Genomic DNA, 109,797 nt, shown 5'->3' with positions numbered 1-109,797 from the left:
GTCGTGGAAGTCGCCTTCGACGAAGCCCGCCGTGCTGTCGGGCAGGTCCTTGGCGCGCTCGCGGGCTTGGGCGAGCAGGGAGGGGGCGGCGTCCAGGCCGATGACGCGCTGCGACCTTAGCTGCTCGGCGATGACGAGGCTGCTCGTGCCGCGACCGCAGCCGATGTCGAGCACGACGCGGACCCGATCCGGCTGCCCGTGGTGGGTCTGCACCAGGCGGACGATCGTCTCGGGCACGGGGCGACCAGCGATCTTGGCACGCATCAGGGCGCTGGTCCGCCCGGCCAGCCGCGAGGCATGGCCGTACAGCTCTCGCTGCCGGGCGGGATCCAGGAACGGGTTGGGCTCGTTCATGCCGCACCCCCTGACCAGGGGCGCTGGCCGTTCAGGACTGCTCGGCGGCCACCTTCTTCAACCAGCGCCGCGTCTGGCGCCGGTTGGCCAGCAGCACCACATCGGCGCGGGAGCCGAACTCCTCGATCTTCGCCATCACGCGCGGCCGCATCTTGCGCCGGTACGTGGCGACGTACTTGATCACGCCCCAGTGGATGCGGTTGTGCACCCCGTTGCCCTTGTGCCCGGCACCATGCCGGATCTGCCGGGAGAAGATCCCGTACAGCGCCGCCACGGTCGACACGTCCATCAGGACCACCGTGTCGCAAGCTTCGAGCCGTACCTGCAGCGTCGAGTTGTAGTTGCCGTCGATCACCCACCGCGGCTGCGCGACCAGCTCGCGCTGCACGTCGGTGAACTTGTCCATGGGCAACGCGTTCCACTCGTCGTCGTAGAACGCGGCGTCCAGGTGCGTCACCGGGGCGTCGAGGATCGTGCCCAGCTCGCGGGCCACGTGGGATTTGCCGCTGCCTCCGCAGCCGACGATGGCGACCTTCTTCATGGTGCTCCAGCGTAGAGAGGTTCGGGTGTCCGGCGGGCCCATCCGCCGGGGTACGACCGGATGATCCGGGCGCCTTGGTCGATCGAGCGGTCTGCATCAGGCAGCTCCCCGCTCGGTCGCGTTGGTTCCGATGAGTCCGTGCAGGACGGACTCCACGGTATTGACCTGCTTGTTCAGGCCGAACAGGCTGAGGCGATCCACACACGCGGCGATCAGGGCGGCATGCTGCTCGGTGCCGGCGATCTCGCGGAGGTAGGAGAGGCGTTCGATCACGTCGCTGCCGGAACGCACGACCAGCTGCCTCGGGACGAACCGGCCGACGAAGCGGGTGTCCGCCGGGACCAGCGGCAGGCACCCGGCGAGCACGGCCTCGAAGATGCGCTGGGTCATCTGCCCGACGACGGCGTACCGCTCGGGCAGCATGAGCACCGTGGCCAGGGACCGGCCATAGACGCCGACGGCGGCCTCGAACGGGATCCGGCCCACGAAGCGGACGTGTGGCCAGCGGCCGGTCTTCGTCCACTTCCCGGCGACCAGGTGCTCGACGCGGGCGGCGGCCGGGGCGAAGAAGCGGTCGAAGGGCTCGTCCCGGTCGTACTGGTTACCCACGTATCCGAGCGCCAGATCCCGAGGCCGTGCCGCGAGAGTGAGGGGATCGGCCTGGGAAAGGATGTCCTCGGCGACGGGGAAGAGCAGCGAGTGCGCGCCGGGGGTCGGCGCGAGCGCGGCCTCGCAGACGCGGGTGTGGGCCGTGCGGCGCCACACACTCTCGGCCCGCAGGGTGCGGTCCTTGTCCCAGATCACGGTGGGCACCTGGTGCCGAACCGTGTAGTGGTTGATGAGCTGGGCCTGCCGATGGAGGTCGCAGGTGTGTCCCTCGCTTCCGCACATGGTGGTGTTGCGGCCGGGGATCGCCCAGCGCCACTCCAGGAACAGGGCGTCGATGCCGGGGAGGCCGTTGTCGAAGGTGTACGTGTCACCGAGGTCGTCGCCGGCTTCGAGGCGGTCGCGGTCGGCCTGCAGGAAGACGACCTCGTGACCGCGGGCGAGGAGGGTGTCGATGAAGGGGCGGCGGTGACTACGGCCTCCGTCCGGTGTGTCGGTGACACCGTTGCCGAGGAAGCCCCAGAAGCTGTATCCGATCTTCACTTGGTGATCCACCGCCCTTCGAGGAGCAGTGCGTCGAGGCCGGAATGGGCCAGGCAGTCCAGGGCCATCTCGGGTGTCCCACAGATCGGCTTGCCCTTGACGTTGAGGGAGGTGTTGATCAGCACAGGCACGCCGGTCCGGCGGCCGAAGGCTGTCAGCACCGCGTGCATGAACGGGTTCTGCGACCGGGTGACGGTCTGCAGGCGGGAGGTGCCGTTGGCGTGCACGATGGCCGGCACGCGCTCGCGCGTCAGGTCTGTCACTCCGGAGGCCATGGACATGTATGGCGCTGCCTGGCCAAGAGTGAAGAACTCGGCGGCGCGCTCGGCCGGGACCATGGGGGCGAAAGGCCGGAACGGTTCGCGGAACTTAACAGTGGCGTTGAGCCTCTCCACGACGCCAGGCTCCAGCGGGGAGGCGAGGATCGAGCGGTTGCCGAGGGCGCGCGGCCCGGCTTCGACGGCTCCCTGGAACAGTCCGGCCATCGTGCCGTGTGCCAGCTGATCGGCGAGGAACCCCGCGGTCTCGATGCCCAGGGTCTTCTGCCGGAGGCCGGGCCAGGGGGTCAAGTCGAGGGGATGGTCCTCGTAGGAAGGGCCGAGGTAGCAGCTGCGGGCGATGCCACCGACCGGGCGAGGGCTGCGCCGATCGACGTGCACGGCGAGGGCTGCCCCGATCGCGGTTCCGGCGTCCCCCGGTGCCGGCGGGACGAACACCTCGTCGAAGACGCCGGCCTCGATGATCTTCCCGATGCTCACGCAGTTCGTGGCGACACCGCCTCCCAGACACAGACGGCGCGAGCCGGTGAGCACCCGGGCGCGGCGGGCGAGGTGGACCATCACCTGCTCGGTCCGCTCCTGAAGCGCAGCTGCCAGGTCTCGGTGGACATCGGTGAGCGGTTCGCTCGGGTGCCGCTCGGGGCAGGTCTCGGCGACGAACCGGCGGGATGTTCTCGGGTATCCCGACGTGAGGGTGCGCCTCGGGAAGTAGCCGGGGTCGATGCGGAAACCCGTGGCCGTCGTGCGGACAGCCCCGGTGAACAGGTGGCGGAAGCGGGCGGGGTCACCGAGGGCGGCCAGCGCCATGACGGTGCCTTCCTCGTCGCCCCGCCTCCAGCCCAGGTGCTCGGTGACAGCGCCGTACACGTACCCGAGGGAGGCCGGGTCGTTGATCGCTTCCAAGGTCCGCACGCGGGGGTGCTGAACTCCGTGGCCCTGAGCCATGGTGGTGGTCTGCCGCTCGCCGAGACTGTCGACCACGAGCACGGCGGCTTCCTCCCAGCCGGAGGCAGCGAAGGCCGTGAGCTGGTGGGCGCGGTGGTGCAGAACCGGTGTGACGCGAGCCGAGGGGAACTGACTGCCGAGCACACGCAGCCGCCGCTGGGTACGCAGGGCGACCTTGGCGAACCCATGGGCGCGGGCCAGGCTCCGGTCGCGCGTCATCGGTGAAAGCGCCATGCGCAGGGCGGCGGCCGACTCCGCGAGGTAGCGGGCGGGCTGGAAGTTGTAGGCGAGGGCGTCCACGTCGGCGGCGCTCAGCTTGGCCTGGTCGAGAAGCCATCTCACGGCGCGGGCCGGGTAGAGCTTGGTGTGCTTCTGCTCGGAGAGACGCTCTTCCTCGACGAAGCCGACGAGTTCACCGTCCACGAGTAGGGCGGCCGACGAGTCGTGGGTGTATGAGCACAGGCCGAGGACGACGGAAGGTGTGCGCTTCATGGCGGCGGTCACCTCGCCCCTGCCATCGCGGCGCGCTTGGCCGAGCGGCACTTCAGTTCTCCGTACCAGGTGGTGAGCGCCTGGCCGAGGGGGCCGTCGATCGTGTCGGCCGCCAGCCATGCCTCTTCGTGCTTGCCGTCCTTCCACAGCCGGTAGCTGCGCAGCGTCTCGGCCATCGCGTCCCAGCCGGGGTGGCCGGTCACGTCGCGGGCCTCGACCTGGTCGAGCAGTCCGGCGAAGCCCGTCCAGGGCGTTCGCAGGTCGGGCATGATCGGACTCGCCGAGAGCGAGGTCAGCGCGTCGGCCTGCTCGACGTGTTCGTCGTAGAGGTGCAGCGAGCCGATGTGCAGGTGGAATTCACCGGGCTCCGCATCGAGCCACCCGGCGACCAGCTCGTGCAGCACGGTGTAGAAGAACACGTCGTACGGCATGCCGATCCATACATCCTGGCCGCGCATCGTGGTCGCCATGTGCAGACGGCCGGCGCGCAGATGGAACCGGAACCCGAGGGTGCAGGGCACGTCCTTGTGCCCAGCGGCATCTTGGGCCGGGTCGTAAAGCTGGATCAGGGCTCGCCGGGAGTCGGGGTCGGCCTGGAGGATCTCCACGACGCGGGCCAGCTGATCGACCTTACCGGCCCAGTTCCGCATTCTGGGTCCGTACGCCCCCAGGAGGACACCATCGTCGGCGAACTGCCGCAGCCGGTTGTTGTAGTCGAAGATCCACGGGGCGTCGGATCCGGACAGGTGCCAGACCGTCTCGGCGACGGCGAAGGCCGGATTCACGATGCGGGCCGGCGGGGCGTAGAGCAGGCGGGCACGCGGCTGAGTGAGCAGCAAGTGCACGTCGCGGACTTCGCGGGTGGACATGCCCCGGGGGCTGACCTTCTCGCCGGCTTTGGCCAACGTGACGGCGCCGGAGAACAGCTCGGCGATGCTGTCGGCGGTGAGGTGTGTCATCGGACGGATACTCCTTCGTCCTGGGGCCATGCAGAGGCGCCCGCGTCTTGGTGGGTGGAGTCGCCGACCCTTGGGGCGGATGCGGCGCGATCGGTGATGAGTCGTGCGACCCGAGCGGCGCTGTCCCCGCGCCACCGGCACACCGCGTCCAGGGTCCCCTGCGGGATCGGCGTACGTGCCTCGCGTAGGCCGGAGAGCGCTTCGGCGACATCACCTGTGCCGTCGCACCGGATCGCGAGTCCGTGACCGGCCAGGTCTAGCGTGCGTTCGCCCGGTGGACCGATCTCGAGGACCGGGACGCCGAGCAGCACGGCTTCGATGCCGCACGTCGAGTACGCACTCGCCAGGGCGTCAGCGCCTGCGAGGCAACCTCGTGCTCCGATCCGGGGGTCGACCACAGCAACGGGCGGCCCGCCGTCCCGCTTCACCAGAGCGGCGAAGGCGTCGGCTCCCTGCGCCGGGTGTGGAGCGATGACGAGACCCCAGTCGCCGTCCGCCTTGGCGAGCCCGTCCAGGAGGAGGTCCGCATGGGACTTGAGATGACCGGGGCTGAAGGACTGGCAGGCCCACACTGCGATTCGGGCAGGCGCGCGGCGCTCCTCCCGAGCCAGCAGCTTCTCCAGGTACCGCCGCTGTGCCAGGCGGCCCAGGCTGGCGAGTACGTCGAAACGGGGCTGTCCCAGTACGTGTACCTCGGCGTCGGGGTGGCGCGCCCACGCTCGGCCCAGAGCGAGGTCCCGGTCGCCCATGACGATGATGTCGCGGCTGTGCAGGGCCGGCCAGGCAGCAGATTCCGCTGTCCACGCCCCGTGCTGGACGTGTACCGAGTTCGCGCCGTGTCGCTCGGCGGCGTGCGCGGCCAGCACGCCGAGGGGGCTGGTGTCGTTGCTCAGGAGGACGGTGTGCGGCCGGGTTGTCGACAGCATGTCGTCGAGCCAACTCTCCGCCCTCACCACGGTCCGCCACGACGGCTGGGTGCAGCCCCCGCTGGTTTCGAGCAACACGGACAAGAGCCGTACGAGCCTCGCCAGTTGAACGTTATGGCCCCCGATGTGGACGGCGTGCTCGTCATCGGGCCGGTGGAGACCCTCGGCGGTGCCGGAGAGGGTGAAGAGGTCGCTCGGAGCCGAGCGCAGCTCAATGCCCGTGACCGATCCCGCACTGCACCGCTCCGCGGCATCGGTGGCGAGATCGAGCAGGAGACCCTTGTGTCCATCGCGCGCCAGTTCGATGAGAACCGGGATCAGCGTGGCAGCGTGGCGGGAGGTCCACGACAGCGCCAGAACGTCCTGTCGCCTCAGATTCAAGGGGAGCGGACTCGGCTCCGCGTTCGCCGTCCTTGTCCGGGCGCGATTGCGGAGCTGCGCGGAGCGGGTCGGATTGTACGGTGCCGCAGCCCCGAGAAGGTAAGCGACGCCGGACCAGGTCACGGTGTAGGCCAGGTACTCACGCGAACTGCTCGAACGCAGCCCCACGAGTCCCTCGTACGGGGCCAAGGACAGGGGTCCTGGAGCCGAGGCGAACGGTGCCCAGGCGTTCAAGGCCAAGAGCTTGCGCACGATCTCGGCAACGAAGCGCCGCACAGGAACGTGCTGGACGTGGAGCCAGCCGGCTCCGCCCGGGGTGGAGGCCAGCGATGCGCCGTAGCGGTCGAGGGCAGCCATGGCGCCTTCAACGCCGGCGCGCAGTACCTGCTTGTCGACGGCCTTCTTTTCCAGTTCTGCGGTGTGGACGTGGTCAGTTCGCGCGTGCGCCAGGACCCCGCTTTCGACGAGAGCCCATGCCGGCTTGCCGGCTAAGGAGGAACGGACCAGGCCCAGGCCACCAGTCGTTCGGGGACTCACACCCTTCTCCCCTCGACGAGCTGCTTGGCGGGGAGGAGATGGTGCAGCAGTTCCATGGGCGAAGCGGCCGTCTCGGGGGCGGGAGCCGTCGGCTTCCCGTAACCCCATCCAGCGTGTATGTAGGCGACCCCGGCGCGCGCGGCGGACTCCTGGTCGACCGCCATGTCCCCCACGTAGACGGCAGCGGCGGGATCAACTCCCAGATCGACCAAGGCCAGGAGGAGCGGATCCGGGGCTGGCTTCGTCCGGCCTGCCCCCGCAGGCGTGCGGATGGTCGCGAAGGGACACCCGAGGCGCGCGAGGAGGGGAGCCGCACGGTCGACGTGCTTGGACGTCACCACACCCAGCCGCCAGTCGGCGGCCACGAAGGCGTGGAGCATCTCGACGATGCCGGTGAATTCCTGCGCGAGGTGCGCGGTGGCCATGGACTCCGATTCGTACGTCCGGCGGACTGCCTCGGCGTCGGTCACGCCGAGTCGCCGCATGATGTCGCCGAACTCGCGGCCCAGATGGCGCTCATAGTCGTGGAACGGGAGCGCGACGCCATGGGTCTCTTGGACCTTCCGCCACGCCTTCCGCATCACCGGACGCGTGTCGAGCAGCACGCCGTCGAGGTCGAGGAGAAGAGCGCGCGACGTGTGGCCGCTCGGCGCGGCCGGAGCGGGTGGCGATTCGTGAGCGGAAACGGTCATGATCTTCCTCTCGTCAGGGGCCGGACAGGGTGGTGCAAGGCGACCGGCGAGGGTCAGGAGCGACGGCTTCGGGGCAGGAGCGTTCGCCGTCGCGTTCGCTTGAGAGATGTCAGGCTGCGTCCGGCGGTCCGTCGGTCGAAGACCCGACCGCTCCGTTCGGCATGGTCGGCAGGTGAGAAAGCCGGTGGAAGCGAGAGAGGTCGAACCCACTCCCCTGCACCTCGCCGGCGGGCACGGCGAAGAGGTCGATTCCCACTTCGCTGGGCGCCTTCGGGGCGGCCTCCCGGATGGCGAGGAGCGCTTCGCCCTGCTCGCGGTGCGGCAGGAGGCGCGGCGCCCCATCAGTGCCTCTCTCAACAGACATGGTCAGCCCCCGATCAGGTGTATTTGAAGGTGATGGCGAGCGCGGCGCTCACTGTGGTGATGAGCAGGACCTGGGCGCTGATCTGCCTCCAGCCCCAGCCCTTCCTGTCCATCCAGCGCAGTGGACGCCTTCAAGTCGGCGCGGTGGGCTCCTCGGAGATCACGAGGTGGAGAAACGCCTGGCAGTGCTCGCCCAGGTGCATGATCACGAAGTGGTACTCGTCGTCATCGGAGCTGATGTTGTGCCGGTCGAGGACGATCACGCCCTCCGCCAAGCCGTCCCGGAGCTGCCGCACGGCTTCCCGCCAACCCGGGCGCTGCCACGGGGGCGTGTAGATGCCCCGGCTCGCATGAGAAGCGGGGAGATACGTCGTGGTCACGGGGACAGCCACGTCGTGTAGCCGAGCGCCGATCACGTAACCGTGCTGCTCGGCCTCAGCCTGTAGCGTGCCCCAGTCCTCATCGGGTCGCGCCTCCGGACTGGGAACCAAGCTGTACGCCAGCACGCGCAGCGGCTGATCGCCCTTCCCGAGAGCCCGCGCGTCGGCGACCCGCCCGAAGAAGTGCCGTCGGAGTGCTCGGAGTTGGCCAGCCCGAGACTGGAGCTTCGCGGGGAATGGGGTACAGGGCCACCTCGGACGGTCCGTGCTGGCAACCGGCGTCCCGCCGACCGGCTTCTCCCGACCTCGGCCGAGGACAACGGGGCTCAACACGTCGGGTCCGAGCTTGGCTGCGCCGTGCGGCGACATGGGGGTGCCTCCCTGAGCGCGGGGATGACCGCGTAGGTTGTTCGGCCGCCGTCCGCGACGCCCCACCGAAGCGACAAACAGGCGACCAGGTGCAGCCCCCGACCATTGAGATCTTCGGCCCCCGCACGTCGTCGCCTGGCCGGCGCGGTGCTGTCGTCGGTGACCAGAATCCGGAGCTCGTGGTTGTCGTGCCTTAGTCGCAGTCGGACATCACCAGAGCCGTGGGTGATCGCGTTGGACACCAACTCCGAGACGACGAGCCGAGCGTCTTCCACCAGAGCGTCCGGTAACGACCACTGCCTCAGCACGGCGGCGGTGGTTCGTCGCGCCCGGGGGACGTAAACGCCCACTGGTTCCATGGCCATCTCGAAGACGCGAGACGTCAGCGGACACCCAGTGGGTGCGGCGCCGAAGACCCGGGCACCACTGCTATCACCCCCGGGGCGGGGTGGCGTTGCTGTCGAGTGCGTGGTCATGCGCCCATCGCACCGTGGCTTCGTCATCCGGAACAGGGGAAGCAGGAGGGGGGAAATCTTTGTCAAGGGGGGAAAAACAAGGGGGAGTTGAGGAGAGGATTGGAGATCCCCCACCGATAGAGGTCAGACTCATGGCAGTGGATCCATTTGGCGAACTACTCCTTCACCTGCGGCGTAACGCCAATCGGACGCAGGACGAGCAGGCCGATGCGATCAACGCCGCTTCCGGCCGGGCAACGATGACCCGCCGAGAGGTCAACCGGTACGAGAAGGGTGCCAACGTCCCAACGGACCACACCCTGGGGAACATCGCTTTGGCCTGCGGCGTCCCGCTGGAGCCACTGCTGCGCGAGGCAAAAGCCGCCCGTGCCAGGAGGCGAGAGAAGCACCAGGCCGAAGCGGAGGAGTTGGAAGACGTGAAGCGCCGAACGTTCCTCGGAGGCACCATTGTCGGTGCTGCTGCGGCTGCTGAGCCCTGGGGTCGGCTGGCCTATGCACTCAACAAGGGCTCCAAGATCGACCCTGAGTCGGCAGGCGTACTCATCGATCACGCTGCCCGGTTGCACGTGGACGAGTTGAGCGAGAGCGCACTCAGCCTGCAGACTCGGGTCGAGGCGCACTTGGACGCGATCACCGCCGCACTCCCCCGCGCTGGAACCCATGAGCGAGCGCTGACCATCGCGGCAGGAGAGACCGCAGCTCTTGCCGGATGGGTTGCCTGGGATCTCGGTGAGCACGACAAGGCCGCCTCCTATTACGGAGTGACCTCGCAGTGCGCGAAAAAGGCCGGACACCCGCCTCTGCGTGCCCTGGCACTGGGCTACGCAAGCTACGGCGCCCCCAGCCCTGAGAAGGCGCTGGAGATGCTGTCGCAGGCAGCTCAGGACGTGCGCGGGCGTGGCAACGCAACCGCCGCAGCGTGGGCCCTGGGCCGGTACGCGGAGGAAGCCGCTCAGTCAGGCGATGACGTCGGCGCTCTCCGAGCGCTGGAACAGGCGAAGTTCGCTTATGACTTCGCCGACCATACGACTGAGCAGGCGTGGGTCCGCTTCGTGACGCCGTACCGAATGGACTCCTTGTCGCTCTCTGTCTACGGCGAACTCAAGCGGCAGGAGCTGACGGCCACCGCCGACTCCGCAGTCGAGCGCCTCGGCGGGGAACTACCCGAGTCCGGAGTGGTCGTCCTCGGGGACCTGGCGTCGGCACTTCTGCGCGGCGGCGACGTGGACCGCGGGGCCTACGTCGCGCAACAGTTCGCAGCGGCAGCGGAATCGAAGCCCAACACCATGGGCCGTCAGCGGGCGCGGGCGATCGCTACCGGGCTTCCTGACACGGAGCACGATCTGGCCGGCCACCTGCTGACGTTCGCGGCGTCGTGAACCGTCCCAGCCTGCGGGCTCGGCAAAAGCAAGGCCCTGACACGCGCCCTTACCGCTGGCGCGTCTCGTCGACGACCCAGGACAGGTACGCCTCCGAGCCTCCCGTCACGGGCAGCGTGACCCACTGGGGGACGTCGTACGGGTGCCTCTCGTGAAGCCACGTCTCTAGTGCGGGGAGGCGATCCGACGACGTCATGTAGGAGATCCGCCACTCCTGAGCCGCTTCGACCTTCCCCTGCCACCAATAGAAGGCAGTGATGGGCGCATCGATGTGAACGCCCGCTGCCAGCTTGCTCTCAACAGCACCTCTGGCGAGGGCCTTCGCCTGCTCCTCGTCGTCACTGGTCGTCTGCGCGATCACGATCTCGTGGTCCATGCGGCTACCTCTCCAACTCGGTTACCACGACCCTATCCAGGTGGTCTGCGCAGGCGATGGGGTGGTAGTTGCCGGGGCGGGCGAACCCGCCTTCCGTGGTGATGTGCCCGTGCCGCGGACGAGCGTGCGCTGTGCCATGTGGTGCTGACTCCTAGGCGTCTCCGCCGTTGACCTTGGGTGACTGCCGAGGGACTGTCACGCCCCTGACCTGGGGAGAACCGTCAGAACCTGAATATGTGGTGGAACTCGGTCAGCGGTCTCACATCTCGCTCTCAGGCGGCAAGTTCGAGATTGCATTCACTCCCTTCGGACGGAGCTGCGATCGTGAGGGTCGGAAAGACGAAGCTCACCTCTGTTCCGGATCGCGTCCTCAGCTGGCGCTGGCGCAACGAGAGAACCCTGCCGATCGCAACATCGGCGTCACGCATACCCGACGCCTCCAGCATCTCGCTGAACTCCCAGGACGTAGACACGAACTCAAAGATCGCCAGCTCCGGAGCTGCCGCGAGCTTGAACACGACGCGGCTCTCGGGACGAGGCCCCGTAGCCGCGCGCGCAGCAGCCATCCTGGCGCCGAGGGTCGTGGGGCAGCCGCACAATTCACCTGCGCCGTCCATCGGAGCGAGGCGTTTCCGGCCGTCACAGGTGTGCACGGGGTCCTCACCGACCCGCTGGACGAAGCGACGCTTCAACGGCGCGTCTCCGTGCAGAAGCACTTCCAGACGGCTGCAGTTCAAATCGACCTCATGCGCACCAGGAGTGCGGACCCGCCAGCTTGCATGGGTGTGGAAGGCCGCCAAGGCTTCAGCGACCCTGTGGTCTGCAGTAGTCAGCAGCCAGCTTCGCGCCCGCGGGCCGTTGCGGCCTGGCTCATCGCCCGGCGCCCAAAACGTCCCTGCTGCTTCAGCATTCAGCATCGCAGTCATCGGTGTCCTCCCTGTTCTCGGTTCTAGGGGGACAGGTTCCGTGGCAGATTGGCTTTGGCGAAGCCGGGGAGATCTGGTACTGCGACGTGCGATGCATCCCCGGCCGCCGCGTTACGCCGCCACTGACGAGCCGGTCGCGTAGGGGTGACCGACAGGGTCGGGCTCCGGCCCATGCACGATGCCGGGAACCCACCGGACCGGACCTGAAGCGGGGAACAGCGTCACCCGGATGTTGAAGTCGAGCAGCATCTCCTTGCGCGCCTGGACATCCAGAGCCTTTTCCCATCGGTCGGCGACCGTCTCCCCCGTCGGCCGCTGCACAATGCCGGGCGGGCGGGACGGTTGGCCTTGCAGAGCCACGAGTTCACGTCCAAGGTCGGCATAGCGTTCCCGGAACCACCGGGCATCATCCTCAGCGTCGTACAAGCCGGCCTCGCGATCGGTGCGCAAGCGAGAGCGGTTCGCCTGCAGTTCGGCTATTCGCTCGGCTACGCCGTTACCTGAGTCGTACACCGTCTCGAAGATCTCGCCGGCTCCGTACTTCTCCAGGAACCAGGCCGCGACCCAAGCGTCCAAGCGCCGTGCCTGGATGAGCGGCGCGGGTCGGCAGTTGTCGGCGGACGGCCAGCCCTTGTTCCTGGCCGTGCAGACGTAGCGGGGCGGTTCATTCACGGACGTCTGCGTGTACAGCCTGTTGTGACAGTTACCGCACAGCGCAACTCCCGTAAGGAGATACGGCTGATTCGTGCGGCGCGTGGGCATCTTGCGAGCCAGGAGAGCCGACTTGAGCGCTTCATGCGTGGCTCGGTCCCACAAGCCGTCGCTCACGCGGAGCGGATTCCCGTCCTTGCCGATCACTGGCCTGCCCTTGTGCATGAGGTACCCCAGCGCCGCCTCCGACAGCAGAATGGCGCGCAGGCTCGTCGGATACCACGGACCACCTCGCGACGGACGCCCGTACATCACCGCCAGATGATCCGCGGGGCACGGCACCTTGGCCCGGTTCAGTCGCGCGGCTTCGCTGCTTGCAGTGACGTTGACCGGGTCTGCGAGCACTCGACGTGCGACTTCGCGTATCACCTTGGAGGCGTGCGGGTGCCATTCCACGTGATCGACCTTTCCGCCCATGACGAGGCGGACGTGTTGGAACCCGTAGGACGGCTTACCCTTCGGCCGACCCGCAGCGCGCATCTTGACCGTGGCGCTCCTGTTACGGCGCTGAATGGACCGCAGTTCCATCTGAGCACCCCACGCCTCGATCGTGAAGCGGTTCTCGTCCGCAGGGTCGTCCAACTCCCATGGACCCTCATGCCCGTATGTGACGAGCAATTTGTTCTCGTCACGCATCTTGTAGCCGGTGTTCAAGCAGTCGACTACGTTACGACCGAGCCGGTCGACGGCAGCGGCGACGAGACCGTCATACGGTCCCCGCTCGTCGCGCAGCCACGGTCCGAGCTTCGGTCGGGTCACCGGGTCAGTCGCTCCGGAGACCTCCCAATCGTCGGCCCAGCCGATGATGTGAGCTCCGACAGAGGCGGCAGCAGTGAGGATGTCCTCACGTTGCCGCTCCGGGGACGAGGTCGCCGCCTTCATACGAGACAGCCGACGGACGCCCAGCAGGCACTTGCCGCATCCGTCATAGGGCCGTTCGACCGCGTCCAGGTTCGTGTCGTGCATCGCCTCTCCTCGTCGCGCGCAGCGTAAGGAGAATCGACGGCCACACCAAGGACGATCTTGCTCCGCCCCAGGTCACCCCATGAAAGTCAACCGAACGTGACGATTGGTATTAGAGATGTTGGTGTCCACCAGACACACCGACTGCCACGTCCCCAGCTCCAACCCGCCGTCCACCACCGGCAACGTCGCATGCGGCGGCACGAGGGCCGGGAGGACGTGGTCGCGGCCGTGGCCCGGGGAGCCGTGGCTGTGCTGCCAGCGGTCGTCCGCGGGGAGGAGGGTGTGGAGGGCGGCGAGGAGGTCGTCGTCGCTGCCCGCGCCCGTCTCGATGACGGCGATGCCGGCCGTGGCGTGCGGGACGAAGAGGTTGAGGAGGCCGTCGCGGCCGGGGGCGACCTCACGCAGGAAGGACTCGCAGTCGCGGGTGAGGTCGACGACGCGCTCGGCGGAGCCGGTCGTGATGTCCAGTACTCGGGTCGTGAAAACGTCTGACATGGGGACATTGTCCCTCGCTCGGGGCGCGTCGGCCTGTGGTGGGACGCACCGGATACCGCGAGTGCGGTCCACGCGCTGAGACGATGTTGACCGTAGGTCGACAAGTGGATACGTTCTGCCGCATGTTGCGTTCAGCCATGCTCACCACGCGCGGTCACATCGACCTGCTGCGGGTGGCCTCTGCCGCGTGTCGTTTCGGCTGCTGACGCCTTCCCCCCTGCTTTTCCTCACCTTTCTTTTCGCTGCCGCTCCGGTGTTCGTCCGTGACGGCGCGCCGCTGACGCGCGCCCCCTGACGCCGAGGCGTGCCCTCGCCTGCCATGGAGTGCCATGAGCATCAGTCATGCTCCGCCCGTTTCGCCTGCCGAAAGTTCGTCTGCCGGAAAACAGGGCGCGTCCACCGGCCCCGACTCGACCGGTTCCACAGCGTCCGCGCCCGAACTCGTTCCCCTCGTCCCCTCCTCCGCGCGGCGCACCCGCGTGCCCCGCTGGCTGCGCCGCACCAGTGGGCCCCTGCTGTTCCTCGTACTGTGGCAAGTCCTCACATCCGTAGAGGTGTTGACGCCTGAGGTGCTGGCGTCGCCGGGCACCATCGCGCGGGTCGGTGCGGACCTCGTCTCCGACGGGTCGCTGCCCGCCGCCATGGGTGTCTCGCTGCAGCGCGTCGCCGTCGGGCTGTTGTGCGGTGTTGCCGTCGGGACCGGGCTCGCGCTGCTGTCCGGCCTCTTCCGGATCGGCGAGGACCTCGTCGACGCGAGCGTGCAGATGCTGCGGACCGTGCCGTTCGTCGGACTGATCCCGCTGTTCATCATCTGGTTCGGGATCGGTGAGGCACCGAAGGTCGCCATCATCACCCTTGGTGTGTCCTTTCCGCTGTACCTGAATGTGTACGCCGGGATTCGCGGGGTGGACTCCCAACTCATCGAGGCAGGCGAGTCGTTGGGGCTCAGCCGGTGGGGTCTCGTACGTCATGTGGTGCTGCCGGGTGCGCTGCCCGGAGCCATGACCGGGCTGCGGTACTCGCTCGGCATCGCGTGGCTCGCGCTCGTCTTCGCCGAGCAGATCAACGCCGATGCCGGCATCGGGTTCCTCATGGTGCAGGCCCGGGACTTCCTGCGCACCGACGTCATCGTCGTCTGCCTGATCGTCTACGCGTTCCTCGGCCTGCTCGCCGACTTCGTCGTCCGTTCTCTCGAAAGGCTGCTGCTGCAATGGCGACCGACGTTCACCGGCCGGTGACCCGCTCCCCCGAGACCGCCGTCGGTACCGGCCGCGCCGTGCACGTCGAAGGGCTCACCCGGTGCTTCGACGGCCGTGCCGTCATCGACGACCTGCAACTCGACATTCAGCCAGGGGAGTTCGTTGCCCTGCTCGGGCGCAGCGGGTGCGGCAAGTCCACGCTGCTGCGCATCCTCGCCGGGCTCGACCGTGACATCGACGGCACCGTGCTCGTGCCACGGCGCAAGGCCGTCGCGTTCCAGGCGCCGCGGCTCATGCCGTGGAAGCGGGTATGGCGCAACGTACTGCTCGGCCTGCCGGGCAAGCCCGAACGCGACGTCGCCGAGCGGGCGTTGGAGGAGGTGGGGCTCGGGCACCGTACGGACGCCTGGCCGAAGACGCTCTCCGGCGGCGAGGCCCAGCGCGCCTCGCTCGCCCGCGCCCTCGTGCGCGAGCCCGACCTGCTGCTGCTCGACGAGCCGTTCGGCGCGCTCGACGCGCTGACACGGATCAAGGCCCAGCGTCTCGTCGGCGAGTTGTGGCAACAGCGAGGCTGCGCGGTGCTGTTGGTGACCCATGACGTCGAGGAGGCCGTACTGCTGGCCGACCGGGTTCTCGTCATGGACGACGGCGTCATCGCACATGAGGCCCGTATCGACCTGGAGCGACCCCGCGATCTCACCGATCCGCGCTTCGCCGAGCTGCGCGCGGAGCTGTTGCAGCGGCTGGGCGTGGACGAGTCGGCCCACTGATCCTCGCCCTCGCCCCACTGCCCCCCCCTTCTCGTCAGACCTCGACTTCTCGTAGTACGTCAACCACCCCACCTCTGAACGGACTCGGCATGCGACGCCCCCTCATAGCCGGCGCCCTCCTCACTCCCCTCGTCCTCCTGCTCGCCGCCTGCTCCGGCGCCTCGACCGCCAGCACCTCCACCGGCAGCGGTGGCAGCGGCGGCGGCGTCGACGGGAAAGGCTCGCTCACCCTCAACGTCGGGGACCAGAAGGGCGGTTCGGAGGCCGTTCTGCGGGCCGCCGGGGAGCTCGACGACCTGGACTACAAGATTCGCTGGTCCACCTTCACCTCGGGACCGCCCCTCCTCGAGGCCATCAACGCGAAGGCGGTGGACATCGGCGGCGTCGGCAACACACCACCCGTCTTCGCGGCCGGTGCCGACTCGAAGATCAAGGTGGTGTCCGCCAGTCACGGGACCGCCAAGGGCGACACGATCCTCGTCCCGAACGGCTCGAAGCTGAAGAGCCCGGCTGGACTCAAGGGCAGGTCGATCGCCGTGGCCCAGGGGTCCTCCGCGCACTACCAGCTCGTCGCCTCGCTCAAGAAGGTCGGGCTCGGGCTGAAGGACGTGAAGCTGAAATACCTGCAACCGGCCGACGCGCTGGCCGCGTTCACGGCGGGCAAGGTCGACGCGTGGGCCGTCTGGGACCCGTACACCTCGCAGGCGCTGCGCGGGAAGCTCGGCCGTGTACTCACCGACGGCGATGGTGTCACCAACGGGCTCGCGTTCCAGGTCGCCGCCCCCGGCGCCCTCGCCGACAAGAAGAAGTCGGCCGCGATCAAGGACTACCTGGACCGGCTGCGGCGCGCCCAGAACTGGGTCTTCAAGCACCCGCAGGCGTGGGCGAAGGTGTGGGCCAAGGACACCGGGCTGCCGTACGGGGCGGCGTACGACGCCGTGCGGCGCACGAACGGCACACGTGTCACGGTCGCCGTCGACAAGAACGTCATCTCCTCCGAGCAGCAAATCGCCGACACCTTCACCCAGTTGAAGCTGATTCCGCGCAAGGTCGACTTCTCGAAGTACGTCGACACGCGCTTCAACGGCGAGCTGCCGACGTCCACCACCGCCCCGCGCACGTACGGCAAGGAGTCCTGAGGTCATGAACGTCCACCTGCACTGGTTCCTGCCGACCGGTGGCGACGGGCGCACGCTCGTCGACCGGCACGCCTTCAGCGGCGGAGACCTCGAGCGCACGCCCGGTGGTCCGATCTCCGGAGTGCGCGCGCCCGACCTCGACTATCTCGTTCAAATCGCCAAGGCGGCACAGCAGTTGGGGTTCGAGGCCGTCCTCACTCCCACCGGTACATGGTGCGAGGACGCGTGGCTCACGACGGTCGCGCTCGCGCAGCACACCGAGCGGCTGAAGTTCCTCGTGGCCTTCCGGCCGGGCGTGATCTCGCCGACGCTCGCCGCGCAGATGGCGTCGACGTATCAACGCCTCACGAACGGACGGCTCTTGCTCAACGTCGTCACCGGCGGCGACTCGGCCGAGCAGCGGCGCTTCGGTGACCATCTCGATCACGATCAGCGCTATGCCCGCACCGACGAGTTCCTTTCGGTGGTGCGTGGCGTGTGGGGCGGCAGCTCGCAGGCTCCGTTCGACTTCACCGGGGAGCACTACCGGGTCGACGGTGGATACACGGCGCTCGCGCCCGACCCGGTGCCAGAGGTCTTCTTCGGTGGGTCGTCGGCCGCCGCGGGGCCCGTCGCGGCGCGGCACTCCGACGTGTATCTGACGTGGGGCGAGCCGCCGGAGCAGGTGAAGGAGAAGATCGACTGGATTCGCGAACTGGCCGAGCGCGAGGGACGCACGGTGCGGTTCGGGATCCGGCTGCACACCATCTCGCGCGATTCGGCGCGGGACGCGTGGGCCACCGCGGACCGGCTGCTCGACGACCTCTCCCCCGAGGCGATCTCCGCCGCACAGGCCGCACTCGGGCGCAGCGAGTCGGTCGGGCAGCAGCGGATGCTCGCGCTGCACGGTGGCGAGCGGAGCAGCCTGGAGACCTCGCCGAATCTGTGGGCCGGGGTCGGACTGGTGCGCGGCGGGGCGGGGACGGCGCTCGTCGGCAGCCATGCCGAGGTCGCCGACCGGATCGCGGAGTACCACGCGCTGGGCATCGAGCACTTCGTGCTCTCCGGGTATCCGCATCTGGAGGAGGCGTACTGGTTCGGGGAGGGAGTCATTCCGGAGCTGACCGCGCGCGGGCTCGTGGAGCCGGTCGCGCACCGGTCCGGTGCGCCGCTGGCGGTCTCGCGGGCGGGCGCTGAGCCGACTCCGCCCTGGGCGTGACTCGTACGGGCTCGTACCGGGTCCGAACCGGGTCCGTACCGGGCTAGGACGGCGGGAAGATCTCGCACCCCGATGGAGTTAGTAGAAACGTGAACGATATCGGGGTACGAGACGACGCCCACGCCACCGGACCGCGGGCGGTCGACGTCGTGGTCATCGGCGCCGGCCAGGCCGGCCTCTCCGCCGCCTATCACCTGCGCCGCGTGGGCTTCCAGCCGGAACGGGACTTCGTCGTCCTCGACCACGCGCCCCGCCCGGGCGGCGCCTGGCAGTTCCGCTGGCCCTCGCTCACCTACGGCAAGGTCCACGGCATGCACTCCCTTCCCGGCATGGAACTGACCGGCGCCGACCCCGCACGCCCGTCGGCGGAGGTCGTCTCCGGCTACTTCACCTCGTACGAGGAGGCCTTCGACCTGCGCGTACGGCGCCCGGTCGACGTGCGGGCGGTGCGCGAGGGCGAGGGCAGGCGGCTCCTCGTCGAGACCTCCGACGGGGTGTGGTCGACACGCGCCCTGATCAACGCGACCGGCACCTGGGACCGGCCGTTCTGGCCGCGCTACCCGGGACAGGAGACCTTCCGCGGGCGGCAGCTGCACACCGCGCAGTACCAAGGGCCCGAGGAGTTCGCTGGTCAGCGGGTCGTGGTCGTGGGCGGCGGGGCCTCCGGGACGCAGCACCTGATGGAGATCGCCCCGGGCGCCGCCTCGACGACCTGGGTGACGCGCCGGCCGCCCGTCTTCCGTGACGGCCCCTTCGGCGAGGAGCAGGGGCGGGCCGCCGTGGCGAAGGTCGAGGAGCGGGTGCGCCAGGGACTCGCGCCGCTGAGCGTGGTGTCGGTGACCGGGCTTCCGGTGAACGATGCGATCCGGGAGGCCCGCGCGGACGGTGTCCTCGACCGGCACCCCATGTTCGACCGGATCACACCGACCGGCGTCGCCTGGGACGACGGGCATGAGGTGGCGGCCGACGTGATCCTCTGGGCCACCGGGTTCCGGGCGTCCATCGAGCATCTGGCCCCGCTGAAGCTGCGGGAAACCGGCGGCGGCATCCGGATGGAGGGCACGCACGCGGCCCTCGACCCCCGGATCCACCTGGTGGGCTACGGACCGTCGGCGAGCACCATCGGCGCGAACCGCGCGGGTCGCGCCGCGGTCCGCGACATCGAGCGACTACTGGGGCGGAGGACGCCGGTAGCGGTGTGAGGCGCCGCGGCCGGCCGCACCGAACCGAACCGAACCGCCGGCGGGACACCTTCGCGCCAGGCTCCGGCGCCTGCCCCGGCCGTTGCCCCTGCCCCGGACCAGCCCGGTCGGGCCCCGTCAGGCGGGCGCCGGCCTCGCCCACCGAGAAGCCACGGCACCCCCGGCACGCCCCAGAAGCCCCGTCAGCCGTCCTTCTTCGCCTCAGCCTGGATCTTGTTGAACTCCGCCACGTTCTTCTCCTGCTCACCCAGGTCCGCGGTGAAGCGCGTGTCCCCCGGCTTGACCGTCACGAAGTACAGCCAGTCACCCGACGACGGCCTGGTCGCCGCCCGCATCGCCTGCTCCCCCGGGTTGCCGATCGGCGTGGGCGGCAGCCCCTTGCGCGCGTAGGTGTTGTACGGGTTTTTGATCTTAGTGTCGTCGTGCGTGGTGGCCAGCGTGGAACGGCCGAGCGCGTAGTTGATGGTGGAGTCCATCTGCAGCGGCATGTCGTGGTCGAGCCGGTTGTATATGACGCGGGCGACCCGGCCCATGTCTTCCTTGTTGTCCGCCTCGGCCTGCACGATGCTCGCGATGATCACGCGCTGGTACGGGTTCACGGCGTTGCGCTCGGCGCCCGCGGTGGTGGCGCTGCCGCCGAACCTCTTGTTGGCCGTGTCGACCATGTACGAAAGGACCGACTGCGGGGTCGACTTGTCGTTCAAGGGATACGTCGCCGGGAAGAGGTACCCCTCGGCGTTGCCACCCGCGTCCCCCGGCAGCTTGAGGTGCGACTTGGCCGCGGCCTTCTTCGTGGTGCCGGCCGGGGCGTCGAGCACCTTGTCGACCGCCTCGTACACCTGGCCCGAACGCCAGCCCTCCGGAATGGTCAGAACCCGGCTCGGCTCGTCCTCACCCGCCAGTACCAGCGGTACGGCGACGGCGGTTGCCGCCACGACGGCCCCGGTCACCGTCATGGCGACGCGGCCTCGGCGCGTGATTCGCGTCGTGCTCCGTCGCGGAGTCTCGGTCTGCATGCCGGAACGGTAACCCCTGCGTCAGAACATCCCTGACATATCTCCGGCCTCCTCCACTCCCTCACGGTCTCTCTCCCCACTGTTCGCTCTGGTGTCGTGGCGCGCCGGGCCCGCGCTCCGTCAGGCCGCCGCTTCCACGCGCGCGTCCCGCCGCACCAGCGCCGCGTAGCGGCCCTGCCGGTCGAGCAGTTCCTCGTGCGTCCCGCGCTCGGCTATGCGGCCGGAGTCCAGGACCACGATCTGCTCGGCGCCGCGGACCGTGGAGAGACGGTGCGCGATCGTGAGCGTCGTGCGGTTGGCCGAGAGCGCGTCGATGGCTTCCTGCACGGCGTGCTCGGTGCGGGTGTCGAGCGCGCTGGTCGCCTCGTCGAGGATGAGCACCGGCGGGTCCCGCAGGATCGTGCGGGCGATGGCCAGGCGCTGCTTCTCGCCCCCGGAGAAGCGGTGACCGCGCTCGCCGACCACGGTGTCGTAGCCGTCCGGCAGGGAGGCTATGTGCTCGTGGATCTGGGCCGCGCGAGCCGCCGCGTGCAACTCATCGTCGGTCGCGTCGGGCTTGGCGAAGCGCAGGTTCTCGGCGACCGAGGCGTGGAAGAGGTAGGTCTCCTGCGAGACCACGCCGATCGCGCGCGCGAGGGTGTCGAAGTCCAGGTCGCGTACGTCCACGCCGTCGAGCGTGACGCGGCCGCCCGTGACGTCGTAGAGCCGCGGCACCAGGTAGCTGAGCGTGGACTTGCCGGATCCGGTGGGGCCGACGACGGCGAGGCTGCCGCCCGCGGGGACGGTGAGGTCGATGCCGTCGAGGATCGCGTCCTGCCGCTCGTCGTCGCTGTCGTAGCGGAACTCGACGTTCTCGAAGCGGACCTCGCCCTTGACGGTGTCGAGGCGGACCGCGTCCTCGCGCTCGGTGATGTCGACCGGCAGGTCCAGGTACTCGAAGATGCGCTGGAACAGGGCGAGCGAGGTCTGGATCTGGACGCCGGTCTGCAGCAGGCTCACGGTCGGCCGGAACAGGCCCTGCTGGAGCGAGACGAACGCGACGAGCGTGCCGATCGAGACGGTGGGGCCGCCGAAGTGCAGGGCGATTCCGGCCGCCCAGTAGATCACCGCGGGCATGGCGGCCATGACGATGCTGATGACGGCCATCCGCCAGCGCCCCGCCATGTTCGACCGGACCTCAAGGCCGACCAGTTCGTCCGACTCGTCGGCGAACGCCCTGGTGAGGGAGTCGGCGCGGCCCATGGTGCGGCCGAGCAGGATGCCGCTGACGGAGAGCGACTCGGTGACCGTGGCTGCCATCGCGGCCATCTGCTTCTGGCGCTGCGTGGCGATCTTCTTGCGCTCGCGGCCGACCCGGCGGCTGATCCACACGAAGACCGGCAGCAGGAGCAACGAGACGATCGTCAGGCGCCAGTCGAGGGCGATCATCGCGACGACCGTGGCGACGACGCTCGTCAGGTTCGAGACGAGGGAGGTCGCGGTGGAGGTCACCGTCGCCTGCATGCCGCCGATGTCGTTGGCGATGCGGGACTGGACCTCGCCGGTGCGGGTCCTGGTGAAGAAGGCGAGGGACATGCTCTGCAGCCGGCCGTAGACGGCCGTGCGCAGATCGTGCATGACGCGCTGGCCGACCGTCGTCGAGATCAGTGTCTGCAGGACACCGAACACGCTCGTCACGACGGCGCTGACGATCATGCCGAGGGCGAGCAGGCTGAGCAGCCCGGTGCGGCCCTGCGGGATGGCGACGTCGAGGATCTCCTTGAGCAGGAACGGCGTCGCGACCGTGACCAGCGAGGCGGCGCAGACGAGCAGGCCGACGAGGGCGAGCCGGGCGCGGTAGGGGCGGAACAGGGACAGGATGCGGCGGATCTGCCGCGGCTGGCCCGATGCCTGGGCATCGGGAGGCGGCGTCCAGCGGATTTCGTCGCGGGGCATGGGCCTCCTAGAGACTTCAGAGATCGAACTTTGAGGAGCATAGTGCACTGTTACCTCTATTCACAATGCACAGGGTCCTGATAATGTTCCCGACATGAAGACACCGGACGCCGACGGTTTCCTCGCCGAGCAGCTGCTGCGGCTGACCCGCCGCCTGCAGCGGCTGCAGCGGCGCCAGCTGGAGCCGGTCGGGATCACCCCCGCGCAGTCCCGGCTGCTGCGCACGCTGGTGCACTACGAGACGCCGCCACGCATGGCCGATCTGGCGGAGCGCCTCGAGGTGGTCCCGCGCGCCGTGACGACGACGGTGGACGGCCTGGAGGCGGCCGATCTGGTGCGCCGCGCGCCGGATCCCACGAACCGCCGGGTCATCCGGATCGAGCTCACCGACAAGGGCCGGGCAGCCCTGCGGGAGCTGCGCAGCGCGCGCCACGCGGCGGCAGAGGAGATCCTGGCCCCATTGGACAAGGAGCAGCGCGCGCAGCTGACGGTTTTGCTGAACACGCTGTTCGGGGCCGCGCACGACCGCGATTGCTGAACTAGGAGAGGCCATGCCGCTGCTGGAGCCGAAGCCGGAAGCCCTGCGTCCCGGACCCCGCTCGTCGGGACCGGCGCCCGACCGGGTCGCGGACCGGCAGGCCGGTGGCACGCCCGAGCCGCTGCGCTCGGAGCTGACGGAGCTGCTCGGCGCGGACAAGGTGCTCACGAAGATCTCGGATCTGGTGCGCTACGCGTCGGACGCCAGTCCGTACCGCTTCGTGCCGCAGGTCGTGGTGGTCGCCGAGGACATCGACGACGTGTCGGCGGTGCTCTCCTACGCGCACGGCAGGGGCCGCGAGGTCGTCTTCCGCGCGGCGGGCACGTCGCTGAACGGGCAGGCGCAGGGCGAGGACATCCTCGTCGACGTCCGCAAGTTCTGGGCGGGCATCGAGGTGCTGGGCGACGGTTCGCGCGCGCGGATCGACCCGGGCACCACGATCGTGCGAGCGAACGCCACGCTCGCGCGGCACGGGCGGGTACTCGGCCCCGACCCGGCGAGCGCGATCGCCTGCACGGTGGGCGGCGTGGTGGCGAACAACGCGTCGGGGATGACGGCGGGCACGACCCGGAACTCGTACAGGACGGTCTCCTCCCTCACCTTCGTGCTGCCGTCCGGCACGGTCGTGGACACGGGTGACCCGCACGCGGACGAGGATCTCGCGCACGCCGAACCGGCGCTGTGCGAGGGCCTGTTGGCCATCAAGCGGGAGATCGAGCAGGACGCGGAGCTCACCCGCAGGATCCGCGCCAAGTACGAGATCAAGAACACGAACGGGTACCGTCTCGACGCCTTCCTCGACGGCGGGACGCCGGTGCAGATCCTGCGCGGGCTGATGGTGGGCTCGGAGGGCACCTTCGGGTTCATCTCCGAAGTCGTCTTCGACACCCTGCCGTTGGACCGGCAGGTGTCGACGGCGCTGCTGTTCTTCCCCTCGCTGACGGCGGCCGCGGCGGCGGTGCCGGTGTTCAACGAGGCGGGCGCCCTTGCCGTGGAGCTGATGGACGGCAATACGCTGCGCGCCTCGGTCAGCGTGCAGGGCGTGCCCCAGGACTGGGCGGAGCTGCCCAAGGAGACGGCGGCGCTGCTGGTGGAGTTCCGCGCTCCGGACGAGAGCACGCAGGCCACCTACGAGGCGGCAGCCGCGAAGGCCCTCGAAGGGCTCGAACTCGTAGCGCCCGTGGCCTCGGTGACCAACGCGTTCACGCGGGACGCGAAGACCATCGCGGAGTACTGGAAGGCGCGCAAGGCGTTCGTGACGGCGGTCGGCGGCTCGCGCCCGTCGGGCACGACGCTCATCACGGAGGATTTCGCGGTGCCGCCCTCGCGGCTCGCGGAGGCCTGCGAGGAGCTGCTCGAACTCCAGACGCGGCACGGCTTCGACGCCGCGGTCGCGGGCCACGCCGCGCACGGCAATCTGCACTTCCTGCTGGCGTTCGACGCGGGCAAGCCCGCGGACGTCGAGCGGTACGCGGCGTTCATGGACGAGTTCTGCCGCCTCACGGTCGATCGGTTCGACGGCTCCCTGAAGGCGGAGCACGCGACGGGCCGCAACATCGCCCCCTTCCTGGAGCTCGAATGGGGCGCCAGGGCCACGGAGTTGATGTGGCGCACGAAGCAGGTCATCGACCCGGACGGGGTGCTCGCGCCGCGCATCGTGCTCGACCGCGATCCGAAGGCCCATCTGCGGGGCCTCAAGACGATCCCCAAGGTGGAGCTGATCGCCGACCCGTGCATCGAGTGCGGATTCTGCGAACCCACCTGCCCCAGCGAGGACTTGACGACCACGCCCCGCCAGCGGATCGTGCTGCGCCGCGAGATGATGCGCCAGCCGTCCGGTTCGCCGGTCGAGGACGAGCTGATCGACGCCTACGGGTACGACGCCGTGGACACCTGCGCCGGCGACTCGACGTGCAAGCTGGCCTGTCCGGTCGGCATCGACACGGGCGCGTTCATGAAGACCTTCCGGCATGCCCGGCACTCGCCACGAGAGGAGCGCACCGCCGCGCTCGTCGCGAAGAACTTCAAGGCGGTGGAGGCCTCGGCCCGGCTCGCCGTGGCGGCGGCCGACAAGATCGGCGACCGCCTCCTGTCGACCGTGACGGGTGCCGCGCGCAAGGCGATCCGGCCGGACCTGGTGCCCGAATGGCTCCCGGAGGTACCTGCCGCGGCGGCCCGGAAACTACCGCGCACCGCGCGCGTGGGGGCCACGGCCGTCTACTACCCGGCGTGCGTGAACCGCATTTTCGGCACCCCCGGCGACGTATCGCTGCCTCAGGCCGTCGTCGCGGTCTCCGCGCGCGCGGGCAAGCCCGTATGGATCCCGGACAACGTGGCCGGCACGTGCTGCGCCACCATCTGGCACTCCAAGGGCTACGACGAGGGCAACACGGTGATGGCGAACCGGATCGTCGAGTCGGCCTGGGCCTGGACCGGCGGCGGGCGGCTCCCCCTCGTGGTGGACGCCTCCTCGTGCACGCTGGGCATCGCGCACGAGGTGGTGCCCTATCTCACCGACGACAACCGGGAGTTGCACGCGGAGCTGACCATCGTGGACTCCCTCGTCTGGGCGGCCGAGGAGCTGCTGCCGCGGCTCACCATCGAGCGCACGATCGGCTCCGCCGTGCTGCACCCCACGTGCTCCATGGAACACCTGGGCGACGTGGCCCAGTTGAGATCCGTCGCCGAGGCCTGCGCCGACGAGGTGGTGATGCCGGACGACGCGGGCTGCTGCGGCTTCGCGGGCGACCGGGGCATGCTCCACAAGGAGCTGACCGAGTCCGCCACGGCGAAGGAGGCCGCGGAGGTGACCTCGCGCGCGTACGACGCCCATCTGTCGGCGAACCGGATGTGCGAGGTCGGCATGGACCATGCGACGGGCCGCACTTACCACTCCGTACTGGTGGAGCTGGAGCGCGCGACCCGGCCCTGATCTCCGATCGGTCTCCGATGGCGGGTATCCCAAGGCGGGTGCCGCCCAGGCGCCCAGGCGGGTTAAGGAAAGTCCAACTCCCCATCTATTTCCGTCCCTTGCGCCCCTCCCTCACTCCCTCCAAGGTGGCTTGCGTTTGCCCGGCACCGCACCCACCAGCCTTGGAGGTCCGATGCACGACGACAGCCAGCCCTTGGACGCCACCCCTCCCGACAGTCACTCACGCCGCGACGTCCTGCGCACCGCGGGCGTCGCGGGGGCCGGCCTTGGCCTCTCCGCGTTCGGCCCCGGCGTCGCCCACGCTGCCGAAACCTCCTCCGTCCCCTCACAGGCGAACGCTCCCGCCCGGCAGGGCGACACGATGATCGGCGTGCCGTTCGAGCGGCGGTCCACCGTCCGGGTCGGCATCGTCGGCCTCGGCAATCGTGGCGGCAGCATGATCGACCTCTTCCTGGCGATCCCGGGCGTCCGGGTCGTCGCCCTGTGCGACCCGGTCAAGGAGAAGACCGCCAAGGCGGCGGCGAAGGTGACGGCGGCGGGGCAGCCCGCGCCCGCCGTATACGTCAAAGGCGATCACGACTTCGAGAACCTGTGCAAGCGCGGGGACATCGACTTCGTGTACGTGGCGACGCCGTGGGACTGGCACTTCGAGATGGCGAAGACGGCGATGCTGAACGGCAAGCACGTCGGCGTCGAATGTCCCATCGCGCTCCAACTGGACCAGCTGTGGGAGCTGGTGGACCTGTCCGAGCGCACGCGAAGACACTGCATGCAGCTGGAGAACTGCTGTTACGGGCGCAACGAGATGCGCGTCCTGCGGATGGCCCACGCGGGCAAGTTCGGCGATCTGCTGCACGGCGCCGGCGCGTACAACCACGACCTGCGCGGCCTGATGTTCGACCCGGACTACTACGAGGGCCCGTGGCGCCGGCTGTGGCACACGCGGCTGCGCGGCGACCTGTACCCGAACCACGGCTTCGGTCCGGTCGCGAACTACATGAACATCAACCGCGGCGACCGCGTCACCCACATCTCCAGCTTCGGCACCCCCGCCCTCGGCCTCGCCGAGTACCGCGAGGCGCACATGCCCAAGGGCGACCCGAGCTGGAAGGAGACGTACATCGAGTCGGACCGCACGATCAGCCTGGTCCAGACGGCGAAGGGCCGCGTGATCCGCCTGGAGCACGACGTCAGCACCCCGCACCCGTACTCGCGGATCAACCAACTCGGCGGAACGAAGGGCGTGTTCGAGGACTATCCGGCGCGGATCTACATCGAGCCCGACCACGCCAACGACGCCTGGGGCGACTTCGCGAAGTACGCCGACTGGGACCACTGGCTGTGGAAGGAGCATGCGAACCCGCCGGGCGGGCACGGCGGCATGGACTACATCATGGTGTTCCGTCTGATGCAGACGATGTGCCTCGGTCTTGTCCCCGACTTCGATGTGTACGACGCCGCCACCTGGACCTCGCCGGTTCCGCTGAGCCACCTCTCGATCAAGGCGAAGGGCGCGCCGCAGCAGATCCCCGACTTCACGCGCGGTGGCTGGCGCAAGGAACGCGGCGGTGTCGACTCGGAGAAGCCGAGCGAGACCTGAGCACGGGGCGGCGCCCCGAGCGGGGCGCCGCCGCCCGCGCGCCTCAGGCCTTGAGCTCGGCCTTGTCGCCCATGACGACCACGGGGTGCTGCTTCGGGTCGAGCGTTTTGAGCAAGTACTCCATGTCGCCCTTCGACTGGCTCACGCAGCCCGAGGTGCCGCTGCCGTGGTCCATGTGCAGCCAGATGCTGCCGCCCTTGGACTGGCCCTGCGGCCGGGTCGGGTCGTTGGGCGGCGTGCCCTTGGCGCGGTTGTAGTCGATGGCGATGACGTAGTCGAAGTCGTGCCAGTGCGACTTCGCCCAGTAGTGCGGGGCCTGGATCGACGCCGTCTGCGTGTACGGCAGCTTCGCTCCCGGGTCGGCGAGCACGCCACCGGCGTCGCTGAGCGTGAAGACACCGACGGGGCTGCGCTTGTCGCCCTCGTGGTGGCGCGTCGTCCAGCCCTTCTTGCCGTTGTGCCCGGACCAGCCGCGCTGCTTCTTCCAGGTGTCGCCGGACTTGGTGAACAGGGCGATGCTGGAGCCCGTGGCGTCCTTGCCGTCGCCGTACACGGCGACGACCTGGCGGGCGTTCTCCGGGATCTGCTTCTGGTAGCGGTCCCCCACGCCCGGAATGCGCTTGAGATCCGCCGCACGCGCCTCCGCGCCCTTGGACGCTCCGCCCGACGCCTGCGCGCCGCCCGTGGTCTTCTTCCCGCCGTCGCCGTCGCCGTCGGCGCCGCAGGCGGCCACCGTCGTCAGCAGCACACCGCAGGCCGCCATCGCGACGCCCGCCCTGATCGCACCCGCACTCCGCATGCCTTCCATGGTCGCACCACGGGCCGGAAACCGTGGGACCGACTCCGATCACGGCGAACGATCCGGTCCGTTTCCCCGCCCGGCGACGGAAAACCGTTTGCCTCGGCTCGCCACGGGACGCGAACCTTTCACGGTTTGCTGCCTTTGAGTCCGCTTCTTCGATCCACCCCGCTTCGAGCCCTGGGACGTCATGCAGATCTCCGACCTTCCGTATCCAGACCCGGGTGTGCCGGACGCACGCTCCGGTCCCCGGTTCCTGCTCTGGCTCGGCCGGAACCAGCTCGGTGGACAGGCCAAGTCCCTTGTCTGGGGCCTGATCCACTTCGTCTCCGTCGCCGGCCTCGCGTACGGCGTCGGCTACGCGGTGCAGGCGGTCGTCGACCGCTCCGGCTCCGGTCTCGCCAAGGCCGGCACGCTGATCGTGCTGCTCGGCATCGGCGTCGCGGTCGGCGACACGATGCTGCACCGGACGGCGGTCACGAACTGGATCACCGCCGCCGCCCGTGTCCAGCAACTGCTCGCCCGCAAGACCGCGACGCTGGGCGCCGCGCTGACCCGCCGGGTCGCCGCGGGCGAGGTCGTCGCCGTGTCCACCGGTGACGTGGAGAAGATCGGCTGGTTCGTCGAGGCGCTGTCCCGCTTCGCCGCCGCCGCGCTCACCGTCGTCATCGCCTCCATCGGCCTCCTGATCTACCAGCCCGCGCTGGGCATCGTCGTCGCGATCGGCATGCCGGTCCTGGCCCTCGCCGTGCTCCCGCTGCTCCCCCGCGCCACCCGGCGCGCGGACCACCAGCGCGAGAAGGCGGGCCACGCCACCGAACTCGCCTCGGACACCGTCGCGGGCCTGCGGGTGCTGCGCGGCATCGGCGGCGAGGAGCTGTTCCTCGACCGCTACCGCCGCGCCTCGCAGGACGTGCGCCGGGCCGCCGTGCGCAGCGCGCGCATGTGGGCGCTGATCTCCGCGATCCAGGTCCTCCTTCCGGGGCTGCTGACGATCGCGCTCGTCTGGTACGGGGTGCACCTCGCGCGCGAGGGCCGGATCACCGTCGGTGAACTGGTCACCGTCTACAGCGGCGTGATGCTCCTCAATTACCCGCTGCGCCACTTCGAGGAGATCGCCATGGCGTACTCGTTCTCCCGGCCGTCCGCGCAGCGCGCCTCCAGGGTGCTGTCCTTGGAGCGCGTCACGGAGCCGGACGGCGGGCTGCGCGAGGCGAAGGCACCGGCAGGCGACCTGTACGACCCTGCGACCGGCGTGCTGGCTCCCGCGGGGCGGTTCACCGCCGTGGTCTGCGGCGATCCGGACCTGGCGGGGCGTCTCGCCGACCGGCTCGGCGGGCACCCCGCTTCCGCGGCCGACGAGGGCGCGGGCGAGCCGGCGCCGTCCGTCCTGCTCGACGGTGTGCCGCTCGACGAACTGCCGCTCGATGTCGCGCGGACGGCCGTGCTCGTCCAGGACAAGGACCCGGTGCTGCTCTCGGGCACGCTCGCCGAACTCCTCGACGTACCGGCCTCCGGAGGCGTCTCGCCCACCGAGGCGCTGGCCACCGCCCAGTGCTCCGACGTTCTGGACGCCCTCGCCCAGGGCGCCCCGGACGAGGACCCGATGACCACCCGCATCACCGAACGCGGCCGGTCCCTGTCCGGCGGCCAGCGCCAGCGCCTCGCTCTGGCCCGCTCTCTGGTCACCGACCCGCGGACGCTGGTCCTCGACGAGCCGACGTCCGCCGTCGACTCGCACACCGAGGCCCGGATCGCCCAGGGCGTACGCGCGCTGCGCACCGGTCGCACGACCGTGGTGCTGACCTCGTCACCGCTGCTCCTCGACCGCGCCGACCGCGTGGTGTTCGTCCACGAAGGGGCGGTCGCCGCGGTCGGCGAGCACCGCGAACTGGTGCGCACCGAGCCCCGGTACCGCGCGGTCGTCACCCGCGAGACCGACGAGGAGCAGTCATCCCCCGGCGCCCGGGTCGGCGCCGGGACCGAAATCGAGATCGACATCGAGGAGACGGCATGATCGGCGTAGCGCCCCCGGCCTACGACCCGGCGGCCCCCACCACGGCGCACACCCTGCCGGTCGGCGCTCCGGCCACGGTCCGCGCCTATGTGCGCGAGCTGTACCAACGCCACCGGCGCGAGTTCCTCCTGCTCATCGTCGTGAACACGGTCGCCGTCATCGCGTCGATGGTCGGCCCGTACCTGCTCGGCGGACTGATCCAGGACGTCTCAGACGACCCGGGCGGCGTCGACACGCTCGAAGGGCCCCAACTGGCACGCACCATCGGCCTGTTCGCGCTGGCCCTGGTGGTCCAGGCCGTGTTCATCCGGCAGGTGCGGCTGCGCGGGGCGATGCTCGGGGAGCGGATGCTGGCGGATCTGCGGGAGGACTTCCTCGTGCGGTCCGTGGGCCTGCCGCCCGGCGTCCTGGAGCGGGCCGGCACGGGTGATCTGCTGTCCCGGATCACCACGGACATCGACCGGCTCGCGAACGCGATGCGGGAGGCCGTACCGCAGCTGTCCATCGGTGTCGTGTGGGCGGCGCTGCTCGTCGGGGGGCTCGCGGTGACCGCGCCGCCGCTGGCGCCCGCGCTGCTCATCGCCGTGCCCGTCCTGGTGCTCGGCTGCCGCTGGTACTTCAAGCGGGCCCCGTCCGCGTACCGCTCGGAGGCCGCCGGGTACGCGGCCGTCGCCGCCGCGCTCACCGAGACGGTGGACGCCGGGCGCACCATCGAGGCGCACCGGCTCAGTGACCGCCGCATCGAGCTGTCGGAGCAGCGCGTCAAGGAATGGACCGCATGGGAGCGCTACACCCTGTATCTGCGCTCCGTGCTCTTCCCTGCGATCAACACCGTGCACGTCCTCGTGCTGCTGTCGGTGCTCATGGTCGGCGGTGTCTTCGTCCTCCGGGGCTGGATCGATGTCGGGCAGCTGACCACGAGTGCGCTCATCGCGCAGATGCTGGTGGATCCGCTCGGCCTGATCCTGCGCTGGTACGACGAGCTTCAGGTCGCCCAGGTGTCGCTGGCCCGGCTCGTGGGCGTGCGGGACATCGAGCCGGACGCGGGCGACGCCTCCGTGCGGCCCGACGGCCGTGCCGTCCAGGCGGACGCGGTGCACTTCGGCTACCGCGAGGGCGTCGACGTGCTGCGCAAGGTGTCCCTGGAGGTCGCGCCGGGAACACGGCTCGCCCTGGTGGGCCCCTCGGGCGCGGGCAAGTCGACGCTCGGGCGGCTGCTCGCCGGGATCTACGCGCCGCGAACGGGGCAGGTCACGCTGGGCGGCGCGGAGCTCTCCCGGATGCAGGCCGAACGGGTCCGTTCCCATGTGGCCCTGGTCAACCAGGAGCACCACGTCTTCGTGGGCTCCCTGCGCGACAACCTCCGGCTGGCGCGGACCGGCGCCGAGGACGCGGAGCTGTGGGCCGCGCTGGGCGCGGTCGACGCCGACGGGTGGGCCGAGGCTCTCGCCGACGGCCTCGACACGGAGGTCGGCTCGGGCGGGGTCGCACTCACCCCCGCGCAGGCCCAGCAGATCGCCCTGGCCCGGCTTGTCCTGGCCGACCCGCACACGCTGGTCCTGGACGAGGCGACCTCGCTGCTCGACCCGCGGGCGGCCCGCAACCTGGAGCGCTCGCTGGGCCGGGTCCTCGACGGCCGCACGGTCGTGGCCATCGCGCACCGGCTGCACACCGCGCACGACGCGGATGTGATCGCCGTGGTCGAGGACGGCCGGATCCGCGAACTCGGCAGCCACGACGACCTGGTCGCGGCCGACGGCGCGTACGCGGCGCTGTGGCGGTCCTGGCACGGCTGACGTGACGACGACGACGGCGGCGGTCGGGAGCCCTGTCCTCGGGACGGCTTCCGGCCGGCGTCGCCTCAGTAGCCGTTGCCACCCGTGTCGTTGTCCTGCCCGGTGTCCCCGGGTTCGGCCTTCTTGATCGCGTTGCCGTGGGAGTCGAGGACGTACCAGATCTGGTCGATGCCCTGGCCCTTCGTGTCCCCGGCCCTGTGGTCGTCGGCGTAGTAGTAGAGCGGGTGTCCGGCGTACGTCGCCTGGGCCGTGCCGCTCCCGTTCGTCGTGGCGATGAGGTCCGCCCGCACTCCGGCGCCCGCCTTCGGCTTGCCCTCCATGTGCGGCCATTCCTTGACGCACTGCGCGTCGCACTTCATGGAGTTGCTGTTCTTTGCGTCGCTGGTGAACAGGTAGAGCGTGCGTCCCTTGCCGTCGACGAGGATCTTGCCCATCGGGGAATCGCCCGTGCGCAGCGTGGAGGCGTCCTTGGCCGCGGGTGAGCCGCCGTCCGAGCCGCCGCCACCACCCCCGCAGCCCGCCAGCCCGAGGGCCGCCACGCGAGCGAACCCGGCCATGCCGATCCTGAGATTCCTCATGATCATTCCGTCCCTTCTCGTAGAGGTTGTACGGACCGGGGACGCCGATGGATTGCGCCACCCGACGGAACACGGACGTCGCGTGCAATCCCGTCACCTCTTTCGTACGTATAAGGGGGCGTGGAACTGTTCTCGCGGGCGGATCGCGCCGACGACGCCTCGCTCGTCGCCGGGTTCGCCCTGGGCGACGAGCAGGCGGCCGTCGCCTTCGTGCGCCGCTTCCAGGACGCGGTGTACGGCCTCGCGCTGTCGGTCACCGTGACTCCGCACTGGCGGAGGACGTGAGCCAGGAGGTGTTCGTCAGGGCCTGGCGGGCCGCGGGCAGCTACGACGCCCGCCGCGCCTCGGCCCTGACCTGGCTGCTGACGGTCGCCCTGGCGGTGCTCGGCGGGTGCACGGCGCAGGAGGTGGGCCGGCACGAGGACATCCCGCTCGGTACCGCCAAGACCCGGATCCGGACCGGCCTGCGAAGGCTGCGTGAGGCGTCGAAGGAGGAGAGCAGCGATGGCCCGCCACCCCGATGAGGACGAGCTGGTCGCTCTTGCCCTCGGTACCCTCTCCGGTGGGCAGGACGAGCTGCTGCGGCACCTCTCCCTGTGCACGAGCTGCCGCTCGGTGTACGACGGCCTGTCCGGGGCCGTCGACAGCGTGCTGCCCGCGGCGCCCGCGCTCGCCGCCCCGGCGGGGTTCGACGCGCGGGTCCTTGAACGCCTCGACGTGCACCGGCCCGCGCGGCGCCGCGCGCTGCGACCGGCCCTGCTCCGGCACGACGGTGGGCACGGTCGAGCCCAGCCGCGTCGGTGACCAGCGTGTGGTCGTCATGCAGATCTCGGACGGTGGCTCCGGCGGCTACTACACGTGCCGGCTCCTGCTGAAGGACGGCTCCGTCCGCGATGCGGGCCACTGGTGGCTGCCGGAGTCCGGGCGGGCCACCTGGACCGCCCAGGGGGCAGCGAGCTCGATCGACCGGGTCGACCTGGTCGACCACACCGGCCGGGTGTGGTCGTCCGCGGACCTGGACGGCTGAGGCCGGCCCGCGGGTGGGCCGGCCCGCGGGTGGGCCGGCCCGCGGGTGGGCCGGCCCGCGGTCAGATGAAGTTCAGCGCGGCCGCGCACCCCACGCCGCCGGCCAGCATGAACACGGGCATGAGCACCTTCAACTCGATCCAGCTGCCGGCCCGGAATCGCATCGGCTTCGGCGGCCCGATCGGGTACCAGCGCTTGTGGCCGATCGGGATGGGCCACAGGATCGGGCAGCCCGAGACGGTGAGCGCGTCCCCGATGTCGTGCACCAGCGCGCCGAGCACGATCGGCAGGCCCAGCCACAGGTACTCCTGGCCGGGGTCCGTGAACAGCCAGTCCGAGCCGTTGCCCGGCTGGTCGAGGATGCCCGCGAGGATCCACGCGCTGGTCGCCGCGAGCAGCCAGACGAGGAGGTCGCTGCTGTGCCCGCGGGCCGCCCGCCACAGCAGTCCCTCGATGGCGAGCACCATGTGCACGAAGAGGATCCCGAGGACGGCCCAACGGCCACCGAAGATCGCCAGGGCCGAGGCGCCCGCTCCGATGAGGACCGCCCACACCCACGTGTGGGTGAGCGTGCGGTGGCCGCCCGAGCGCCGGGGGTCGCCCTTCATCCGCGTCGCCTTGTAGACGCCGTACGAGAGTTTGTCGACGATCTCGCACAGGCCCCGGGAGATGGGGCCGAAGGCGCCCGAGATGGTCGCCGACTTGTGGTCGAGGTCCGGGGCGAGTGCGGCGCCCGCGCAGATCAGCGCTCCGACGAGGAGGACCGGCCATGGCATCGGGTACCCGGCTGCCGTCGTCGCCGCCCCCACCCCCAGCCAGGCCGCCGCTCCTGACAGCGAGTGTGCCGGTCCCATCATGGCTGTGTTCCGCCCCTGTTTCTGTTGTGCCGGCCGCGCGCGATGTGCCGACATGTTCCGTATTGCTGCGCCGAGTTGCCCCGTCAGGGCCGCGCGCGTGCTGACGCCCCGTCGGCGACCCAGCGTAGCCTTCGTGATCTTCGCTCCGACATCCGATTGCCGGATCGAGCCGGAAGGCAGGCAAGATGGTGCCGTGACCCTTATCGATCAGCTCCCGAAGACCGCCGACCCGGACGCCCTCTATGAAGCCTTCGAGTCGTGGGCCGAGGAGCGTGGGCTCACCCTCTATCCCCACCAGGAGGAGGCGCTGATCGAGGTGGTGTCGGGCGCGAACGTGATCGTTTCCACGCCCACCGGGTCCGGCAAGTCCATGATCGCCGCCGGTGCGCACTTCGCCGCGCTCGCGCGGGACGAGGTCACCTTCTACACGGCGCCCATCAAGGCGCTGGTGTCCGAGAAGTTCTTCGAGCTGTGCAAGCTCTTCGGCACGGAGAACGTCGGCATGCTGACCGGCGACGCCTCCGTGAACTCGGACGCGCCCGTCATCTGCTGCACCGCCGAGGTCCTCGCGTCCATCGCGCTGCGCGACGGCGCACAGGCCGACATCGGCCAGGTCGTGATGGACGAGTTCCACTTCTACGCGGAGGGGGACCGCGGCTGGGCCTGGCAGATCCCGCTGCTCGAACTGCCGCAGGCGCAGTTCATCCTGATGTCGGCGACGCTCGGCGACGTCTCCATGTTCGAGAAGGACCTCACGCGTCGCACCGGCAGGACCACGTCGGTGGTCCGCTCGGCGACGCGCCCCGTCCCGCTCTCGTACGAGTACCGGCTCACGCCGATCACCGAGACGCTCACCGAGCTCCTGGAGACCAAGCAGGCGCCCGTCTACATCGTGCACTTCACGCAGGCGCAGGCCGTCGAGCGCGCGCAGTCGCTGATGAGCATCAACATGTGCACGCGCGCGGAGAAGGACCAGATCGCCGAGCTGATCGGCAACTTCCGGTTCACCACCAAGTTCGGCCGCAACCTGTCCCGGTACGTACGCCATGGGATCGGCGTGCACCACGCCGGCATGCTGCCGAAGTACCGCCGCCTGGTGGAGAAGCTCGCCCAGGCGGGCCTGTTGAAGGTCATCTGCGGCACCGACACGCTCGGCGTCGGCGTCAACGTGCCGATCCGTACGGTGCTGTTCACCGCGCTCACCAAGTACGACGGCACGCGCGTGCGGACCCTGCGCGCGCGGGAGTTCCACCAGATCGCGGGCCGCGCGGGCCGTGCCGGGTTCGACACGGCGGGCCTCGTCGTGGCGCAGGCGCCCGAGCACGTCATCGAGAACGAGAAGGCCCTCGCGAAGGCCGGCGACGACGCCAAGAAGCGCCGCAAGGTCGTCCGCAAGAAGGCTCCCGAGGGCTTCGTCGCCTGGACGGAGAACACCTTCGAGAAGCTGATCGGCTCCGACCCCGAGCCGCTCACCTCGCGCTTCCGTGTCACGCACACGATGCTTCTGTCGGTCATCGCCCGCCCGGGCAACGCCTTCGACGCGATGCGACACCTCCTGGAGGACAACCACGAGCCGCGCAAGGCGCAGCTGCGGCACATCCGCCGGGCCATCGCGATCTACCGCTCGCTGTTGGACGGCGGCATCGTCGAGAAACTGGACACACCGGACCCGACCGGCCGCATCGTGCGCCTGACCGTCGACCTGCAGCAGGACTTCGCGCTGAACCAGCCGCTGTCGACGTTCGCCCTCGCCGCGTTCGACCTGCTCGACAAGGAGTCGCCCTCGTACGCCCTGGACATGGTGTCCGTCGTGGAGTCCACGCTCGACGACCCGCGGCAGATCCTGCACGCCCAGCAGAACAAGGCGCGCGGCGAGGCCGTGGCCCTGATGAAGGCGGACGGGGTCGAGTACGAGGACCGGATGGAGCGCCTCCAGGACATCTCGTACCCGAAGCCCCTGGAGGAGCTGCTCTTCCACGCCTACGACACGTACCGGCAGAGCCACCCGTGGGTCGGCGACCACCCGCTGTCGCCGAAGTCCGTGATCCGCGACATGTACGAACGCGCCATGACGTTCACGGAGTTCGTGTCCTTCTACGAGCTGGCCCGCACCGAGGGCATCGTCCTGCGGTACCTGGCGAGCGCGTACAAGACCCTCGACCACACGGTGCCCGACGACCTGAAGTCGGAGGACCTGGAGGACCTGATCGCCTGGCTGGGCGAGATGGTGCGCCAGGTTGACTCCAGCCTCCTGGACGAGTGGGAGCAGCTCGCCAACCCGGGTGAGATGACCGCCGAGGAGGCCCAGGAGAAGGCCGACGAGGTCAAGCCGGTCACGACGAACGCGCGCGCCTTCCGGGTCCTCGTCCGCAACGCCATGTTCCGCCGCGTGGAGCTGGCGGCGCTCGACAACGTCGAGGAACTCGGCGACATGGACGGCGACTCGGGCTGGGACGCGGACGCCTGGGGCGACGCGATGGACAAGTACTGGGACGAGTACGAGGACCTCGGTACCGGGCCCGACGCGCGCGGCCCCAAGCTGCTCATGATCGAGGAGGACCCGGAGCACGGGCTGTGGAAGGTGCGCCAGACCTTCGCGGACCCGAACGGCGACCACGACTGGGGCATCAGCGCCGAGGTCGACCTGGCGGCGTCCGACGCCGAGGGCCGTGCCGTCGTCCGGGTCACGGACGTCGGTCAGTTGTAGATCCGAGGACGGCCGGCCGGTAGATTCCGTCCGCTCCCCCGCGCCGGAGCACCCCGGCCGCACACACGAGAGAGAACCACCCATGACGAATCCTGCGGAGAAGCTCGTCGACCTGCTCGACCTGGAGCAGATCGAGGTCAACATCTTCCGCGGACTCAGCCCGGACGAGTCCCTCCAGCGCGTCTTCGGCGGGCAGGTCGCGGGGCAGGCCCTGGTGGCGGCGGGACGCACCACCGAGGGCGACCGCCCCGTGCACTCGCTGCACGCGTACTTCATTCGCCCCGGCCGCCCTGGCGTGCCGATCGTGTACCAGGTCGAGCGGATGCGCGACGGGCGTTCGTTCACCACGCGGCGTGTCACCGCCGTGCAGCAGGGCCGCACGATCTTCAACCTCACCGCCTCCTTCCACAAGCCCGAAGAGGGTGCCTTCGAGCACCAGTTGCCGCCGGCCCGGCAGGTGCCGGACCCGGAGTCGCTGCCGACGATCGCCGACGAGGTGCGGGGCCATCTGGGCGCGCTGCCCGACGCTCTGGAGCGGATGGCCCGCCGCCAGCCCTTCGACATCCGCTACGTCGACCGGCTGCGCTGGTCGCCCGAGGACATCGAGGCGGCCGAGCCGCGCAGCGCGGTGTGGATGCGTGCCGTGGGTCCCCTCGGCGACGCCCCGCTCGTGCACACCTGCGCGCTCACCTACGCGAGCGACATGACGCTCCTCGACGCGGTGCGGCTGCCGATCGAACCGCTGTGGGGGCCGCGCGGTTTCGACATGGCCTCGCTCGACCACGCCATGTGGTTCCACCGTCCTTTCCGTGCCGATGAGTGGTTCCTGTACGACCAGGAGTCGCCGATTGCGACGGGCGGCCGCGGCCTGGCCCGCGGTCGCATCTACGACACGGAGGGGCGGCTGCTCGTGTCCGTGGTCCAGGAAGGGCTGTTCCGCAAGCTCGAGGGCTGACCGGGCGCGCGGCCGGTCCGCACACGGCACGCCAACGGCCAGAGGCCGCTTGGCGCTTCAGGCTCCTCTTCCGACGAGGCGGGCCCATAGGCTCCGTGGCCTCTCCTGGGGAGGCTCTGGAGTCTCGGCCACGGGCTCGGGCGTGGTCTGCGGCAGCCCCGCTGCGGGCTCCATGTGTCCGACGGGGTGGGGTGCCGGGCGCCGCCTTCGGGCCTCCTCCAAGTTGAGCAGCAGGTTCCCGCGCAGCCAGCTGATCTCGTCCGGGTCGTCGGCGGTGAGGATGCGCTGGACGATCGCGGCGTTCGGCGACTCCGGTGCTCCGTACCAGAACTCGTCGGGCCGCAGCCGGTGCAGATGGGCCCGCTCATAGGGACTCTCGACGAGCTCCGCGAGCTGCGTGGGTTCCAGGAGCGTGGCGACGGCCGCCGCCCGTTCCCACGGGCCGTCCGCCTGTCCGAGCAGATATCCGGCGTGCCTGGCCCGCCAGTTCTTCGGCCGCAGATCCGCGCCCGCCTGCAACCTGGCGCGCACCCGGTCGGGCGCCCGCCCGGTCAGGAGCGGCCCGTTGACCTCGGCCCCCGCGAACTCGCGCACCTCCTGCGCGAGGTACTGCCACACCACCGTCCGGTACCGGTTCACATAGAACTTCGCGGGTGTCAGCATCCCGGCGCGAGCCAGCCTGGTGAAGCGCGTCGACGGGATGTCCATGAGCTCGGCCGCCTCCGCCGTGCCCACGACCCTGACCTGCTCGATCAGTGCGTCCGGGAACCCGGCGGCCGTGCGGATGCGGTCGATCTCCTCGCTCGGGACGCGGCGCCGGCCGCCGCCCGGCGCCGGGACGGTGCGGATGCGGCCCAGCCGGACGGCGAGGTCGAACTCGCCGCGTTTCAGCCCCAGTTCTCGCGCCGCGCTGCTCTGGGGCCTGGTCATGATCTCGCCTTGCACGATGGTTCTCCCCCGTCTCCGAATCAGACGCGGTCACTCTCCGTGACCGCTCGGGAGAAACCGTAGCCCGGATCACCGGGCCCCGTGCGAGCCTGTGGATAACCCTTCAGACCCTTGGATCGCCGCAGGTCAGAGGTCTGCGAGCGGCCCTCGCTCCGGATTGCGCACGTCGACGGTGAGATGCTCGCCGACCCGGTGCACCAGCAGCGTCATCTCGTACGCGACCTGCCCGATGTCGGCCTCGGCCGCGCTGAGCACGCACAGGCAGCTGCCCTCGCCCGCCGCGGTGACGAACAGCACCGCGTCATCGAACTCGATCATCGTCTGGCGCACTCCGCCGGTGCCGAAGTACCGGCCGGATCCCTTGGCGAGGCTGTGCAGCCCGGACGAGACGGCGGCGAGATGCTCGGCGTCCTCACGGCTCAGGCCCGCGCTGGCCCCCGTAACGAGGCCGTCGTTGGACAGGACCAGAGCGTGCCGCACATGTTCGACGCGCTGCGTCAGGTCGTCCAGCAGCCAACCGAGTCCTTCGTACCGCTGCCCCATGGTCCCCTGTCCCCGCTTCCCTGTGGCTCCCCGCCCCGGAGGGGATCCGCTCCCCTGGCCGGAGGATCTCACTAGCAAGCCTTCCCCACGGTGGGCGTCCGGGCAAGGAGGATGGGCGCATGGCACACAAGATGACCGATGAGCAATGGAAGGCCTTCGTCTCAGAGGGCACCCACACCGCCAAGTTGTCCACGGTGAAGGCGGACGGCAGCCCGCACATCGCACCCGTCTGGTTCGTCCTCGACGGCGACGACATCCTGTTCAACACCGGCAAGGACACGGTCAAGGGCCGCAATCTGGCGCGCGACGGGCGGGTCGCCCTCTGCGTCGACGACGAGCGGCCCCCGTTCGCGTTCGTGTCCATCCAGGGCCGCGCCGAACTCAGCGAGGACCCGGACGATTTGCTGGATTCGGCCACCAGGATCGGCGGCCGGTACATGGGAGCGGACCGGGCCGAGGAGTTCGGCCGGCGCAACGCGGTGCCGGGCGAACTCGTCGTCCGGGTGCGGGTCGAAAAGGTCGTGGCACTGGGCGACATGGCCGGCTGAACCAGCCGGCCACGCGTCAGCCCACGGAGTCGAGCAGCCGGGCGGAGTGCATCCGCCCGGCGTACTCGACCAGTCTGATCAGCACCTCCTTCCCCGAGTCGCGGTCGCGCGCGTCGCACAGCACCACGGGGGTCCCGCGGTCGAGGTCCAGGGCCCGGGCCACTTGGTGCGCCCCGAAGGCCTTGCTGTCCGCGAAGCAGTTCACCGCCACGACGAACGGGATGTGCCGGTGCTCGAAGTAGTCCACCGCGGGGAAGCAGTCCTCGAGCCGACGGGTGTCCGCGAGGACCACCGCGCCGAGCGAGCCCTGGGAGAGCTCGTCCCACAGGAACCAGAAGCGGTCCTGCCCCGGCGTGCCGAACAGGTAGAGCGACAGACCGGACCTGATGGTGATGCGTCCGAAGTCCATGGCGACGGTCGTGGTCGTCTTGCGTTCGACCGCTCCGGTGTCGTCCACGTGTTGGCCCAGTTCGCTCAGGCGTTCCTCGGTGCGCAGCGGCCTGATCTCGCTGACCGCGCCGACCAGGGTGGTCTTGCCCACGCCGAATCCGCCCGCGACCAGGATCTTCAGCGCCAGGTCGACGGTGGGACGGTCGGCCGTGGTGTCAGAGTGCTCTGAGCCCATCGATGACTTCTCTCAGGATCTTCTCGTCGGGTAGCTGTGCGGGCGGCACCGGCCTGCTGACCTTGACGCAGCCCAGTTCGAGCAGGTCGCCGAGGAGGACGCGGACCACGCCCACGGGTACGTCGGTGCCCGCGGCCAGTTCGGCGACCGTCTGGGTCTCCGTGCGGCACAGTTCGATGATCGACCGGTGCTCGGGGCCGAGCGCGGTGTCGTCGTGGGCGCCGGGCGCCGCGGTGTCGAGCGACACCAGGGCGATCAGATCGAAGTGGGCTCCCTGAGGGCCCGCCCCGGTCCGCCCACCGGTCATCGCGTAGGGGCGGACCAGGGGGCCGGCCTCATGGTCGAACCACTGGCTGCCGGGGTCGTCGTCGTTCATGTCGCCACCTGTGCCCCTCAGCCCGTGGTGGACGGGTGCCCGGCGGATCTCGGGGCCGTGTAGAGGTGTTCGCCGACCCGCTTGACCAGGCGTGCCATCTCGTAGGCGACGAGCCCGATATCGGCGGTGCCAGTGCTCAGGACGGCGAGGCAGGACCCGTCGCCGGCGGCCGCCACGAAGAGGAAACCTTCATCCATCTCGACCATGGTCTGCCGCACCCCGCCGGTTCCGAAGTGCCGCCCCGTGCCCTTGGCGAGGCTGTTGAAGCCGGAGGCGACGGCCGAGAGGTGTTCGGCGTCCTCCCTGCGCAGGCCGCTGGAGGCGCCGACGGCGAGCCCGTCGTTGGAGAGGATCACGGCATGCCGCAGTTCGGGCACCCGAAGCACCAGATCGTCCAGGAGCCAGTCGAGTTCACCGGAACCGTGCGCCGTGCCCGTGGTAGTCGGTTCCTTGATCATGCGGGATCTCCTTCGTGCGTGTCGGGGCCGGGCGGGCGGCCGCCGCCTCTGGCCCAACCGTCCCGGAAGGAGGTCATCCGGGCCCGGACCTGTTCGGGGGTGCGCTCGTCCGGTGCGGGCACGCGCGCGGGGGACGTCGGTTCGGTCGGCCGCTCGCGGAGTTGGGGCGCGAGGCTGGCCTGGCGCACGCGGCGCGGGAGGCCGTCGGGGGGCGGGTCCGCATCGTCGTCCCCGGTGTCCTCGGGGAGTTCGCTGTTCACCGGCTCCGGCGGGGTGCGCAGGCGCAGCGCGGTGACGCCCGGCGGATGGCGCGGGCTCTCGGGCTCCGTCGAGGGGGCGAGCGCCGGTCGGGGCGCCGACGCGGGGACGGGGTGGCTGTCGTTCATCGGCGCCGCTTCGGGCTCGGGCACGCGCGCGTAGCGGCGCTCTTCCTGGGACAGTTGGTGCGCGTCGTGGGCGCTGGGCCCGACCTCCACGTCCTTGTGGAGCAAGGGGGTGGGCAGGAGGACGACGGCGGTGGTGCCCCCGTACGGGGACGTACGCAGGTGCACCTTGATCTCGTGGCGTTTGGCGAGCCTGCTGACCACGAAGAGTCCGAGCTGGTCGCTGTCGAACAGGTCGAGGGTCTCCGAGTGCCCGATGCGCTGGTTGGCCTCGGCGAGGCTTTCCTTGCCCATGCCCAGGCCGCGGTCCTCGATCTCGATCGCGTACCCGTTGCCGACGGGCTCGCCGCTGATGCGCACCTTGGTGTGCGGGGGCGAGAACTGTGCGGCGTTCTCGACGAGTTCGGCCACCAGGTGCGTGAGGTCGGCGACGGCGGCCCCTGTCACTTGGGCGACGGACAGATGGCGCACCTCCACGCGCGCGTAGTCCTCGATCTCGGAGACCGCGGCCCGCACGACGTTCGTCAGGGGGACGGGCTGCCGCCAGGCGCGGCCCGGCGCGGCCCCGGAGAGGATGATCAGGCTCTCCGCGTGGCGGCGCATCCGGGTGGTGAGGTGGTCGAGCCGGAACAGATCGCCGAGCTCGCTCGGGTCGTCGGCGCGGCGCTCCATGCTGTCCAGGAGGCCGAGTTGGCGGTGGACGAGGACCTGGCTGCGGCGGGCAAGGTTGACGAACACGCCGGAGATGCCGCTGGCGAGTTCGGCGCGCTCCACGGCGGCGTACAGGGCCGCGCGGTGCACGGTGGTGAGCGCCTCGGACACCTGGCCCGTCTCGTCCTCGGCGGGCGGGCCCTGGGGGGCTTCGGCCGCCACGTCGATCTCCTCGCCGGCCCGCAGCCTGCGCATGGTGTCGGGCAGTTTGCGGCGGGCGATCTCCAGCGCGGTGTTGCGCAGGCTGACGAGTTCGACGACCAGTCCGCGGCCGATGCGCACGGAGATCACCAGCGAGGCCGCCACGGCGACGAGTCCGAGCAGCACGGCCGCTCCCGCCGGGGTGAGGACTCCGCGGGTGAGCGGGTCGGCGCGGAGGGCGGCGCCCCGTGCCGCGTCCGTCTCGATGGCGCGCAATCGGTCCTGCACGGTCGCGTACGCCGTGTTCCAGGAGTCGGCGGACGCGGCGGCGAGCGCCTTGCCGCCCGGCTCCGCGATGAGGGTGCGGTCCTCGACGGCGCGTACGTCCGCGTAGGCGCGGCTCGCCGCCAGGTGCTGCCAGGCGGCTCGTTCCGGACCGCGCAGGTCGCCGGCGGCGGTGCCGATCAGGTTCCCGCGGGTCGCCACCGCTCCGGTGAACAGGCGCAGCCGCTCGCCGTCCAGGGAGTCGGCCAGGCGTGCGCCGACGAGCACCGCGTTCTCCCGGGCGAGCATCTCGCCGGAGCGGCCGAATTCCAGGAGCACGCGCGCGTCGGAGCCGAGTTCGGAGTCCTGGATGCCGGTGAGCGAGCCGCTGACCGCGAAGGCCCGGTCGACGGCCCTGGTGTACTGCCCGTAGGCGTCGTCCCAGCCGGTGCGCCGTTCCCGGACGTCCTTGCGCACACTCCGCAGCTGCTCAACGCCGACGACGAACGATTCGAGGCGGCCGGCGACCGCGCGCGGGAGGTCCGCTCCGTCCGCCACCGTACCGTCGCCGCCGATGCGCAGCGCGGAGACGACACGGTCGGTGGTGGCGGCGCGACGGGTAAGGGCGTCGCCTCGCCCCGCGCCGGGTTCGGTGGCGTAGGCGACTGCCGCGGTGCGTTCGGCCTGCAGGGCGGCCACGGCCGCGCCCACCGGTGCGCGTACCGTCTCGTCGACCCGCTGCAACTGCCGCAGCCGCGCGACGTCCTGGGCGGTGCTCACGGTGGCGAAGGCCCACAGGGCGAGCAGCGAGACGACGGGCACCATCAGGAGGCAGATGATTTTCGCCCGGACCGTACGCGGACGCAGTTGCAGGGCTCCCCCGCGCGCGGGGGACGCCCCGCGGGGTTCCGGCTCCACCGGGACGTCTTCGTGGGCGGGCTGACCGGCGTGCGCCCGTCGGCCGCGCGCGGGGGCCGAACTCGCCCGCAAGGGGCCGGGGCTGGGGGTTCTGCGGGGCGGGCGCATGGCCTCCTCTATCGGGGTCGGGGCACCGTCGCGTACCGGTGCCGGTCGGTGTTCGGTGCGGTGGTCAGGGAGTGAGGTTCTCCAGCGGGCGCTGCGCCGACGTGGAGGCCTCCCTTTCGTCCGCCGTCGGGGACAGCGCGACGAACGCCGAGGTCAGGAAGAGGTAGGAACCGAGCCCCACGGCCAGCGGGAAGATGAACTGCATCGCCGTGGCCCCGGCGAGCTCCGCCGTGGAGGGGGTCACCCGCACGCTCACCGCCATCATTCCGGTGTAGTGCATGCTGCTCACGGCGCCGCCCATGACGAGGGAGGCGACCGCGACGGCGCCCGGCGTCTTGATGTTGAGACCGGCCCACAGGGCGGCGGTCGCCGCGACGACGGCGATCACCACGGAGAGCGCCACCAGCAGCGGGTCGTAGTCGACCCGCCCGTGCAGGCGCAGGGCCGCCATGCCCAGGTAGTGCATGCTGGCCACGCCGATGCCCGTGGTGAGGCCGCCCAGGAACAGCGCGCGCCCGCGCTCACGGTGATGGCCGACCGCGAACACACCGACGCCGACGACGGCCACGGCGACGAGCAGGCTGAGGATGGTCAGCGGGACGTCGTAGCGGATCTCGGTGCCGGTGACCGTGAAGCCGAGCATCGCCACGAAGTGCATGGTCCAGATGCCGGTGCCGATGGCGGACGCGGCGGTGAGCAGCCAGTTGCGCCGCGCGCGTCCCGTGGTGTTCAGGGCGCGCACGGTGCAGCGCAGTCCGAGCGCTGCGCCGATGCAGGCCATCGCGTACGACAGCACGGGGGTAAGCCAGCCGAAGGCGGCGTGGTCCAGGTGTCCCATGGGTCAGGGACGGTATTCCGGTGGGGGCGTGCGGCAGGGGCGCAGTCCGAAAGGTTTTGGAAAACGGAGCAGATGCGGTTCGGAACAGTCGCGGGAGTGTCGAACATGCGCGCCGCACGTGCATGCGATGTCTTCGACGAAGTCTTCAACGGAGAAGGGACCTTTCGCCCCCGTGTCCTCCACTCGTGTCACAGGACGCGCCTGGGCGCCGCTGTCAGTGCGCTGCGCAATCATGGAGCGCATGAGCGACGACGCCACACGTGTGCAGGAGTTCTTCACGGCCCGGGCCGCCGACTGGGACGTCCGTTTCCCCGACGACGGGCCCGCGTACGCGTCCGCGGTGGCCGCGTTGGGGCTGCGCCCCGGAGACCGGGTACTCGACGCCGGCTGCGGCACGGGGCGGGCACTGGCGCCGCTGCGTGCGGCCGTGGGGCCCTCCGGAGCGGTCCTGGGCGCCGATCTGACGCCGGCCATGCTGGAGCGGGCCGTACGGGCGGGCAGGGACGCCGAGGGGCGGTTGCTGCTCACGGACGTGGCCCGGCTGCCGTTGCGCGCGGGCGTGCTGGACGCGGTGTTCGGCGCGGGGCTCATCTCGCATCTTCCGCAACCGTCGGAGAATCTGCGCGAGTTGGCGCGGGTGGTGCGCCCCGGCGGGCTGCTCGCACTGTTCCACCCCATCGGCCGGGCCGCCCTGGCCGCCCGCCACGGCCGTGCGCTGACACCGGACGACCTGCGCGCCGAGCCCAATCTGCGCCCGCTCCTCGATGCCGCGGGCTGGCGCCTGATCTCGTACGTCGACGAGGACGAGCGCTTTCTGGCGCTCGCGGCGCGGGAGTTCGAGGAGGCCGCGGCCTGACCCACGATCAAGGCCCGGAAAACCGGACCCGACTCGGCCCCACCGCGCGGGATCCGCTCCGTGGCCGGTTCTGTCACCATGGCCGCAACCGCGCGACACACGTTGACGGTTACGGGCAGGGGGACGGTGGCGTCCATGATCGATCGGGTCCGCAAGGCGTGGAGGACGTGGCGCGAGGACGGCGGCACGCCGAGCAGGAGGGAGCGCGCGCACAATCTCTTCGAGGCCGCTGCCGCCTACGTGGTGGCGTGCGTCGAGGACGACCAGGAGCGTGCCGACGAGGCGGCGGGCTGGGTCGAACCGAGTGCGCTGGCCTTCGGGGTCAACGAACTCGCCTGCCGGGCCGTCATCGCCCTCGCACGGGAACGCGACGAGCCGCCACGAACCGTCGCCCGCGCCCTCCTTGGGCTGCCCGTCGGCTGACCCGCACGCGCGGGCACACGCGACAGGCACGAGATGTCGACACTTTGTTCACGTCAGGGCTACAGGAGTCGACCTGCCGCTGAATTTCCTGGTCATCGACCACGGACCCCCCTGTACGACGCCGTCGGGCACTGACTAAGGTCTCGCCGGTGGAACGAAGTTCAGGGGAGGCCGGCGTGACCGGAGTGGACGAAGCGGCGGTCGAAGGGGACGACGCGCTGTACGTGCTGACGGCGGTGTTGCTGACGCCTGCGAAGTTCCCGAGCGTGCTCGGTGACGACTACCCGGAGGCCTGCGCGGCCCTGGGGCTCGCACCGCTGGCCGAGGGGTACGGCCTGGTGCTCGGCCAGGACGGGCAGGGCGCCCGCTGGACGGTCGTGGTCGACGACGTGTCACTGGTCGCCGTCGCCATCGCGTCGTGGGACTGCGGGATGGAGTACGAGCTCTCGCCCGACGAGGACAGCATGGTCGCCGCGCTGCCGGGCTGGCCGCTCGCGCTCGCCGTGGCCGCCCCGGGCGTCCCCGAGCCGCACGATCCCGAGCCCGACCCCGAGTACGCCGACACCGCGCCGCTGACGCCGCCTGACACGGAGACCTGGGGCCCGGCGCAACGCCGCCTGGGAGCGGACGAGATAGCCCTGCAGTGGGCCGTGTGGCGGGAGCAGCTCGACGACTCGCAGTTCGCCACGGAGGAGGACGCCGAGAAGGGCGACACTGCGGAGGACGGCCCGAGCGGCACGCACACCGGCCTTCGGCGAGTCCTCACGGAGGCGCGCGGGTACGTGGACGCGCCGCCGCCCCTGGGCCGCGTGCGCTCGTCGTTCGCCTCCGGCGACGCCCGGACGCTGCGCGCCGACGGGCCCGGCTGGTCGATGGTCGCGCGGACCGACGACATCGCCTTCGTGCTCCTCGACGACGAGCCGGGCGAGGTGCTGCCGGTCGGCCGCGGCCGGGAGCTGCCGAGCCTGCTCGAAGCGCTCGACAAGATGGCCGTACGCCCCACGTGAACCGCCGAGGCCGCGCGGGATGCTCGCACCCCGCGCGGCTCAGGCCGTCACGATTCCCTCAGCGCCCCAGCTCCTTGCGCGAGACGCGGCGCAGCCTGCGCCGCTGCGAGGGGTCGAGCATCAGGTACGCGGCGGTGGGCGCGCCCAGCACGATGAGCAGGGCCGCCCACCAGGGCAGCCAGATCAGCAGGATGATGCCGACCGCCACACCTCCCGCGGCGATCTTCGCGTTCTTCGACATGTGTGGCCTCCTTCGGGGGCGGCCCGCCCTCGCCTGGGTGGGGCGGGCTCGTCCTCTGCAGTGAAAAACGGGCCCACGTCGCCCGCAGTTCCGTCGGGGGACCCTGAGACATCCCTGATTCCGCGTCCCCGCACACGGCGGGAAGCTCGTCAGATGTCGGCCCGCAGCGGCTCTCCCACTTCATACATGTGACGCAGCGCCTGGCGGTAGGAGTCGACGAGGCCCGTCTCCACGAAGGGGATGCCGAGCCCGCGGCAGTGGGCCTTCACCATGGGCTGGGCGAGGCGCAGGTGGGGTCGGGGCATGCTGGGGAACAGGTGGTGCTCGATCTGGTAGTTGAGGCCGCCGAGGAACCAGTCGGTCAGCGCGCCGCCCTTGATGTTGCGCGACGTGAGGACCTGGCGCCGCAGGTGGCCCCACTTGTCGCCGTCGGGGTCCGGCATCTCCATGCCCTTGTGGTTGGGGGCGAACGCCATGCCCAGGTGCAGCCCGAACAGGGCCTGGTGGAGAGCCGCGAAGACGAGCGCGTGACCGAGCGGCATGGTGGTGAGGAGCAGGGTGACGTATCCGGCCACGTGTGCGACCAGGAACGCGCCCTCCACGAGGCGTTCGCGGCGGCCCTGGCGGCGCAGGTCCTGGAATCCGTAGATCTTCAGGGCGAGGCCCTCGAGGAGGGTGAGCGGGAAGAACAGCCAGGCCTGGTGGCGGGTGAGCCAGCCGCGGAACCCCGCGCGCGTGGCGGCCTGCTTGCTGGTGAAGACGAGGACGTCGGCGGCGACGTCGGGGTCCTTCTCGATGTGGTTCGGGTTGGCGTGGTGGCGGTTGTGCTTGTCGTTCCACCACGAATAGGACATGCCCAGCAGCAGGTTGCCGTGGACCAGGCCGATCAGGCGGCTGACCGAACGGTTTCCGGTGACCTGGGCGTGGCCCGCGTCGTGCCCGATGAAGGCGGTGCGCGCACACAGCACCGCGAGGACCGGGGCGAGGGCGAGCACCCACCACGAGCCGCCGATGAGGGCCATGCCCGTGACGACGGCGCCGAGGCACAAGGCGTTGACCGCGATGGTGCGCACGTACCAACCGGTGCGCCGCTCCAGCAGCCCCTGCCCCTTGACGGCGCGCAGCAGGGGCGTGAACTCGCTTCCCCCTTGGGGGGAGGCCGGCCTGGTGGCAGGCTCCGGCAGGGTTCCGACGGCCGAGGGCATGGCGGTCTCCGGTCTGTGGTGGGTGAGGTCGATGCGGCGGGCTACGCGTCGCCCGACCACTAGGAACCTACGGATCACGGACCTTGATCGACCATGGCGCCACCACCCAAGTACCGCCTGGGTTCACCCCACCCTCGAGACGGGGGTAAGCCCCACCCTTAAGGGTCAGGTGATCCAGATCACGACATTTGGAGGCGCGTCGGTCCGATTCCGGGGTGTACCCTCGGCGCCCCCAGGGTGAGTAGTCAAGTTTGATGAATACGAGGACGTCGCCATCTCCGAGCACACCCGCACCGCCCCGCCCACTCCCTCCGAAACCACCGAACTCGCGCGCTGCGGCGTCGTGTTCGTGCCGGCCGACCCGGCCCGCACGTCGACCATGGCCTTCTGGCGGCCCGATGGCGGCGAGCCTCCGCTGCCGGAGGCGGGCATCCACACCGAGCTGCGCCTCGTACTGCCCGGCGAGGACGCGGTGGAGCCGGTGACCGTACCGGCCGTCACCCTGCCCGTGCGCGCCGCACTCCCGGTGCTCACCCGCGCGCGTGCCACCGCGGACGCCGACCCGACGGCGAGCTTCTGGGGTGCGGCCGGCCTGCTGGCGCTCCAACTCGTCGCCCGCGGCCTGCTGTTGCCGGGGGTGAGCGCCGAAGGGCACGACGCGTGGCGCGCGGGACCGCTGGGGGCCGCCGACCTCGACCGGGTCAGGGAGCTGGCCGCCGCTATGCCGCCCGAGGCGCACGCCGTGGCGCTGGACAGGCACGAACCGCCGCGGCTGCACGCCCCGGAGCGGCTGCTGCGCGCGTTCCTCGACGCGGTGGCGGACGCCCTGCCGCGCTCCCCTGCCGCCGCACACGCCGCCGGGGGCCCGGCGTTCACGGCGCGGGCGCCGCAGCGAGTACCCGAGCTGCGTCCCTGGGCGGGGGATGTCGCGGCGGGGCTCGACGCGGGTGTACGGATCTCGCTGCGGGTGGAGGTCCCCGGGCTCGAACAGCTCGCGGACGACGGGGCCCGCGTCCCGTTCCGCGCGGTGCTTCAGCTGCACAGCGTCAGCGACCCCGCCCTGGTCGCGGACGCGGCGCAGGTGTGGGCCGGGACCGGCGCCGTCGGGCAGACCTTCGGCGACCGCGCCCGGATGGACGCGTTGTTGGCGCTGCGCCGCGCCACGCGCGCGTGGACGCCGCTCGCGCCGCTGCTCTCCGCGACCGTGCCGGACGCCGTCGAACTCGCCGACGAGGAGGTCACCGAGCTGCTCGGCGAGGGCACGCGGGCGCTGTCCGCGGTCGGCGTGGAGGTGCACTGGCCCAAGGAGCTGGCCCGCAAGCTGACGGCCCGTGCGGTGATCGGCCCGGCCGAGGACGAGGACCCCGACGGGCTGTCCTCCGACGGGCCGTCCTTCCTGTCCGCCGACGCCCTGTTGGCGTTCGACTGGCGGTTCACCCTCGGGGGCCAGGAGTTGAGCCGCGAGGAGCTGGACGTGCTCGCCGAGGCGAACCGTCCGGTGGTGCGGCTGCGCGACCAGTGGGTGCTGATCGACCCCGCGGAGGCCCGCCGCGCCCGCTCGCACCAGGACCGCAAGGTCACCCCCGTCGACGCGCTGAGCGCCGTTCTCACGGGCTCGACGGAGGTCGAGGGCCGCCGGATCGACGTGCGCCCCACGGGCTGGCTCACGGCCCTGCGGGACCGCCTCGCCGACCCCGAGGGCATGGCGCCGGTCGGTCAACCGGCGGCGCTCGACGCCGAGTTGCGCGACTACCAGCTGCGCGGGCTGAACTGGCTGGCCCACATGACCTCGCTGGGTCTCGGCGCCTGCCTCGCCGACGACATGGGCCTGGGCAAGACCATCACCCTGATCGCGCTGCACCTGCACCGCCAGAGCTCCCCGCAGAGCGCGGGACCGACGCTCGTGGTCTGCCCGACGTCCCTGATGGGCAACTGGCAGCGCGAGATCGAGAAGTTCGCGCCCGGCACACCCGTACGCCGCTTCCATGGCGGGCGCCGCTCCCTGGAGAACCTCGCCGACGGCGAGTTCGTGCTCACCACGTACGGCACGATGCGCCTGGACGCGGCCCAACTCGCCACCACGACCTGGGGAATGCTGGTCGCCGACGAGGCGCAGCACGTGAAGAACCCCTACTCGGCGACGGCCAAGGAGCTGCGCACCATCGGCGCCCACGCGCGCGTGGCGCTCACCGGCACCCCGGTCGAGAACAACCTCTCCGAGCTGTGGGCCCTCCTCGACTGGACGACGCCGGGCCTCCTGGGCCGCCTCGGCACGTTCCGTACGCGCTACGCCCAGGCGATCGAGGGTGGCAAGGACCCGGCCGCTGCCGAGCTTCTGGCCAAGCTCGTGGGGCCCTTCCTGCTGCGGCGGCGCAAGTCGGACCCCGGCATCGCACCGGAGCTGCCGCCCAAGACCGAGACGGACCGCGCGGTGTCCCTGACCACCGAACAGGCGGGCCTCTACGAGGCGGTGGTGCGCGAGACGCTCGCGGAGATCGCCGGGGCGGCCGGGTTCGAGCGGCGCGGCCTGATCGTCAAGCTGCTCACCGGCCTCAAGCAGATCTGCAACCACCCGGCGCAGTACCTCAAGGAGGACAAGCCGCGCATCACCGGCCGCTCCGGGAAGCTGGAGCTCCTCGACGAGCTCCTGGACACGATCCTGGCGGAGGACGCGAGCGCGCTGGTCTTCACGCAGTACGTGCAGATGGCCCGCCTCGTGGAACGGCATCTGGCGGACCGTGGCGTACCGGTGATGTTCCTCCACGGAGGCACCCCGGTCGCGGAGCGCGAGTCCATGGTGCGGCGCTTCCAGGAGGGCGAGGTCCCCGTGTTCCTGCTCTCGTTGAAGGCCGCGGGCACCGGCCTCAACCTCACGCGCGCGGAGCACGTCGTGCACTACGACCGCTGGTGGAACCCGGCCGTGGAGGCGCAGGCCACCGACCGCGCGTACCGCATCGGGCAGACCAGGCCGGTGCAGGTGCACCGGCTGATCGCCGAAGGCACGATCGAGGACCGCATCGCGGAGATGCTGCTGCGCAAGCAGGAGTTGGCGGACGCGGTGCTCGGATCCGGCGAGGCGGCGCTGACCGAACTCACCGACGCGGAACTGGCGGACCTGGTCGAGCTGCGAGGGGGCAACCGATGAGTCACCGGGAAGACGACATGCGCACGTTCGCGGCCCTGCCGCCCGAGCGCGGGCGGGCCTTCGCCGGGACCTGGTGGGGGCAGGCCTGGCTGAAGGCACTGGAGGACACCGCGCTGGACACCGCGCAGCTGAAGGCGGGGCGCCGGCTCGCGCGCGCGGGAGCGGTCGGCGCGGTCTCGGTCCGGCCCGGCCGTATCACGGCGGTGGTGGAGGACCGGGGCGGCGCGACATACCGCTCGGACGTGCTGCTGCAGTGCCTGGACGAGGACGAGTGGGACGGCTTCCTGACGATGGCGGCCGAGCGGGCCGGGCACATCGCGGCGCTCCTGGACCGCGACATGCCGCCGCATCTCGTGGAGGACGCCTCGGCCTCCGGCGTGGAACTGCTGCCGGGGATCGGCGACCTGGAACCGCGCTGCGACTGCGACGCCTGGGACCACTGCGCGCACACGGCGGCGCTCAGCTATCAGCTGGCACGACTGCTCGACCAGGACCCGTTCGTGCTGCTCCTGCTGCGCGGGCGCGGTGAGCGCGCGCTGCTCGACGAGCTTCAGGTGCGCAGCACCGTACGCACCGAACCGGAAGCGCCGCGCGAGGACAAGGAAACCGAAGGCGTGGACGCCGCCGAGGCGTACGCGTCGGCGATCGTGCTGCCACCGCTGCCGGGCCCGCCACCGCTGCCCGACGAGCCCGGCCTGCCGCCCTCGCTCGACACCGAGACGCCGCCGCCCACGGGCACGGACGTCGACGCGCTCGGCTTCCTCGGCGCGCGGGCGGCGGTGGACGCGCACCACATGCTCGCGGACGCGCTGGCGCCGGGGCATGAACAGCGCCCCGTCGCACTGGAGTTGACCGTTCCGCAGGACGCAGTACGGCTGGCAGCGAGCGCGCCCGAGCAGCAGCACATCCGGGCGCGGCTCGCCCAGGTCGGCGACCGGGGCCGCGAGGGCCTGGCACTCGCCGTACGCGCCTGGGAGTACGGGGGCGCCGCCGGGCTCTCCGTGCTGGAGGACGAGTGGGCCCCGGACGCGGAGAGCGCCGCACGCGCGCGTACCGCGCTCGAAGCCGCCTGGGAGGGCGAGGAGCGCCCCGTGCTCAAGCCCGCGCGCGGCCGCTGGAGCACCGCCGACGGGCAGGCCCAGCTGCGGCTCGGCCGGGACGGGCGCTGGTGGCCCTACCGCAAGCAGCACGGCCGCTGGACCCCGGCGGGCCCGGCCACGCCCGATCCCGCCTCCGCCCTGGCCACGGCGCTCGACACCGGCGAGGAGTAGCGCGCACCCCTGAAGCGGAGCGACCCGGGGGTCGGGCCCCACACGGGTCGCCCGCCCGCCGCGCGACCGGCATGGAGTAGTCCGACGGGACGAACGGCGCGCGGCGGGTGATCGTGGGTGGACCGCCCTTCATCAGGAAGGGTGCCGTTCAGCCGGGGGGCGACGAGAAGGCTCAGGATCATGGCCACTTTGTGCAGACCCGCTGTCTCCGTGCCGGAACATGTGATCACCCTGGAGGACACGCTCGCCCTCGCGCGCTCCCACCACGCCGATCACCCCCAACTCCCCCTGGCGCTCCGCCTGATCGAGAACACCGGCGTGCTCACACGCCACCTTGTGCAACCCATCGAGGAGACCCTGAAGCACCCGGGTTTCCAGGCCCGCAACGCCGTCTACGAGGCGCAGGCCAAGGCCCGCGTCCCGGCCGTGGTGCGGCGCGCGCTCGACGACGCGGGGCTGCGCCCGCAGGACATCCAGGCGATCGTCTACGTGTCGTGCACCGGCTTCATGATGCCGTCCCTGACGGCCTGGCTCATCAACGCGATGGGCTTCTCCCCCGACACCCGCCAGATACCCATAGCCCAGCTGGGCTGCGCGGGCGGCGGGACGGCGGTGAACCGGGCGCACGACTTCTGCACGGCCTACCCGGAGGCGAACGCGCTGATCGTGGCCTGCGAGTTCTGCTCGCTGTGCTACCAGCCGACCGATCTGGGCATCGGTTCCCTCCTGTCGAACGGTCTCTTCGGGGACGGGGTCGCCGCCGCCGTGGTGCGCGGTCGGGGCGGCACGGGCATCGAGCTGGAGCGCAACGGCTCGTACCTGATCCCGCAGACCGAGGACTGGATCGCGTACGACGTCCGCGCCACCGGGTTCCACTTCATGCTCGACAAGCGTGTGCCGACCACGATGGAGCCGCTCGCTCCGGTGCTGCGCAACCTGGCGGAGCGGCACGGCTGGGACGCCTCGGAGCTGGACTTCTACATCGTGCACGCGGGCGGTCCGCGCATCCTGGACGACCTCAGCAAGTTCCTCCAGGTACCTCCGGACTCCTTCCGCTTCAGCAGGGCCACGCTCACCGAGTACGGCAACATCGCGAGCGCCGTGGTGCTCGACGCGCTGCGCCGGTTCTTCGACGAGGGCGGCGCGCACGACACCGCGCGCGGTCTGCTGGCCGGCTTCGGCCCCGGAATCACCGCGGAGATGACGCTGGGGCGCTGGAGCGGCGCCCAGGACCGCTCGGCGCTCGAGGAGGCCGCCGTATGACCGAGGACACCACCACCCGCCCGCCGGTCCGCCAGTGGCCCGCTCTGGACCTGCACGGCGTCGACTTCGACCCGGTGCTGACCCGGCTGATGGACGAGGGCCCGGTGACCCGCATCGCGCTGCCGAACGGCGAGGGCTGGGCCTGGCTCGTGACCCGGCACGCGGACGTACGCATGGTGGCCAACGACGCGCGCTTCAGCCGGGAGGCGGTCGTCGGGCGCCAAGTCACGCGGCTGGCACCGCACTTCATCCCGCAGGCGGGCGCCGTCGGGTTCGCGGACCCGCCCGACCACACGCGGCTGCGGCGCGCGGTCGCCGCGGCGTTCACCACGCGCGGGGTCGAGCGGCTGCGTACGCGCGCGCGGGCGATGCTCGACGAACTGGTGGACGGCATGCTGCGCGACGGCCCGCCCGCGGACCTCACGGAGCGTCTCCTGGCGCCGTTCCCCATCGCGGTGATCTGCGAGCTGATGGGGGTGCCCGCCGCCGACCGGCAGCTGATGCACACCTGGACGCAGCTGATCCTGTCGTCCGCCCACGGCGCCGACGTCAGCGAACGCGCCAAGAACGAGATGTCGGCCTACTTCACCCGCCTGATCCGCTCGCGCGCCGACGGCGCCGGCGAGGACGTGACCTCCTTGCTGGGCGCGGCGGTCGACGCTCAAGAGCTGACCGAGGACGAGGCGGTGGGGATCGCCGTGCTGGTGCAGATCGGCGGCGAGGCCGTCACCAACAACTGCGGCAACATGGCGTACATCCTGCTGACCCGGCCCGACCTCATGGCGCGCCTGCGCGAAGAGCCCGGCCTGCGTCCGCGGGCCATCGACGAACTGCTGCGCTACATCCCGCACCGCAGCGCCGTCGGCCTGTCCCGGATCGCCCTGGAGGACGTGGAGATCGCGGGCGTGCGCATCGGCGAGGGCGAACCGGTCTACGTCTCGTACCTCGCGGCCAACCGGGATCCCGAGGTGTTCGCCGACCCCGACCGGATCGACTTCGAGCGCACGCCGAACCCGCACGTCTCCTTCGGCTTCGGGCCGCACTACTGCGTGGGCGGGATGCTGGCGCAGCTGGAGTCGGAGCTTCTGGTGGACGTCCTGGCGGACCGGTTCCCCGGTTTGCGGCTCGCGGTGCCCGCGGCGGACGTGCCCTTCCGCAAGGGTGCGCTGATCCGCGGCCCGGAGGCGCTGCCGGTGACCTGGTCGGCGGTCGGATGACCGCGCTGAGCCCACCGGAGGGACTGCTGGTGCCGCCCGGCCACGGGCGCACCGTGCAGACAGCGGCCCAGCAGGTCACCTTCAAGGTCACCGGGCACCACTCGCGCAGCGCCTCCAGCTTCGAGGTGGTGGTGCCGCCCGGCTTCGATGTGGGCGCCCATGTGCACACACGGAGCGAGGAGTTGTTCTACGTCCTCGACGGCGAGCTGGACGTCCTCGCCTTCGAGCCGCGGGTGCGCACGCCCGACAACTGGCAGCGCTGGCAGTCCCCTTCGGGCGGCAAGGTGGTGCGGGCCACGCCCGGCACGGTGATCGTCGTGCCGCCCGGCTGCCCGCACGCCTTCGCCAACCCCACGGGAAACCCGGCCCGGATGTTCTTCCAGGCCTCTCCCCCGCCCGACCACGAGCGCTACTTCGAGGAGCTCCTGGAGATCCTGGCCGCGGACGGGCCACCGGACCACGCGGCGATCGAGGAGCTCCGCTCCCGGTACGACATCGAGCAGCTGACGCCGCTGCGTCACGGCGCGCCGTGACGCGGCGGCGGTACCGCTAGCGGATCGGCATGCCCGACAGGGTGCGGGCGATGACCAGGCGCTGGATCTCGCTCGTGCCCTCGAAGATCGTGTAGATCGCGGCGTCGCGGTGCATGCGCTCCACCGGGTACTCGCGGGTGAAGCCGTTGCCGCCGAGGATCTGGACGGCCTGGGCGCTGACCTTCTTGGCGGTCTCGCTCGCGAACAGCTTGGACATGGAGCCCTCGGCGTTCTCGAACTTCTTGCCCGTGGACGCCATCCAGGAGGCACGCCACACCAGGAGGCGCGCGGCGTCGATCTGGGTGCGCATGTCGGCGAGCTGGAAGGCCACGCCCTGGTTGTCGATGATCGGGCGGCCGAACTGCTCGCGCGTCTTCGCGTACTCCAGGGCCTCCTCGTAGGCGGCGCGGGCCGTGCCGACCGCCATGGCGCCGACGGCCGGACGCGAGGCCTCGAAGGTGGCCATCGCGGCGTTCTTCACGCGCTCGCCGCCCTTCTTGGCCTTCTCACGCGCGCGGGCGAGGCGCTCGTCGAGCTTGTCCTTGCCGCCGAGCAGGCAGGAGCCGGGGATCCGCACGTTCTCCAGGACGACCTCGGCGGTGTGCGAGGCGCGGATGCCGTGCTTCTTGAACTTCTGGCCCTGGGACAGGCCGGGGGTGTTCGGCGGCACGATGAAGGAGGCGTGCCCCTTGGAGCCGAGCTCGGCGTCCACGGAGGCGACCACCACGTGGACGTTGGCGATGCCGCCGTTCGTCGCCCAGGTCTTGGTGCCGTTGAGGATCCACTCGTCCTTGGCCTCGTCGTAGACCGCGCGCGTGCGCATGGCGGCGACGTCGGAGCCGGCGTCCGGCTCGGACGAGCAGAAGGCGGCCACCTTCACGTCGTTCACGTCGCCGTACATCTGCGGGATCCAGGTGCCGATCTGCTCCTCGGTGCCGTTGGCGAGGACGCCGACGGCGGCGAGGCCGGTGCCGACGATGGACAGGCCGATTCCCGCGTCGCCCCAGAACAGCTCCTCCATGGCCATCGGGATGCCGAGGCCCGAGGGGTCGAAGAACTGCTGCGCGTAGAAGTCCAGGGAGTAGATTCCGAGCTTGGCCGCTTCCTGAATGACCGGCCAGGGGGTCTCCTCGCGCTCGTCCCACTCGGCGGCCGCGGGGCGGATCACATCGGCGGCGAAGCCGTGAAGCCAGTCACGGACTTCCTTCTGCTCGTCGTTGAGATCCATGGTGAACTCGGCCATAACCCCTCCAGGGCGCACGCACTGCTGTGTTACTTAAGGTAACGCGAGTCTGTTACTGGCGAGTAGCCCATGTCAACCTCCGAGTGCGCGTTCGATACCGAATAGCCATGAGGTGTTACCTTTCGCGTGCGTCAGGCAATCGCAGGGGCGGGGAGAAAAGCTCATGGAGACCACACAGCGGACCGATCAGCGCGCGGACCAGCAGTCCGCCGCCGAGCGTCGACGGCGCGACCTCCTTGAGGCCGCGGACCGCGTGGTGCTCCGGGACGGCCCCGGCGCCTCGATGAACGCGATCGCGGCGGAGGCCGGGATCACCAAGCCGATCCTGTACCGGCACTTCGGCGACAAGGGCGGCCTCTACGCCGCGCTCGCCACGCGCCATACGGACGCCCTGCTCGCCTCGCTGCGGGCCGCCCTGGACGCGCCCGCGGAGCGCCGCGAGCGCGTGGAGGCCACGCTCGACACCTACCTCGCGGCCATCGAGGCCCGTCCCCAGGTCTACCGCTTCCTGATGCATCCGTCGGAGGGCTCCCCCACCGAAGCCGGGTTCGACGTGGGACGGCACTCGTTCCCGCTGCTGCGCCGCATGGGCGAGGAACTGGCCGAGGTGATCGAGGAGCGCGTGGACCTCGGCCCCGGCAGCCAGCAGCTCGCGCGCGTGTGGGGACACGGGATCGTCGGCATGATGCACGCCGCCGGTGACTGGTGGCTGGGCGATCGCCCGTGCGAGCGCGCCGAGTTGGTGCGCGGCCTCGCGGATCTGCTGTGGGGACGGCTCGCCGCGGCGGGCGACAAGGTGGGCGGCCCCGGGTTCTGACCCCGGCCCCGCCCCGTCGTCTCAGGACGGCACGGCACCCGGCGCCCACGGCGCCTTCGCCGCCTGGCGCAGCACCCGCCTGCGCCGCCACCCGGTGACGCGCTCCGTGTACGTGCGCCCCTCCAAGTGGTCGCACTCGTGCTGGAGGCAGCGGGCGAACCAGCCCGTTCCATGGATCACCACGGGCTCGCCGTCGACGTCGACACCCTCCACGCGCGCGTGGTCGAAGCGCGGCGTGCCCGCCTCCAGGCCGGGGAGCGACAGACAGCCCTCGGGGCCGCGGATCACCTCCCCGTCGGCCTCGACCAGGCGCGGGTTCACGACGTGGCCGACGTGGCGCACATCGTCGTCGTCCTCACAGTCGAAGACGAACACCCGCAGCCCCTCGCCGACCTGGTTCGCGGCGAGGCCCACGCCCTGGGCCGCGTACATCGTGGCGAACATGTCCTCGACCAGGCGCGCCAGCGCCGGGCCGAAGTCCGTGACCTGCGCGCAGGATTGGTGGAGCACGGCTTCGCCGAGCAGGGTCAGGGGTCGTACGCGCCCTGAGGCGCCCGGGATCGAGCCGTGTCGCATGCCGGTAAGGGTACGGTCCACCGCGCGCCACGAAGCGCTGGTGGTGCCGGGGTTCGGGCTTGTCGGAGGATCTCGATAGGCTGAGCCCATAAACGATGCCGGGGGCAGGCGCGGCGCCGTACGCAAGGAGGACCCAGGAAGATGGCAGGCAACTCGGAGCCGATGACTCCGCGCGCCAAGCTGGCCGTGACGGCCGGCCGGGCCGCGGCCGCGGTGTCGCGGGCGGCGGGCCGCGGCAGCGGATCAGTGATCGGCGGCAAGGTCGCGCTGCGGCTCGACCCCGAGCTGCTCGCGCGGGTCGCCCAGCACCTGGACGTGGTGCTCGTCTCGGCCACGAACGGAAAGACGACGACCACGCGACTGCTCGCGGAGGCCCTGCGCGCCAGCGGCCCCGTCGTCTCGAACGCCCTCGGGGCGAACATGCCCGCGGGCATCACCTCCGCCCTGGCGGGCGGTGGCGAGGCCAAGTACGGCGTGATCGAGGTCGACGAGAAGTACCTGGCCGGCGTCGCCCGCGACACCGACCCGAAGGCGATCGCGCTGCTCAACCTCTCGCGCGACCAGCTGGACCGCGCCGGTGAGACCCGCATGCTCGCCGAGAAGTGGCGCGAGGGGCTCGCCGGTTCGAAGGCCATTGTGATCGCGAACGCGGACGACCCGCTGATCGTCTGGGCCGCCTCCTCCTCGCCGAACGTGGTGTGGGTCGCGGCGGGCCAGGAGTGGAAGGACGACGCCTGGTCCTGCCCGGCGTGCGGCGGCGTGATGCAGCGCCCCGGCGACGACTGGTTCTGCGGCGAGTGCGGCTTCCGCCGGCCGATCGCGAGCTGGGCGCTCCAGGGCGACCACGTCATCGACCCGCACGGCTCGGCCTGGCCGATCCATCTCCAGCTGCCGGGCCGCGCCAACAAGGCGAACGCGGCGACGTCCGCCGCCGTCGCCGCCTGCTTCGGGGTGCCGCCGCAGGTCGCCCTGGAGCGCATGTACCAGGTGCAGGCCGTCGCCGGCCGCTACGACGTCGTGCAGTTCCAGGAGCGCGACCTGCGGCTGCTGCTCGCCAAGAACCCGGCGGGCTGGCTCGAAACGTTCACTCTGATCGACCCGCCGCCGACCCCGGTGATCCTCTCGGTGAACGCGCGGGGCGCGGACGGCACCGACACCTCCTGGCTGTGGGACGTCGACTACAAGCGCCTCGCCGGGCACCCGATCTGCGTGATCGGCGACCGCCGGCTCGACCTCGCGGTCCGGCTCGAGGTCGCGGGCCTGGACTTCCGGGTCTGCGAAACGCTCGACGAGGCGGTGCAGATGTCGCCCCAGGGGCGGATCGAGCTGATCGCCAACTACACCGCGTTCCAGGACGTCCGCCGGCGTGTGGGCAACTGACCCCGCCCTGACGAGGACCAGCGAAGGATCATGAGCATGAGTGACAACAGCCTGCGTCTCGTGTGGGTCTACCCCGACCTCCTGAGCACCTACGGCGACCAGGGCAACGCGCTGGTGGTGGAGCGCCGCGCCCAGCAGCGCCGCCTCCAGGTCGAGCGCTACGACGTGCGCAGCGACCAGGCGGTGCCGACCTCCGGCGACATCTACCTCATCGGCGGCGGCGAGGACCGGCCGCAGCGCCTCGCGGCTGAGCGGCTGCGCCGCGACGGCGGACTGCAGCGCGCGGTGGGCAACGGCGCGATCGTCTTCTCCGTGTGCGCCGGCTACCAGATCCTCGGCCACGAGTTCGTGAACGACCTCGGTGAGCGCGAGCCCGGGCTCGGCCTGCTCGACGTCGTCTCGACGCGCGGCGAGGGCGAGCGCTGCGTCGGTGACGTACTGGGCGACATCGACCCGGAGTTGGGCCTGCCCGAGCTGACCGGCTTCGAGAACCACCAGGGCGTCACGCACCTGGGCCCCACGGCCCGCGCCTTCGCCCGCACCCGCATCGGCAAGGGCAACGGCACGGGGGACGGCACCGAGGGCGCCTTCAACGACACCGTGTTCGGCACGTACATGCACGGGCCCGTGCTCGCGCGCAATCCGCAGATCGCCGACCTGCTGATCAAGCTGGCGCTCGATGTGAACGCGCTGCCGCCGGTGAACGACCACTGGTACGAGGAGCTGCGCGGCGAGCGGATCGCCGCGGCCACGGCGACCCCCGCCTGACCCCCTGAAGGGCCCTCACCGAGGGCCCTTCAGTGCACCCCCGCGCCCATGTGAGCAGGCCGGTCCACCTGTCGGACGCCACGTGCGGAAGGGACCCCGGACGCCGATAAGGTACGGGGGTCCAGCCGGACGGCGTGGTCCGGCCATCGGCCCACGTTTGCAAAGGTAATCCGGGCTTATGCGTATTGGTGTCCTCACCTCCGGGGGCGACTGCCCCGGCCTGAACGCCGTGATCCGCTCGGTCGTGCACCGGGCCGTCGTCGACCACGGCGACGAGGTCATCGGCTTCCACGACGGGTGGAAGGGCCTGCTCGAGTGCGACTACCGCAAGCTGGACCTCGACGCGGTGGGCGGCATCCTCGCCCGCGGCGGCACCATCCTCGGCTCCTCCCGCGTCCAGCCCGCGCATCTGCGTGACGGCGTCGAGCGGGCCAGGGGGCATGTCGCGGACCTCGGTCTGGACGCGATCATTCCGATCGGTGGCGAGGGCACCCTGAAGGCGGCCCGCCTCCTGTCGGACAACGGCCTCCCGATCGTCGGCGTACCGAAGACGATCGACAACGACATCGCTGTCACCGACGTGACCTTCGGCTTCGACACGGCCGTCGGCGTCGCCACCGAGGCGCTCGACCGCCTCAAGACCACCGCCGAGTCGCACCAGCGCGTGCTGATCGTCGAGGTCATGGGCCGGCACACCGGCTGGATCGCGCTGCACTCCGGCATGGCCGCGGGCGCGCACGCCGTCGTCGTGCCGGAGCGCCCCTTCGACATCGACGAGCTGACCAAGAAGGTCGGTGAACGGTTCGAGGCCGGCAAGAAGTTCGCCATCGTGGTCGTCGCCGAGGGCGCCAAGCCCCGGGCCGGCTCGATGGCGTACGACGAGGGCGGCAAGGACGTCTACGGCCACGAGCGCTTCGCGGGGATCGCCCGGCAGCTCTCGATCGAGCTGGAGCAGCGCCTCGGCAAGGAGGCGCGCCCCGTGATCCTCGGCCATGTGCAGCGCGGCGGCACCCCCACCGCGTACGACCGCGTGCTCGCGACGCGGTTCGGCTGGCACGCCGTGGAGGCCGTGCACCGCGGCGAGTTCGGCAAGATGACGGCGCTGCGCGGCACCGACATCGTGATGACGTCGCTGGCCGAGGCCGTGCAGACGCTGAAGACGGTGCCGGACGAGCGGTACGCCGAAGCCGAGTGCGTGCTCTGACCCGCACCGGCAGCTAGGGCCTGTCGTTTGGATCAGGCCGGGCTCGCGGGGCCTGGCACGCACGCTCGCGGCGTTGTCGTCGGTCGACGACGCTCCGCGTCGCCTCCCTCCTCCGCCTTGCGATCGCACGCACCAGGCCCCGCTCCCTGATCCGGCCTGATCCAAACGACAAGCCCTAGACCGCCACAGAACTGCCCCCGGCCGAAGCACCGGCCGAGGGCAGTTCTACTCTGGGTGCGCACAATCCGTACGAAACGAGCAACAGGAGCCGGCGGATGGATCACAGCGGGCACGGCATGAACATGGATCTGCCGCCGTTCACGCTGGGGCGTGGCCTTGAATGGTCGGCCGACCCCTTCTTCCTCGTCGGGTGCCTGCTGGCCCTCGCCCTGTACGGATGGGGCGTCGTGCGCCTGGCCCGGCGCGGCGACGCGTGGCCGGTGTCCCGGACGATCTCGTACGTCGTGGGCGTGCTCACCATCGCTCTGGTGATGTGCACCAAGCTCAACGACTACGGCATGGTCATGTTCAGCGTGCACATGGTGCAGCACATGGTCATCAGCATGCTGTCGCCGATCCTGCTCCTCATGGGCGCCCCGATCACGCTCGCGCTGCGGGCCCTGCCGGTGGCCGCGAAGCGCGGCAGCAAGGGGCCGCGCGAGCTGCTCCTGGCGCTGCTGCACAGCCGCTACATCCGGATCATCACGCACGCCGCCTTCACGATCCCGCTGTTCATCGCGAGCCTGTACGCGCTCTACTTCACGCCGCTCTTCGACTTCCTCATGGGGTCCAAGGCCGGCCACATCGCGATGATGGTGCACTTCCTCGCCGTCGGCCTGGTGTTCTTCTGGCCGATCATGGGCGTGGACCCTGGGCCGCACCGGCCCGGCTATGTGCTGCGGATGCTGGAGCTCTTCGCGGGCATGCCGTTCCACGCCTTCTTCGGCATCGCGCTGATGATGGCGTCGACGACGATGGTCGGCACGTTCGAGAATCCGCCGGCCTCGTTGGGCATCGATCCGCTCGCCGATCAGACGGCGGCGGGCGGCATCGCCTGGGCGTTCAGCGAGGTGCCCTCGGTCCTGGTGCTGCTCGCCCTGCTCTTCCAGTGGAAGAAGTCGGAGGACCGGCAGGCGCGTCGCAAGGACCGCGCCGCGGACCGGGACGGCGACAAGGAGCTGGAGGCGTACAACGCCTACCTGGCCTCGCTCAACGGGCGCACGCAGTAGTCGACCGGCGCGGGCAGTAGCGCCCCGGCACCGTTACGGGTGAATATGGCCTCCTGGTCGCGGCTCGGACTCCGTCCGGCTGCTGGGAGGAGGGTGTGTGATGCCCGGTTCCACGAAGACGATGGGTGCGTTCACCGTGGGCGGCCTGGTGGCCGTGACCGCCTACACGGTGGCACTCGGCAGCAATGGGTGGTTGTGGTTCGGCTGGGTGGTGCTCGGCCTGCTCACCGTCGCCATGGTGGCGTCGCGCAGCAGCTGACGGCCGGCGCCCCGGGGCTCAGAAGCGGAAGACGGGGCCCGTCGACGCCTCCATCGCGCAAGGGTTGCCGAAGGTCTTGTGCCAGGCGATCGCCTTGCCGCGGTACGTGCCGGTGGCCTCGACGGTGACCGGGTCGTAGACCTGGGTGCACATCCGCTGCTCGACCGGCAGCGCGTCCAGGTCGCCCCCGGCCGCCTCCAGGGCCGCGCAGGCGTCGGCGGCGTGCGGGTGTTCGCCCGAGGGCCGGGGCACGCAGTTCAGGTGGACGCCGCGCACCCAGGTGTCGTCGGCGCCGGAGACGGTCAGGAACAGCTCGCCCGGCCGCTCGGGCCCGGTGGTCGCGGCGCCCGCGGCCGGAGCGGCCGCGGCCAGGAACAGGAACGCGGCGGCGGCCACGTGGACGGAACGCATGCGGATGAACCTCCGGTGCTGGGACGTCAGGGTGGAAACAGGCCACCTGCCGGGACCGCCCCTGCCAAGCGGACGCGCCGTACGGGTCCCGGACAGGGCCCGATCGGGCTCTCGCGCCGACGCTTCCGATTGGTTACTGTGCGCGAGCACGCGACGGTACAAGCGTCAACACAAGCGGTCCAAGTGGTTCGTGGGGGAAGGCGATCGGGATGTTCTACCGGCTGCTCAAGTACGTGATCCTCGGGCCGCTGCTGCGGCTCCTGTTCCGGCCGCGGATCGAGGGCCTGGAGCACATACCGGAATCCGGCGCCGCGATCGTCGCGGGCAATCATCTGTCGTTCTCCGACCACTTCCTGATGCCCGCGATCATCAAGCGGCGGATCACGTTCCTTGCGAAGGCCGAGTACTTCACCGGCCCCGGGCTCAAGGGTCGGCTGACCGCCGCGTTCTTCCGCAGCGCGGGCCAGATCCCGGTCGACCGCTCGGGCAAGGAGGCCGGACAGGCGGCGATCCGCGAGGGCCTCGGGGTGCTGGGTCGCGGGGAGCTGCTCGGCATCTATCCGGAGGGCACGCGCTCGCACGACGGCCGCCTCTACAAGGGCAAGGTCGGCGTCGCCGCGATGGCGCTCAAGGGGCGGGCGCCGGTCGTCCCGTGCGCGATGATCGGCACGTTCGAGGCGCAGCCGCCCGGCCAGAAGATCCCGAAGATGCACCGGGTGACGATCCGGTTCGGCAGGCCGCTGGACTTCTCGCGCTACATCGGGATGGACGACGAGAAGGCGATCCTGCGCGCGGTCACCGACGAGATCATGTACGCGATCCTGGAGCTGTCCGGGCAGGAGTACGTCGACAAGTACGCGGCCCTCGTGAAGGCGGAGGCCGAGGAGGAGAAGGCCCGGAGGTTCCCGCGGTTGCCGCTGAGTTGATCTCGCCCCGGGTTCCGCGCGCCGCGGCGAGCGGACTCCCCCGGTTCCGCGCTCTGCGCTGAGCAGATTCTGGGGTCCTGGCGGGCGCCACCGACGTACGGTCCGGTCATGAGGACGGCATTGGTGATCGGTGCGGCAGGGCAGATCGGGCGGCCCACGGTACGGGCGCTCGCGGCGGACGGCTGGGAGGTGACGGCGGCCTCGCGCGGCGGCGGACGGGACGCGGGGTGGCCCGACCGGGTGCGCGCCGTGCGGCTCGACCGGGAGGACGACGCGGCGCTCACGGAGCTGGTCGGGGACGGCGTCGACCTCGTCGTCGACATGGTGGCCTTCACCCGGGAGCACGGGCGGCAGCTGGCGAACCTCTCGGGCCGGGTCGGTTCGGCGGTGGTGATCTCCAGCGGCGCCGTCTACGAGGACGAGGAGGGCCGCAGCTTCGACACGCAGGCCGAGCCGGACGGCTGGCCCCGCTATCCGGGCCCGGTGAAGGAGACCGACCGGACCCTCGCGCCGGGCGACGCGACGTACGGGACGCGCAAGGTGCGGTTGGAGCGGGATCTGCTGGCGCTCGGTGAGGCGCTGCCTACGACGCTGCTGCGGGCGTCCGCGGTGCACGGACCGTACTGCCGCACGCCGCGCGAGCTGTACTTCGTGAAGCGGATTTTCGACGGGCGCCGCAGGCGCGTGCTCGCGTTCGACGGGGAGAGCCGGTTCAATCCGGCGAGCGCCCGGAACCTGGCGGAGCTGGTGCGGCTCGCCGCGGCCCGTCCGGGCTCGCGGGTGCTGAACGGCGCCGATCCGGACTGCCCCACCGTGGCGGAGATCGGCACGATGATCGACGCGTTGATGGGCGTGGAGACGGAGACGGTGCTGGTGCCCGGGCCGCCGCCGGCGGAGACCGTCGGCGACACGCCGTGGTCGCTGCCGTACCCGTTCGTCTTCGACATGTCGGCCGCGGAGCGGGAGTTGGGGTACAAGCCGGTGACGACGTACGCCGACGCGCTCCCGGAGACGGTCGAGTGGCTGACGGCGCGGCTGCGGGAGCACGACTGGGAGACCGGCTTCCCCAAGATGGTCGCGTCGTACACGACCGGTCTGTTCGACTACGCGGCCGAGGACGTCTGGCTGGCGTCCCGGGCCGCGCAGCTCTAGAGAACGGCTACGACTACGGCTTGGGCGTGGCGTGCGGCGCGCACGTCACGTCCTTGCCGTCGGTCTTGCCGGTGAGCAGGTAGCTGTCGACCCGGTCGTTGATGCAGGGGTTCGTGAGACCGGTGACACCGTGCGAGCCCGCGCCCTTCTCGGTGATCAGGCGGGAGCCCTTGAACCGCTTGTGCAGCTCGACGGCGCCCTCGTACGGGGTGGCGGCGTCACGCGTGGACTGCACGATGAGGACCTGCGGCAGACCCTTGCCGGTCTTCACGTCCAGCGGCGTCTGCTGCTTGGTCTTCCAGGTGGCGCAGGGCAGGTTCATCCACGCGTTGGCCCACGTCATGAACGGGTACTGCTTGTGGAGCGCGGTGTTGTCCTTGTCCCACTTCGACCAGCTGGTCGGCCACTTGGCGTCGGCGCACTCGACGGCCGTGTAGACGGCGTTGCCGTTCTCCGCGGAGGCGTTGCCCGCGGTGTCCGACATGTCGGGGGCGGCGGCGTCCACCAGGGCCTGGGTGTCACCGGCGACGTACTTGCTCCACACCTGGGCGGTGGGCACCCATGCGGAGTCGTAGTACGGGGCGCTCTGGAAGAAGGCGATCAGCTCGGCCGGGCCGACGACCCCGCCGATGGGGTTCTTCTTCGCGGCGGCGCGCAGCGTCTCCCACTGCTGCTGCACCTTGGCGCGGGTGTTGCCGAGGTGGTAGGTCGCGTCGTTCTTGGCGACCCAGTCCTGCCAGTCCTTCCAGCGGCCCTCGAAGGCGATGTCCTGGTTCAGGTTCGCCTGGTACCAGATGTTGTCCTTGGCCGGGTTGACCACGCTGTCGACGATCATGCGGCGGACGTGGCCCGGGAAGAGCGTGCCGTAGACGGCGCCCAGGTAGGTGCCGTAGGAGACGCCGAGGTAGTTGAGCTTCTTCTCGCCGAGGGCGGCACGGGTGACGTCGAGGTCGCGCGCGGTGTTCGGCGTCGTCATCTGCGGCAGCATCTCGCCGCTCTTCTCGTAGCAGCCGTCCGCGTACTCCTTGGCGAGCTTGCGCTGCGCGAGCTTGTCCGCCTCGGAGTCGGGAACCGGGTCGGCCTTCGGCGCCTTGACGTACTCCTGCGGGTCGACGCAGGAGATCGGCGCGGAGTGGCCGACGCCGCGCGGGTCGAAGCCGACGAAGTCGTAGGCCTTCGCCATCTTCGCGTAGATCGGGTTCTTCGTCGTCACACGCGTCGGGAAGCGCATGCCGGAGCCGCCGGGGCCGCCCGGGTTGTAGACGAGGGAGCCCTGCCGCTCGCCCTTCGTGCCGGTATTGCCGATGCGGTCCACGGCGAGCTTGATCTGCTTGCCGTTGGGCTTCATGTAGTCGAGCGGCACGCTGACCCAGCCGCACTGGATGGGCTTGGCGAGACCCCAGTCCGCGGGGCAGTCCTTCCAGTCGATGCCGGCCTTCGCGGCCTTGGCGGCGGCGATGGCCGCGCCGCGCGCCTGGAGGTCGGCGGTGCTGCTGCCGGACCTGGAGGCGTCGGCCTGGGCGGCCGGGGCGCTGACCGCGCCCGCTATCAGCGCCGCCGCGGCGAACGCGCCCGCGGAGCCGATCACCGCCTTCCGGCTGCCGCGCGCTGTCTGTCTGGTCCGTCTCAAGTGAGGCCTCCCGCACATCGATTCGATCCGTACGTCGATCGTGTTGCTGATCGGTACGCGGATCCTGACGCGTGGGAGGTCCCTGGCAACAGAGACAGCGGGCGTTCTTTACCAATCCGATAAACGGTATAACTCGCCCGGTGAGCGGATCAGGCCAGTCGGCCCAGTGCCTCGTCGAGCGTCCGGCGCAGTCGCAGGGCGTCCGGAGCCACCGCCGTGACCAGCACGGCAGGGCCCGCGAGGGGCGTGAGCGCGGCCGTTCCCGCCTCGTCCAGCAGGGCCGAGGACGGCTTCTCCACCTCGAATTCCGGTCGTACGACCACGAGTTGGCCAAGTGCCCGGTGCCCGGCGAGGACGGCGGGGCCGTCCCAGCCGCCGGGCGCGCCCGGGCCGCAGGCCAGCTCCTGGTCGAGCAGCGGACGCCCGGCCCGGTACACGGTGAGCCGGCTGGTCAGCCGGCCCGGCTCCTCCGCCACGCGGCCGAGCACCTGCTCCTCGCGCAGTACGAGCCGCGCGCCCGGCGACAGATCGGCGCGCGTGGTCACCCGCAGATCGCTGCCGCCCGCCGAAATCAACTGCTCCGGCAGCCAGTCGAGTCGGGCCCCGTCGGCGACGTCGAGCCGCACGTCGTAGTGCGCCTCCTCCTTGGCCTGACCCGGCAGGGCGATGGTCGCGGCGATGGAGCCCACGTGCAGATGGGCGCCCTCCTCGGCGCTCGCCTCCACGGTCAGGCGGTCGCCGCCGAGCGGTCCGCTCATGGCGCCGACGAGCATCACCCGGGACTCGGCGGGCGCCGCGCCGCGCGTGCGGCGCAGCGCGAACGAGCCCTCGCCCGCCATGACGGGCAGCGCTGTCCCGCCCCGGCCGTCACCGCGCGCGACGATCCGGGCGGTGGACCTGACTCCCGCGCTCACGCGGTCCACGCGGCGAGTCGCTCCCGCGCCCAGGCCGCGACGTCCCCGACGCCGACCTCGGACCGCAGGGACTGCAGCACGACGGGGAGTTCGGCGCGCGCCTCCTTGGCGTCGGCCTCCATCCGCGCGAGGTCGGAGCCGACGTAGGGGGCGAGGTCGGTCTTGTTGATCACGAGCAGGTCGGCGGTGGTGACACCGGGGCCGCCCTTGCGCGGGATGTCGTCGCCGCCCGCGACGTCGATCACGAAGATCTGGGCGTCGATGAGCCCCTTGGAGAAGGTGGCGGTCAGGTTGTCGCCGCCGGACTCGATGAGGATCAGGTCGAGCGGGCCGACCTCGTCCTCCAGGTCCTCGACGGCCTCCAGGTTCGCGGAGATGTCGTCACGGATCGCGGTGTGCGGGCAGGCGCCCGTCTCCACGGCGGTGATCCGCTCGGGCGGCAGCACGGCCTCGCGCAGCAGGAACGCGGCGTCCTCGCGCGTGTAGATGTCGTTCGTGACGACGGCGAGCGAGAGCTCCTCGCGCAGCGCGCGGCAGAGCGCGGCCACGGTGGCGGTCTTGCCCGAACCGACGGGCCCGCCGAGCCCGATGCGCAGCGCGCGCCGGGTGCCGTCGGGCCGGTGGGCGTCGGCGGATACGGCGGAGGCTTCGTCGTGGGTGTGTCCGAGGTGCATGGTGATCCACGGCTCCAATCTGTTCGGCCTCACGGCCGGCCCGGTCGGCTTCTCCAGCCCGTCCGGCGTTCGAGGACAAGGGGGTCCGGGGGCGATGCCCCCGGGGTCGGGAATGGGAAGGGGCGGAGGAGGCGACGTCACTAGGACGCGAACAGCCGCACGGGCCACGCGGCGTGCGCCTCCGCACCGATCTCCAGCAGTGGCGCGGACCCGGCGGGCAGCGCGTCGACCCCCAGGTCGACGGCCCGGTGCGCCGCCTCCACGGCGTCGGCCACCACCCGGTCGACCTCGGGCGCGAGCCGCGCGAGCACCCCGGTCGCGTCGAACGGGTCGAGGCTCAGCAACCGCACCACGGCGGTCGCGGCCCCGCTCACCCCTTCGTACGCGGAGCAGTACGCGGCGTCCTGCGCACCGAGCCCGGCGGCCCGCGCGGCGAGCCCGAGCACGACCGGCTGATGCGCCCCCTTGGGGAACTGCCGCGCCAGGGCGTCGAGTTCGGGGTGCGGCCAAGTGGCACGCGCGGCCCGCATCATCTGCCGCCCGAGCTTGCGCGCGGCGACGCGCAGCGCGGCCGACGGCGTCCGCGCGTCGGCGGCCGCGTCGAGCGTGCCCGGGTCGATGCCGAGCGCTGCGGCCGCGGCGAGGGCGGCGGTCACGGCGCCGCTGGTGTGCAGGCGGCCCCGGCAGAACTCCTCCAGGCTCGCCGCGCCGGTGATGCGGCCCGCCTTGACGGCGGCCTCCGCCCCGCCGGAGTGCGCGTGCCCTCCGGCGGGGAAGCGGCCGTCGGCGAGGACGAGCAGTGCGGCGCGCGTCATGACGTACGCGCCGGGCTCGTGTGCGGCCGCATCAGAACAGGAAGTACCGCTGCGCGAGCGGCAGTTCGGCGGCCGGGGCGGGCTCGACGAGCTCGCCGTCGATGGTCACGGCGAACGAGTCGGCGGCGACCTCGACGCGCGGCAGGGCGTCGTTGTTGACCATGTCGGACTTGCCGCGGCCACGCGTGGAGTGGATCGGCACGAACGACCGGCCGAGCCCGAGCCGCTCCGGCAGCCCGTCCTCGATCGCCCACTCGCTGGTGAAGTTGACCGAGTTGGCCTGCGGCGCCTTGCCGTACGCCCCGTACATCGGGCGCGGAAGGACCGGCTGCGGCGTGGGAATGGACCCGTTGGCGTCGCCCATCTGCGCGTACGCGATCTGGCCGCCCTTGACGACGAGCTGCGGCTTCACGCCGAAGAACTTCGGGTCCCAGAGCACCAGGTCGGCGAGCTTTCCGGGCTCGATGGAGCCGACCTCGTGGTCGATGCCCTGCGAAACGGCCGCGTTGATCGTGTACTTGGCGACGTAACGGCGGGCGCGCGCGTTGTCGGCGCGGGTGTCGCCGGGCAGGAAGCCGCGGCGGCGCTTCATCACGTGCGCGGTCTGCCAGGTCCGCATGATGACCTCGCCGACGCGGCCCATGGCCTGCGAGTCCGAGGACATGATGGAGATGGCGCCGAGGTCGTGCAGGATGTCCTCGGCCGCGATGGTGGTGGGCCGGATGCGGGACTCGGCGAAGGCCAGGTCCTCGGGGACCGCCGGGTTGAGGTGGTGGCAGACCATCAGCATGTCGAGGTGTTCCTCGACGGTGTTGACGGTGTGCGGCCGGGTCGGGTTGGTCGAGCTCGGCAGCATGTTGGGCAGCGACACCGCGGTGATCATGTCGGGTGCGTGCCCGCCGCCCGCGCCCTCGACGTGGAAGGCGTGCAGGGTGCGCCCGGCGACCGCGTCGAAGGTGTCCTGAACGAAGCCCGCCTCGTTCAACGTGTCGGAGTGGATGGCGAGTTGGACGCCGGACTCCTCACAGATGTCGAGGCAGGCGTCGATCACGGCCGGGGTCGCGCCCCAGTCCTCGTGGATCTTGAAGCCGATGGCGCCGCCGCACAGCTGGGCGCGCATCGAGTCCTTCGACATGGTGTTGCCCTTGCCGAGGAAGCCGATGTTGACCGGGCTGTTCTCCATCGCGGCGAACATCCGGGCGAGGTGCCAGGGGCCGGGGGTGATGGTGGTGGCCTTGGAGCCCTCGGCCGGGCCCGTGCCGCCGCCGACCAGCGTGGTCACACCGGAGGCGAGGGCCTCGTCGAACTGGGTCGGCGAGATGAAGTGGATGTGGGTGTCGATGCCGCCCGCGGTGACGATCTTGCCGTTGCCCGCGATGATCTCGGTGTCGGGGCCGAGGACGAGGTCGGGGTGGACACCGTCCATCGTGTCCGGGTTGCCGGCCTTGCCGATCGCCGTGATGCGGCCGTCGCGGATGCCGACGTCGGCCTTGACGATGCCCCAGTGGTCGATGATGACGACGCCGGTGATGACCGTGTCCGGGGTGCCGTCGGCACGGGTGGCACGCGACTGGCCCATGGACTCGCGGATCACCTTGCCGCCGCCGAAGACCGCCTCGTCGCCGGAGAGGCCGGGGCCGCCCGAGCGGTCCTCCTCGATCTCGACGAGCAGGTCGGTGTCGGCGAGCCGGATGCGGTCGCCGGTGGTGGGGCCGAACAGATCGCCGTAGGCGGCGCGGGACAGCTCAGGCATCGAGGGCACCTCCGGTCTCGCCGCGCAGGCCGGTGACGATGCGATTGCCTGCGAGGGCTACGAGTTCGATGTCGACGGGGATGCCGGGCTCGAAGCGAACGGCGGTGCCCGCGGCGATGTTCAGCCGCTTGCCGCGGGCGGCGGCGCGGTCGAAGTCGAGGCCGGGGTTGGCCTCGAAGAAGTGGTAGTGGGAGCCGACTTGAATGGGGCGGTCGGCGGCGTTGAGCACCGTCATACGTATGACGTCGCGGCCCTCGTTGTACCCGACGGGTTCGTCGGCGAAGAGGATCTCTCCGGGAATCATGACTTCCGCTCCCCCGTCAGACGATCGGCTCGTGCACGGTGACGAGCTTCGTGCCGTCGGGGAACGTGGCCTCGACCTGGACATCGTGGATCATCTCGGGGATGCCGTCCATGACGTCGTCACGGGTGAGCAACTTGCGGCCGGATGCCATGAGTTCGGCGACCGTGCGCCCGTCCCGGGCACCTTCGAGAATGTGCGAAGTGATCAGCGCGACCGCCTCGGGATGATTGAGCTTGCGACCCCGGGCCCGACGCTTCTCGGCGACGTCGGATGCCACATGGATGAGCAGTCTTTCCTGCTCGTGCGGGGTCAGTTGCACGATCCACCTCACAGTCCTTCATGCCGAGCCGTGCGGGCCCGGCTGCCGCGGCCACCGCGACGGGTCTAGATGTAACACACAAGGAATACGGACACCTGTGCGGACCCCTGCCCCTAAAAGGGGCCGATGACCTGGGACTGAAGGCTAATTGAGCGGAGTTTCAACGGCGTTAACCGACGCTTGACCGTCTTATTGCTGAACGCCGCCGGCGCTACCGGATCTCGGGACCGCGATGCTCGGCCGCAATACCGAACCTTTGCTGTTCGCCCGGAGCGGACGTCAGGGTGCCAATCCGTGACACAGACGTGATCACAGGTTCATCCGCGACATCCCCGGCGGACCCCCCCCATCGCCTCGAGTCGCTCCAGGTCGGCGGCCGAGACGAGGGCGGCGAGCGGCTTGCCGTGCCGGGTGACGACCACGCGCCCGCCGCCGTACACGACGCGATTGATCAGGTCGGCGAGCTCAGCCCTGGCTTGCGTCACCGGAATCTCGTAGGCCATGTTCACCATCGTACGTCATGTACGTCCTGTACATTTTTGGAGAAGCGGGTACTGAAGTCAGCAGCGTCTTGAGGAGGCACCATACCCCGTCCGTCCGGCCGCTACGTCCTGCCCGAGTTCACCGAGCACACCAGCTCGGGCAGCCGCACCCTCGACCCGTATTCGAAGCTTCTGGAAGAGCGCATCGTCCTCCTCGGGACGCCGATCGACGACGTCTCGGCGAACGATGTGATGGCACAGTTCATGCACCTCGAGTACCTGGCGCCCGACCAGGACATCTCCCTGTACATCAACTCCCCGGGCGGCTCGTTCAGCGCGATGACCGCGCTCTACGACACCATGCAGTTCGTCGGCTGCGACGTCGCGACGACCTGCCTGGGGCAGTGCTCGTCCGTGGCCGCGGTACTGCTCGCGGCGGGGACACCCGGCAAGCGGATGACGCTGCCCGGCGCGCGCGTGGTGCTCGACCAGCCCTCGCTGCCCGAGCCGGCCCAGGGACAGCCGAGCGACCTGGAGATCTACGCGAGCGAACTCACGCGCATGCGCGACCAGTTGGAGGAGCTGCTCGCCCGGCACAGCGGGCGCACCAAGGAGCAGGTCGGCGCGGACATCGAGCGGGACACCGTCCTGACGGCCGAACAGGCCCTGGAGTACGGACTGGTGGACCACGTCGTCGAGAGCCGTACCGCCACCCTGCGCTCCCCCGGCACGAGGTGATCGGCCGATGTATCCACCCGAACCGCCGCCGCTGCCCGCGATGACCCGCGCCGAGTGCGAGCTCGTGGACCGCTATCTGGAGGTGGTCGACCTCATCGCGCGGATCAACCCGGCCCGGGGCGACGACACCTACAGCGGCCTGCGCGCGGCGCAGGCGCTGGTGAGCCGGGCCGTCGAGCTGCGGGACGCGCTGAACCTGATGCACCAGAGGGGCGAGAGCCGGGTGCACGCGAGCACGCTGGCGCGGGCACTGCGCGTCCTGGACGGGGAGCGGCGCACCAACCGGGTCACACTGCCGTCAGAACCGGTCAGTTGAATTCACTTGAAGCCAATTGAAGTCAGGTGAAGCCGTCGACCGCTCACCGGGCTTCCCGAACCGTCGAGCCGCAACCCAAACGACCCAGATGGGGTACCCCGTACGGCCTAGCCTCCGGTACGCGGATGAGCCCGGCAAAGTTGCGTACGAGCCGTAGGCAACCGCCGGAATATGGCGTTCCGCCGCTGGTGCGGGGCTCGTCGGGTCTCGGCGGGCAGGGGCGAAAGGCGCAGCGTCCACCTGAACGGGTCAAGGGTGACGAGCCTCACTTACCGCCGGTTCGACTCGGATTTCGCCTCGGCCGTGCGTGAAGATCCGTTGCGACGACAAGCCCCCGCCGCCGCGGCGGGGCGGTCCGCACGGACGCCGAGTCCTGCCGCCGTGCGGATGCCAGGTCGACAGGAGTGCATCGGCAGGAGTGGAGGACCCGAGCACGACGGGCCACCGCCGCGCCTCGTCAGAGGCCGCGCCGGACGGCCCTTGGGGTGAAGCCGCGGTACGCGGCCGGGCAACTTCGCCACCCGAACCCGACAGGTCATCCTTCACAGGCGGTTGACGAAGGGTTGCGCATGACTGCGCTGAATCGTGTTCCGTCGCTGCTGACCCGGGCGGGCACCGCTTCCGCCCTCTCCATCGCCGTCGCCGGCGCGGGGCTCATGGTCCCCGGCGCCGCGTCCGAAGCATCAGCGGCAACGGCATCCGTCAAGGCACTGCAGGTCGCCGCGTCCAAGAAGGGTGCACCGTACAAGTGGGGCGCCGCGGGGCCGCACCGGTTCGACTGCTCGGGCCTCACGCTCTACTCGTTCAAGCGGGCGGGCAAGAAGCTGCCGCGCACCGCGGCCCAGCAGTACAACAAGACCAAGCACATCTCCAGGTCTCATCGCACACCTGGAGACCTGGTGTTCTTCCGCTCCGGCCGCAGCATCTACCACGTCGGCATCTACGCCGGAAAAGGCCGCATCTGGCACTCCCCGAAGACCGGTTCCGTGGTCCGTCTGGAGCGGATCTGGACGAACAGCGTGTCGTACGGCCGGGTGCGGTGAACCCCTGCGCTCGCGCTTGAGCGGACCGCGAGCGGATACTCGTAGGGGATGCATGAGCGCAACGAGACGCCTCTGGAACGCGCCGATCGGAACTTCGGAGAGCTCCTCCAAGAGCTCCGGGTCACCCAGACCGGCGTGCAGTTCCTGTTCGCGTTCCTGCTGACGCTCGCGTTCACCCCCCGCTTCCCGTCGCTCGACACGGTCCAACGGACCACGTACGTCACGACGTTGCTCCTCACGGTCATCGCGGCCGCGCTGTTCACGGCGCCGGCCGCGGTGCACCGGGTGCTGTTCCAGCTGGGTGCGAAGCGGCGGATCGTACGGGTGTCCTCGCGGCTCGCGGCGTACGGGATGGCGGCGCTCGTGCTCGCGCTGAGCGGGTCCGTGCTGCTCGTGGTCGATGTGACGGTCGGCAGGGCCGGCGGGATCGCGGCCGGCGCCGGCGCGTTCTGCGTCTGTGTGGGGCTGTGGGGACTGCTCCCGTGGCTGATGCGGCGCGCGCTCCTCAAGCGGGACGACTGACCGGGGCCACCCACGGCAGTGTGATCCACACCGTCTTGCCGCCCTCCGGGGTCGGGCGCACCGTCAGGGTGCCGCCGCACTCCGCGGTGAGACAGCGGATGATGACCATCCCCCGCCCGTTGTCCTGCTGGACCGCGGCCGGCAGCCGCTTGGGATAGCGGGGGTGACTGTCGGTGACACCGATGCGCAGCCGCTCGTCGCGGTCCAGCTCCACGTCGACGGTGAACGTGGGGGACTGCCCGAGGGTGTGCTGCACCGCGTTCGTCGCGAGTTCGGACACGATCAGGCGGACGGTGTCCGCCGCGTCCGTCCCCGACGCCATGCCCCACTCCGCGAGGACGGAGGCGACATACCTGCGGGCGGCCGAGACCGAGGCGGGATCGCTCGGCAGCGTGACGGATGCTTCCTGGTGGTCTGCCATGGCGACGTGTCCCTTTCCCGCCGAGGTGGCTCGTCCGGCCTCGCGGATCGCTCGCGCGCGGGCCCCGGCAACTGCTTCGCGCCAGATTGCCACTTGGACGTCCCACTGTGGTGCCGATCCCCCAAGATATGCATATATCTGTCGCTCGATGCGGTGAACTCTGCGACGGTGGACCGTATTTGGGCCGAGGCACGCTGTGTCCTCTACCGTCGGCTCAGACACGCGTCCCGTGCGGCCGGGAGGGAGTCCGGCCGGGTGACGCGAGGAGCCCGAGGAGTCCTCCATGAAATACGGTCCCGCGGTACGCCGCCGCAAGCTCGGTGCCGAATTGCGGACGCTGCGCGTCCAGGCCGGCCTCACGAGCGGGGAGGCGGCCAGGCTCGTCGGCTGGCACCAGTCGAAGGTGAGCAGGATCGAGACAGGGCGCAGTGGCGTGAAGCCTTCGGACGTGCTGCGGCTGCTCGACGCCTTCGAGGCCAGCGATCCCCGGACCCGCGAGCTGCTGGTCGCGCTGGCCGGCGGCGACGAGGCGGGCGGGCACCACTGGTGGCACGCGTACCGCGGTCTGCTGCCGCCCGCGTACCGCGATTTCATCAGCCTCGAGTCACAGGCGTGCCGCATCAGGACTCTGGAGACGAGTGTCGTACCGGGGCTCCTGCAGACGCCCGAGTACGCGCACGCGGTGACATGTTCGGTGCTGAACGGGGCACCGGACCGACACATCGACGCGTTGGTGGAGGTGCGGCTCGCGCGCCAGGACGTGCTGCGCGCCGAGCCGCCGCTGCGGCTCACCGCCGTGCTCGACGAGGCCGTGCTGCGCCGCGAGGTGGGCGGGAGCGGCGTGCTGCGACGGCAGTTGACACATCTGACCGAGGCGGCGTCGATGCCGCATGTCCGGATCCAGGTGCTTCCGTTCTCGTCCGGAGGCCATATCGGCCTGACGGGACCTTTCGTTGTGTTCTCTTTTCCGAACACATCTGATCTGGATGTGGTTGTTCTCGACCATTTGACGAGTAGCCTCTACCTCGAACGGAAAGAAGACCTCAAGGCGTACACGGACGCCTTCGACGCTCTTCTGCTCCATGCCAGGTCACCCGAGGATTCACTGGAATTCATCGCAAAGATTGCCGGGTAAGCGAGGACGCCGACACCTCGTCGTGCGCCGGCACCGCGTGAGGAGGCACCATGACCATTGCGTGCAGTACGTCGCTGAGGGGCGTCCGATGGCGGCGCAGCAGCCGCAGCACGGGCGCCAACAACTGCGTGGAGACAGCGCCGTTGAGGACGAGCGTGACGACCGGACTGCTGGCCGTCCGGGACTCCAAGCACACGGCGGGCCCCGCGCTCCTGTTCACGTCCGAGACCTGGCGGAGCTTCGTCAACTCCCTGCGGTAGCAGCCCCGTTCGGGACAGTGCGGCTGATCACCCGGACGGCCTCGGCGACCTCGGTCTCCGTGAGGTCGGCGCGGGCGGTCAGCCGCAGCCGCGCGATGCCGTCAGGCACGGACGGCGGCCGGAAGCACCCCACCGAGAGCCCCGCGTCCCGGCAGTCGGCCGCCCAGCGGACGGCCGCGTCGGGCGAGGGAGCGCGCACGGAGACGACCGCGGCGTCGGGCCGTCCCGCCAACAGGCCCTCGCCCAGCAGCAGTTGATGCAGCGACGTCGCCACGTGTCGTGCACGCGCGGCGCGTTCGGGCTCGCGGCGCAGCAGTCGCAGCGCCGCGAGGGCCGAGCCGCAGGCGGCCGGAGCGAGGCCCGTGTCGAAGATGAACGTGCGGGCCGCGTTGACGAGATGGTCGATGACGTGGGCCGGACCGAGGACCGCGCCGCCCTGACTGCCCAGCGACTTGGACAGGGTGACGCTGACGACGGTGTCCGCCGCGCCCGCGAGGCCCGCCGCGTGCGGGACGCCGCGTCCACCCGGCCCCACGACACCGAGCCCGTGCGCGTCGTCGATGATCAACCCCGCACCGAACTCCCGTGCCACTTGCGCGAGTTCGACGACGGGCGCCCGGTCGCCGTCCACCGAGAACACCGAGTCGGTGACGACGACGGCCGGCCCGTCATGTGTGCCGAGCGCCTTGCGGACGGCTTCCGGGTCCGCGTGCGGAGCCACGTGGGTGGCACCCCGGGCGAGCCGGCAGCCGTCGATCAGCGAGGCGTGGTTGCCCGCGTCCGACACGATCAGTGAGGCGCCCGGGGCGAGCGCGGTGACGGCGGCGAGGTTGGCGGCGTACCCCGAGGAGAACACGAGGGCCGCCTCGAAACCGCAGAACTCGGCGAGTTCCCGCTCAAGGCGGGCGTGCAGCTCGGTGCTGCCCGTCACCAGGCGGGACCCGGTGGCCCCGCCGCCCCACCGGCGCGCGGCGTCGGCCGCACCCTCGACGACCTCGGGGTGCCGGGCGAGGCCCAGATAGTCGTTGCTCGCGAGGTCGAGCACCGGGCTGTCCGCGGGGCGCGGGCGCAGGGTGCGGACGAGTCCCGCGGCCTCGCGGGCGCGCCGCTCGGCTCCGATCCAGCCGAACGCGGGTGTGTGGGGCGTGGCCATGTGTCCCTCTGCGAGTCCGGCAACGGGTGAGCGCTGCTTTGTAGGTAATGCACAGACACTAGCGGCCGCGCCACTCGGGCAGGGTGTGGCAATACCCACACGACGTACGCCGTCCTTTGTAGAGAGTCTCCTTTCCCCGAGGGCACGGGATAGGTAAGGATCAGGGCCCATGGACCTGCTGAACACGCTGGTGGACAAGGGGCTTCGGCGCGAACTGCCGAGCCGTGAAGAGGCGCTCGCGGTACTCGCGACGTCCGACGACGAACTGCTCGACGTGGTGGCCGCGGCCGGCAAGGTGCGCCGCCATTGGTTCGGGCGGCGGGTGAAACTCAACTATCTGGTGAACCTCAAGTCGGGTCTGTGCCCGGAGGACTGCTCGTACTGCTCGCAGCGCCTGGGGTCGAAGGCGGAGATCCTCAAGTACACCTGGCTGAAGCCCGACGAGGCGTCGAAGGCGGCGGCCGCCGGGGTCGCGGGCGGCGCCAAGCGGGTGTGTCTGGTGGCAAGCGGGCGCGGCCCCACGGACAAGGACGTGGACCGGGTCGCGCGCACCATCGATGCGATCAAGTCCGAGAACGAGGGCGTGGAGATCTGCGCCTGCCTCGGCCTGCTCGACGAGGGGCAGGCGGAACGGCTGCGCGGCGCGGGGGCGGACGCGTACAACCACAACCTCAACACCTCCGAGGCGACGTACGGCGACATCACGACGACGCACACGTACGCGGACCGCGTCGACACCGTGAACAAGGCGCACGAGGCGGGCCTGTCGGCCTGCTCCGGTCTGATCGCGGGGATGGGCGAGCGCGACGAGGACCCGGTCGATGTCGTCTACGGGCTGCGCGAACTCGACCCCGATTCGGTGCCGGTGAACTTCCTGATCCCGTTCGAGGGGACGCCGCTGGCCAAGGAGTGGAACCTGACGCCGCAGCGGTGTCTGCGGATCCTGGCCATGGTGCGGTTCGTGTGCCCGGACGTGGAGGTGCGGATCGCGGGCGGCCGCGAGGTGCACCTGCGCTCGATGCAGCCGCTCGCGCTGCACATCGCCAACTCCATCTTCCTGGGCGACTACTTGACCAGCGAGGGCCAGGCGGGGAAGACCGACCTGGACATGATCGCGGACGCCGGTTTCGAGGTCGAGGGCACGGAGCAGGTGACGCTGCCCGAGCACCGGGCCGCGGGCGGCTGCGGTTCGACGTGTGCGCCCGCACCGGAGACCGGGACCGACGGCGAGGCCGCCGCCGACACCGAGGGGGCGCGGACCGATCTCGTCGCCGTACGTCGCCGGGGCGCGGGAACGGATCTGGCGCCCAATGCCTGAGCTGAACGTGGCCGAACTGCTCGACCTGGACCGGCGGCACGTCTGGCACCCGTACGGTCCGATGCCCGGCACGCAGACGCCCCTGGTCGTCGAGTCGGCGGCCGGGGTCCGGCTGCGGGTCGCGGACCACGGCGAACTGGTGGACGGGATGTCGTCGTGGTGGTCGGCGATCCACGGCTACGGCCATCCGGTGCTCGACGAGGCGGCGCGCGGCCAGTTGGGACGGATGAGCCATGTGATGTTCGGCGGCCTGACGCACGAGCCGGCGGTACGGCTCGTGGAGCGCCTCGTCGACATGTCACCGGAGGGCCTTGAGCATGTGTTCCTCGCCGACTCGGGCTCGGTGTCGGTCGAGGTCGCGCTGAAGATGTGTCTGCAGTACTGGCGCTCGCTCGGGCGACCCGGGAAGCGGCGGATGCTGACGTGGCGCGGTGGCTACCACGGTGACACCTGGCAGCCGATGTCCGTGTGCGACCCGGAGGGCGGGATGCACGGTCTTTGGGCGGGTGTGCTCCAGGAGCAGATCTTCGTGCCCGAGCCGCCGAGCGGCTTCGACGCGTACGACGAGTCGTACGCGGAGCAGTTGCGCGACGCGATCGGCCGGCACGCGCACGAGGTGGCGGCCGTGATCGTGGAGCCGGTGGTGCAGGGCGCGGGCGGGATGCGCTTCCACTCCCCCGCGTATCTGCGGGTGCTGCGGGAGGCGTGCGACGCGCACGACGTCCTGCTGGTGTTCGACGAGATCGCCACGGGGTTCGGGCGGACCGGAGAGCTGTTCGCGGCCGGCCACGCGGGGGTGTCGCCCGATGTGATGTGCGTCGGGAAGGCGCTGACCGGCGGCTATCTGACGATGGCGGCGACACTGTGCACGGCGCGGGTCGCCGAGGGGATCTCGCGGGGCGAGGTGCCGGTGCTCGCGCACGGGCCGACGTTCATGGGGAACCCGCTGGCGTCGGCCATCGCGTGCGCGTCGATCGATGTGCTGCTCGAACAGGACTGGCGCACCGAGGTGAAGCGGATCGAGACGGGGCTGAGTGACGCCCTGTCAGCGGCGTCGCAGATAAAGGGAGTTCGGGACGTTCGGGTTCTGGGCGCCATCGGTGTCGTGCAGCTCGACCACGAGGTCGACATGGCGGCGGCGACGCGGGCGGCGGTCGCGGAGGGCGTGTGGCTGCGGCCGTTCCGGGACCTCGTCTACACGATGCCGCCGTATGTGACGAGCGACGAGGACGTGGCACGGATCGGCCGTGCGGTGTGCGCGGTCGCCGCGGCGGCCTCCGGGGAAGGGTGAGTGCCGTGGTGGGTGTGCTGGTGGTGACCGGGACCGGGACCGAGGTCGGCAAGACCGTGACGACGGCGGCGCTGGCGGCCGTCGCGGCGCGAGCGGGTCGTTCGGTGGCCGTGCTCAAACCGGCGCAGACGGGTGTCGCGCCCGGGGAGCCGGGGGACGTGGCCGAGGTGGTGCGGCTCGCTGGGGACGCGGTGACGGGCGTCGAGCTGGCGCGCTATCCGGAGCCGCTCGCGCCGGGGACGGCGGCGGCGCGGGCCGGGCTCGCGCCGGTGCGGCCGTTGCAGGTCGCCGAGGCCGTGAGCAAGCTGGCGGCGTCGCACGACCTCGTGCTGGTCGAGGGGGCGGGCGGCCTGCTCGTGCGCTTCGACGAGGAGGGCTCGACGCTGGCGGATGTGGCGGGCCTGCTCGGGGCACCGGTCCTGGTGGTCGCCGCGGCGGGTCTCGGGACGCTGAACTCCGTGCAGTTGACGGGTGAGGCGTTGCGCTCGCGCGGCCTTCAGCAGGCGGGTGTCGTCATCGGCAGCTGGCCCGGCGACCCGGGGCTCGCGGAGCGCTGCAACGTCGCCGACCTGCCGGTGGCGGCGGGCGCGGAGCTGCTGGGGGCGGTGCCGGAGGGGGCCGCGGCGATGGCGCCGGGGGCGTTCCTCGCGGAGGCCGGCGGGTGGCTGGCGCCGTCGTTGGGCGGCGTGTGGGACGGGGCGTCGTTCGCGCGGCGCGAGTGTCCCGAGGCGGTCCCGCGGACGGCGCCTTCGTAAGAGGTCCGCGGCGCCACCGGGGCCGCCTTGCCCGCCTCGCCCAGGGGTCCGCACCGGTGTGTGCGGGCAAGAAGGAGGTGGGGGCGGTCACCCGGAGGAGGCGCCATCGTGGGCAGGGAACAGGCACGATCAGCCGGCAGGGCAGCCGGCGGCGGGGACGCCGTGCATCACCCGGTGTTCGCGCGGTACTACGCGCAGGTCGTCGAGCGGGCGGAACCCCTCATGGCCCCCGTGCGCCGCGAGCTCGTCGCCGGCCTTTCGGGGCGGGTGCTGGAGGTCGGCGCCGGGACCGGCATCGGTTTCGGGCACTATCCGTCCACCGTCTCCGAGGTCGTCGCCATCGAACCGGAGCGCACCCTGCGCCGGATCGCCCTCGACGCGGCGCAGCGCGCGGACGTGCCGGTCGACGTGGTGCCGGGCGCCGCGGAGGCGCTGCCCGTGAAGAGCGAGGCATACGACGCCGTGGTGCTCAGCACCGTCCTGTGCAGCGTGCGGAGCGTGGACCGCGCCCTGCGTGAGGTGCGGCGCGTGCTGCGGCCTGGCGGTCAGGTGCGGTTCTTCGAACATGTGCGGGCTCCCGGGCGCGGCATGCGCCTGGTGCAGACGGCCCTCGACCGGACCGTGTGGCCGCTCTGTGTCGGCGGCTGCCATCTGCGGCGGGACGCCCTCGGCTCGCTGCACGCGGCCGGCTTCGAGCTCGGCGACCACCGGGCGCTGACCATGCCGGGGCACGGGCCGCGGCAGCCGATGGCGTACTGCGTGCTGGGCACGGCCAGGCGCCCCGCGGACTCCGTGGACCGCACGTAGCCTCACAGGCTCCAGGTTCGCAGTTCCTTCTCGATGTCGTCGATCGTCGCCGTGCCCGTCTTCACCAGCCGCGCCAGATCGCGGATCTGCTCGGGCGACGTGACGATCTTCAACCCGCTGGCGACGAGGTACGCGTAGGCGACGGCCGTCGCGTACATCACGTTCGAGCGCTCCAACGCCGGTACGTGGATGAGGAGTTGCAGGAGGGCGGCGGCGCGCGCGTGCGGCGAGTCGTAGACCGGCACGTCGAATATCGCGGCCCGGTGGCGGGCGACGGCGGACACCAGGGCGCCCCAGTCGGTGACCTGCGGATCACCGGGGGTCTTCTGCTCGGCGACCATGAGCAGCCAGGCGAGGTCGATGGTGAGATGCGGGGGCTGCGGCGGTTCACTCAACGGGGCGGCGCCGGCCTTCCGTGTCCGCGCCGAACTCCTCGGCGAACACCGATTCGTACTGCTTCATGAAGTCCGCGGCGGCGTCGACGAACGTTCGCCCCTGCTCACCGGCGTCGCGCCGCACCAGCTCCTCGATGTACCGGTTCACGCTCACCCCTTGGGCGAGCGCGCGCTCACGGGCGGCGCGGGCGGTGCCCTCCTCCACCCTGACGTTCAGCTGCGTCTTGGCCATGCCTCCACGCTAGCGCCGATGCGCTAGCACCGGCAAGGCGCGGACGATCGATCGTCTGCGCCTCTCCACACCTTTGATCTCCGGCTGTACTCTCGCGGGCCGGACGGGACAGGACCGGCGGATGAGCGCGAAGGGGCCCTCATGCCGATGGGCAGGCCGGACACACCGCACGCCGCCGCGCCCCCGGGCCGCGGCACCTGCCCCGAGCGCTGGCTGCCCGTCTGGAGCCACCGCGAGGACCTGCTCCGGGTCGCCCGGCGCAGATCCGTGTCCCCGGAGGACGCCGAGGACGCGGCGCACGAGGCGATGCTGCGCGCGACGGAGCGGCCCGGCCCGGACGACGAGCGGCTCGGCGGGTGGCTCACGGCGGTGACGCTGCGCCTGTGCGTCGACCGGCACCGGCAGGTCACGCGGGAGGCCGAGGTGCACCGCAGTCCCACGCTGACGGTCCCGGGGCCCGTGCCGGTCGACGAGGCCGCGTGCGACCGGGACGAGGCGCGCCGGCTGGCGGCCCGCAGCGCCCAGCTGCCCGAGCGCCAGGCCGAGGCGCTGCGGCTGAAGTCCGAGGGCCTCGACGTGGGCGAGGTGGCCCTGCGGATGCGGCTGAACTACCGGACCGTCGAATCGCTGCTGGCGCGGGCCCGGCGCACCCTGCGCTCCACGCTGGCCGGGACGCTGGGGCTCGCGGCGTTCCTGTGGGCGCGCGGCAAGCTCGCGGCGAGCGGTCCCGCGCAGGCCGTCGCAGTGTCCTCCGCGGCGGGCGGCCTGGTGGTGGCGGGGCTCGTGCTGCCGTACGCCGCCGAACACACCGCGCCTCGGCCGTCCGCCGGGCCACGGGCGGCCGAGGCGCCGACGGGGCAGGTCCGGCCCGTAGGCGCCGGCCGTCCCGCCTCCGCGCTCCCCCGCAAGCCGCAAGCCGCAGGCCGCAGGCCGCTCATCGGCAGGCCGCCGACCCGTCCGAGCGCACGAGCTCGAGCGCCACCGCCGCGGCCCCTGCGCGACGGTTGCCGACCATGGCGCTGCCCGCCTTCACCCTGCCGACGCTGACACCGCTCTCCGTTTCGGTGCTGGGGGTGACGGTGTCCGGCCTGCGGCTGCCGTCCGTGACCGTGTCGCCGTCCGCGGCTCCGTCCCCGCCACCGGCGACGCCTTCACCGGAGCCTGAGCACCCCCGGAAAACATCCGCCCCCGCCGCGACGGACCGGCCCCGCCTCCCCGTGGAGCAGGTGTCAGAAGTGCGGCAGCACGGCCGGAGGGGGACCGGATGGGTGCCGAGGTCCGCGTCGAAGGACTTGCCAAGCCCTTCGCTCGGCGAGTGGTCCGGCGAGATGTCTCGCTGACGCTGCCCGCCGGTGAGATCCCGGCCATGGGCCGCACCGCCGACGGCTGGAAGGTGAGCGGCATGGACGCGCTCCGAAGGCCCGTTGTCAGAGCGAGCGACTATCCTCGGAACCCGATGTCGAGCCTTCGAGGTCGATGCGCAACTGGCTTACGACGTAAGGGAGTTGGGGTGGGGGGAACGAGTGTGGTCAAGGATGCCGCTGTCGCCGCGCGGGCCAGGGGCCTGACGAAGGCGTACGGCTCCGGCGAGACGCAGGTGCTCGCCCTCGACGCGGTGGACGTGGACATCGCCCGCGGCCGGTTCACGGCCGTGATGGGGCCCTCGGGCTCGGGCAAATCCACGCTGATGCACTGCCTGGCGGGACTCGACACGGTCTCGGCGGGCCAGGTATGGCTGGGCGAAACGGAGATCACGGGCCTGAAGGAGCGCGACCTGACGCGGCTGCGGCGCGACCGCGTGGGCTTCATGTTCCAGTCCTTCAACCTGATCCCCACGCTGAACGCGGCGGAGAACATCACGCTGCCGATGGACATCGCGGGCAAGTCCCCCGACCCGAAGTGGCTGGAGCAGGTCATCGACACGCTCGGCCTGCGGGACCGGCTGAAGCACCGGCCCGCCCAGTTGTCCGGCGGCCAGCAGCAGCGCGTCGCGTGCGCGCGGGCGCTCGCCGCGCGCCCCGAGCTGATCTTCGCCGACGAGCCGACGGGGAACCTGGACTCGCGGGCCGGGCTCGAAGTCCTCGGATTCCTGCGCCAGTCGGTCGACGAACTGGGCCAGACCGTGGTCATGGTGACCCACGACCCGGGCGCCGCCGCCCACGCCGACCTGGTCCTCTTCCTCGGTGACGGCCGCCTCGTGGACGAGATGCGCGAGCCCACCGCCGAGGCCGTCCTGGAGCGCATGAAGCAGTTCGACGTCGTGCGCCAGGCCGTCGCCGAGAAACCGGCCCCCCGGGCGTAGCCATGCTGAAGGCGACGTTACGGAGCTTCCTGGCGCACAAGGGGCGCCTCGTCCTGTCCGCGCTCGCCGTCGTCCTGTCGGTGGCGTTCGTCGCGGGCAGCCTGATCTTCTCGGACACCGTGTCGCGCACCTTCGACCGGCTCTTCGCCTCGACGTCCGCGGACGTGCGGGTGGGCCCCAAGGAGGACGACTTCGACGAGTCCGTGCCCTCGGGCACGGTGCGTACGGTGCCCGCCGCGCTGGCCGGGCGGATCGACCGGGTCGACGGCGTGGCCGCCACGCACATCGACGCGGGCGTCGAGAACATCACCGTGGTCGACCGGCACAACAAGTCGGTGGGGCCGACCACCGGCGCGCCCACCATCGCCACCAACTGGGAGCCCACGGACCGCAGTCCGGTGCGCCTGACGTCGGGGCACGCGCCGCGCGGGCCCCGCCAGGCGCTGCTCGACGCGGACACCGCAGACAAGAAGCACGTGCGGATCGGGGACCCGCTCACGGTGCTGGCCGAACCCGGCTCGTTCAAGGTCGAGGTCGTCGGCATCGCCACGTTCCGTACGACGAACCCGGGCGCGGCCCTCGTCTTCCTGGACACCGGCACCGCGCAGCGCCGGCTGCTCGGCGGCACCGGCCGGGCGTCGAGCATCGTGGTGGACGCGGCGCCGGGTGTCGCCGACGCGACGCTCAAGCGGCGGATCGGCCAGGAGCTGGGCGGGGCCTACGACTTGAAGACGGCGGACGAGGACGCCGAGTCGGCCGCCGCGGACCTGGGCGGGTTCCTCGACGTCATCAAGTACGTGATGCTCGGCTTCGCCGGGATCGCGGTCCTGGTCGGCGTGTTCCTCATCGTCAACACGTTCTCGATGCTGATCGCCCAGCGGACCCGGGAGTTGGGGCTGCTGCGGGCGCTCGGCGCGGACCGCCGGCAGGTGCGGCGCTCCGTGCTGACCGAGGCGGTGCTGCTGGGCCTCGTCGGTTCGGCGACCGGGTTCGCGCTCGGTGTGGGGCTCGCCGTCGGGCTGATCAAGCTGATGAGCGTCTTCGGGATGAACCTCAAGTCCACGGAGATGGCGGTGGGCTGGGGCACGCCCGTCGCGTCGTTCGTGGTCGGCGTCGGGGTCACGTTCGTGGCCGCCTATCTGCCGTCCCGGCGGGCGGCCCGCGTCTCCCCGATGGCGGCGCTCGCCGATGCCGAGATCACGGGCGTGGGGCGGCCGTTGCGGATCCGGGCGCTGGTGGGCTCGGTGATCGGGGCGGCGGGCGCCGCCGCGCTGATCGGGTGCTGGACGGCGGACGACACGGGGCCCGCGGCCTCGCTGCTCGGCCTCGGCATCGTCCTCACGCTGATCGCGACGGTCGTCGCGGGTCCGCTGCTCGTACGTCCCGTGATCCGGGTCCTGGGCGGCGCGTTCCCCGCCGTGTTCGGCTCGGTCGGCCGGATGAGCCAGCGCAACGCACTGCGCAACCCGCGCAGGACGGGTGCCACGGCTGCGGCCCTGATGGTGGGGCTCGCGCTGGTGGCGGGGATGTCGGTGGCGAGCGCTTCCATGAGCAAGTCGTTCGACCAGCAGATCGACGACACACTGGGCGCCGACTTCACCGTGCAGAACGCCAACTTCATGCCGTTCCCGCAGGAGGTCACCCGGAAGATCCGGGCGACGGACGGCGTGGGCCAGGTCGTGCGCCAGCGGTTCACCGCGCTCGCCGTGCGGATGCCGGACGGGAAGCGGGTGAAGACGACGGCCGCCGGGTGGGACCGGCGGGTCGACGACGTGGCGCACGTGACGTACGCGCGGGGCACCAGCGCGACCGGCCTGGCACCCCGGCACCTGCTGTTGCAGAAGGACTTCGCCGACGAGCACCGGGCACGGATCGGCAGCGTCCTGCCCGTGGAGTTCCCCGGCGGGAAGCGCACCGAGCTGACCGTGGGCGCCCTCACCGACCAGGAGGCCAACGACTTCGGGATGTCCGGCGGCTTCGCGATGGGCATGTCCACGCTGGTGCGGTACGCGCCGGGCGGCCAGGACTCGGCGGTGTACGTGAACGCCTCCTCCGGCACCGCGCCCGACGTGCTGCGCGAGCGCCTGGAGAAGTCGCTCGATCCGTATCCGCAGGTGCAGGTGCGCGACCTCGCCGACTACAAGGAGCTAATCCACGGGCAGATCGCGGTGCTCCTGTACCTGGTGTACGCGCTGCTCGGCCTGGCGATCGTCATCGCGGTCCTCGGCGTGGTCAACACGCTTGCCCTGTCGGTCGTGGAACGGACGCGGGAGATCGGGCTGCTGCGGGCGATCGGGCTCGCGCGGCGCCAGTTGCGGCGCATGATCCGCCTGGAGTCGGTGGTGATCGCCGTGTTCGGGGCGGTGCTCGGGCTCGCGCTCGGCCTCATATGGGGCGTGGTCGCGCAGCGGGTGCTCGCCCTGGAGGGCATGAAGGCGCTGGCGATCCCGTGGTCGACGATCGTCGCGGTGGTGGTCGGCTCGGTGGTCGTGGGCCTCGCGGCGGCGCTGCTGCCGGCCCTGCGGGCCTCGCGGCTGAACGTGCTGGCGGCGATCGCGCACGAATAGCGGGGCGGACGTGCGGCCTGGTCCGGACGACAGGCCCTAGGGTCGGCCCCGGTAACTGTCCACGTTCGGAGGAGAGTTCATGGCTACGGAAGGTTCGCGGGTGGCACGCCCGTTCCGCTTCGGCGTCAACATGGTCACGCCCGCGCCGGACGACGCGTGGCGCGCCAAGTGCGGGCGGGCCGAGGAGCTCGGCTACGACGTGATCCTCGTGCCCGACCATCTGGGCGCCCCGTCGCCGTTCCCCTCGCTGGTGGCCGCGGCCGACGCGACGAGCCGGCCGAAGGTGGGGACTTTCGTCCTCAACTGCGCGTTCTGGAACCCGGTGCTGCTCGCCCGCGAGGTCACCACCACCGTCGCGCTGACCGGCGGCCGTCTCGAACTGGGCCTCGGCACCGGTTACGTTCGCGAGGAGTTCGAGCAGGCCGGCCTGGAGTGGGGCACGCCGGGCAGCCGCGTCGACCATCTGGAGCACACCGTCGCGGAGCTCGACCGGCTGCTGTCCGCCCCCGACCAGGGCCCGCGGCCCCCGCTCCTGATCGGCGCGAACGGCGACCGGATGCTGCGGATCACCGCCGAGCACGCCGACATCGCGGCGTTCACCGGGGCCCGCGCGCCCCAGGGCAACGCGGGCGGTCTCGAACCCCTGACCGGTGACGAGCTGGAGGGGCGGGTCGCCGCCTACCGGAAGTTCGCCGCCGATCGCCCGGAGAGCGCCGAACTCAATCTGCTGGTGCAGTTCGCGGCGGTGACCGACGACCGGCCGGCGGCCGTCCAGCCGCTCCTGGAGCATCTGCCGCACCTCACCCAGGAGCAGGTGCTCGACTCCCCGCTGCTCCTCGTCGGCACCGTCGAGGAGATCGCCGGGCAGCTCCTGGAGCGGCGCGAGCGGTTCGGGTTCTCGTACATCACCGTCCTGGAGCCGTACATGGAGGCACTCGGACCGGTGATCGAGGAGCTGCGGGGCCACTGAGCGTCCGGCATGTGAAATCCGCGGCGCCGGGCGGCCCGCGGTGGTGGGATCCGACCATGAGTGATCTTCGTATACGTGCCGCAGGACCCGCCGATCTCGACGCCGTGCTCGCGTTCTGGAAGGAGGCCGCGGAGGGCACCAGCATCAGCGACGACCGCTCGGGCGTCGAGCGACTGGTCGAGCGGGACCCCGCGGCCCTGCTGCTCGCCGAGCGCGACGGTGGGCTCGTGGGCACGGTCATCGCCGGGTTCGACGGCTGGCGCTGCCATCTGTACCGGCTCGCGGTGCACCCCGCGGCCCGACGGCAGGGCATCGCGTCCGCGCTGCTCGCGGCGGCGGAGGAGCGGTTCGTCGCGCTCGGCGGACGCCGCGGGGACGCCATGGTCCTGGACCGGAACGAGCGGGCGCGGCACGCGTGGCAGGCGGCCGGCTACGCGCGGGAGCCGCAGTGGTCGCGCTGGGTCAAGCCGCTCGACACCGCTGCCGCCCTCGACGGCTGAAGTCGTCCCGCGGCCGGAAATTTCGCTTTGCCGGTCCTTTACCATGGATGGGTAACTCGAACTGACTCGAACTTCTACGAAAGGTGTGAGCGTCCGCCCATGGGCGAGCCTCCCAGTCCCCGCTTCGTCCCCCCGCGCGGCCCCCACGAGCGCGCATCCGTCCCGCCCCTGGCCGACCATGGGACGGAGGTGACGTCCCGATGACCGAAGTTCTGCTGCTCGCCGTCGCAGTCCTGCTGTCCCTGGCCTGCGGCGCCTTCGTCGCGGCGGAGTTCTCGCTCACGACCGTGGAGCGCGCGGACCTCGAAGAGGCCGTCGAGCGCGGTGAGCGCGGCGCGGCCGGCGCCCTGCGAGCCGTACGGAACCTCACCTTCCAGCTCTCCGGCGCCCAGCTCGGCATCACCGTCACCAACCTCGTCGTCGGCATGCTCGCCGAGCCGTCCATCTCCAAGCTCCTGTCGGGGCCGCTGGAGTCCCTCGGCCTGTCCGAAGGGGTCTCGACCTCGGTCGCCCTGGTGCTCGGCACCGCCCTGTCGACCGTGTTCCTGATGGTCGTCGGCGAGCTGGTGCCGAAGAACTGGGCGATCTCGTCGCCGGTTGCTGTGGCCAAGAAGGTGGCGACGCCGCAGCGGCTGTTCAGTGCGGCATTCCGGCCGTTCATCACGCACCTCAACAACACGGCGAACCGGCTGGTGCGCCGCTTCGGCATCGAGCCGACCGAGGAGCTGGCCTCCGCGCGCGGCCCGCAGGAGCTGATGGCGCTCGCCCGGCACTCCGCGAAGGAGGGCTCGCTGGAGGCGGACACCGCCGAGCTGTTCGTGCGCACCCTGAACCTCGCCGACCTGACGGCCGAGAACGTGATGACGCCGCGCGTCCAGGTCATGGCCCTCGATCTGCAGGCCACCTGCGAGGACGTGGCGAACGCGACGCGGGCCACCGGCCTGTCCCGCTTCCCCGTCTACCGGGGCAGCCTCGACTCCGTCGTCGGCGTCGTGCACATCAAGGACGTCCTCGCGGTGCCCGACGAGCAGCGGGCCCGCAAGGGCGTCTCCGATCTGCTGCGCGAGCCGCTCCTGGTGCCGGAGACGCTGACCGTGGACCGGCTGCTCGACCGGCTCTCCGGCAAGCGGACGATGGCCGTCGTCATCGACGAGTACGGGGGCACGGCCGGGGTGGCCACCCTGGAGGACATCGTCGAGGAGGTCGTCGGCGAGGTCCGCGACGAGCACGATCCGCACGAGACCCCCGACATCGCGGCCGCGGGCACCGACCCCGAGGGCCGCACCCTCTACTCCGCCGACGGCGCCGCCCGCACCGACCAGCTCGCGCGGGTCGGCCTGCGCGCGCCGGACGGACCGTACGAGACCCTCGCCGGGCTCGTCGCGACCGAGCTGGGCCGGATCCCGGACATCGGCGACAGCGTCGAGGTCACCGGGTGGCGGCTCGACGTCGTGGACGCACACGGGCGCCGCGCGGCCCGCGTGCTGCTGCACGCGCCGCTGATCCTGGACACCGAGGAGCGCCGGTCGGCGGGCGAGGAGAAGAGCGGCCGGGCGGCCGCGAAGGCCAAGGCCTCGCACAGGTCCGCCAGGGCCGACAGGACCTCGCACGAGAAGGGGGCGGCCCGATGACCGCGATCCAATTGCTCATCGGCCTGGCGACCCTCGTCGTCAACGCCTTCTTCGTGGGCGGCGAGTTCGCGCTGATCTCGGTGCGCCGCAGCCAGATCGAGCCGTACGCCGAGGAGGGCGACCGGCGCGCGCGCAGCGTCATGTGGGGCCTCGAACACGTCTCGGCGCTACTGGCCGCGGCCCAGCTCGGCATCACGCTGTGCACGCTGGTGCTCGGCATCGTCGCCGAGCCGGCCATCGCGCATCTGCTGGAGCCCGCGTTCGACGCGGTCGGCGTGCCGCACGGCCTGGTGCACCCGATCTCGTTCGTGATCGCGCTGACCGTGGCGACGTATCTGCACATGCTGCTCGGCGAGATGGTGCCGAAGAACATCGCGCTCGCCGAGCCGGTGCGCTCGGCGCTGCTGCTCGGCCCGCCGCTCGTGGCGATCGCGCGCGCCCTGCGCCCGGTGATCTTCGCGATCAACGCCTTCGCCAACGGACTGCTCAAACTGCTCCGCGTGGAGGCGAAGGACGAGGTCACGGCGACGTTCTCGGACGACGAGCTGGCCCGTATGGTCAAGGACTCCTCCGAGGCGGGGCTCATCGACGACCGCGCGCAGGAGCGCCTGCACGACGCGCTCGAACTCGGCCGCCGCCCCATCAAGGACGTCGTCCTGCCGATCGAGAAGGTCGTCTACGCGCGCGTGGGCGTCACGCCCGAGGAGCTGGAGCGGCTCTCCGCCGAGTCCGGGTTCTCGCGCTTCCCCGTGGTGGACGAGGGGCGGCGGATCGTCGGCTACCTCCACGTGAAGGACGCCCTGGACGCGACGCCGCGCGACCTGCCGTTCCGGGTGCCGGACATGCGGTCCATCGCGCGCGTACGCGAGACGACGCCGCTGGACGACGTGATGACCGCGATGCGCGGCAGCCGTACGCATGTCGCGGCGGTGCTCGGCGCGGACGGCCGGCTCGCCGGTCTGGTGACCATGGAAGACGTGCTGCGGGAGCTGTTCGGCCAGCCGGTGTGAGCGGCCGGGCCCGCCGCGCCGCCCGCCCTCAGGTGCCGGCGGCGGGCGGGTCGGCCCGGGTCTGAGGCACGGGTTCCGGCGTCGGGGACTCCAGGACGCCGGGCCCGTGCGGGCCGATGCCCGCGGTGCCGACCGCCGTGAGGACCGCGAGCAGCGCGGCGAGCCCCGCCGTGCCGAGGGCCGCGGCCCAGTCGACGTCCAGCAGGTTCGTCGCGCCCGCGACCAGCACCGCCGCGAGCGCCTGCGCGAACGTCCGGATCGCACGCTCGGCGGTGGCCTTCCAGAAACCGATGCTCCACATGACCCGCTCCCCCCGTTCACCGTGTCCGCTCCCGGCATACCGCCGCCGGGCGCGGCTGCACAGACCTGCGGCGCCCACCACTTCGTTGCCTCGGGATACGATCTGAGGAGTCATGCACACGAACCCCACCCACACCAGCCTCGTCGCCGTCGGCGACTCCTTCACCGAGGGCATGTCGGATCTGCTGCCCGACGGCTCCTACCGGGGATGGGCCGACCTCCTCGCCGCCCGGATGGCCGCGCGGACCCCGGACTTCCGCTACGCGAACCTCGCCGTACGCGGCAAGCTCATCGGCCAGATCGTCGACGAGCAGATCGATGTCGCCGCGGCGATGAAGGCCGACGTGGTGACCCTGGTCGGCGGCCTCAACGACACCTTGCGCCCCAAGTGCGACATGGTCCGCGTCCGCGATCTGCTCACGCAGGCCGTGGAGACGCTGGCCCCGTCCTGCGGGCAGCTCGTCCTGATGCGCAGCCCGGGCCGCAACGGCCCGGTGATGGAGCGCTTCCGGCCGCGCATGGAGGAGCTGTTCACCTGCATCGACGAGCTGGCGGCGAAGCACGACGCCCTCGTCGTCGACCTGTACGGGGCGCCGGTCCTCGGCGACCAGCGGCTGTGGGACGTGGACCGGCTGCACCTCACGGCAGAGGGCCACCGCCGGGTCGCTGAGGCGGTCTGGCAGGGCCTCGGCCACGACGCGGAGTCCGACTGGCGCGCCGCGCTGCCGCCCGCGCTCCCGCCGAACTGGGCGTCGCGCCGGGTGGCCGACGCCCGCTTCGCCAAGCAGCACCTCGTGCCGTGGATCGGCCGCCGCCTGACGGGCAGGTCGTCGGGCGACGGCCGGGCGCCGAAGCGGGCGGAACTGGCCCCGTACGCGCAGGAGCCGCGCTCCTAGGTCCTGGCTCTGGCCCTGGCCCCGAACGACGGACCTGACCCGAACAACAGGTCTAACAGGCCCCTAACTCCGCAGGTCGAGCCGCATCAGGACGCGGGGATGACCGGCCAGCACCGAGGTGGTGTCGGCGGCGTGCGTGAACCCGGCGCGCTCGAAGTTCTCGCGGATCCCGGCGTACGCCATGGTCGCGTTCACGCGCGCCTCCCCGTTGTCGAGCGGGTACGCCTCGAGCATCGGCGCGCCGTGGGAGCGGGCGAAGTCGGCCGCCCCGGCGATCAGGGCATGCGAGACGCCCTGCTTGCGGTGGCCGGGGCGGGCCCGGATGCACCACAGGGACCACACCGGCAGGTCGTCGACGCGCGGAATGGTGCGGCTGCGGGCGAACGAGGTGTCCGAGCGGGGTGCCACGGCGGCCCAGCCGACCGGCTCGTCGCCGTCATAGGCGAGCACTCCCGGCGGCGTACCGGCGCGGCACAGTTCGCCGACGTAGTCGCCGCGGGCCGGGCCACGGAGATCGTTGTTGAGCTTGGACGGGATCCGGTAACTCAGGCACCAGCACACGGTGGCGGTGGCCGACTTCGGGCCGAGCACGGCTCGGACGTCCTCGAACACCGAGGCGGGGCGCACGTCGAAGGTCATGCGCCCAACCCTGGCACGATGCGCGGGACAAAACCTCCGGTTACACGGACAGGACGAGCTTGCCCCGCGTGTGCCCCTCGGCGCTGAGACGCCAGGCCTCGGCGGCCTCGGCGAGCGGGAGCACCCGGGCGACGGGCACCGTCAGCTTCCCGGCGTCGGCGAGGCCGGCGAGCGCCGTGAGGTCGGCCGGGTCCGGGCGGACCCACACATAGTGGCCGCCCTTCTCGGCGGCCTCCGCCTCGACGATCGACGCGAACCGGTCGGCCCTGTCGAGCAGCCGCAGCGAGGTGTCGACGGCCTCCGCGCCACCGACGAAGTCGAGCGCCGCGCCGATGCCCTCGGGCGCCAACTCCGTGACCCGGTCGGCGAGTCCGGGGCCGTAGGTCACGGGTTCCGCGCCCAGCTCCCGTACGAAATCGTGGTTGCGGGCGCTCGCCGTGCCGATCACGCGGGCGCCGAGCGCCACGGCGATCTGGACGGCGAACGAGCCGACGCCGCCCGCGGCCGCGTGCACCAGGACGGTGTCACCGGCGCGGACGCCCACGCGCTTGACGGCCTGGTACGCCGTGAGCCCGGCGAGCGGGACACCCGCGGCCTGCTCCCAGGAGAGCGCGGCGGGCTTGCGGGCCAGCATGCGCACGTGCGCGGAGACGTATTCGGCGTAGGCGCCGAGCTGGGCGGTGTCCTTGCGGATGTAGCCGAAGACCTCGTCGCCGGGTGCGAACTCCTCGACGTCGAAGCCGACGCGCTCGACCACTCCGGCCACGTCCCAGCCGGGGACGAGGGGGAAGTGCGTCTCCATGATCGGGTCGAGGCCGCCCGCGGCGAGCTTCCAGTCGACCGGGTTGACCCCGGCGGCCCTGACCCGGATCAGCACCTCACCGGGCGCGACCTTCGGGTCGGCGAGGTCGGTGAGCCGCAGCGCGTCGGGGCCGCCGTATGCGTTCAGAGTGATGGCCTTCATCCGAGCAATGGTTGCACACGGAGGTAAATGCAAGCCCCCGATACGTGCGTTTGCACTTAACCCGCGCCTGCAAGTACCGTCGTACGACGTAAGCCCCCCGCATCACCGGAAAGGCCGCACGCATCATGGCACCGTCCACCATTCCCACCGTCACCCTCAACAACGGCGTCGAGGTCCCGCAGCTCGGCTTCGGCGTCTTCCAGGTGCCGGACGACGAGACCACCGCGGCCGTGAGCGCCGCGCTCGAGGCCGGTTACCGCAGCATCGACACCGCGGCGATCTACGGGAACGAGACCGGCGTCGGCCGCGCCCTCGCCACCTCCGGCATCGCCCGCGAGGACCTGTTCATCACGACCAAGCTGTGGAACGCCGACCAGGGGTACGACGCGACCCTGGCCGCCTTCGACGCCTCGCTGGAGAAGCTGGGCCTCGACCACGTCGACCTGTACCTCATCCACTGGCCGACCCCGGAGCGCGACCTCTACCGGGAGACCTGGAAGGCCATCGAGAAGCTGGTCGCCGACGGCCGGATCCGCACGGCGGGCGTCTCCAACTTCCAGCCCGCGCACCTCCAGCGCCTCATCGACGGCTCGGAGCTCGTCCCCGCCGTCAACCAGGTCGAGCTGCACCCGGGCCTCCAGCAGAGCGAGCTGCGCGCCGTGCACGCCGATCTCGGCATCGCCACCGAGGCCTGGAGCCCGCTCGCGCAGGGCGCGGTCCTCGGCGACGAGGCGATCACGACGATCGCCGCCCGCCACGGCAAGTCCCCCGCCCAGGTCGTCCTGCGCTGGCACCTCCAGCTCGGCAACGTCGTGATCCCCAAGTCCGTGACGCCGGCCCGCATCCGCGAGAATCTCGACGTCTTCGACTTCACGCTCACCGACGACGAGATGGCCTCCGTCGCCACGCTCGACCGCGACCTGCGCACGGGCCCGCACCCGGACGAGCTCAACTGATCCAGCGGGCCCCGAGGTTCCGCGCCGTGTGCGCCCGAGGCGTCCGCGGCGCCGAAGCCGTCCACAGCACCGAAAGCACCACCTGAGATGCCTGCTGCCCCCACCGCCCTCGACCACCTCGTGAACCCCGGGGCGGTCTGCCGACCCTCGGCCTCGAACTCCCCCTCGACCACGACTGGGGCGACTCCCGGCTGCGCGCCGACCGGGCGGCGGGGCGCCCCTTCGGCGTCCCCGACCTGAGCCGGCACGCCGGACTCGCCCGACTCGCGGACGACTTGGGCTTCGCCGCGCTCTGGGTGCGGGACGTCCCGCTGTACGACCCCGAGCACTTCGGCGACGCCGGTTCCGTGTTCGAGACGTTCACCCACCTCGGTCACCTCGCGGCCGTCACCGAGCGCGCCGTGCTCGGCACCGCCGCCGTCGTCCTTCCACTGCGGCGGCCGCTGCTGGTGGCCAAGGCCGCGGCCACCGTCGACGCGCTGTCCGGCGGCCGGTTCGTACTCGGCCTCGCCAGCGGGGACCGGCCGGTCGAATACCCCTTGTCCGGCGCGGACTTCCACTCCCGCGGCGCCACGTTCCGCGAGGGCGTGGAGACCCTGCGCGCGGCGTGGGCCGCGCGGTCCGGGGACGAGGGCATGAGTCTGCCCGCGCTCGGTCTCGACGCGGGCCGCCGCCTGGAGGTACTGCCCAAGCCGACCGGACCGTCCATTCCGATCGCCGTCGCGGGGCACGCCCAGCAGTCCGCGGAGTGGATCTCCCGGAACGCCGACGCGTCTCTCAACTACCCGCGCCCGATCGGTGCGTTGCGCCTCAGGACCCAGGAGTGGCGGGAGCTGACGGGCGAGGCCCCGAAGCCGTACCTGACGCCGATGCAGCTGGACCTCCTGGAGGATCCGGCCGCCCCGGCGACCGCGATCCGGCTCGGCCTGCGCACCGGCCGCGCGGCCCTGGTGGAGCACTTGCGGGCCATGGGCGAACTCGGCGTGTCCCACGTCTCGTTCAACCTCCGCCCGAGCGACCGCCCGATCGACGAGGTCCTGAAGGAACTCGCCGACACGGTGCTGCCGGACTTCCCCTCGTTCTGAGCGACTCGTTCTGAGCGACTCGTCCTGAGCGACTCGTCCTGAGCGATTCCGGACGAACCGTCAGCGCGCGGGCACGGCCTCCGGCGCGTCCCGCTCCCCCGCCGCCCCGACCTCCGACAGCTCCCGGTCCCGCAGGTCCGGTGCGAAGGCGATGGCCACCATGGAGATCACCGTGGTCACGACGGCGAACGCGATCACCATCCACAGGCTGCCGTCGGCCCACAGCACCATCGCGCCGGCCAGCGCCGGGGTGAAGCTCGCCAGGAGGATCGACGCCATCTGGTAGCCGATGGAGATGCCCGAGTACCGGACCGCCGTGGGGAACATCTCGCAGTACAGGGCGGGCAGCGGCGCGTAGACCATGGCGTGGCCGAGAGCGAGGAACAGCACCACGCCCGCGACGATCGCCCACAGCTGCCCGGTGTGCACCAGCGCGAAGACGGGCCAGGTCGTGAGCACGATCAGGGCGCCCCCGATGAGGAAGGTCCGGACGCGTCCGATGCGGTCGGAGACGGCGCCGAACACCGGGATCATCACGATGTTCACCGCGGCGCCGATCATCGACGCCGTCAGGCCGTAGCTCTTCGGCGCGCCCAGCGTGCTGGTGACGTAGGACAGGATGAACGTCGTGAACAGGTAGTAGTTCCCGGCCTCGGCAAAGCGGCCGAAGACCGTGATCAGCAGGGCCTTGCGGTGGTCGCGGAAGACGACCGCCGCGGGTGCCTTGCGGCGCTCCAGCTCGGCGTCCATCTTGCGCTTCTCCTCGAGGAACGCGGGGCTCTCGGTCGCGCGCAGGCGGATGAAGAAGCCGACCGCGGCGAGGATCACGCTGAGCAGGAACGGCAGCCGCCAGCCCCACTCGTCGAACGCGTCACCGGAGAGCCACGAGGCCAGCGACACCGCGGCCGTGCCCAGCAGCAGACCCGCCGAGACCCCGATCTGCGGCCAGGCGCCGAAGTAGCCGCGCCGCTTCCTCGGCGCGTTCTCGACGGCGACGATGGCCGCCCCGCCCCACTCGCCACCCACGGCGAACCCCTGCGCGAGCCGCAGCACGCACAGCAACAGCGGTGCCGCGACGCCGATCTGGTCGTAGGTCGGCACGAGGCCGATCGCCGCCGTGGCCACCGTCATGATCGAGAACGTGAGGATCAGCGTGGACTTGCGGCCGATCCGGTCCCCGAGGTGTCCGGCGACGAACGCGCCGATCGGGCGAGCCAGGAACCCCACGCCGAACGAGGCGAGCGAGACGATCTGGCCGATGCCGGGCGACAGGTTCGGGAAGAAAAGGTGTCCGAACACCAGGGCCGCGGCGGTGCCGTAGATCGTGTACTCGTACCACTCGACGATCGCGCCGATGGTGCCGGACTGCAGTGATCTGCGCCGGAGTTGCTCCGGTGTCGGGGCGGCGGCGGTGGGCATGCGGATCTCCGTTGATCGGGGGGTGAGGTGAGTGGGGCGGCCGGGTGGGGTCAGGCGCGGGCCGACTCGTAGTGGTCGGTCCACGGCAGCGTGGCGCCGGCGTACTTGGCGGCGCGGACGTCGCCGGAGCGGGCGTGCCCCTCGAACAGCTCGACGCGGGCGGCGCGGCCGCACAGCTCCCCCAGCTCGGCGGAGGACTTCTCCTCGCGCACCTCCTGGTACGTGACGGTGCGCAGGTACATGCCGACCCACAGGCCGCCGGTGTAGCGGGCGGCGCCGCGGGTGGGCAGCACGTGGTTGGTGCCGATCACCTTGTCGCCGTAGGAGACGCAGGTGCCCTCGCCGAGGAACAGAGCGCCGTAGGCGTGCATCTTGTCCAGGGCCTCGCGGGGGTTCTCGGTGAGGATCTGCACGTGCTCGTACGCGAACTCGTCGGCGACGCGGTACGCCTCGTCGAGGTCGTCGGCCAGGATGATCTGTCCGTGGTCGCGCCAGGCCGGGCCCGCGATGTCGCCGGTCTGCATGCCGGGCAGGATCTCCTCGATGTGGCGCTGCACCTCTTCGGCGACGCGCTCGCTCGTGGTGATGAGGGCGGCCGGCGAGTCGGGCCCGTGCTCGGCCTGCGAGAGGAGGTCGACGGCGGCGACGAACGGGTCGGCGTGCTCGTCCGCGACGACCAGGATCTCGGTCGGCCCGGCGAACAGGTCGATGCCGACCTCGCCGAACAGTTGCCGCTTGGCCTCGGCGACGTACGCGTTGCCGGGCCCTGCAAGCATGTCGACCTTCCCGATGGTCTCGGTGCCGACGGCCATCGCGGCGACGGCCTGCACGCCGCCGAGGACGTAGATCTCGTCCGCGCCCGCGAAGTGCATGGCGGCGACGGTCGCGGCGGGGATCTCGCCGCGGATCGGCGGGGTGCAGGCGACGACGCGCGGCACACCGGCGGCCTTGGCGGTCACGATCGTCATGTGCGCGGAGGCAGTCAGCGGGTAGCGGCCGCCCGGGATGTAGGCGCCGACGGACTGGACCGGTACGTGGCGGTGGCCGAGGAAGACGCCCGGCGCGGTCTCGATCTCGATCTCGGACATCGAGTCGCGCTGCGCCTCGGCGAACCGGCGGACGTTGGCCTGGACCGTCTTGATGTCCTCGACGACCTGTGGGTCGAGCGTGCCGATGATCTCGGCGATCCGCCCCTCGTCGAGGCGGAAGAACTCCGGCTCCCAGCGGTCGAAGCGCGCGGACAGTTCACGGACGGCCTCGTCGCCGCGGCCGCGCACGTCGGCGATCAGCTCGCGGACGGCCTGCCCGACGGTGTCGTTGCCGGACGGCGCGGTGGACGGGGTGGCGGCGGCCTTGGTGGTGCGGGACACGCCCAGCTCCTCACTCGTGGTGGATACGTATCCATTGGATACGTATCCACAGAATGGAAGACGAAGGGTTGAACGGTCAAGAGGAGTTTGGGAAGGGATTCAGGAAGCGCTTTGCGCCGGGCCCGTGGTCGAGCGCCCGACGAATTCCACCGGCAGCACCTCGTGCCGGTGCGGCAGCTCGGGGTCCGCCAGGCGGCCGAGCAGCAGCTCCACGCCGACTTGCGCGATCCGCTCCAGCGGCTGGCGCACGGTCGTCAGGTCGATCCGCTCCCACGCGGACAGCGGCACGTCGTCGCAGCCCACCACGCTCAACTCGCCCGGTACGTCCACGCCTTCGGCCGCCGCGGCGTTGAGCGCGGCGTACGCCATGATGTCGTTGTGGCAGTAGAGCGCCGTGGGCCGCTCGGGGGCGGCGAGCAGCGTGCGCACCGCCGCGTACGCGGTGTCGTAGTCGTAGTCGCCGTCGATCTCGGTGAGCGTGGCACCCTCGGCGGCCCGCACCCGGTCGCGGAAGCCGCGGCCGCGCTGCTGGGCCGTGCTCGATCCGGCAAGGCCGCAGATCATCGCGATACGCCGGTGCCCGAGGCCGAGCAGATGCCCGGCGGCGAGCTCGCCCGCGGTCGGGTTGTCGGCCTCGACCTGGTCGGCGGGGAAGTCCGCGAGGGTGCGGTGGACCAGCACGACGGGGATGCCGTGCCCGACCGTGCGGTGCGCCAGCGGCTCGTCCTGCAACGCCGAGGTGAACACGACGCCGTCGACGCCCTCGCGGCGCAGCTGCGCGAGTCCCTCCTCCGCGGTCATGACGTCCGTGACCAGGGTGAGCCGCATTCCCTGCTCGTGCAGGACCCGCTCCATCGCCTTGACCATGACCGGGTAGAACGGGTTCGTCAGATCGCGGATGACCACGCCGATAAGGCCGGAGCGCGAGCCCACGAGGCTGCGGGCGGCCTGGCTGGGCTGGAAGTCGTACTTGTCGACCACTTCGAGCACGCGGCGGCGCGTCTCGGGCGCGACACTCCCGCCGTTCAGGACGCGGGAGACGGTCGACTGCGCCACTCCGGCCTCGCGGGCGATCTGCACGCTGGTGACGGTCGGCCGCCGCGCCATGGGTCCTTACCTCCGGGTCGAGTCGATCGGGGCAAGGATATCGAGGCGAGGACACGGATCGCCGGGTGCGGGAGGCGTTCCGCCTCCGACACCCGTCGTCGGCGTGTCCGTCAGGCCTGAACGGTCGTCAGGAGCGAGGCGAGACCGTCGGCGTAGATGCCGTGGAACAGCTCCTCCGCCTCGGCGTCGCTCACTCCGGCCGGGGTGAACGAGCCGGACCATTCGACGCGGGAGGCGTCGGGGTGGCCGGGGACGGCATGCACCGTGATGGTCGAGAGGTAGCCGGTGACCGGGAACGGGGCCTGCTCGATGGCGTAGCTGTAGTGGCGCCCCGCCTCGTCGAACTCGACGAGGCGCTCGACGATGACGCCGCCGTCCGCGTTGGTGAGGTGACGCACCCGGCCGCCCTCACCGAGTTCGCTCTTCGGTATGTACGGGAGCCAGTCCGGCAGCGAGCCGAAGCCGCCGATGAGCTGCCAGACGCGGTCGGGGCTGCGCGGGATGTCGAGGGATGCGGTGGTGGAAGCCATGACGGCCGCCTCCTTCACGTTCAAGTGGTGTGGTGTCAGGCGTGGTTGGGCAGCGGCGCGGCCGGGCTGACGAGGCCCTCGGCGCGCAGGTCGGTCCAGAACGCGGCGGGGATCTTCTCGGCGAGGGCGGCGGTGTCCTCGGCGATGCGACTGGGGCGGGTGGCGCCGGGGATCACGGCGGCGGAGGCCGGGTGGGCCAGGGAGAACTGCAGGGCGGCGGACTTGATGCCGATGCCGTGCTTCTCGGTCAGGGCCTTCAGCCGGGCGACGCGGTCGATGATCTCCTGCGGCGCCTCCTGGTACTCGAAGTGGGTGCCGCCGGCGAGGATGCCGGAGCTGTAGGGGCCACCCGCGACCAGGTCGACGCCCTGCTCCTGGGCCATGGGGAGCAGCCGCGTGAGGGCGTGCTCGTGGTCGAGGAGGGTGTAGCGGCCGGCGAGCAGGAAGCCGTCGGGCTGCGGCTCGTCGAGCGCGAGGGTCAGCTCGATGGGTTCGGTCTTGTTGACGCCGAGGCCCCAGGCCTTGATGACGCCCTCGTCGCGCAGCCGCGACAGGACACGGAAGGCGCCGGTGCGGGCCTCCTCGAACTTCTGGATCCAGTCGTCGCCGTGGAAGTCCTGGGCGATGTCGTGCACCCACACGATGTCGAGCCGGTCGGTGCCGAGACGCTTGAGGCTGCCCTCGATGGAGCGCTCGGTGGCCTCGGCGGTCCACTCGTGGAGGATCCTGTTCGGGTTGCCGTGCTCGAACAGGCCGCCCTTCTCGCCGAAGTCGGGGACGTCCGTCTCGTGCTCGTCGAGGATGACGCGGCCGACCTTGGTCGACAGGACGTAGGAGTCGCGGGGCTTGGTGGACAGGACCTCGCCCAGGCGCTCCTCGGCGAGCCCGGCGCCGTAGAAGGGGGCGGTGTCGAAGTAGCGGATGCCGTACTCCCAGGCCGCTTCGACGGTGGCGCGGGCCTCCTCGTCGGGGATCGCGCGGAACATGTTGCCGAGGGGAGCGGTGCCGAAGCCGAGTTTGCCGGGGAGGAGGGACTTGATGCCCATGGAGTTCGTTCCTTGCCTTGGTGCCGTACGTCTGGTGCTGTACGTCGGGTGCTGTACGTCTGGTGCTGTACGCGGCCTTGAGGAGGTTTGCTGGGGTTTCTCCTGCTCCGCGCCTCTTGCTCCTCCGAGGCTAGGATCGACGGGTAAGACTGTCCAAGACTTGCTTGGACATACTTGAGTCCCCCGAGGTCCAACATGCTTGACCTGCGACAACTTCGCTATTTCGTGGCCGTGGCCGAGGAGGAGCACGTCGGCCGGGCCGCCGAGCGGCTGCACATCTCGCAGTCGCCGCTGAGTCGGCAGATCGCGCAGCTGGAGAAGAACCTGGGCCTGACCCTGTTCGAGCGCAGCCAGCAGCGCATCCGGCTCACCTCCGACGGCCGCGTCTTCCTCACCGAGGCGACGGCCCTGCTGCGGCACGCCGCCCGCCTGGAGAACCTGGGCCGCCGCCTCGGGCGCGGCGAGGAGGGCGGCCTGTGCGTCGGCTACGTCGGCGACGCCATGCACACCGGGCTGCTGCCCAAGGCGCTGCGCTCGCTGAACGAGGAGCGCCCCGGCATCCACGTCGCCCTGTACGACATGACGGCGCACGAGCAGTTCGAGGGCCTGCGCCAACGCAGCCTCGACATCGCGCTGGTCCCGGAGGCGCCACCCGAGGACGATCCGGACCTGCGCAGCACGCTCCTCCTGGAGGACCCGCTGCTGCTCGCCGTCCCCGGCACCCATCCGCTGGCGGACGCCGCCGAGGTGCGGCCCGAGGACCTCGACGGCCAGCCGTGGATCGCCGTCGAGGACGGGCAGGACCACGTCTGGCGGGACGACTTCGTCGCGGCCTGCGCCGCCGCCGGGTTCACCCCGGACATCCGCTTCGAGGCCCCCGAACCGCTCACCGCTGTGGGCCTGGTGGCGTCCGGGCTCGGCATGGCGTTCGTCCAGCGGAGCATGCTGCCGGGCCGCACCGCCGGGATCACCGTGCGCGAACTCCCCTGGTTCCAGCGGTCCGTCCGGCTCTGGGCGACCTGGCACCAGATCGACCTGCGGCCGGTGGTCGCGTCGTTCCGTACGACGGTGCTGGCCACCGGGACCGAGGAACCCGACGACGACTGGTCGGTCGTCAACTGAACATCGCCATCAGGGCCTTGACGCTTCAGCGCAGCGGGTCGTACGCCGCCAGGTCGAGCCCCGGCTGCGCCCCACGTGCCAGGCGGGCCGCGACCGAGCCCGCGTACGGGCCCATCGTGAGGCCGGAGGCGCCGAGGCCGTTGACGACGACCAGGCCCGGCACCTTCGGGACCGCGCCGAGCAGGGGGCGGATGTCGGGCCCCACCGGGCGGAAGCCGATGCGGGTCTCGACGTGGGTGGCGTCGGCGAGGCCGGGGGCGACCGCCAGCGCCTCGTCGAGCACCTCCTTCAGTCCGGCGGCGGTGACCCGGTGGTCGAAGCCCGAGCCGTCCTCGCGGGTGGCTCCGACCACGACCCGCGAGTCGTCGAAGGCCAGCAGATAGTGCCGGGACAGCGGCAGGACGACCGGCCAGTTCGTGGTGTCCGTGCCCGGCATGCGCAGGTGCATGATCTGGCCGCGCTGCGGCTCGACCCGTACGTGCACGCCGAGCGGTTCGAGCAGTTCGGGCGCCCAGGCTCCGGCCGCCACGATCACGGAGTCCGCTCCGATGACCTCGCCCGCGACCCGTACGCCGCGCACCGCGCCACCGTCCCCGTCGGCGACGAGCTCGGCCGTGCCCTCGACGATCCGGGCGCCGTGGCGCTCCGCCGCCCGGCACAGCGCGTCGCGCACCAGTCGGCCGTCGAGCCGGGCTGCGCCCGGGATGTGCACGGCGGGCCCCTCGTGCCCGAGCGGCGGGAAGAGCTCGCGGGCCCGGCGCGCGTCGACCAGCTCCACGTCACCCGCGAGCGGGGACGCCGCCGCCCGCTCGGACACGCGCCGCAGCACGTCCTCGGCGTCCTCGTCGGTGGTGAGCCGCAGCGAGCCGACCCTGCGGTAGCCGAGGTCGGTCTCCCCGTCGGCGGCGAGGGCCGCGCGCAGGCCCTCGTAGTACTCGGCGCCCGCGACCGCGAAGCGGTACCAGTCCGGGTCGTCGACCTGGGACGACCACGGACAGATGATGCCCGCTCCGGCGGACGTGGCGCGGCCCCGGATCCGCGAGTCCACCAGGGTCACATCGACCCCGCCGCGGGCCAGTTCGTACCCGGCGGCCGCACCGGCGATACCACTGCCGACGATCACTGTGCGCATGCCCTGCTCCTTCTCGTTCGCTTTCCTTGTACGCGCGCTCACCGCACGCCTCCCATCCGGCGCCGCACCCACGGCGTCATCAGGTGCATGACAACACCGGTGGCCATGACGAAGAACCCGACCCCGGCGAAGTACCGCACCTCCGTCGCGGGGCTGTAGAGCCGCACCAGCTGCGCGTTGATGCCGCCGGCCGCCGCGGAGGCCAGGAACCACAGGCTCATCATCTGCGCCAGGAAGGCACGCGGCGCGAGCTTGGCGGTGGCCGAGAGCCCCACGGGCGACAGGCACATCGATCCGCAGATCACGACGACGTAGCTCAGCACGAGCCACCACGGACTGGCGGACTCGTCCGTGCCGTTCAGCAGTCCGGGCCCGGCCATCAGCACGAACGAGGCGCCCCCGAGCAGCAGTCCGGTGCCGAACTTGCGCGGCGTGGACGGCTGCCGCTCGCCCCACTTGATCCACAGCCAGGCGAAGAGCGGGGCCAGGACGAGCGTGGCGATCGGGTTCAGGGACTGGAACCACGACGACGGGATCGCGAAGCCGAGGATCTCCAAGTCGGTTCGCTGGTCGGCGAATTGGGCGAGTACCGAACCACTCTGCTCGTTCACCACCCAGTAGCACACGGCGCCGATGAACAGCGGGACGTAGGCGACCAGCCGGGACCGTTCCACGGCGTCGGTGTGCGGGCTGCGCAGCATCATGACGAAGTAGCCCGCGGGCAGCAGCACCGCGAGCACCGACACCGCGTTGATCAGCGCGTCGACGGTCAGCGCCCCGGCCGTGGCGAGCACTGCGACGACGACGACCGCCGCGACACCCGCGGCCGTGCGCAGCGCCAACTGCCGCCGCTCGTCGGCCCGCAGCGGGTTCGTCGGTGCCTCGCCCGCTCCGCCGAGGCGCGCCCGTCCGCGGACGTAGCCCAAGAGTCCCGCGGCCATCCCGACCGCGGCGAGGGCGAACCCGAGGTGGTAGTCGACCTGCTGACCGAGGGTGCCGACCAGGTACGGGGCGATGAAGGCGCCCAGATTGATGCCCATGTAGAAGAGGGAGAACCCGGCGTCGCGCCGGATGTCCGTCGGGGCGTACAACTCCCCCACCAGACTGGACACATTGGGCTTCAGGAGGCCGGTGCCGAGCACGATGAGGAGCATCGACACCAGCAGCGCGGGCAGCCCGCCGGGGATCGCGAGCGCCAGGTGGCCGCACATGATGGCCACGCCGCCGAAGAGGACCGCGCGCCGCATGCCGAGCAGCCGGTCGGCGAGCCAGCCGCCGAGGACGCCGGACATGAAGACCAGGGCGCCGTACACGGACACCAGGGCCGCGGCCGTCGACTTGTCGAGTCCGAGCCCGCCGGCGGAGGTCCGGTCGTACAGGTAGTAGAGGAGGATCGCGGACATCCCGTAGTACGAGAACCGCTCCCACATCTCCAGGGAGAACAGGGTGGCCAGGCTGCGCGGGTGGCCGAAGAAGGCGCGGTCGCCGGGCGGGGGCTTCGCCCCGTCGCGCAGGTCGTTCGTCTCGCTCGTCTCGCTTGTTTCGCTCATGACCGCCTCTCGATCAGTGGCGCACACGGCAGGACGTGGAGCGTGGTCAGCAGATCGTGCCGTCGGGTCGCCGCAGCAACGGGCGGTCGACCGTCCAGAGCACCTCCGCGACCTCGGTGCCGCGATTGTGAATGGCGTGCGGTACGCGGGACTTGAAATGGACGGCGTCGCCCGGACCGAGCACCGCGGTCTCGTCCGGCAGCAGGAACACCAGCTCGCCGCGGAGCACGTAGCAGAACTCCTCCCCGTCGTGCTGGGTGAACGGCGAGGGCTCGGCGGTCGGGTGCACCGTCGTGGCGAGCGTCTCGATGCACTGGTCCGGCAGCTCGGCCGTCAGCACGCGGTGCTCGCGCTCCCCCAGCGCCATCCGTGCGGCGTGCGGGTCGTCGTGCCGGGTGATCGCGTACTCGTGCCGACTGCGCCGCCCCGCCGCGCCGAGCAGTTCGACAGCGTCCACGTCCAGCGCGTTGGCCAGGGCGAAGAGCGAGGTGAGCGACAGCGCGTTGATGCCGCGCTCGGCCAGCGAGAGAAAGCCCGCCGAGAGCCCGCAGCGTTCGGCGAGCACCCGCAGCGTCAGTCCGCGCTCGGTGCGCAGCCGCTTGATCTCGGCCCCCACCACCCGGCTCGGACCGTCGGCCACGCCCTGCTTCCCCGACTGTTCCTCGTCGACCACGATCCGCGCCCCGTCCCGGTCCGTCCCTGGTTCCTTCTTGGTTCCGCCCGACTGCGGAATTAAGTCACGCCAAACAGGAGCCGTCAATACTAAACAGCAGGAGAGACTGGGCCCGCCCTCCGCGACAGAGCCGGTGACCTGTGCGTTCCTACATTCGGACGACGGTTCGGAGCCTGTAGGGACGCCCGGTAAACTCCGTACACGTGACTGCGCCTGCAAAGCCCCGTATCCCGAATGTCCTCGCCGGACGCTATGCCTCCGTCGAGCTCGCCACCCTCTGGTCCCCCGAGGAGAAGGTGAAGCTGGAGCGACAGCTCTGGCTCGCCGTGCTGAAGGCCCAGAAGGACCTCGGGATCGACGTCCCGGACGCCGCGATCGCCGACTACGAGCGCGTGCTCGACCAGGTCGACCTGGCCTCCATCGCCGAGCGCGAGAAGGTCACGCGGCACGACGTGAAGGCCCGCATCGAGGAGTTCAACGCGCTCGCGGGCCACGAGCAGGTCCACAAGGGCATGACCTCCCGCGACCTGACGGAGAACGTCGAGCAGCTCCAGGTCCGGCTCTCCCTTGAGCTGGTCCGCGACCGCGCCGTCGCCGTCCTCGCGCGCCTGGGCAAGCTGTCCGGTGAGTACGCCGAGCTGGTCATGGCGGGCCGCTCGCACAACGTCGCCGCGCAGGCCACCACCCTCGGCAAGCGCTTCGCGACCGCCACCGACGAGCTGCTCGTCGCGTTCGGCCGGGTCGAGGAGCTGGTGAACCGGTACCCGCTGCGCGGCATCAAGGGCCCCGTCGGCACCGCCCAGGACATGCTCGACCTGCTCGGCGGCGACGCCGACAAGCTGGCCGACCTGGAGCAGCGGATCGCCCAGCACCTCGGCTTCTCGCAGGCCTTCACCTCGGTCGGCCAGGTCTACCCGCGCTCGCTCGACTACGAGGTCGTGACCGCGCTGGTGCAGCTCGCCGCGGCCCCCTCCTCGCTCGCCAAGACGGTCCGCCTGATGGCCGGTCACGAGCTGGTCACCGAGGGCTTCAAGCCCGGCCAGGTCGGCTCCTCCGCGATGCCGCACAAGATGAACACCCGCTCCTGCGAGCGCGTCAACGGCCTCATGGTCATCCTGCGCGGCTACGCGTCGATGACCGGCGAGCTGTCGGGCGACCAGTGGAACGAGGGCGACGTCTCGTGCTCGGTCGTGCGCCGTGTCGCGCTGCCGGACGCGTTCTTCGCGCTCGACGGTCTGCTTGAGACGTTCCTGACGGTGCTCGACGAGTTCGGCGCCTTCCCGGCCGTCGTCGCCCGTGAGCTGGACCGCTACCTGCCGTTCCTCGCCACCACGAAGGTGCTCATGGCGTCGGTGCGCGCGGGCGTCGGCCGCGAGGAGGCCCACGAGGCCATCAAGGAGAACGCGGTGGCCTCGGCCCTCGCGATGCGCGAGCAGGGCGTCGAGCGCAACGAGCTGCTCGACAAGCTGGCCGCCGACTCCCGTATCCCGCTGGACCGCGCGCAGCTCGACGAGCTGATGGCGGACAAGCTGTCGTTCACGGGCGCCGCCGCCGGTCAGGTCGCGCAGCTCGTGGCCCGCGTCGAGGAGATCGCGAAGCAACACCCGGAGGCCGCCGGTTACACGCCCGGGGCGATCCTCTGACGCGCCTTACGCAAGCGGACCTCGAGGCCGCTCGCGACCGTCTGCTTCCGGACGTCGTCGCGAGCGGCCTCGACGTTCTCTTCTGCGGGATCAACCCCGGCCTCCTGTCGGCCGCGACCGGCCACCACTTCGCCCGCCCCGGCAACCGCTTCTGGCCGGTCCTCCATCTGTCCGGCTTCACGCCCCGGCAGCTGAAGCCGTCCGAGCAGCAGGAGCTCCTGTCGTACGGGCTCGGGATCACGAACGTCGTCGCGCGGGCCACGGCGCGGGCGGACGAGCTGAGTGCCGAGGAGTACCGGGAGGGCGGCCGTGCGCTGGAGGAGAAGGTCGGCGAACTGCGGCCGCGGTGGCTCGCCGTGGTGGGCGTGACCGCGTATCGCTCGGCCTTCGGCGAGCCGAAGGCGAAGATCGGCCCGCAGGAGCGGACGATCGGCGGCTCCCGGGTGTGGGTGCTGCCCAACCCCAGCGGGCTGAACGCGCACTGGTCGGCGGCGACGATGGCCGAGGAGTACGCGCGCCTGCGCACGGCGGCGGCCGAGGAGTAGCCGGTCGTCCCAGGCGTCCGGGGGTGAGAGCTTGGCCAGGTCGGCGCCAACACGGCCGGACAGCACACCGGGGCCTGCCCACGCTCCGCTGCGTGACGACCCTGATCATCGCCGTGCAGCGGCGGCTTCTCGTCCTGATGGCGCTCTGCTACCTGCTGGCCGGGATACTCCCCGGCCCCGGCGAGCGGCTGCGCGCGTCCGCGCCGCACGTGCCGATGGTGCTGCTGTTCAACGCGGGACCCGGCGGAGCCCTAGTGGTCGGGCTGATGCTGGTGCAGGCGATGCCGATCGCCGGAGGCGCCGCGTCCTGGGGGCAGACCGCGGGCGGCAACGTCCCGCTGGTCGTCGCGATGGTCATGGGCTCCACGCTGCATGAACAACAGCAGCGCGGCCGCCGTGCTCGCCACCGGCTGGTTCTCCCACCGCCCAGAGGTGCTGCTGCCGATCCTCTCCTACAGCCTGGTGCAGAAGCTCGTGGCCGGGGCGGCGGGCCGGGCACCGCGGCCCCGAGTGCACGGGGCCGCCGCCTAGGGCTTGTCGTTTGGATCAGGCCGGATCAGGGAGCGGGGCCTGGTGCGTGCGATCGCAAGGCGGAGGAGGGAGGCGACGCGGAGCGT

The 109,797-nt window shown here is 71.1% G+C and carries 110 protein-coding genes, 2 pseudogenes and 1 riboswitch (1 of these 113 only partly in view); of the genes and pseudogenes, 59 read left to right on the top strand and 53 right to left on the bottom strand.

From position 1 onward, the window contains the following. The 9 genes from ACIA8D_RS26585 to ACIA8D_RS26545 form a co-directional block, all read right to left on the bottom strand. Positions 1–354 carry the 5' portion of a class I SAM-dependent methyltransferase gene (locus ACIA8D_RS26585; RefSeq protein ID WP_399236022.1) on the bottom strand. Its footprint begins 498 nt before the window's first position, so the window shows 354 of its 852 coding nt (coding positions 1–354); it begins with the start codon at positions 352–354; the stop codon falls past the left edge of the window. Positions 355–385: 31 nt separating this feature from the next. Continuing rightward, positions 386–895 carry a topology modulation protein gene (locus ACIA8D_RS26580; protein WP_399236020.1) on the bottom strand — a complete coding sequence of 170 codons (510 nt, stop codon included), beginning with the start codon at positions 893–895 and terminating at the stop codon, positions 386–388. 96 nt (positions 896–991) lie between these two features. Continuing rightward, complete coding sequence (locus tag ACIA8D_RS26575) at positions 992–2,044, bottom strand: hypothetical protein (protein ID WP_399236018.1); 1,053 nt, start codon at positions 2,042–2,044, stop codon at positions 992–994. Continuing rightward, positions 2,041–3,759: a carbamoyltransferase gene (locus ACIA8D_RS26570; protein WP_399236015.1), complete on the bottom strand. Its 1,719-nt coding sequence runs from the start codon at positions 3,757–3,759 to the stop codon at positions 2,041–2,043. The genes ACIA8D_RS26575 and ACIA8D_RS26570 overlap by 4 nt, the downstream gene beginning before the upstream one ends. An 8-nt stretch (positions 3,760–3,767) precedes the next feature. Next, positions 3,768–4,718: a thymidylate synthase gene (locus ACIA8D_RS26565; RefSeq protein ID WP_399236013.1), complete on the bottom strand. Its 951-nt coding sequence runs from the start codon at positions 4,716–4,718 to the stop codon at positions 3,768–3,770. Beyond that, entirely contained in the window at positions 4,715–6,562 is a 1,848-nt protein-coding gene (locus tag ACIA8D_RS26560; protein ID WP_399236011.1) for a hypothetical protein, read from the bottom strand. The genes ACIA8D_RS26565 and ACIA8D_RS26560 overlap by 4 nt, the downstream gene beginning before the upstream one ends. Then, entirely contained in the window at positions 6,559–7,254 is a 696-nt protein-coding gene (locus tag ACIA8D_RS26555) for an HAD family hydrolase (RefSeq protein WP_399236009.1), read from the bottom strand. Before ACIA8D_RS26555 ends, ACIA8D_RS26560 begins: the two co-directional genes overlap by 4 nt. Before the next feature lie 494 nt (positions 7,255–7,748). Further along, positions 7,749–8,009 carry a hypothetical protein gene (locus tag ACIA8D_RS26550; RefSeq protein WP_399236007.1) on the bottom strand — a complete coding sequence of 87 codons (261 nt, stop codon included), beginning with the start codon at positions 8,007–8,009 and terminating at the stop codon, positions 7,749–7,751. A 314-nt stretch (positions 8,010–8,323) separates the two neighbouring features. Next, entirely contained in the window at positions 8,324–8,725 is a 402-nt protein-coding gene (locus ACIA8D_RS26545; RefSeq protein ID WP_399236114.1) for an ATP-binding protein, read from the bottom strand. A 248-nt stretch (positions 8,726–8,973) separates the two neighbouring features. On the opposite strand from ACIA8D_RS26545, the gene ACIA8D_RS26540 reads away from it, so the two are divergent. After that, positions 8,974–10,221 carry a helix-turn-helix domain-containing protein gene (locus ACIA8D_RS26540; RefSeq protein WP_399236005.1) on the top strand — a complete coding sequence of 416 codons (1,248 nt, stop codon included), beginning with the start codon at positions 8,974–8,976 and terminating at the stop codon, positions 10,219–10,221. Positions 10,222–10,270: 49 nt separating this feature from the next. Here the strand turns inward: ACIA8D_RS26540 and cutA are convergent, their stop codons facing one another. The 4 genes from cutA to ACIA8D_RS26520 all read right to left on the bottom strand — a co-directional run bounded on the left by cutA (position 10,271) and on the right by ACIA8D_RS26520 (position 13,695). Next, a complete protein-coding gene (cutA, locus tag ACIA8D_RS26535) occupies positions 10,271–10,597 on the bottom strand; it encodes a divalent-cation tolerance protein CutA (protein ID WP_399236003.1) in 327 nt (108 codons plus the stop codon). A 272-nt stretch (positions 10,598–10,869) separates the two neighbouring features. After that, positions 10,870–11,523: a hypothetical protein gene (locus ACIA8D_RS26530; RefSeq protein ID WP_399236001.1), complete on the bottom strand. Its 654-nt coding sequence runs from the start codon at positions 11,521–11,523 to the stop codon at positions 10,870–10,872. A gap of 111 nt (positions 11,524–11,634) precedes the next feature. After that, the gene (locus ACIA8D_RS26525; protein ID WP_399235999.1) at positions 11,635–13,200 is read right to left on the bottom strand and encodes a recombinase family protein; all 1,566 of its coding nucleotides are present in this window, start codon (positions 13,198–13,200) and stop codon (positions 11,635–11,637) included. A 72-nt stretch (positions 13,201–13,272) separates the two neighbouring features. Further along, positions 13,273–13,695, bottom strand: coding sequence for a YjbQ family protein (locus ACIA8D_RS26520; protein ID WP_399235997.1), 423 nt, complete (start codon positions 13,693–13,695; stop codon positions 13,273–13,275). Between the two features lie 83 nt (positions 13,696–13,778). Between ACIA8D_RS26520 and ACIA8D_RS26515 the strand changes: the two genes are divergently transcribed. The 6 genes from ACIA8D_RS26515 (at position 13,779) to ACIA8D_RS26490 (ending at position 19,203) form a co-directional block, all read left to right on the top strand. Beyond that, on the top strand, positions 13,779–13,901 hold the full coding sequence (locus tag ACIA8D_RS26515; RefSeq protein ID WP_399235995.1) for a putative leader peptide: 123 nt from the start codon (positions 13,779–13,781) through the stop codon (positions 13,899–13,901). Between the two features lie 123 nt (positions 13,902–14,024). Beyond that, the gene (locus ACIA8D_RS26510; protein WP_399235993.1) at positions 14,025–14,933 is read left to right on the top strand and encodes an ABC transporter permease; all 909 of its coding nucleotides are present in this window, start codon (positions 14,025–14,027) and stop codon (positions 14,931–14,933) included. Continuing rightward, positions 14,906–15,664, top strand: coding sequence for an ABC transporter ATP-binding protein (locus tag ACIA8D_RS26505; RefSeq protein ID WP_399235992.1), 759 nt, complete (start codon positions 14,906–14,908; stop codon positions 15,662–15,664). The genes ACIA8D_RS26510 and ACIA8D_RS26505 overlap by 28 nt, the downstream gene beginning before the upstream one ends. Before the next feature lie 89 nt (positions 15,665–15,753). Further along, complete coding sequence (locus ACIA8D_RS26500) at positions 15,754–16,803, top strand: ABC transporter substrate-binding protein (RefSeq protein WP_399235990.1); 1,050 nt, start codon at positions 15,754–15,756, stop codon at positions 16,801–16,803. 4 nt (positions 16,804–16,807) lie between these two features. Then, positions 16,808–18,001: an LLM class flavin-dependent oxidoreductase gene (locus ACIA8D_RS26495; RefSeq protein ID WP_399235988.1), complete on the top strand. Its 1,194-nt coding sequence runs from the start codon at positions 16,808–16,810 to the stop codon at positions 17,999–18,001. An 89-nt stretch (positions 18,002–18,090) separates the two neighbouring features. Beyond that, positions 18,091–19,203, top strand: a complete 1,113-nt coding sequence (locus ACIA8D_RS26490) for an NAD(P)-binding domain-containing protein (protein ID WP_399235986.1) — start codon at positions 18,091–18,093, stop codon at positions 19,201–19,203. Positions 19,204–19,385: 182 nt separating this feature from the next. On the opposite strand, the gene mltG is transcribed toward ACIA8D_RS26490, so the two are convergent. Both mltG and ACIA8D_RS26480 read right to left on the bottom strand, forming a co-directional pair. Continuing rightward, positions 19,386–20,219, bottom strand: coding sequence for an endolytic transglycosylase MltG (gene mltG / locus ACIA8D_RS26485; RefSeq protein ID WP_399235984.1), 834 nt, complete (start codon positions 20,217–20,219; stop codon positions 19,386–19,388). 120 nt (positions 20,220–20,339) lie between these two features. Beyond that, positions 20,340–22,154, bottom strand: coding sequence for an ABC transporter ATP-binding protein (locus ACIA8D_RS26480; protein ID WP_399235983.1), 1,815 nt, complete (start codon positions 22,152–22,154; stop codon positions 20,340–20,342). Between the two features lie 94 nt (positions 22,155–22,248). Between ACIA8D_RS26480 and ACIA8D_RS26475 the strand changes: the two genes are divergently transcribed. The 3 genes from ACIA8D_RS26475 (at position 22,249) to ACIA8D_RS26465 (ending at position 27,224) form a co-directional block, all read left to right on the top strand. Continuing rightward, positions 22,249–22,692, top strand: coding sequence for a MarR family winged helix-turn-helix transcriptional regulator (locus ACIA8D_RS26475; protein ID WP_399235980.1), 444 nt, complete (start codon positions 22,249–22,251; stop codon positions 22,690–22,692). 13 nt (positions 22,693–22,705) lie between these two features. Beyond that, positions 22,706–25,624: an FAD-binding and (Fe-S)-binding domain-containing protein gene (locus ACIA8D_RS26470; RefSeq protein WP_399235978.1), complete on the top strand. Its 2,919-nt coding sequence runs from the start codon at positions 22,706–22,708 to the stop codon at positions 25,622–25,624. Positions 25,625–25,796: 172 nt separating this feature from the next. Beyond that, positions 25,797–27,224: a Gfo/Idh/MocA family oxidoreductase gene (locus ACIA8D_RS26465; RefSeq protein ID WP_399235976.1), complete on the top strand. Its 1,428-nt coding sequence runs from the start codon at positions 25,797–25,799 to the stop codon at positions 27,222–27,224. A gap of 43 nt (positions 27,225–27,267) precedes the next feature. Here the strand turns inward: ACIA8D_RS26465 and ACIA8D_RS26460 are convergent, their stop codons facing one another. Beyond that, positions 27,268–28,023: a L,D-transpeptidase family protein gene (locus ACIA8D_RS26460; RefSeq protein ID WP_399235974.1), complete on the bottom strand. Its 756-nt coding sequence runs from the start codon at positions 28,021–28,023 to the stop codon at positions 27,268–27,270. A 190-nt stretch (positions 28,024–28,213) separates the two neighbouring features. Between ACIA8D_RS26460 and ACIA8D_RS26455 the strand changes: the two genes are divergently transcribed. Then, the gene (locus ACIA8D_RS26455) at positions 28,214–30,040 is read left to right on the top strand and encodes an ABC transporter ATP-binding protein (protein ID WP_399235972.1); all 1,827 of its coding nucleotides are present in this window, start codon (positions 28,214–28,216) and stop codon (positions 30,038–30,040) included. Further along, positions 30,037–31,836 (top strand): ABC transporter ATP-binding protein, encoded by a 1,800-nt coding sequence (locus ACIA8D_RS26450; RefSeq protein WP_399235970.1) that lies wholly within the window; start codon positions 30,037–30,039, stop codon positions 31,834–31,836. Before ACIA8D_RS26455 ends, ACIA8D_RS26450 begins: the two co-directional genes overlap by 4 nt. A 65-nt stretch (positions 31,837–31,901) precedes the next feature. Here the strand turns inward: ACIA8D_RS26450 and ACIA8D_RS26445 are convergent, their stop codons facing one another. Beyond that, positions 31,902–32,414, bottom strand: a complete 513-nt coding sequence (locus tag ACIA8D_RS26445; RefSeq protein ID WP_399235968.1) for a hypothetical protein — start codon at positions 32,412–32,414, stop codon at positions 31,902–31,904. A gap of 120 nt (positions 32,415–32,534) precedes the next feature. On the opposite strand from ACIA8D_RS26445, the gene ACIA8D_RS26440 reads away from it, so the two are divergent. The 4 genes from ACIA8D_RS26440 to ACIA8D_RS26425 are packed head-to-tail and all read left to right on the top strand — an operon-like array spanning position 32,535 to position 33,441. After that, a complete protein-coding gene (locus ACIA8D_RS26440) occupies positions 32,535–32,699 on the top strand; it encodes a hypothetical protein (RefSeq protein WP_399235966.1) in 165 nt (54 codons plus the stop codon). Further along, positions 32,696–32,938, top strand: a complete 243-nt coding sequence (locus ACIA8D_RS26435) for a sigma factor (RefSeq protein WP_399235965.1) — start codon at positions 32,696–32,698, stop codon at positions 32,936–32,938. The genes ACIA8D_RS26440 and ACIA8D_RS26435 overlap by 4 nt, the downstream gene beginning before the upstream one ends. After that, positions 32,919–33,218 (top strand): hypothetical protein, encoded by a 300-nt coding sequence (locus ACIA8D_RS26430; RefSeq protein ID WP_399235963.1) that lies wholly within the window; start codon positions 32,919–32,921, stop codon positions 33,216–33,218. Before ACIA8D_RS26435 ends, ACIA8D_RS26430 begins: the two co-directional genes overlap by 20 nt. A gap of 16 nt (positions 33,219–33,234) precedes the next feature. Further along, positions 33,235–33,441 (top strand): hypothetical protein, encoded by a 207-nt coding sequence (locus ACIA8D_RS26425; protein WP_399235961.1) that lies wholly within the window; start codon positions 33,235–33,237, stop codon positions 33,439–33,441. A gap of 61 nt (positions 33,442–33,502) precedes the next feature. On the opposite strand, the gene ACIA8D_RS26420 is transcribed toward ACIA8D_RS26425, so the two are convergent. After that, positions 33,503–34,297 (bottom strand): metal-dependent hydrolase, encoded by a 795-nt coding sequence (locus tag ACIA8D_RS26420; RefSeq protein WP_399235959.1) that lies wholly within the window; start codon positions 34,295–34,297, stop codon positions 33,503–33,505. Between the two features lie 193 nt (positions 34,298–34,490). Between ACIA8D_RS26420 and ACIA8D_RS26415 the strand changes: the two genes are divergently transcribed. Both ACIA8D_RS26415 and ACIA8D_RS26410 read left to right on the top strand, forming a co-directional pair. After that, positions 34,491–37,004, top strand: coding sequence for a DUF3516 domain-containing protein (locus ACIA8D_RS26415; protein WP_399235958.1), 2,514 nt, complete (start codon positions 34,491–34,493; stop codon positions 37,002–37,004). 82 nt (positions 37,005–37,086) lie between these two features. Further along, positions 37,087–37,959 (top strand): acyl-CoA thioesterase, encoded by an 873-nt coding sequence (locus ACIA8D_RS26410; RefSeq protein ID WP_399235955.1) that lies wholly within the window; start codon positions 37,087–37,089, stop codon positions 37,957–37,959. 57 nt (positions 37,960–38,016) lie between these two features. Here the strand turns inward: ACIA8D_RS26410 and ACIA8D_RS26405 are convergent, their stop codons facing one another. Then, positions 38,017–38,889 carry a DUF6397 family protein gene (locus ACIA8D_RS26405; protein ID WP_399235953.1) on the bottom strand — a complete coding sequence of 291 codons (873 nt, stop codon included), beginning with the start codon at positions 38,887–38,889 and terminating at the stop codon, positions 38,017–38,019. Between the two features lie 144 nt (positions 38,890–39,033). Then, positions 39,034–39,450: a roadblock/LC7 domain-containing protein gene (locus ACIA8D_RS26400; protein ID WP_399235951.1), complete on the bottom strand. Its 417-nt coding sequence runs from the start codon at positions 39,448–39,450 to the stop codon at positions 39,034–39,036. Positions 39,451–39,569: 119 nt separating this feature from the next. On the opposite strand from ACIA8D_RS26400, the gene ACIA8D_RS26395 reads away from it, so the two are divergent. After that, positions 39,570–39,998: a PPOX class F420-dependent oxidoreductase gene (locus ACIA8D_RS26395; protein ID WP_399235949.1), complete on the top strand. Its 429-nt coding sequence runs from the start codon at positions 39,570–39,572 to the stop codon at positions 39,996–39,998. A gap of 16 nt (positions 39,999–40,014) precedes the next feature. On the opposite strand, the gene ACIA8D_RS26390 is transcribed toward ACIA8D_RS26395, so the two are convergent. From ACIA8D_RS26390 to ACIA8D_RS26370, 5 genes are all read right to left on the bottom strand, one after another. Further along, positions 40,015–40,623 (bottom strand): GTP-binding protein, encoded by a 609-nt coding sequence (locus ACIA8D_RS26390; RefSeq protein WP_399235947.1) that lies wholly within the window; start codon positions 40,621–40,623, stop codon positions 40,015–40,017. After that, positions 40,604–40,999, bottom strand: a complete 396-nt coding sequence (locus ACIA8D_RS26385) for a DUF742 domain-containing protein (RefSeq protein ID WP_399235945.1) — start codon at positions 40,997–40,999, stop codon at positions 40,604–40,606. Before ACIA8D_RS26385 ends, ACIA8D_RS26390 begins: the two co-directional genes overlap by 20 nt. A 17-nt stretch (positions 41,000–41,016) precedes the next feature. Further along, positions 41,017–41,457 (bottom strand): roadblock/LC7 domain-containing protein, encoded by a 441-nt coding sequence (locus ACIA8D_RS26380; protein ID WP_399235943.1) that lies wholly within the window; start codon positions 41,455–41,457, stop codon positions 41,017–41,019. Further along, the gene (locus tag ACIA8D_RS26375) at positions 41,454–43,982 is read right to left on the bottom strand and encodes a nitrate- and nitrite sensing domain-containing protein (RefSeq protein ID WP_399235941.1); all 2,529 of its coding nucleotides are present in this window, start codon (positions 43,980–43,982) and stop codon (positions 41,454–41,456) included. The genes ACIA8D_RS26380 and ACIA8D_RS26375 overlap by 4 nt, the downstream gene beginning before the upstream one ends. 64 nt (positions 43,983–44,046) lie before the next feature. Beyond that, positions 44,047–44,820: an MHYT domain-containing protein gene (locus tag ACIA8D_RS26370; protein WP_399235939.1), complete on the bottom strand. Its 774-nt coding sequence runs from the start codon at positions 44,818–44,820 to the stop codon at positions 44,047–44,049. Positions 44,821–45,061: 241 nt separating this feature from the next. Here ACIA8D_RS26370 and ACIA8D_RS26365 point away from each other — a divergent pair, with 241 nt between their 5' ends. The 3 genes from ACIA8D_RS26365 (at position 45,062) to ACIA8D_RS26355 (ending at position 47,106) form a co-directional block, all read left to right on the top strand. Further along, positions 45,062–45,676: a class I SAM-dependent methyltransferase gene (locus ACIA8D_RS26365; RefSeq protein WP_399235937.1), complete on the top strand. Its 615-nt coding sequence runs from the start codon at positions 45,062–45,064 to the stop codon at positions 45,674–45,676. 135 nt (positions 45,677–45,811) lie between these two features. After that, complete coding sequence (locus ACIA8D_RS26360) at positions 45,812–46,099, top strand: hypothetical protein (RefSeq protein ID WP_385764167.1); 288 nt, start codon at positions 45,812–45,814, stop codon at positions 46,097–46,099. Positions 46,100–46,275: 176 nt separating this feature from the next. Then, positions 46,276–47,106 carry a hypothetical protein gene (locus tag ACIA8D_RS26355; protein ID WP_399235935.1) on the top strand — a complete coding sequence of 277 codons (831 nt, stop codon included), beginning with the start codon at positions 46,276–46,278 and terminating at the stop codon, positions 47,104–47,106. A 58-nt stretch (positions 47,107–47,164) separates the two neighbouring features. On the opposite strand, the gene ACIA8D_RS26350 is transcribed toward ACIA8D_RS26355, so the two are convergent. Then, positions 47,165–47,347: a hypothetical protein gene (locus ACIA8D_RS26350; RefSeq protein ID WP_399235933.1), complete on the bottom strand. Its 183-nt coding sequence runs from the start codon at positions 47,345–47,347 to the stop codon at positions 47,165–47,167. A 149-nt stretch (positions 47,348–47,496) separates the two neighbouring features. Then, positions 47,497–48,552, bottom strand: a complete 1,056-nt coding sequence (locus ACIA8D_RS26345; protein WP_399235931.1) for a fatty acid desaturase family protein — start codon at positions 48,550–48,552, stop codon at positions 47,497–47,499. 379 nt (positions 48,553–48,931) lie between these two features. Between ACIA8D_RS26345 and ACIA8D_RS26340 the strand changes: the two genes are divergently transcribed. The 5 genes from ACIA8D_RS26340 (at position 48,932) to ACIA8D_RS26320 (ending at position 55,981) form a co-directional block, all read left to right on the top strand. Next, positions 48,932–51,697, top strand: coding sequence for an SNF2-related protein (locus tag ACIA8D_RS26340; RefSeq protein WP_399236112.1), 2,766 nt, complete (start codon positions 48,932–48,934; stop codon positions 51,695–51,697). Continuing rightward, on the top strand, positions 51,694–52,968 hold the full coding sequence (locus tag ACIA8D_RS26335) for an SWF or SNF family helicase (RefSeq protein WP_399235930.1): 1,275 nt from the start codon (positions 51,694–51,696) through the stop codon (positions 52,966–52,968). Before ACIA8D_RS26340 ends, ACIA8D_RS26335 begins: the two co-directional genes overlap by 4 nt. Positions 52,969–53,148: 180 nt before the next feature. Then, positions 53,149–54,231 carry a type III polyketide synthase gene (locus ACIA8D_RS26330; protein WP_399235928.1) on the top strand — a complete coding sequence of 361 codons (1,083 nt, stop codon included), beginning with the start codon at positions 53,149–53,151 and terminating at the stop codon, positions 54,229–54,231. Beyond that, complete coding sequence (locus ACIA8D_RS26325) at positions 54,228–55,448, top strand: cytochrome P450 (protein ID WP_399235926.1); 1,221 nt, start codon at positions 54,228–54,230, stop codon at positions 55,446–55,448. Before ACIA8D_RS26330 ends, ACIA8D_RS26325 begins: the two co-directional genes overlap by 4 nt. Further along, on the top strand, positions 55,445–55,981 hold the full coding sequence (locus tag ACIA8D_RS26320; RefSeq protein WP_399235924.1) for a cupin domain-containing protein: 537 nt from the start codon (positions 55,445–55,447) through the stop codon (positions 55,979–55,981). Before ACIA8D_RS26325 ends, ACIA8D_RS26320 begins: the two co-directional genes overlap by 4 nt. 16 nt (positions 55,982–55,997) lie before the next feature. Here ACIA8D_RS26320 and ACIA8D_RS26315 read toward each other — a convergent pair whose 3' ends face one another. Further along, positions 55,998–57,224 (bottom strand): acyl-CoA dehydrogenase family protein, encoded by a 1,227-nt coding sequence (locus tag ACIA8D_RS26315; RefSeq protein WP_399235921.1) that lies wholly within the window; start codon positions 57,222–57,224, stop codon positions 55,998–56,000. Between the two features lie 163 nt (positions 57,225–57,387). Here ACIA8D_RS26315 and ACIA8D_RS26310 point away from each other — a divergent pair, with 163 nt between their 5' ends. Further along, positions 57,388–58,041, top strand: a complete 654-nt coding sequence (locus tag ACIA8D_RS26310; protein WP_399235920.1) for a TetR family transcriptional regulator — start codon at positions 57,388–57,390, stop codon at positions 58,039–58,041. A 21-nt stretch (positions 58,042–58,062) separates the two neighbouring features. On the opposite strand, the gene def is transcribed toward ACIA8D_RS26310, so the two are convergent. Further along, positions 58,063–58,617: a peptide deformylase gene (gene def, locus ACIA8D_RS26305; protein ID WP_399235918.1), complete on the bottom strand. Its 555-nt coding sequence runs from the start codon at positions 58,615–58,617 to the stop codon at positions 58,063–58,065. A 141-nt stretch (positions 58,618–58,758) separates the two neighbouring features. Here def and ACIA8D_RS26300 point away from each other — a divergent pair, with 141 nt between their 5' ends. The 5 genes from ACIA8D_RS26300 to ACIA8D_RS26280 all read left to right on the top strand — a co-directional run bounded on the left by ACIA8D_RS26300 (position 58,759) and on the right by ACIA8D_RS26280 (position 63,457). Continuing rightward, positions 58,759–59,997 carry a MurT ligase domain-containing protein gene (locus ACIA8D_RS26300; RefSeq protein ID WP_399235915.1) on the top strand — a complete coding sequence of 413 codons (1,239 nt, stop codon included), beginning with the start codon at positions 58,759–58,761 and terminating at the stop codon, positions 59,995–59,997. 36 nt (positions 59,998–60,033) lie between these two features. Next, the gene (locus tag ACIA8D_RS26295) at positions 60,034–60,765 is read left to right on the top strand and encodes a type 1 glutamine amidotransferase (RefSeq protein WP_399235913.1); all 732 of its coding nucleotides are present in this window, start codon (positions 60,034–60,036) and stop codon (positions 60,763–60,765) included. Positions 60,766–60,943: 178 nt separating this feature from the next. Then, a complete protein-coding gene (locus tag ACIA8D_RS26290; RefSeq protein WP_399235911.1) occupies positions 60,944–61,969 on the top strand; it encodes a 6-phosphofructokinase in 1,026 nt (341 codons plus the stop codon). A 275-nt stretch (positions 61,970–62,244) separates the two neighbouring features. Further along, a complete protein-coding gene (locus ACIA8D_RS26285) occupies positions 62,245–63,198 on the top strand; it encodes a cytochrome c oxidase assembly protein (RefSeq protein ID WP_399235909.1) in 954 nt (317 codons plus the stop codon). Positions 63,199–63,298: 100 nt separating this feature from the next. Then, entirely contained in the window at positions 63,299–63,457 is a 159-nt protein-coding gene (locus ACIA8D_RS26280; RefSeq protein ID WP_326020160.1) for a hypothetical protein, read from the top strand. Positions 63,458–63,475: 18 nt separating this feature from the next. On the opposite strand, the gene ACIA8D_RS26275 is transcribed toward ACIA8D_RS26280, so the two are convergent. Further along, entirely contained in the window at positions 63,476–63,868 is a 393-nt protein-coding gene (locus ACIA8D_RS26275; RefSeq protein ID WP_399235906.1) for an SSI family serine proteinase inhibitor, read from the bottom strand. Between the two features lie 209 nt (positions 63,869–64,077). Here ACIA8D_RS26275 and ACIA8D_RS26270 point away from each other — a divergent pair, with 209 nt between their 5' ends. Beyond that, a complete protein-coding gene (locus ACIA8D_RS26270; RefSeq protein ID WP_399235904.1) occupies positions 64,078–64,794 on the top strand; it encodes a lysophospholipid acyltransferase family protein in 717 nt (238 codons plus the stop codon). A gap of 108 nt (positions 64,795–64,902) precedes the next feature. Then, positions 64,903–65,946 carry an NAD-dependent epimerase/dehydratase family protein gene (locus ACIA8D_RS26265; RefSeq protein ID WP_399235902.1) on the top strand — a complete coding sequence of 348 codons (1,044 nt, stop codon included), beginning with the start codon at positions 64,903–64,905 and terminating at the stop codon, positions 65,944–65,946. A gap of 13 nt (positions 65,947–65,959) precedes the next feature. Here ACIA8D_RS26265 and ACIA8D_RS26260 read toward each other — a convergent pair whose 3' ends face one another. From ACIA8D_RS26260 to ACIA8D_RS26225, 8 genes and pseudogenes are all read right to left on the bottom strand, one after another. Continuing rightward, complete coding sequence (locus ACIA8D_RS26260; RefSeq protein ID WP_399235899.1) at positions 65,960–67,594, bottom strand: alpha/beta hydrolase; 1,635 nt, start codon at positions 67,592–67,594, stop codon at positions 65,960–65,962. A gap of 131 nt (positions 67,595–67,725) precedes the next feature. Continuing rightward, positions 67,726–68,499, bottom strand: a complete 774-nt coding sequence (locus ACIA8D_RS26255; protein WP_399235897.1) for an urease accessory protein UreD — start codon at positions 68,497–68,499, stop codon at positions 67,726–67,728. Continuing rightward, positions 68,487–69,164 carry an urease accessory protein UreG gene (gene ureG, locus ACIA8D_RS26250; protein ID WP_399236108.1) on the bottom strand — a complete coding sequence of 226 codons (678 nt, stop codon included), beginning with the start codon at positions 69,162–69,164 and terminating at the stop codon, positions 68,487–68,489. The genes ACIA8D_RS26255 and ureG overlap by 13 nt, the downstream gene beginning before the upstream one ends. Positions 69,165–69,304: 140 nt before the next feature. Continuing rightward, on the bottom strand, positions 69,305–69,979 hold the full coding sequence (locus ACIA8D_RS26245) for an urease accessory protein UreF (RefSeq protein WP_399235895.1): 675 nt from the start codon (positions 69,977–69,979) through the stop codon (positions 69,305–69,307). 31 nt (positions 69,980–70,010) lie between these two features. After that, positions 70,011–71,732 (bottom strand): urease subunit alpha, encoded by a 1,722-nt coding sequence (locus tag ACIA8D_RS26240; RefSeq protein WP_399235894.1) that lies wholly within the window; start codon positions 71,730–71,732, stop codon positions 70,011–70,013. After that, positions 71,725–72,036, bottom strand: a complete 312-nt coding sequence (locus ACIA8D_RS26235; RefSeq protein WP_399235892.1) for an urease subunit beta — start codon at positions 72,034–72,036, stop codon at positions 71,725–71,727. The genes ACIA8D_RS26240 and ACIA8D_RS26235 overlap by 8 nt, the downstream gene beginning before the upstream one ends. A 16-nt stretch (positions 72,037–72,052) precedes the next feature. After that, positions 72,053–72,355 (bottom strand): urease subunit gamma, encoded by a 303-nt coding sequence (locus ACIA8D_RS26230; protein ID WP_399235890.1) that lies wholly within the window; start codon positions 72,353–72,355, stop codon positions 72,053–72,055. A gap of 211 nt (positions 72,356–72,566) precedes the next feature. Beyond that, positions 72,567–72,858, bottom strand: a pseudogene (locus tag ACIA8D_RS26225) (type II toxin-antitoxin system prevent-host-death family antitoxin). Positions 72,859–72,939: 81 nt separating this feature from the next. Between ACIA8D_RS26225 and ACIA8D_RS26220 the strand changes: the two are divergent. The 4 genes from ACIA8D_RS26220 (at position 72,940) to ACIA8D_RS26205 (ending at position 75,456) form a co-directional block, all read left to right on the top strand. Continuing rightward, positions 72,940–73,575 (top strand): ATP-dependent Clp protease proteolytic subunit, encoded by a 636-nt coding sequence (locus ACIA8D_RS26220; protein ID WP_399236106.1) that lies wholly within the window; start codon positions 72,940–72,942, stop codon positions 73,573–73,575. 7 nt (positions 73,576–73,582) lie between these two features. Next, positions 73,583–73,891, top strand: coding sequence for a hypothetical protein (locus ACIA8D_RS26215; protein WP_399235888.1), 309 nt, complete (start codon positions 73,583–73,585; stop codon positions 73,889–73,891). Positions 73,892–74,245: 354 nt separating this feature from the next. Further along, positions 74,246–74,457: riboswitch (cyclic di-AMP (ydaO/yuaA leader) on the top strand. 3 nt (positions 74,458–74,460) lie between these two features. Beyond that, a complete protein-coding gene (locus tag ACIA8D_RS26210; protein ID WP_399235886.1) occupies positions 74,461–74,934 on the top strand; it encodes a C40 family peptidase in 474 nt (157 codons plus the stop codon). 48 nt (positions 74,935–74,982) lie between these two features. Beyond that, a complete protein-coding gene (locus ACIA8D_RS26205; RefSeq protein ID WP_399235884.1) occupies positions 74,983–75,456 on the top strand; it encodes a DUF6328 family protein in 474 nt (157 codons plus the stop codon). Here ACIA8D_RS26205 and ACIA8D_RS26200 read toward each other — a convergent pair. Further along, positions 75,440–75,877: an ATP-binding protein gene (locus tag ACIA8D_RS26200; RefSeq protein ID WP_399235883.1), complete on the bottom strand. Its 438-nt coding sequence runs from the start codon at positions 75,875–75,877 to the stop codon at positions 75,440–75,442. The genes ACIA8D_RS26205 and ACIA8D_RS26200 overlap by 17 nt on opposite strands. Positions 75,878–76,160: 283 nt before the next feature. On the opposite strand from ACIA8D_RS26200, the gene ACIA8D_RS26195 reads away from it, so the two are divergent. Continuing rightward, positions 76,161–77,012, top strand: a complete 852-nt coding sequence (locus ACIA8D_RS26195) for a helix-turn-helix domain-containing protein (protein WP_399235881.1) — start codon at positions 76,161–76,163, stop codon at positions 77,010–77,012. A gap of 50 nt (positions 77,013–77,062) precedes the next feature. Then, complete coding sequence (locus ACIA8D_RS26190) at positions 77,063–77,272, top strand: DUF397 domain-containing protein (protein WP_399235878.1); 210 nt, start codon at positions 77,063–77,065, stop codon at positions 77,270–77,272. Here ACIA8D_RS26190 and ACIA8D_RS26185 read toward each other — a convergent pair. After that, entirely contained in the window at positions 77,256–78,425 is a 1,170-nt protein-coding gene (locus tag ACIA8D_RS26185) for an 8-amino-7-oxononanoate synthase (protein WP_399235876.1), read from the bottom strand. The two genes, ACIA8D_RS26190 and ACIA8D_RS26185, sit on opposite strands and share 17 nt — an antisense overlap. A 169-nt stretch (positions 78,426–78,594) precedes the next feature. Between ACIA8D_RS26185 and bioB the strand changes: the two genes are divergently transcribed. The 4 genes from bioB to ACIA8D_RS26165 all read left to right on the top strand — a co-directional run bounded on the left by bioB (position 78,595) and on the right by ACIA8D_RS26165 (position 82,596). Next, complete coding sequence (bioB, locus tag ACIA8D_RS26180; protein ID WP_399235874.1) at positions 78,595–79,743, top strand: biotin synthase BioB; 1,149 nt, start codon at positions 78,595–78,597, stop codon at positions 79,741–79,743. Then, the gene (locus ACIA8D_RS26175; protein ID WP_399235873.1) at positions 79,736–81,034 is read left to right on the top strand and encodes an adenosylmethionine--8-amino-7-oxononanoate transaminase; all 1,299 of its coding nucleotides are present in this window, start codon (positions 79,736–79,738) and stop codon (positions 81,032–81,034) included. Before bioB ends, ACIA8D_RS26175 begins: the two co-directional genes overlap by 8 nt. An 8-nt stretch (positions 81,035–81,042) precedes the next feature. Beyond that, the gene (gene bioD / locus ACIA8D_RS26170) at positions 81,043–81,789 is read left to right on the top strand and encodes a dethiobiotin synthase (RefSeq protein WP_399236105.1); all 747 of its coding nucleotides are present in this window, start codon (positions 81,043–81,045) and stop codon (positions 81,787–81,789) included. Positions 81,790–81,897: 108 nt separating this feature from the next. Next, entirely contained in the window at positions 81,898–82,596 is a 699-nt protein-coding gene (locus tag ACIA8D_RS26165; RefSeq protein ID WP_399235871.1) for a class I SAM-dependent methyltransferase, read from the top strand. Between the two features lie 2 nt (positions 82,597–82,598). Here the strand turns inward: ACIA8D_RS26165 and ACIA8D_RS26160 are convergent, their stop codons facing one another. Next, the gene (locus ACIA8D_RS26160) at positions 82,599–82,937 is read right to left on the bottom strand and encodes a fic family toxin-antitoxin system, toxin component (RefSeq protein WP_399236103.1); all 339 of its coding nucleotides are present in this window, start codon (positions 82,935–82,937) and stop codon (positions 82,599–82,601) included. Between the two features lie 46 nt (positions 82,938–82,983). Next, on the bottom strand, positions 82,984–83,223 hold the full coding sequence (locus ACIA8D_RS26155) for a toxin-antitoxin system HicB family antitoxin (protein WP_327664513.1): 240 nt from the start codon (positions 83,221–83,223) through the stop codon (positions 82,984–82,986). A gap of 141 nt (positions 83,224–83,364) precedes the next feature. On the opposite strand from ACIA8D_RS26155, the gene ACIA8D_RS26150 reads away from it, so the two are divergent. The 7 genes from ACIA8D_RS26150 (at position 83,365) to ACIA8D_RS26120 (ending at position 92,203) form a co-directional block, all read left to right on the top strand. Then, positions 83,365–84,270, top strand: coding sequence for an RNA polymerase sigma factor (locus ACIA8D_RS26150; protein ID WP_399235868.1), 906 nt, complete (start codon positions 83,365–83,367; stop codon positions 84,268–84,270). A 463-nt stretch (positions 84,271–84,733) separates the two neighbouring features. Continuing rightward, positions 84,734–85,525 carry an ABC transporter ATP-binding protein gene (locus tag ACIA8D_RS26145; RefSeq protein WP_399235866.1) on the top strand — a complete coding sequence of 264 codons (792 nt, stop codon included), beginning with the start codon at positions 84,734–84,736 and terminating at the stop codon, positions 85,523–85,525. A 2-nt stretch (positions 85,526–85,527) separates the two neighbouring features. Further along, positions 85,528–88,092 carry an ABC transporter permease gene (locus tag ACIA8D_RS26140; RefSeq protein ID WP_399235864.1) on the top strand — a complete coding sequence of 855 codons (2,565 nt, stop codon included), beginning with the start codon at positions 85,528–85,530 and terminating at the stop codon, positions 88,090–88,092. 100 nt (positions 88,093–88,192) lie between these two features. Further along, positions 88,193–89,062 carry an LLM class F420-dependent oxidoreductase gene (locus tag ACIA8D_RS26135; protein WP_399236101.1) on the top strand — a complete coding sequence of 290 codons (870 nt, stop codon included), beginning with the start codon at positions 88,193–88,195 and terminating at the stop codon, positions 89,060–89,062. 56 nt (positions 89,063–89,118) lie between these two features. Continuing rightward, positions 89,119–89,562: a GNAT family N-acetyltransferase gene (locus ACIA8D_RS26130; protein ID WP_399235862.1), complete on the top strand. Its 444-nt coding sequence runs from the start codon at positions 89,119–89,121 to the stop codon at positions 89,560–89,562. A 200-nt stretch (positions 89,563–89,762) separates the two neighbouring features. Continuing rightward, positions 89,763–91,193, top strand: coding sequence for a hemolysin family protein (locus ACIA8D_RS26125; protein WP_399235860.1), 1,431 nt, complete (start codon positions 89,763–89,765; stop codon positions 91,191–91,193). Continuing rightward, entirely contained in the window at positions 91,190–92,203 is a 1,014-nt protein-coding gene (locus tag ACIA8D_RS26120; RefSeq protein ID WP_399235858.1) for a hemolysin family protein, read from the top strand. The genes ACIA8D_RS26125 and ACIA8D_RS26120 overlap by 4 nt, the downstream gene beginning before the upstream one ends. Positions 92,204–92,231: 28 nt before the next feature. Here the strand turns inward: ACIA8D_RS26120 and ACIA8D_RS26115 are convergent, their stop codons facing one another. Beyond that, entirely contained in the window at positions 92,232–92,504 is a 273-nt protein-coding gene (locus ACIA8D_RS26115; RefSeq protein ID WP_399235856.1) for a holin, read from the bottom strand. A gap of 112 nt (positions 92,505–92,616) precedes the next feature. On the opposite strand from ACIA8D_RS26115, the gene ACIA8D_RS26110 reads away from it, so the two are divergent. Continuing rightward, a complete protein-coding gene (locus tag ACIA8D_RS26110) occupies positions 92,617–93,399 on the top strand; it encodes an SGNH/GDSL hydrolase family protein (RefSeq protein ID WP_399235854.1) in 783 nt (260 codons plus the stop codon). 63 nt (positions 93,400–93,462) lie between these two features. Here ACIA8D_RS26110 and ACIA8D_RS26105 read toward each other — a convergent pair whose 3' ends face one another. Further along, positions 93,463–94,038, bottom strand: coding sequence for a GNAT family N-acetyltransferase (locus ACIA8D_RS26105; protein WP_399235852.1), 576 nt, complete (start codon positions 94,036–94,038; stop codon positions 93,463–93,465). Positions 94,039–94,078: 40 nt separating this feature from the next. Then, positions 94,079–95,002 (bottom strand): NADP-dependent oxidoreductase, encoded by a 924-nt coding sequence (locus tag ACIA8D_RS26100; RefSeq protein ID WP_399235850.1) that lies wholly within the window; start codon positions 95,000–95,002, stop codon positions 94,079–94,081. A gap of 125 nt (positions 95,003–95,127) precedes the next feature. Between ACIA8D_RS26100 and ACIA8D_RS26095 the strand changes: the two genes are divergently transcribed. Both ACIA8D_RS26095 and ACIA8D_RS26090 read left to right on the top strand, forming a co-directional pair. After that, positions 95,128–95,958, top strand: a complete 831-nt coding sequence (locus ACIA8D_RS26095) for an aldo/keto reductase (protein ID WP_399235848.1) — start codon at positions 95,128–95,130, stop codon at positions 95,956–95,958. A gap of 137 nt (positions 95,959–96,095) precedes the next feature. Next, a complete protein-coding gene (locus ACIA8D_RS26090) occupies positions 96,096–97,043 on the top strand; it encodes a TIGR03571 family LLM class oxidoreductase (protein ID WP_399236099.1) in 948 nt (315 codons plus the stop codon). A 60-nt stretch (positions 97,044–97,103) separates the two neighbouring features. Here ACIA8D_RS26090 and ACIA8D_RS26085 read toward each other — a convergent pair whose 3' ends face one another. The 5 genes from ACIA8D_RS26085 to ACIA8D_RS26065 all read right to left on the bottom strand — a co-directional run bounded on the left by ACIA8D_RS26085 (position 97,104) and on the right by ACIA8D_RS26065 (position 102,515). Further along, the gene (locus tag ACIA8D_RS26085) at positions 97,104–98,462 is read right to left on the bottom strand and encodes an MFS transporter (protein WP_399235846.1); all 1,359 of its coding nucleotides are present in this window, start codon (positions 98,460–98,462) and stop codon (positions 97,104–97,106) included. Positions 98,463–98,512: 50 nt separating this feature from the next. Further along, positions 98,513–99,832, bottom strand: coding sequence for a histidinol dehydrogenase (gene hisD, locus ACIA8D_RS26080; RefSeq protein ID WP_399235844.1), 1,320 nt, complete (start codon positions 99,830–99,832; stop codon positions 98,513–98,515). 99 nt (positions 99,833–99,931) lie between these two features. Beyond that, positions 99,932–100,939: a LacI family DNA-binding transcriptional regulator gene (locus ACIA8D_RS26075; protein WP_399235842.1), complete on the bottom strand. Its 1,008-nt coding sequence runs from the start codon at positions 100,937–100,939 to the stop codon at positions 99,932–99,934. 110 nt (positions 100,940–101,049) lie between these two features. Next, positions 101,050–101,469 carry an SRPBCC family protein gene (locus ACIA8D_RS26070; RefSeq protein ID WP_399235840.1) on the bottom strand — a complete coding sequence of 140 codons (420 nt, stop codon included), beginning with the start codon at positions 101,467–101,469 and terminating at the stop codon, positions 101,050–101,052. A 35-nt stretch (positions 101,470–101,504) separates the two neighbouring features. Further along, positions 101,505–102,515 (bottom strand): aldo/keto reductase, encoded by a 1,011-nt coding sequence (locus tag ACIA8D_RS26065; protein ID WP_399235838.1) that lies wholly within the window; start codon positions 102,513–102,515, stop codon positions 101,505–101,507. Positions 102,516–102,710: 195 nt separating this feature from the next. Between ACIA8D_RS26065 and ACIA8D_RS26060 the strand changes: the two genes are divergently transcribed. Continuing rightward, positions 102,711–103,637, top strand: coding sequence for a LysR substrate-binding domain-containing protein (locus ACIA8D_RS26060; RefSeq protein WP_399235836.1), 927 nt, complete (start codon positions 102,711–102,713; stop codon positions 103,635–103,637). A 25-nt stretch (positions 103,638–103,662) separates the two neighbouring features. On the opposite strand, the gene ACIA8D_RS26055 is transcribed toward ACIA8D_RS26060, so the two are convergent. The 3 genes from ACIA8D_RS26055 to ACIA8D_RS26045 are packed head-to-tail and all read right to left on the bottom strand — an operon-like array spanning position 103,663 to position 106,992. Further along, positions 103,663–104,769, bottom strand: coding sequence for an NAD(P)/FAD-dependent oxidoreductase (locus ACIA8D_RS26055; RefSeq protein WP_399235835.1), 1,107 nt, complete (start codon positions 104,767–104,769; stop codon positions 103,663–103,665). Between the two features lie 38 nt (positions 104,770–104,807). Beyond that, positions 104,808–106,319 (bottom strand): peptide MFS transporter, encoded by a 1,512-nt coding sequence (locus ACIA8D_RS26050; RefSeq protein ID WP_399235833.1) that lies wholly within the window; start codon positions 106,317–106,319, stop codon positions 104,808–104,810. A 46-nt stretch (positions 106,320–106,365) separates the two neighbouring features. Further along, on the bottom strand, positions 106,366–106,992 hold the full coding sequence (locus ACIA8D_RS26045) for a helix-turn-helix domain-containing protein (RefSeq protein WP_399235831.1): 627 nt from the start codon (positions 106,990–106,992) through the stop codon (positions 106,366–106,368). Between the two features lie 203 nt (positions 106,993–107,195). Here ACIA8D_RS26045 and purB point away from each other — a divergent pair, with 203 nt between their 5' ends. The 3 genes and pseudogenes from purB to ACIA8D_RS26030 form a co-directional block, all read left to right on the top strand. After that, positions 107,196–108,635 carry an adenylosuccinate lyase gene (gene purB / locus ACIA8D_RS26040; RefSeq protein ID WP_399235830.1) on the top strand — a complete coding sequence of 480 codons (1,440 nt, stop codon included), beginning with the start codon at positions 107,196–107,198 and terminating at the stop codon, positions 108,633–108,635. Next, the gene (mug, locus tag ACIA8D_RS26035) at positions 108,632–109,180 is read left to right on the top strand and encodes a G/U mismatch-specific DNA glycosylase (RefSeq protein ID WP_399236097.1); all 549 of its coding nucleotides are present in this window, start codon (positions 108,632–108,634) and stop codon (positions 109,178–109,180) included. Before purB ends, mug begins: the two co-directional genes overlap by 4 nt. A 92-nt stretch (positions 109,181–109,272) precedes the next feature. After that, positions 109,273–109,797 (top strand): annotated as a pseudogene (locus ACIA8D_RS26030) (hypothetical protein); the annotation flags it as partial.

Origin of the sequence: Streptomyces sp. NPDC051684, assembly GCF_044453445.1 — a bacterium.
Taxonomy (GTDB): Bacteria; Actinomycetota; Actinomycetes; order Streptomycetales; family Streptomycetaceae; genus Streptomyces.
The sequence above is the reverse complement of the archived record's forward strand: the minus strand, read 5'-3'. Positions and strand labels throughout refer to the sequence as shown.

Coding starts and splice junctions, on each gene's coding strand:
- ACIA8D_RS26580 (WP_399236020.1), bottom strand. CDS start 895: ATGAAGAAGGTCGCCATCGTCGGCTGCGGAGGCAGCGGCAAATCCCAC.
- ACIA8D_RS26570 (WP_399236015.1), bottom strand. CDS start 3,759: ATGAAGCGCACACCTTCCGTCGTCCTCGGCCTGTGCTCATACACCCAC.
- ACIA8D_RS26565 (WP_399236013.1), bottom strand. CDS start 4,718: ATGACACACCTCACCGCCGACAGCATCGCCGAGCTGTTCTCCGGCGCC.
- ACIA8D_RS26555 (WP_399236009.1), bottom strand. CDS start 7,254: ATGACCGTTTCCGCTCACGAATCGCCACCCGCTCCGGCCGCGCCGAGC.
- ACIA8D_RS26545 (WP_399236114.1), bottom strand. CDS start 8,725: ATGGAACCAGTGGGCGTTTACGTCCCCCGGGCGCGACGAACCACCGCC.
- ACIA8D_RS26540 (WP_399236005.1), top strand. CDS start 8,974: ATGGCAGTGGATCCATTTGGCGAACTACTCCTTCACCTGCGGCGTAAC.
- cutA (WP_399236003.1), bottom strand. CDS start 10,597: ATGGACCACGAGATCGTGATCGCGCAGACGACCAGTGACGACGAGGAG.
- ACIA8D_RS26530 (WP_399236001.1), bottom strand. CDS start 11,523: ATGACTGCGATGCTGAATGCTGAAGCAGCAGGGACGTTTTGGGCGCCG.
- ACIA8D_RS26525 (WP_399235999.1), bottom strand. CDS start 13,200: ATGCACGACACGAACCTGGACGCGGTCGAACGGCCCTATGACGGATGC.
- ACIA8D_RS26520 (WP_399235997.1), bottom strand. CDS start 13,695: ATGTCAGACGTTTTCACGACCCGAGTACTGGACATCACGACCGGCTCC.
- ACIA8D_RS26515 (WP_399235995.1), top strand. CDS start 13,779: ATGTTGACCGTAGGTCGACAAGTGGATACGTTCTGCCGCATGTTGCGT.
- ACIA8D_RS26510 (WP_399235993.1), top strand. CDS start 14,025: ATGAGCATCAGTCATGCTCCGCCCGTTTCGCCTGCCGAAAGTTCGTCT.
- ACIA8D_RS26505 (WP_399235992.1), top strand. CDS start 14,906: ATGGCGACCGACGTTCACCGGCCGGTGACCCGCTCCCCCGAGACCGCC.
- ACIA8D_RS26500 (WP_399235990.1), top strand. CDS start 15,754: ATGCGACGCCCCCTCATAGCCGGCGCCCTCCTCACTCCCCTCGTCCTC.
- ACIA8D_RS26495 (WP_399235988.1), top strand. CDS start 16,808: ATGAACGTCCACCTGCACTGGTTCCTGCCGACCGGTGGCGACGGGCGC.
- mltG (WP_399235984.1), bottom strand. CDS start 20,219: ATGCAGACCGAGACTCCGCGACGGAGCACGACGCGAATCACGCGCCGA.
- ACIA8D_RS26480 (WP_399235983.1), bottom strand. CDS start 22,154: ATGCCCCGCGACGAAATCCGCTGGACGCCGCCTCCCGATGCCCAGGCA.
- ACIA8D_RS26475 (WP_399235980.1), top strand. CDS start 22,249: ATGAAGACACCGGACGCCGACGGTTTCCTCGCCGAGCAGCTGCTGCGG.
- ACIA8D_RS26470 (WP_399235978.1), top strand. CDS start 22,706: ATGCCGCTGCTGGAGCCGAAGCCGGAAGCCCTGCGTCCCGGACCCCGC.
- ACIA8D_RS26465 (WP_399235976.1), top strand. CDS start 25,797: ATGCACGACGACAGCCAGCCCTTGGACGCCACCCCTCCCGACAGTCAC.
- ACIA8D_RS26460 (WP_399235974.1), bottom strand. CDS start 28,023: ATGCGGAGTGCGGGTGCGATCAGGGCGGGCGTCGCGATGGCGGCCTGC.
- ACIA8D_RS26455 (WP_399235972.1), top strand. CDS start 28,214: ATGCAGATCTCCGACCTTCCGTATCCAGACCCGGGTGTGCCGGACGCA.
- ACIA8D_RS26450 (WP_399235970.1), top strand. CDS start 30,037: ATGATCGGCGTAGCGCCCCCGGCCTACGACCCGGCGGCCCCCACCACG.
- ACIA8D_RS26445 (WP_399235968.1), bottom strand. CDS start 32,414: ATGAGGAATCTCAGGATCGGCATGGCCGGGTTCGCTCGCGTGGCGGCC.
- ACIA8D_RS26430 (WP_399235963.1), top strand. CDS start 32,919: ATGGCCCGCCACCCCGATGAGGACGAGCTGGTCGCTCTTGCCCTCGGT.
- ACIA8D_RS26425 (WP_399235961.1), top strand. CDS start 33,235: ATGCAGATCTCGGACGGTGGCTCCGGCGGCTACTACACGTGCCGGCTC.
- ACIA8D_RS26420 (WP_399235959.1), bottom strand. CDS start 34,297: ATGATGGGACCGGCACACTCGCTGTCAGGAGCGGCGGCCTGGCTGGGG.
- ACIA8D_RS26410 (WP_399235955.1), top strand. CDS start 37,087: ATGACGAATCCTGCGGAGAAGCTCGTCGACCTGCTCGACCTGGAGCAG.
- ACIA8D_RS26405 (WP_399235953.1), bottom strand. CDS start 38,889: ATGACCAGGCCCCAGAGCAGCGCGGCGCGAGAACTGGGGCTGAAACGC.
- ACIA8D_RS26400 (WP_399235951.1), bottom strand. CDS start 39,450: ATGGGGCAGCGGTACGAAGGACTCGGTTGGCTGCTGGACGACCTGACG.
- ACIA8D_RS26395 (WP_399235949.1), top strand. CDS start 39,570: ATGGCACACAAGATGACCGATGAGCAATGGAAGGCCTTCGTCTCAGAG.
- ACIA8D_RS26390 (WP_399235947.1), bottom strand. CDS start 40,623: ATGGGCTCAGAGCACTCTGACACCACGGCCGACCGTCCCACCGTCGAC.
- ACIA8D_RS26385 (WP_399235945.1), bottom strand. CDS start 40,999: ATGAACGACGACGACCCCGGCAGCCAGTGGTTCGACCATGAGGCCGGC.
- ACIA8D_RS26380 (WP_399235943.1), bottom strand. CDS start 41,457: ATGATCAAGGAACCGACTACCACGGGCACGGCGCACGGTTCCGGTGAA.
- ACIA8D_RS26375 (WP_399235941.1), bottom strand. CDS start 43,982: ATGCGCCCGCCCCGCAGAACCCCCAGCCCCGGCCCCTTGCGGGCGAGT.
- ACIA8D_RS26370 (WP_399235939.1), bottom strand. CDS start 44,820: ATGGGACACCTGGACCACGCCGCCTTCGGCTGGCTTACCCCCGTGCTG.
- ACIA8D_RS26365 (WP_399235937.1), top strand. CDS start 45,062: ATGAGCGACGACGCCACACGTGTGCAGGAGTTCTTCACGGCCCGGGCC.
- ACIA8D_RS26360 (WP_385764167.1), top strand. CDS start 45,812: ATGATCGATCGGGTCCGCAAGGCGTGGAGGACGTGGCGCGAGGACGGC.
- ACIA8D_RS26350 (WP_399235933.1), bottom strand. CDS start 47,347: ATGTCGAAGAACGCGAAGATCGCCGCGGGAGGTGTGGCGGTCGGCATC.
- ACIA8D_RS26345 (WP_399235931.1), bottom strand. CDS start 48,552: ATGCCCTCGGCCGTCGGAACCCTGCCGGAGCCTGCCACCAGGCCGGCC.
- ACIA8D_RS26340 (WP_399236112.1), top strand. CDS start 48,932: ATGGCCTTCTGGCGGCCCGATGGCGGCGAGCCTCCGCTGCCGGAGGCG.
- ACIA8D_RS26335 (WP_399235930.1), top strand. CDS start 51,694: ATGAGTCACCGGGAAGACGACATGCGCACGTTCGCGGCCCTGCCGCCC.
- ACIA8D_RS26330 (WP_399235928.1), top strand. CDS start 53,149: ATGGCCACTTTGTGCAGACCCGCTGTCTCCGTGCCGGAACATGTGATC.
- ACIA8D_RS26325 (WP_399235926.1), top strand. CDS start 54,228: ATGACCGAGGACACCACCACCCGCCCGCCGGTCCGCCAGTGGCCCGCT.
- ACIA8D_RS26320 (WP_399235924.1), top strand. CDS start 55,445: ATGACCGCGCTGAGCCCACCGGAGGGACTGCTGGTGCCGCCCGGCCAC.
- ACIA8D_RS26315 (WP_399235921.1), bottom strand. CDS start 57,224: ATGGCCGAGTTCACCATGGATCTCAACGACGAGCAGAAGGAAGTCCGT.
- ACIA8D_RS26310 (WP_399235920.1), top strand. CDS start 57,388: ATGGAGACCACACAGCGGACCGATCAGCGCGCGGACCAGCAGTCCGCC.
- def (WP_399235918.1), bottom strand. CDS start 58,617: ATGCGACACGGCTCGATCCCGGGCGCCTCAGGGCGCGTACGACCCCTG.
- ACIA8D_RS26300 (WP_399235915.1), top strand. CDS start 58,759: ATGGCAGGCAACTCGGAGCCGATGACTCCGCGCGCCAAGCTGGCCGTG.
- ACIA8D_RS26295 (WP_399235913.1), top strand. CDS start 60,034: ATGAGTGACAACAGCCTGCGTCTCGTGTGGGTCTACCCCGACCTCCTG.
- ACIA8D_RS26290 (WP_399235911.1), top strand. CDS start 60,944: ATGCGTATTGGTGTCCTCACCTCCGGGGGCGACTGCCCCGGCCTGAAC.
- ACIA8D_RS26285 (WP_399235909.1), top strand. CDS start 62,245: ATGGATCACAGCGGGCACGGCATGAACATGGATCTGCCGCCGTTCACG.
- ACIA8D_RS26280 (WP_326020160.1), top strand. CDS start 63,299: ATGCCCGGTTCCACGAAGACGATGGGTGCGTTCACCGTGGGCGGCCTG.
- ACIA8D_RS26275 (WP_399235906.1), bottom strand. CDS start 63,868: ATGCGTTCCGTCCACGTGGCCGCCGCCGCGTTCCTGTTCCTGGCCGCG.
- ACIA8D_RS26270 (WP_399235904.1), top strand. CDS start 64,078: ATGTTCTACCGGCTGCTCAAGTACGTGATCCTCGGGCCGCTGCTGCGG.
- ACIA8D_RS26265 (WP_399235902.1), top strand. CDS start 64,903: ATGAGGACGGCATTGGTGATCGGTGCGGCAGGGCAGATCGGGCGGCCC.
- ACIA8D_RS26260 (WP_399235899.1), bottom strand. CDS start 67,594: ATGTGCGGGAGGCCTCACTTGAGACGGACCAGACAGACAGCGCGCGGC.
- ureG (WP_399236108.1), bottom strand. CDS start 69,164: ATGCACCTCGGACACACCCACGACGAAGCCTCCGCCGTATCCGCCGAC.
- ACIA8D_RS26245 (WP_399235895.1), bottom strand. CDS start 69,979: ATGACGCGCGCCGCACTGCTCGTCCTCGCCGACGGCCGCTTCCCCGCC.
- ACIA8D_RS26240 (WP_399235894.1), bottom strand. CDS start 71,732: ATGCCTGAGCTGTCCCGCGCCGCCTACGGCGATCTGTTCGGCCCCACC.
- ACIA8D_RS26235 (WP_399235892.1), bottom strand. CDS start 72,036: ATGATTCCCGGAGAGATCCTCTTCGCCGACGAACCCGTCGGGTACAAC.
- ACIA8D_RS26215 (WP_399235888.1), top strand. CDS start 73,583: ATGTATCCACCCGAACCGCCGCCGCTGCCCGCGATGACCCGCGCCGAG.
- ACIA8D_RS26210 (WP_399235886.1), top strand. CDS start 74,461: ATGACTGCGCTGAATCGTGTTCCGTCGCTGCTGACCCGGGCGGGCACC.
- ACIA8D_RS26205 (WP_399235884.1), top strand. CDS start 74,983: ATGCATGAGCGCAACGAGACGCCTCTGGAACGCGCCGATCGGAACTTC.
- ACIA8D_RS26200 (WP_399235883.1), bottom strand. CDS start 75,877: ATGGCAGACCACCAGGAAGCATCCGTCACGCTGCCGAGCGATCCCGCC.
- ACIA8D_RS26195 (WP_399235881.1), top strand. CDS start 76,161: ATGAAATACGGTCCCGCGGTACGCCGCCGCAAGCTCGGTGCCGAATTG.
- ACIA8D_RS26190 (WP_399235878.1), top strand. CDS start 77,063: ATGACCATTGCGTGCAGTACGTCGCTGAGGGGCGTCCGATGGCGGCGC.
- ACIA8D_RS26185 (WP_399235876.1), bottom strand. CDS start 78,425: ATGGCCACGCCCCACACACCCGCGTTCGGCTGGATCGGAGCCGAGCGG.
- bioB (WP_399235874.1), top strand. CDS start 78,595: ATGGACCTGCTGAACACGCTGGTGGACAAGGGGCTTCGGCGCGAACTG.
- ACIA8D_RS26175 (WP_399235873.1), top strand. CDS start 79,736: ATGCCTGAGCTGAACGTGGCCGAACTGCTCGACCTGGACCGGCGGCAC.
- ACIA8D_RS26160 (WP_399236103.1), bottom strand. CDS start 82,937: ATGGTCGCCGAGCAGAAGACCCCCGGTGATCCGCAGGTCACCGACTGG.
- ACIA8D_RS26155 (WP_327664513.1), bottom strand. CDS start 83,223: ATGGCCAAGACGCAGCTGAACGTCAGGGTGGAGGAGGGCACCGCCCGC.
- ACIA8D_RS26150 (WP_399235868.1), top strand. CDS start 83,365: ATGCCGATGGGCAGGCCGGACACACCGCACGCCGCCGCGCCCCCGGGC.
- ACIA8D_RS26140 (WP_399235864.1), top strand. CDS start 85,528: ATGCTGAAGGCGACGTTACGGAGCTTCCTGGCGCACAAGGGGCGCCTC.
- ACIA8D_RS26130 (WP_399235862.1), top strand. CDS start 89,119: ATGAGTGATCTTCGTATACGTGCCGCAGGACCCGCCGATCTCGACGCC.
- ACIA8D_RS26125 (WP_399235860.1), top strand. CDS start 89,763: ATGACCGAAGTTCTGCTGCTCGCCGTCGCAGTCCTGCTGTCCCTGGCC.
- ACIA8D_RS26120 (WP_399235858.1), top strand. CDS start 91,190: ATGACCGCGATCCAATTGCTCATCGGCCTGGCGACCCTCGTCGTCAAC.
- ACIA8D_RS26115 (WP_399235856.1), bottom strand. CDS start 92,504: ATGTGGAGCATCGGTTTCTGGAAGGCCACCGCCGAGCGTGCGATCCGG.
- ACIA8D_RS26110 (WP_399235854.1), top strand. CDS start 92,617: ATGCACACGAACCCCACCCACACCAGCCTCGTCGCCGTCGGCGACTCC.
- ACIA8D_RS26105 (WP_399235852.1), bottom strand. CDS start 94,038: ATGACCTTCGACGTGCGCCCCGCCTCGGTGTTCGAGGACGTCCGAGCC.
- ACIA8D_RS26100 (WP_399235850.1), bottom strand. CDS start 95,002: ATGAAGGCCATCACTCTGAACGCATACGGCGGCCCCGACGCGCTGCGG.
- ACIA8D_RS26095 (WP_399235848.1), top strand. CDS start 95,128: ATGGCACCGTCCACCATTCCCACCGTCACCCTCAACAACGGCGTCGAG.
- ACIA8D_RS26085 (WP_399235846.1), bottom strand. CDS start 98,462: ATGCCCACCGCCGCCGCCCCGACACCGGAGCAACTCCGGCGCAGATCA.
- ACIA8D_RS26075 (WP_399235842.1), bottom strand. CDS start 100,939: ATGGCGCGGCGGCCGACCGTCACCAGCGTGCAGATCGCCCGCGAGGCC.
- ACIA8D_RS26070 (WP_399235840.1), bottom strand. CDS start 101,469: ATGGCTTCCACCACCGCATCCCTCGACATCCCGCGCAGCCCCGACCGC.
- ACIA8D_RS26065 (WP_399235838.1), bottom strand. CDS start 102,515: ATGGGCATCAAGTCCCTCCTCCCCGGCAAACTCGGCTTCGGCACCGCT.
- ACIA8D_RS26060 (WP_399235836.1), top strand. CDS start 102,711: ATGCTTGACCTGCGACAACTTCGCTATTTCGTGGCCGTGGCCGAGGAG.
- ACIA8D_RS26055 (WP_399235835.1), bottom strand. CDS start 104,769: ATGCGCACAGTGATCGTCGGCAGTGGTATCGCCGGTGCGGCCGCCGGG.
- ACIA8D_RS26050 (WP_399235833.1), bottom strand. CDS start 106,319: ATGAGCGAAACAAGCGAGACGAGCGAGACGAACGACCTGCGCGACGGG.